Genomic DNA, 112,633 nt, shown 5'->3' with positions numbered 1-112,633 from the left:
GAGAGCGTGTAGGGGTGCTTGCCCACCGGCACCTCGGCGATCACGGTCGCGCTGGCGACGTCGATCACGGCCACCTCGTTCTCCGGCCCCGTGGGCGGGTAGGCGCTGACGTAGGCGCGGCGGCCGTCCGGGGCGACCGCGACGAACTGCGGCGGCACCTTGAGGAACACCGAGGCGACCACCCGCCCGCCCGCGACGTCGATCACCGAGACCCGGCTGGTGTTGCGGCTGGTGACGAAGGCGTAGCGACCGTCGGGGGTCACGGCCACCCCGCGAGGGGCCGCGACGCCGATGTCGGGAGCCGGGGTCGGGTTCGGCAGGCTCGCGGCGAAGGCGTTGGGCTGCACCGCGGGACCGGGCACGATCGGTTCGGCCACCCTCGGCCCCGGCGCCTGCACGTCGGGCCCCACCCCGCCGCCGAACAGGCTGAGCGTCCCCACCAGGACCAGCACGCCGAGCACCGCGGCGGCGAGCGTGATGATGTTGCGCGGCTTGCCGAGCACGCCGGTCACCGCCGCCCGGGCACGACCTCCGCGCCGACCCGGCGGCTCACCTCCGGGCTCCCCGCCACCCCCACCGCGTCCGCCGGTCTCGGGCGGGGGTGTGCCTCCGCCACCGGCCGCCGCCGGGGCCGGCTCCTGCACCGTCTCGGTCCGGAGTCCTCCGTTGCCGCCGTTGCCGCTCGAGCGCGCGGCCGGGATGACCTTCGCGGTTGCCAGGCTCGCCCCTTCGTGCCCCGTCTCGACCCCGGCCAGCGCGGCTGCGCCCAGCGCGACGGCGTACTTGGGGTGCGCGTCCACCGCGGTCGGCCGCCGCAGCTCCTCCGAGACCATCCTGGCCACCAGCGGGATCCGCGACGAGCCGCCGACCAGCAGCACCGCCGCGAGTTCGGCGGGCTCGACGCGCGCCGAACGCAGCGCGCGGCGCAGCGCCTCGATGGTCGACTCGATCGGGACGCGGATCATGTCCTCGAACTCCGCGCGGGTCAGCCGCACCTCGCAGTGCCGGTTCGGCAGGAAGACCGGGATGGTGGTCTCGGTGTCGATCGACAGCGCTTCCTTGGCCTCGATGCAGTCCTGGCGCAGCCGGCGCAGCGCGGTCGCCGCCTGCGGGTCCTGCGGGGGCAGCTCCCCGATCGCACCGTTGAGCTCGCGGTCGACGTGGTTGAGCACCGCCTCGTCGAAGTCGACTCCGCCGAGCCGCTCGATGCCTTCCGGGCTGCCCAGGATCGCGATGCCGTCGGGCAGCTTGCGCAACACGGTCGCGTCGAACGTGCCACCGCCGAGGTCGTAGACCGCGACCACCTCGCCGTCGTCGAGGCGGCGCTTGGCCGCGTAGTAGGCGGCCGCCGCCTCCGGCTCGGTCACCTTCCGCACCTCGTCGAGGCCGCCCAGCCTGGGCACCTCGTCGAACAGCTCCCGCCGGTAGGGGCCCCAGTTCGCCGGGTGGGTCAGCACGACGTTCTCCGGCGCCTCGCCTTCGGTCTCGGTGACCTTGTGCAGCGCGTCCCGCAGCAGGTACCCCAGCAGCGCCACGGCCGAGTACGGCGTGCCGCCCAGCATCAGCGGGGTCGGGTCGCCGAGCCTGCGCTTGAACTCGCGGCCGGTCCGGAACGGCTCGCTCATGGCCCGCCGCACCGCGGCGTCTCCGGTCACGACCCCGCCGTCGTCCCGGGCGAACACGACGGCCGGAGCCACGACGGTGCGGTCTCCCAGCGTCAGCATCTCGATCCGCTCGGTGCGGTCCACCGCGACCGCGGTGAACGTCGTGCCGAGATCGACGCCAAGGCTGTAACCCATGAACGAACTCCCTGAAGGCATTTGCGCATGCCCACCGGCGTAGTCACGCTAACCCGTGACCGGCGCGGTCCACAGGGCCAATGGCCCCTGCCTCTTCAGGGGGTCGGCGGGGGTGGGCAGTCCCTACCCCCGGTGGGGGGTGCACCCCATTCCCGCGACGGCCCCGACGGACCACGATGGTGCGCGTACCGCTTTGGAAGGGACCTCCGAGATGACCGAGCGGCGCGAGGTACGTGGCGACCTGGGCACGGTCCCGGCGCCCTCGCCCGGGGCGAGTGAATGGCTGCACCGGCGCCGCCTGGAACGCAAGCTGCACGACGGGCCGGCGTTGCGGCTGGCTGCGCTGTCGCTGAGGCTGGGGGTGTGCAGCCACCGAGCGCGTGACGAGCAGTTGGTGCACGAGTGCCTCGCGGGCGCCCAGGACGAGCTGCACGCGGTCCTGCAGGAGCTGCGCGAGGTCGCCAGCCAGATCTACCCGCCCGTGCTGGCCACGGCGGGACTGGGGGTCGCGCTGGAGGCGATGGCCGAGCGGTTCGGGATGCCGCTGTCGGTGCGGGCACCCGCCGAACGGTTCTCGGCCGAGGTCGAGGCCGCCGCGTACTTCGAGGTCGCCGAGAGCGTGGCGAGGCTGTCCGACGACGCGGTGGCGCTCGAGGTGGCGATCGACCGGGTGGGCGACGAGCTGGTGCTCGACATCGCCGCCCAGCGCAAGGAAGGGGCCGAGCGCGGACCGGATGACGTGATCACGGTGAGGATGCCATGCGAGTAGCTATTGCCGAGGACGGCGCGCTTTTCCGGGAGGGCCTGGTGATGCTGCTCGGCGCGGCGGGCCACGAGGTGGTCTCGTGCGTGGGCGGCGGCGACGAGCTGATCGAGAGCCTCGGCGACGGCACCGAGGCCGACGTGGCCATCCTGGACATCCGGATGCCGCCGGAGCCCGAGGGCGGGCTGGTCACCGCGGAGCGGCTGCGCGCGGCCCACCCGCAGATGGGACTCCTGCTGCTCTCCCACTACGCCGAGACCCACTACCTGATGCGCATCCTGGACATCGGCACCGATCGGATCGGCTACCGGCTCAAGGAGAAGATCGCCAGCGTCGACGTGCTGGGCGACACCCTGGAGCGCATCCACGCCGGTGAGATCGTCATCGAACCCGTGCTCGCCAAGCGGCTGGTGGAGCGGCCGCGGGGACGGGAGGAGAAGGCGCTCTCCGAGCTCAGCGAACGCGAGGAGGAAGTGCTCAAGCTGATGGCCGAAGGGCGCTCGAACCCCGGCATCGCCGGTCAGCTCTACATCAGCCCCAAGGCCGTCGAGAAGCACGTGGCGAGCATCCTGTCCAAGCTCGGGATCCCGCCCGACGACACCGGCCACCACCGCCGGGTGCTCGCGGTGCTCACCTACCTGCGCGCCAGGTGGGTCGAGACCTGAGAGCCCGCGCCGAGCGCCCAGCCTGCGCCATCCGCACCGCTGAGCGGCTGGGCACGCGGGTCAGGTGCGAAGACGTTCACGGCTGACGGCCTGCTCTGGTGATCTAGGCGCGTCGGCCCTAGCGTTTCCCCCATCCGTGGGAGGGCGTTGCGACCGGCCACGCGGCTCGCGGGTCCTCCCCTGCGCGTGGGGGCGGGTGATGCGGCGGCTCGACGTGGTGCTGACGGCACGCCGGCTGTGGGCCGCCGGCTACCTCGCCGTGGTCTTCCTCGTCGTGGTCGGCGGCCTGGGAGCGCCGTTCGGCTGGGACGGCAAAGCGGTCATCGCGCTGTCGTTCGTGGCCGCCGGGATCGCCGCCGCAGGCCACTTCCCCCTCCAGCGGTGGATCACGCCGTGGCTGCACCGGTCGCAGTCCACCGCGGCGCTGACCGAGGTGGCCGGCGGGCTGACGGCGGTCGGGTCCCTGGAGCAGGCGCTGCCGACGATGGCCCGCATGCTCGCCGAGGAGACCCGCGCCGACCACGCGTCGCTGTGGCTGACCGTGGGCGACCGGCTGGTGAGCGCGGCGTCCTGGCCTGCGGCCTGGGCCGGCGCCACGCACGCGGTGGCCGACCTGGACGGTCTGCGCGCCCTGCCCGGTGTCGACCACGCCGTTCCCGTCGTCGACGCCCACCTGAGCCGGGGCGCACTGGCGATCGGCAAGCCGGAGCCCGTCACCGAGCGCGACCTGCGGGTGATGCACAACATCGCCGGTGGCGCGGGCCTGTTGCTGCGCAGCGTCGCGCTCAACACCGAGCTGGAGGCGCGGGTGCGCCAGGCCGAGGACCTCGGGGCGGAGCTGACCGCGTCCCGTCAGCGCCTGATGCACGCGCGCGACGTCGAGCGCAGGCGGCTGGTCACCGAGATCGCAAACGTCACCACCGCGAGCCTGGCCGAGGTCAGCGCCGGTCTGGAGCAAGTCCGGGAGCTGGCCGCGACCGACCCCGAGGAGGCCGAGCGGAGCCTGGTGCGGCTGCGCCCGGTGCTCGACGAGGTGATCGACCGCTTCCGCGCGGTGGTCCGCGGCGTCTACCCCGGGGTGCTGCGGGACGAGGGCCCCCGCGCGGCGCTGGAGGAGCTGGCCAGCGACCTGGCCCGGCCGGTCCAGCTCAGCGGTCACTTCGGGGACCGGGTCGACTGGGAGACCGAATCGGGCATCTACTTCGCCACGGCGGCGGCGATGCGGCTGTTCGGCGGACAGCCCTCGGCCGAGCCGCTGGTGGTGCGCATCGGCCACGACTACGGCCGGCTCACCGCGCGGATCGAGGAGCCCGCCCCGCAGCCCGGGTCGGTGGATCCGCGGGTGGCGCTGGCCGACGACCAGGACCGCCTCGCCGCGCTCGGCGGCGGCCTGCGGTGCCGGGAGACCGCCGGCGGCGTGACGGTGACCGCGTGGCTGCCCGACCGGCTGGAGCCGCTGGTGCCACGGCATCCCGAGGCCGAACAGCCCGAGGGGTCGGCCACGACCGAGGAACTGCCCGCGGAGGAGGTGGAGGAGCGGGCTCCGGAGGAGCCTCGCGAACCGGACACCCTGCACGGCCGCGTCCGCGCGCTGGTCACCACCGCGCTGGAGCGTTACGGGAGCGGCGAGGCCGCCGGGCGGGAGCTGGCCGAGGTGGCCGGCCGCCTCGGCGATCCGCTGCGGGTGGCGGTCGCCGGGAACCACCGCTGCGGCAAGACCACGCTGGTCAACGCCCTGGTGGGGCGCAACCTCGCCGAGGAGGGGCCGACGCGGGTGGTCACCTTCTTCCGCGGCGGGACCAGGCCGGGGGTCACCGTGCATCCCGCCGAGGGAGAACCGCACAGGTTGCCGACCGCGAACGCGATCGCCCCGGCCGGGATGTCGTCCGAGCAGGTGGACCACCTGGAGGTGGAGTCGCCGACCTCGGCGTTGCGCGGCCTGACGCTGATCGACCTGCCGCCGCTGGACAGCGCCGAGCCCGATGCCGCGGGCAGAGCCCGCGCCCTGCTCACCTCGGCGGGCAGCACGGACGTCGTTCTCCTGCTCGCCGACGAGCTCGGCAGCGACCACCCGGACCTGCTCGAACGCATCCGCGAGCACTCGCTGGTCGTGGTGGTCATCGCCCGGGCCGACCGGTTCGGCGGCGCCGGTGGCGATGCCATGCGGGCCGCTCGCGCGACGGTCGCCGAGTACCTGCTCGACCCGCGGCTGCGGCGGGCGTGCCAGGCGATCCTGCCCGTCGCCGGGCTGCTGGCCGCGTCGGGAGCCACGTTGCGCGAGCCGGAGTACCAGTCCTTCCACCGCCTGAGCCTGCTCGGCGAGGCCGAGGTCGCAGACCTGCTGCGCTCACCGGAGCATTTCGGGCGCGCCGAGACGCCGCGCGCACCCGGCCCGGGCGAGCGGGCGGCGCTGCTTCGGCGCTTCGGGATCTTCGGCGTGCGGCTTGCGGCCGGGCTGGTGCGCGACGGCGAGGCCGAGAGCTGCGCCGAGCTGTCGGCGGCGCTGGTGCGGGAGAGCGGCATCGAACCCGTGCGCGACCTGCTGGGCTCGCGGTTCGTGGAGCTGACCGACGTGCGCCGGGCCCGGGCCGCGCTGCGGGTGGTGGAGGAGGTGCTGCACGGCATCGCGCCCGATGACCCGCACCGGCAGGCGCTGGCCTACGAGCTCGACCGCATCCGCGGTGGCGCGCACGAGTTCGTCGAGGTCGACGTCATCGACACCTTGCGCGGGGTCGCCGCCCCGCTGCGGGAGCAGGAGCGCGTGATGGCCGAAAGGCTGCTCGGCGCGTCGGGAACCGATCCGCACGTGCGCCTCGCGCTGCCCGCGGCGGCGGCGCCCGAGGAGGTTCGCAGGGTGGCCGCGCAGCAGCTCGCGTGGTGGCGCGAGCGCGCCGAGAACCCCACGGCGACGCGGGACGTCCGGGAGGTGTGCCTGGCCGTGGTCCGCAGTTGCGAGGGCATGCTCGGCGCCTGGTGAGCCGAAGCGGAGGCGGTGACCGGAGCGGTTGCGGGGGGGTCAGAGCCTGTCTTCGATCTTCGAAGCGGCGTCAGCCGCTTGGCCCACCCTCGCAACCGGCACAGGCGTCCTCTGGCGAGGACAGCTCATTCGCGGCGTTGGCCGATACGTGAGAAAAGATCCCGGAGCCAGCGGGCGCCCGAGGTTCCGCTACCCGCGCCGCCACGCAAGGCGCACTCGACGACAGCCTCTCAGAGCGGGATGAAGCCCTCGACGGTCGTGCCCTCGTTCGGCGCCGACCGCACCGTGACGGTGCCGCCCACCGCATTGGCCCGGTCGGCGAGGTTGTGCAGCCCGCGCCCGGCGCCCTCGCTGCGGGCGGTGTCGAAGCCGGGTCCGTCGTCGGTCACGGTGAAGGCGAGCCCCCGGTACTCGTTGCGGACCCTGACCCGCACGGTCGCCTCCGGCGCGTGCTTGAAGGCGTTGTTCACCGCTTCCAGGCACGTGAAGTAGACGGCGGTCTCGACGGCCAGCGGGAAGCGCCGCTCGCCGACGGACTCGTCGATGTCGATCATGACGTCGGAACCGGCCTCGGCGAGCTCGGCGCTCAGCGCGGGCAGCAGGCCGTGGTCGGCCAGCACCACCGGGAAGACCCCGGCCGCCGTGCTGGCCAGCACCTTGCGGGTGCCGTTGACCTGGGCGATGACCTGCCCGAGCCGTTCCCTGGCCGATTCGGCGGCGCCGTGGGTGAGCTCGTGCTCGGCCAGCCCCATCGTCATCCGCAGCGCCACCAGGTGGTGCTGGGCGCCGTCGTGCAGGTTGCGCTCCAGGGTCCGCCGCTCGCTGTCCATGTCGGCGGTGGCGCGGCGGCGGGACGCGGCGATCTCCTCGGCGTGGCGCAGCGCGGTGTGCAGCTGGTGTTCGAGCTCGATGCCGAGCCTGCTGTTGTGCAGCACCGGACCGAGCAGGCTGACCAGGTCGTCCAGCAGCCGGGAGCGCTCCTCGGGAACGCTGGTGACGCTGGTGCGGTCGACGGTGAGCACGCCGACCTCCTCGCCGCCGTAGTGCACCGGCAGCGTGACCGGTTCCGCCAGCTCGCCCAGCTCGTCCGGCCACTGGTAGGCGCGGTCGCCGAGCTCGGGCAGGCGCACGGTCAGCCTGCAGTAGGCCGCGCCGAGCCCGCGCGCGACGACCTTGGCCAGCTCGGCGAGGTCGGGGTGGTCGGTGGCACCCGAGAGGTCGGCGACCTGCGTCAGCACCGCAGCCGGGGCCGGCCGGGTGCCGTAGATCAGCCGGTCCACCATGCGTTCGGCCACCGACCACATCGGGACGAACGCCAGCGCGACGACCAGCACCGCCACCACCGCCGACAGGACGCTGCCCCAGGTGCCACCGAGCAACGCGTCGAGGGTCGCCGACACCACCACGTAGCCGGACCCGACCGACACCAGCACGACCGTGAAGGCCAGGGCGTGGCTGAACATCCGCTCGATGTCCCACGGCCGGGTGCGCGCGGCGGTGATGATGAGCGCGCAGGGCACCGCGGCGAAGACGAACCGGACCGGCCAGAACACCACCGCGCTGGGCTCCTCGAAGGGCTCGCCCGGTTTGCGCGCGGTGGGGTCGAACAAGGTCAGGCCAGGTGCCCCCAGCACCAGCAGCCACAGGCTCACCAGCGCGAGCACGGCGACGACGCCGACCGCCACGGTGAGCGTTGCGAACAGCAGCCGGGACTGCCTGCGCGCGTCCGGAGTGGTCCCTTGCCGCGCCTGCTGCCGCTGCGCGATCAGGCCGACCAGCGGCACCAGGATCCCGAAGAACACCACGAAGCTCACGGTGTGCGGGTAGTCGGCGGTCGACAGCGCCAGCAGGCTGAGCACCCCGGCGATGCTGACCCCGACCGCGATCCGGGCCAGCCACGACGTCGTCCCGGCGCGGTCCCACCGCCCGGTCGGGAACAGCAGCAGGGCCAGCACGTAGGCGACGCCGCCGATGCCGTGCAGCAGCAGCACGTGCCACCAGCCGATGCTGACGCCGAACGCGGCCTGGACGACCTTCGGCGCCACGTGCGCCTGGAGGTTGAACGCGCCCGCCGAGCCCACCAGCGCCAGCACCAGCAGCCGCGTCGACCAGTTGCTGCGCGAGGACCACAGCAGCGCGCCCGCGACGACGAGGTTGAGGATGCTGAGCGCGTAGTCCAGGACGGCCTGGCCGAGCGGTTCGCTCTGCGCCGAGGCGGTCACGAACCCCTGCGCCCACATCACCGGCCAGCGGGCGGCCGTGGGCGCCTGGGTGACGGCCTGCAACGCCCAGTTGAAGTAAGGCCAGTAGTGGGCGGTGGCGGCGACGGCGCCGATCATGAGCCACGCGATGGTGACCCCGGTGTAGGCGACCAGCGCGGTGTAGTAGACGCCGAAGACCGGCCGATGGCGCACCGCCGGTGCCCCGGCCTCGGCTCCCGCGGCGGCGGGACTGGGCGCCCCGGCCACCGGATCGCGCTCGTCCATCGAGTGTCCGGCCCCCCGCACTCGTCGCCCCGCCACGAGTGTCGACCCGCGGGCCGCCGATGTCGAGACGGCCGGGCCGCGGCCTCACGCCGCGGCTTGCAGCCCCGCGTTGTAGGCGAGCGTGCCGGTGGCGTGGCGCAGGCTGCGCGCCAGCCGCTGGGCGTGGTGCTGCGCCTGTTCGAGGTGCGGGCCGACCGTTCCCCAGGACGCGAGATCGGTGCGCGACTGCTCGGCGAGCCGGCCGAGCAGGTCGGCGATGACGGCCAGGTCCGACATGCCCAGCGCCATGTCCTGCTCGCCGGAGGGGGACTCGTGGTGGTCGGCGGTCGTCGTGAGCGCCTGGAGGGCCTGGGTGATGTGGTCTTGCCTGGGGTTGCTCATCGTCTCGCCTCTCGCGGATTCCCGGCGGTGCCGGTGGTGGTCTTCGCGGCTTTCGCCGTGTCCCTGCTGTTGTCTGAAATGCTGCCCCCGCGCGTGGTCGTCTTCGATGGAGCGCGCCCCCGGATCCGGCCGGACGAACCACCGGATCCCGGTGGTGCCGTCCCCAGCCGCGACCGGGGGCGAACCGTCGTGCGGCGGCGGCGATCGGGCGAGCCGGGTGGGGATGGCCCCAGTTGCCCATGGGGAGCGCCCTCACGCGCGTGGCGCGCCGTGGGCAAGGCACCCTCGGCGGCTCCGGCCCGGAAGCGCGATCAGCACGCGGGATCAGCGGCAGTCCACATCGGACTCATAGGGCAGGTAGCGGAATCGGGAGGATGGCGCGGAAACCAGCCACGTGGCGGTGTCCGGTGCGGCCCGCACGGGTGAACGATAGGGGCCGCCCGCAGACGGCCGCACCGACACGGAGCTGACCCACATGCCGACCTCCATCGAGTCCGCCTCCCAGGCCCCCTTCCTCGACGTGACCGACCCCGGCTTCACGTTCGAGGCTCCCGAGGTGGCGCGAGCCCGCGAACGGCACTGGTACGCGCGGACACCGGTGGGCCCCATCGTGCTGCGCCACGCCGAGGTGCAGGAGCTGATCCGCGATCCCCGGCTGGCGCAGGACGGCGCGCGCTACCTGGCGATGCACGGCATCACCTCGGGTCCGGTCCACGACTGGTTCGTGCCGCTGATCCTGCACCGCAACGGCGTCGACCACCTCCGGCTGCGCCGGGTGGTGCAGAAGTCGTTCACACCCCGCGTGGTCAACAACCTGCGCCCGTTCATGCGCGCGACCGCCGAGCGGCTGGCCGAGCGGATCGCCGCCGAGGGCGCGTGCGACTTCGTGGAGATGTTCGCCGATCCGTACCCGGTCGCGGTGATGTGCGAGCTGCTGGGCGTACCACCGCAGGACTACGAGCTCTTCCACCGCTGCAGCACCGACATCGGACTGGTGTTCTCCCTCTCGCAGGGGGACGGGGTCCGCGAGCGCGTCGAACGCGGTGTGGTGGAGCTGTACGCGTACGTGGACTCCTTGATCGCGCGGCGCAGGGCCGCCCCCACCGGCGACCTCGTCTCGCGGATGATCTCGGCGCACGAGGACGACGCGCGGCTCAGCTCCGAGGAGCTGCGCAACCTGGTCGTCGCCCTGGTGTTCGCCGGCCACGACACGACCAGGCACCAGCTCGGACGCGCGATGGTCGCCCTCTGCGCGCACTCCGAGCAGTGGACCGCGCTGCGCGAGGAGCCGCAGCGGGCGGGCGCGATCGTCGAGGAGCTGCTGCGGCTGTTCCCGACCGCGCCGGTCATCTTCCGCTTCGCCACCGAGGACCTCGAGTACCAGGACACCGCGATCCCGGCCGGCACGTTCGTCATGCTGTGCGTGCAGTCCGCGCACCGCGACGTCCGGGCTTTCGGGCCGGACGTCGAGTCCCTCGACCCGGCCGCCGAACGCGGTGCGGCGCAGATGGTCTTCGGCGGCGGTCCGCACTTCTGCCTCGGCGCCGCCACCGCTCGTGCCGAGCTCGCCGAGGCGCTGCCGGTGCTCGCCCGGCGGCTCGGCGCGCCCGCGCCGGCCGGACCGGTCGCCTGGCGCCACCCGATCGGCATCTACGGGCCGGAGTCGCTTCCGTTGCGGTTCGGCTGAGGTTCACGCGCTCGGGGCCACCAATAGCACTCTGCGTGCAGACGCTACGGCGAATGCGGATTTGCATCAGCCGTCCGAAGCAGAGCGGCGTAGCCTGGTTGTGTCATTCGTGACCAGGAGTCCCGATGCCGCTCGGACGAACCCGCACCGCGGTGCTCACCGCGGTCATCGTGCTCGCGGCGCTGGGAGCGGCGATCGCACTGGCCGTCCTCCCGGCGTCGCGGACTCCTCCGCCGCCGCAGCAGGCGGCCCCGGCACCAGCGCCACCGTCCCCCACGTCCCCACCCCCGGCTCCTGGGCCACCGGTGCTGGCCGTGAAGATCGACAACGTCGCCGACGCCCGGCCGCCCATCGGGCTGGCCGCGGCCGACCTGATCTACGTCGAGCCCGTCGAAGGCGGCTACAGCAGGCTGCTGGCGATCTTCGGGTCGACCAAGCCGCCCACCGTGGGACCGGTGCGCAGCGCGCGGGAGACCGACCTGGAGATGCTGCCGCAGTTCGGCAGGCCGACGCTGGCCTACTCCGGCGCGGCACCGGAACTGCTGCCGCTCATCGCCAAGGCGCCGGTCAACGACGCCTCCGACAAGCACGACCCCGCCGCCTACTTCCGGGACAACTCCCGGCCCGTGCCGCACAACCTCTTCGTGCGCCCCGACCGGCTCCCACCGGGTGCCGACTGGTCGCCGGGCTCGATCCCGCAGACCGGCCCCACACCGGCCGGCGGGAAACCCGCGGGACACCACGAGGTCCGCTACCCCGAGGCGACGGTCGGCTTCGACTGGTCGCCGCAGGAGCGCCGCTGGCTGGTGTCGATGGACGGCGATCCCTACTCCGCCGTGGACACCGGCCGGCTCGGGCCCACGACCGTGGTGATCCAGAAGGTGCACGTCCGCCAGTCCGCGATCAGCGACGCCGCGGGCAACCCCTCGCCGTTCGCCGAGTCGATCGGCGCCGGGGAGGTCCAGGTGCTGCGCGACGGACAGGTGTTCGAGGGAACGTGGTCGCGGCTGTCCGCCGACGCGGGCACCACCTACACCTCGCGGTCCGGGGAGCCGCTGGTGTTCGCCCCCGGCCAGGTCTGGATCGCGCTCTCCCCGTGAGCGCCACCGAAAGTCCACAAGGGACGATTCGGCGGCCGGACCGGCGTGGTTCCCGCCGTTGCGGGAGGATGGACCCGTCCCGCCGAAGCGCAACCCGCGCCACCGCACGCCGGTGGCTGGAGGTGCACGATGAGCGACACCACGATCATCAAGGTGGACGGCGCGCACTCGCCGAAGGGCGCCCTGGGGCAGTACTACCTCGCCGAAGGCGTCGGGCTGAGCATGCGGCTGTGGCGCGAGGAACCGCCGGAGACCGGCAAGCCCGAGGCAGCACGCGACTACGAGACGGTCGGCTACGTCATCAGCGGCCGGGCCGAGCTGCACTGCGAGGGGCAGACGGTGCTGCTGGAGGCCGGCGACTCCTGGGTCATCCCCAAGGGGGCGCGGCACCGCTACGAGATCCTGGAATCCTTCACCGCCGTGGAGGCCACCCACCCGCCGGCCCAGGTCCACGGCCGCGACGAACACCCGAGCTGACCCGGCCCGACCGCTGGACCCACAACGCGCCGGGACCGCTGCCGACGCTCAGGAAATGCCTGGCTCCGCCACGGATCTCCGGAGCAGGTCGAGCATCTCGCCGGCGATCCCATGCCCGGCGACCGACTCGTGCACCGCCACGTGCAGCCGGCGCAGCGGCTCCGGCCTGCGCAGCCTGCGCGCCACCACGCCAGCGCTGTTCGCCGCCGTCAGGCCCAGCGCGGGCGCCAGGCGCACGCCGAGGCCGGCCGCCACGAAGCCCTGCGCGGTCATGAAGTCGTCGGCCTTCACCGCGACCCGCGGGGTGAACCCGGCGGGCGCGCAGACGCGGTCCAGCACTCCGCCGCAGCCCTGCAGCTCGATCCACTCGTCGTCGGCCAGCGCGGCCAGGTCGACGACGGGTTCGCCGGCCCGCCGGTGCCCCTCGGGCAGCACCACGCGCAGCGGGTCGTCGGCCAGGTGCGTCAGCCGGACGCCGGGCGGGGCCTCGAGCCGGGCGCCGTAGTCGGCCACGATCGCCATGTCGGCGTCGCGGTCGACGACCTCGCGCAGCGGGTCTTCGCTCACGCACGGTTCGAGGCGCACCTCCGGGTGGTCGCGGCGGAACGCCGCCACGGCCGGCGGCACGATGGCCGCGCCCGCGGTGGCGAAGAACCGGATGCGCAGGCGCCCGGCACGCCCGGCCCGCAGCGCCGCCAGGTCGCTTTCGGTCCGGGTGAGGATCGCCGAGATCGACGCGGAGCGCTCGGCCACCATCCGCCCGGCCGGGGTCGGCACCACACCGCGCCCGGACTTCTCCAGCAGCGCGATCCCCGCTTCCCGCTCCAGCACCGCGAGCTGCTGGCTGATCGCCGACGGCGTGTAGCCGAGGTTGGCCGCCGCCGCCCGCACCGACCCGCTGCTCACGACGGTGCGCAGCAGTTCCATTCGCCTGTGTCCAGCACGGGTCGATCGTACAGCTCAGCTAACCGATGCTTTAGATATGTTCACTTGTCCTCATCATTGGGCCGACGCAGACTTGTTCTGGAAGAAATCCCGATGGAGGACCGATGACCACCACAGCAGAAGCGCCGCCCGAACAGGAACCACAGACTCCGGAAGCGGAGGACCAAGCCGAGGAGCGGCGTTTCCCGTCCTGGCTGGCCGAAATCGGCCGCTGGCGCGGTGATGCGACCAAATAGGACGATCAGCGCCGGCGCCGCGGCACCGGTCCGCGGGCAGGCCGCGGTACCTGCCCGCGGACCAGCAGGAGTTCAGGCGCGTTTCCGCAACTCGTCGAGAGCGGCGACGATGTTGGCCTCGGCGGCGGCCTTGTCCACACCGAGCCGCGACAGCACCCCCGCGCCGTCCTCCAGCTCCAGCAGCGCCAGCAGGATGTGCTCGGTGCCGATGTAGTTGTGCCCGAGCCGCAGGGCCTCCCGGAACGTCAGCTCCAGCGCCTTGCGCGCCTGCGGGTCGAACGGGATCAGGTCGGGAACCCGCTCGACGGCCGGCGGCAACGCCGCGCTCACCTCCCGCTTGGCCGCCTCCAGCTCGACGCCCTGCGCGACGACCGCCTTGGCCGCCAGCGCCTCGGACTCCCCCAGCAGGGCCAGCACCAGGTGCGCGGGCTGGATCTCGTCGTTCGACGCGGCGCGCGCCTGGCTTTGCGCCGCCACCACGACACTCCTCGCGCGGTCGGTGAAGCGGCTGAAACCCTGGCTCGGATCGAGGTCCAGCGCCTCGCCCTTGGCCACGAAGCGCTTCTGCGCCGCCTGCTTGCTGACCCCCATGCTCCTGCCGATCTCGGTCCACGACGCCCCCGAGCGCCGCGCCTGGTCGACGAAGTGGCCGATCAGGTGGTCGGCGACCTCGCCGAGGTGCTCGCCCGCGACGACCGCGCCGGAGAGCTGCTCCAGGACGTCGGGATGCACCTTCTTGATGGCCTCGATCAGGTCGTCGAGGCGGACGTGGTTCTGCATCTGCATTGGATCCGTCATGCGTCAACCATAAGTTGACGAGCGAAGAATCGTCAACACCGGGTTGACGATCGGTCAACCACAAACGCGATGACAAGTTTTGACATCTGTCATTCCAACTCCTACGCTCGACGGCATGTTCACACGCACGCTTGGAACCACAGGTCCCCAGGTATCGGCCCTCGGCCTCGGGCTGATGGGGATGTCGGACTTCTACGGCCCGGCCGACGAGGCCGAGAGCATCGCCACCGTCCACGCCGCGCTCGACGCGGGCGTGACGCTGCTCGACACCGGCGACTTCTACGGCAGCGGCCACAACGAGCTGCTGCTCCGCCGGGCGCTCGAGGGACGCGACCGCGACCAGGTGCGGATCAGCGTCAAGTTCGGCGCGTTGCGCGACCCCGGCGGCGGCTTCCTCGGCTTCGACGGGCGTCCGGCGGCGGTGAAGAACTCGCTCGCCCATACCCTGCGGCGCATCGGCACCGACCACGTCGACGTCTACCGGCCCGCGCGGCTCGATCCGGCGGTGCCGATCGAGGACACCGTCGGGGCGATCGCCGAGATGGTCGAAGCCGGGTACGTGCGCCACATCGGCCTCTCCGAAGTCGGCGCCGAGACACTGCGCCGCGCCGCGGCGGTGCATCCGATCGCCGACCTGCAGATCGAGTACTCATTGCTGTCCAGGGGCGTCGAGAGCGAGATCCTGCCCGCCGCCCGCGAGCTGGGAACCGCGATCACCGCCTACGGCGTGCTGTCCCGGGGACTGCTCTCGGGCAACTGGTCGCGGGAGCGCACCGCCGCGGCGCGGGACTTCCGCGCCCACAGCCCGCGATTCGCCGAGCAGAACATCGACCACAACCTCGCTCTGGTGGAAGCGCTCCGGGAAGTCGCCGCCGCCCGCGGCGTCGCGGTCGCGCAGGTCGCCATCGGCTGGGTGCTCTCGCGCGGCGCGGACATCGTCCCGCTCGTCGGCGCACGCCGCCGCGACCGGCTCGCCGAGGCGCTGGGCTCGCTGGACCTGCACCTGTCCGATGCCGACCTCGCCGCCATCGAGCAGGCCGTGCCCGCGGGCTCCGCTGCGGGCGAGCGCTACGACCGCGACCAGATGGCCATGCTGGACAGCGAGCGCCCTTAGGGGCTGCTTCGCAAGCGGCGTCGCCGCTTGCGGTGTGGCGTGGGGCCCAGCTCGCGCCGCCGCGGGTTCTCGGAAGCCTTCCGGCGAGGACAGCGCCGACGTGGTGAATCGGCCATTCATGAGGTCGGCGATCCCGGCCCCTGAAGGCTTCCGAGGTTCCGCCACCCGCACCGCTGTGCAAACCACGTCTGGAACATTTCTTAGGCTGTCGCCGATGAACGAACCACCTCTGACCCCGGCCCGGATCCTCGACGCGGCCGAGGAGACCTTGCGCCGGTTCGGGCCGGCGAAGACCACCGTCGTCGACGTCGCCCGCGCGCTGGGGGTCAGCCACGGCAGCGTCTACCGGCACTTCCCGAGCAAGGCGGCGCTGCGCGACGCGGTGGCCGAGCGCTGGCTGCGTCGCGTCTCGGCCCCGCTGGAGGAGTTCCGCGACGGCGACGACACCGCCGCCCGGCGCCTGCGCGACTGGCTCCTGGCGCTCAGCGGGACCAAGCAGCGCATGGCGCGGGAGGATCCGGAGCTGTTCGCGACCTACCACGCCATCGTGGTGGAGTCCCGCGACGTGATCGGCGCGCACCTCGGCGTGCTGGCCGAACAGCTCGAGGCGATCATCGGCGCCGGTGTGGCACGTGGGGAGTTCGCGGCCGAGGACCCGAAGTCGGCGGCCCGGGCGGTGCTGACCGCGACCGCCCGGTTCCACAACCCGGTACACGCCTCGGAGTGGGACGATCCCGCACTCGCGGAGGATTTCGAGGCCGTCTGGTCGCTGCTGCTGTGCGGACTGGCGGCCCGGAAGCACCCGTGAGCCGACGGCGGGCCGCCTCTCGCAGCGCCACCACGCCTGTCCCGCTTCGACCGTTCGCGTACACCGAGACCGGGACGACGCCGGTTCACCACCCGGCGACCAGCACGCCGTCCGGGCGCAGCTCGACGCGGGTGCCGAACGGGCGGCTGACGCGCGAGAGCGTCGAGCGCAGCCACCGCGCGTCCTCGTGGCTCGCCGGACGCAGCCGCATTCGCCGCGCGCGCATCGGCGCCATCCGCAGCTCGGCCAGCTCACCCGTCGCCGCGTCGATCGTCGCGAAGTACAGCAGCCGCAGGTCGTCCCGGTAGCTCTCGTATCCCGCGATCCCCTCGTAGTCGTCGATGAAGTCGCCGCAGCCGTAGAGGACCAGGCGGTTGCGGTACACCTCGATCGGCCGCGGGTGGTGCGAGGAATGCCCGTGGACGACGTCGATGCCGCCGTCGACCAGCCGGTGGGCGAAAGCGGACTCTTCCCCGCTGACCCGGTAGCCCCAGTTCGGTCCCCAGTGGATGGACACCACCACGACGTCGCCGGGCAGGGTCACCGCCCGCGCGCGCTCGGCGAGCACGTCCGCGGTCGCCTCGGTCAGGTCGGGCAGGCGGTTCACGCCGGGCCGCTCGGGGGTCGCGGCCCACGACGCGGGGATTCCGCTGGTCTCGGCCCCGGCTGACACGACGACCACCCGCCCGCCGCCGGAGATCGGCACGATCGCGGGCCGCCTGGCCTCGGCGGCGTCGCGACCGGCCCCGGCCCAGCCCAGCCCGGCGGCGGTGAGCTCGTCGAGCGTGTCGGTCAGGCCGCGGCGGCCGAAGTCGAGCAGGTGGTTGTTGGCCAGTGCGCAGACGTCCGGGCCGCCCGCCGACAGGACGCCGATGTTGTCCGGGTTCATGCGGTAGTGCACGCCCTTGCCCGCGGCGAACTCCCCGCAGCGGGTCACGGCGCACTCCAGGTTGATCAGCCGCGCGTCCGGCGAGACGGCGGCGATCTCGCGGAGCGCGCTGCCCCACGGCCAGGAGTAGCCGACCGGGCGGTCGATCGGGCCGTTGACCGACTCGGCCTCCGCGACGTAGCGGCGCGCGTCGTGCACGCCGCGCTCGCGCAGTCGCGGATCGCCGGGGTGCGGAAGGATCTGGTCGACGCCGCGGCCCGGCATCACGTCGCCGCACAGGAAGAGGGTGACCTGGCCCATGCCGTTCACCCCCCGAGGCCGGGCAGCCGGCCGCGCCACGACCGGCGCGGCTCCATCATCGTCCGCGGGCCCGACCCGCGCACCGCGGTCCGGAGGCGTGCCAGGGATCACTCGGTGCCGGTGTTGCGGTAAAGCGCCGCGTAGCGGGCGGCGCTGCGGGCCCGCTCCTCCGCCTTGGCCTCCTCGCGGGTCTCGCGTCCGGTGCCCAGCGGGTAGCCGTGCTTGAACAGCCGGTGCTCGCAGGTGTGCTCCATGTAGGCCAGCGAGTACCACAGCGCGATCAGCACGCCGCCCAGCACCGACATCACCCGCACCCACAGCGGGCCGGGGACCAGCAGGAACAGCGCTCCCGGGCTCACCTGCACCAGCGCCCTGGACAGGTGGCGCAGCACCCACGTGCGGCAGGTGACGTCGTGCAGCACCCACTCCCGGTGGCGCTGCGGCAGCCGCCCGCCGAAGGCGTACCAGACCCATCGCAGCGGGTTCGGCCGAACCCTCCCGGCGCCGTCCAAGGCCGGCTCCTTCCACCAGACGACCGCGTACTTCACCACGCTAACATTTAGTACGCTAATCATTAGTACAGCACGCGCGCGGCTCCGGAGCCGCGCCGGAACCGGAGGGGCGCGCATGAGCTCGATGGACCTGGGAGAGGACCCGCTCGCGCTGGAACGCCAGGTCTGCTTCGCGCTGTCGGTGGCCTCGCGCAACGTCATCGCGCTGTACCGGCCGCTGCTGGAGCCGATGCGGCTCACGCACCCGCAGTACCTGGTGATGCTGGCGCTGTGGGAACGCAGCCCGCGGTCGGTCAAGGACATCGCGCTCACCCTGCGGGCCGAACCGGCCACGCTGTCGCCGCTGCTCAAACGGCTGGAGGCGATCGGCTACCTGACCCGCCGGCGCAGCACCAGCGACGAGCGGCTGCTCACCGTCGGCCTCACCGCGCGGGGCCGCGAGCTGCGGGCCGAAGCCGAGAAGATCCCGCACCGCATCGTCGAGCGGCTGGGCATCGAGGTTTCCGAGCTCGAGCGCCTCAACGCCGCGCTGAACCGCGTCATCGCCGCGACCCACCGCGAGGACCTCGACAGCGGCCCGCTGCCCGAGTGACCTGCCGAAGCGGGGTTCCGGCTCCCAGGCGCGTGGGTCGGCCGGCCAGCGGCGCCTCGCGGGCCCGGTCGGCGTCCGCGGTCCGGTAGAGCCGTTCGGGGATGCTCGCCAGCGTGGACGGGTGCAACTGCGCGCCCAGGCCGTAGAACTTCTGGAAGCTCATGATCAGCGGCCGCCAGGCGTCCGGGTCGATGCGGTCGCTCGTACCGGCCATCCGGATCGACTCGTGCACGTGCACGCGCTGCACCCGCACTTCGAACGCCGCGGTGGAGCCGCGCAGCGCGTCGTCCTGGTCGGCGATCGGGTGCACGGCCTCCACGACGCACTCCATGTTGACCGGGCACTCGGCCACCCGCGGTGGCTCGACGGTCTCCGAGTCCACCGGGGTGAGACCGCTGCGGCCGAACTTGTCGGGCTCGTGGCGGTAGCCCCGCCGCTGCTTGCTCGCGGGCACGGGGTCGGCTCCGGTGGTCAGGGCGAGGCGGTCGACGGCCGGCGCCATCGAGTCCGACGGCAGGTTCAGCACGCACTCACCGGTGCGCAGGAGGTTCTGCGCGGTCTTGGAGCCGACGCCGAGTCCGAGCATCGCCCGCCAACCCAGCCAGAACGCCGACGACATCGGCGCCAGGTTCGCCGAGGTGCCCTCGTTCCGGCTGGAGATGAGCACCACCGGGGTGCCGAAGTACAGGATTCCGGGCTCCAGCCTGGTATGCGTCGATCGAATCGGTTCCACGAGCCCGAGTCTGGTCCCACAACCCATGGCCGGCTGGCGGTAATCGGACGTCTCATCCGGGCCCGCGGGCGCGCACCCGGGCTCGGCTATCCTCGTCGGCGGTCGTTGGCCGCAGCACGAGCAGTCGAAGACGAGGTCCGAGTGCAACAGCCGATCCCGGTCGTCATCGTGGCCGGATTCCTCGGATCGGGGAAGACGACGCTGCTCAACCACCTGCTCGGCAACGGCGCGGGCGCCCGCGTCGGCGTGGTGGTCAACGACTTCGGCAGCATCGGCATCGACGCGATGTCGGTGGCCGGCCAGGTGGACTCCATGGTCGAGCTGGGCAACGGCTGCCTGTGCTGCGCGGTCGACGCCGGCGGCATGGAGCGCATGCTGTCCCGGCTGGCCAGGCCCGGAGCCGACCTCGACGTCATCGTGGTGGAGTCCAGCGGGCTGGCCGACCCCCGAGTCATGATCCGGCTCGTGCTGGCGTGCTCGGACCCGCGGCTCTCCTACGGCGGCCTGGTCGAGGTCGTCGACGCCGCGGAGTTCGAGACGAGCCGGGCGCGCCACCCGGAGCTGGAACAGCACCTGCGCTTCGCAGACCTGGTGGTGCTGAACAAGACCGACCGCGTCGAACAGACCGAGCTGGACCGGCTGCACGCGACCGTCGGTGAACTGGCCGGCGGCACACCGGTGCTGCCCACCTCGCACGGCCGCGTCGATCCGTCGCTGCTCTTCGAAGCCCGGCCGCGGACCGAGCGGGACGACGTGCCGCGGCAGCTGTCCTTCGACGAACTGCTGCGCGAAGACGAGCACGCGCGCGGCTGCGACGAGCACATGCACGCCCAGTACCAGAGCGTGGAGTTCGAGTCGGATCGGCCGCTGGATCCCCGCGCGCTCATGGGTTTCCTCGACGACCGCCCGCCAGGCGTCTACCGCATGAAGGGTTTCGTCTACTTCGGACTCCCCGGTCACCGGCACAAGTTCGCGCTGCACACCGTCGGCAACTACCTGCGGTTCCACCGGACGCGGTGGGAGAGCGGCGAGTCCCGGCGCTCGCAGCTCGTCGCGATCGGCACCGGCATCGATCCGGATTCCCTGCGCGAGCGCCTGGAATCCTGCGCGGTGGACGAACCCGGCGGCGACGACGGCCTGATCGACAACGGGATGCTGTCCGTGCTGCGCTTCACGCACTGACGATCAGCAGTGAGCCCCTTCGGTTGCCATGCTCAGTCGTCCTCCTGGGCACGCTCCCTGGCCTCCTGCTGGTCGCCCGCGGTCGGCGGGGAGCCCGGCAGCCGCTTGCCCGCGGGCTCCCGCATGGCGTAGAGCGCGATCGCGCCGACGACCCCGGCCACGATCAGCAGCACCGCCGGGATCATCTTGAGGCCGGTCCACGCGATGAGCGCCTCGGCGAGCAGTGGTGTGGTGCCGCCGAAGACCGCGACCGAGATGTTGTAGCCGATGGACACCCCGGCGTAGCGGATGCCGGTGGGGAACAGCGCGGGCAACGTGGCCGGCTGCGTGCTGCTGAAGCAGACCAGCAACAGCCCGATCAGCACCAGGCCGCCCAGCACCGCGGGAACGCTGCCCATCGAGATGAGCAGGAAGGCGGGGACCGACAGCAGGATCAGACCGGCGGACCCGGCCCCGGCGATCGGCAGCCTGCCCAACCGGTCGGAGAACCTGCCGAGCACCACGATCAGCCCCATCACCGCCACCATGGCGATCAGCGCCAGCACGAGCGACTGGGTGTGGGCGAAGCCCAGGACGGACGACAGGTAGGTCGGCATGAACGCGGTGAGCGTGTAGTTGGTGACGTTGAAGGCCATCACGAGTCCGACGCAGATCAGCATCGGCCTCAGGCATTCGCGGAGCAGCCGTGGCACCACCGCGAAGGTCGTGGACTGCTCTGCTTCCTCGTCCTCGGCGTGCCTGCTGTAGGCGGGCGTGTCCTCCAGCCGGAACCGCAGGTACAGGCCGATGACGCCGAGCGGCGCGGCGGCCAGGAACGGGATCCGCCAGCCCCACGACAGCAGGTCTTCCGGCGGCAGCAGCGCGGTCAGCACCGTCACCACCGCGGCGCCCAGCGAGTAGCCGAGCAGCGTGCCGAACTCCAGCCAGCTCGCCATGTACCCGCGGCGGCGGTCCGGGGAGAACTCCGCGACGAACGTGGTCGCCCCGCCGTACTCGCCGCCGGTCGAGAAGCCCTGCACCAGCCTGGCGAGCAGCAGCAGGACCGGCGCCCAGACCCCGATCGTCTGGTAGCTGGGGATGACCCCGATGGCGAAGGTGCCCAGCGCCATCATGAGCATGGTGATCGCGAGGATGCGCTGCCTGCCGAACCTGTCCCCCAGCGGGCCGAACACGAACCCGCCGAGCGGACGCACGACGAAGGCCACCGCGAACGTGGCGAAGGTGGCCAGCAGCTGGGCGACCTGGTTGCCCGCCGGGAAGAACACCTGGCCGATGACGACCGCGATGTAGCTGTAGACACCGAAGTCGAACCACTCCATGGTGTTGCCGATCGAGGCGGCGGCCACCGCGCGGCGCGCCTTGCGCTCGTCGACGACCGTGACGTCACGATCCTGCCCGGAGCTTCCCACATCGACCCCCTTCGCGACTGGCGTACCCAGCGCGGCACCGCGTTGAACACCGGCCTGGTCCACACAGGAGGAGCCGTTCGCGTCAGCTCACCAGTGAGTGCAACAGGTCGGCCAGCTCCGCGGGCCTGGACAGCTGCGGCGAGTGGCCTCCCGCCATCTCCACGGCGGGTGTGCCGAGCAGCGCTGGGGCGGCACGCCGCGACCAGTCGGGGTTGATGACCCGGTCCTGGCGGCACAGCACGTAGGTCGCCGGTGCCTCCGGGTACCCGGCCACCGGGTTCGGCTCGGTTTGGAAGCGCCAGAACTGGCGGCTGAGCCTCGCCGCGGCCGCGCGCGCCACGTCGTCGGCGCAGTCGTGGTAGAACGCCTCGATCGCCGCGTCCGGCGGCCACTGGCTCGAACCGTCACCCGGCCTGAGCTGGCGGCGGGCCAGCTCCGACCAGCCCGCGGCGAACACGTCCTCGCCGCGGGTCAGCTCGCGCATCGACATCCCGGCGGGGGTGATGAGTCCGCAGACGAACACCATGTGCCGCAACGGGACCCGGGAAGCCACGAGCGGCAGCGGCAGGCCTCCCAGCGAGTGGCCGACCAGCACCACGTCACCTCCGTCGCCCACCGCCTCCGACACCGCGGCCGCGTACTCGGTCAGTCCCGCCTCGGGTTCGGTGATCGGAAGCTCGACGGCCGTGGCGGTGTGCCCGCGTTCGGTCAGCAGCGGGGTCAGCCGCTCCCAGCACCACGCGCCGTGCCACGCCCCGTGCACCAGTACGAATGCGCTCATGATCCGCAAGTATGCACTCGGCGGACCGCTTTGGTCCCACCAATGCCGTCGCGCGGGCCGCCGTCGGGAGTGCGGGCTAGGTTGCTCCCATGTCGGGACTGGACTACCAGCGGTACTGCGACGAGATCGTTGCTCAGACGGACCTGCTGCGGACAACCACCGCGAAGGCCGACATGACCACGCCGGTGCCGTCGTGCCCGGGGTGGAACCTCGGTCAGCTTCTGCGGCACCTGGGCGGGTGCCATCGCTGGGTGGAGCGGATCGTGCGCACGCGGTCGGCCGAGTTCCTGCCCGACGACGACTTCCGCGATCTCACCCAGTACACCGACGAGGACGCGGCAGTGCTCGACGGATGGCTCGCCGAAGGCGCGGCGCTGCTGGCCGACGCTCTGCGCGCGGCGGGCCCCCGGGCACAGGTCTGGAGCCCCGTCCCCGGTGGCGGCACCCCGTTCTTCGCCCGCCGGATGGCCCACGAGACCGTCGTACACCGGGCCGACGCGACCCTCGCCGTCGGGAACTCGTTCGAGGTCCGGGAGCAGGTGGCGCTGGACTGCCTCGACGAGTGGATGGAGCTCGGGTCGCTGCCGCAGATGTTCGAGTTCCACCCCGAGCAACGCGAACTGCTCGGTCCGGGCCGGACGCTGCACCTGCACGCCACCGACACCGCGCCCGAGGCCCGCGGCGAGTGGGTCGTGGACCTCACCGGCGACGCGATCACGTGGCGGCGGGCGCACGAGAAGTGCGCGGTCGCCGTGCGCGGGCCGCTGACCGACCTGCTGCTGGTCGTCTACAAGCGGCAGTCGCCGCGCGCCGGAAGCGTCGAGGTGATCGGCGACACCGAGCTGCTCGACTTCTGGCTGGAACGGGTCAGCTTCGCCTGAGCGTGGCCACGCGCTGCCCTCACACCCTCAGGCCGAGTGCGGTCCCTGCGCGTCGACCCACGTCCGGGGTACGACGACGTGCAGCGCGTCGCGCGCGACGCGGAACCGCTGCGGGGTGTGGGCGACCAGTTCGCCGTCCACGTTGACCGGCAGGTCCGGAGCGGTCTCCAGCTCGACGCGCGTGGTGCGGAAGTGCTCCACGTGGGAACCCCCGCCACCAGTGCGCAGGTTGCGCGCGACGGCGAGCAGGTCGAGCACTCCGCCCTGCCTGATCACCGACACGTCCAGGGTGCTGTCGTCGATGCCCGAGTCCGGCGCGGCGAGCTGGCCACCGCCGAAGTAGCGACCGTTGGCCACCGAGACCTGGAGCAACCGCTCGTACTCCACCGGCGGGTGGTCGTCGTCGGGGAAGCGCAGGCGCGCCCGGAACGGCCGGTGCCGGACGAACGCCTTCACCGTGGCCACCGGGTAGGCGAGGGCGCCGATGCGGCGCTTGAGCCACGGCGACATCGACTCGACCACCCGCGCGCCGATCCCGATCGAGGCCCGGTTGACGTAGTAGTTGTCGCCGCACAGCCCGAGGTCGACGTCGACGATGTGGCCGTCGGCGATGGTGCGGCACGCCTGTTCGAGGTCGCCGGGGATGTGCATGGTCCGCGCGAAGTCGTTGGCGGTGCCCAGCGGGAGCAGCCCCAGTGGCACGTCGCGGTGCGCGAGCACGTCGACCACCGAGCTGACGCTGCCGTCGCCGCCGCCGATCACCACCAGGTCGTGGCCCGCGTCGACGGCCGCCGCGACCGTCTCCGGCAGCCGCGACGGGTCGCGCAACGGGAGGGTGCTGCCCACCGGGACGCCGAGCGAGCGCAGGCGGTCCACGGCGTAGGCGTAGGCCTTGCCGCCGTTTCGCGCGTGGACGTTGACCACCACGGCCGCCCGGGTAGCGGGCCTGTCGATGCGGATGCTCGCCTCCTGCTCTGCGCGGTGCCGTTGACGCTACCGTTCTACTCCTGGCAGGTGACGGGAGCATGTCGCGGTGCCGAACTGCTGACCCGGGGTGACCTCGGCCGCGCCGACCGGGCGAGGTGGCGTCGGCGGGTCCGGGTGTGGCACCGGCCGGTTAGCCTGTGCGCGCCCGCAAGCGACGCGCTGGAGGCAACACGGTGAGCGACGACCAGCAGCCCGGCCCGCGGCTGGCCCGCAGGCTCGGAACCGGCGACGCGGTCGTCATCGGGCTGGGTTCGATGATCGGCGCCGGGGTCTTCTCGGCCTTCGCCCCGGCCGCTGCCGCCGCGGGCAGCGGTCTGCTCGCCGGCCTGGCGATCGCCGGCGTGGTGGCGTACTGCAACGCGACCAGCTCCGCGGCGCTGGCCGCCAGGTACCCGCACTCCGGAGGCACCTACGTCTACGGGCGGCAGCGGCTCGGCGACTGGTGGGGCTTCGCGGCGGGCTGGGGCTTCGTGGTGGGCAAGACGGCCTCGTGCGCGGCGATGGCGCTGACCTTCGCCGCCTACGTCGCACCGGAGTTCGCCAGGCCGCTGGCGGTCCTGGCCGTGCTGGGGATCACCGCGGTCAACTTCTTCGGCATCACCAAGACCGCGGGCGTGGCCCGCGCGCTGCTCGCCGTCACGCTGGCGGCCCTCGCGGTGGCGCTCACGGCCGTGTTCGCCGCGGACAACGTCGGCGCGGTGCCGCTCACCGCGCACCCGGCGGGCGTGCTGCAGTCGGCCGGGCTGCTGTTCTTCGCCTTCGCCGGCTACGCCCGGATCGCGACGCTGGGCGAGGAGGTGCGCGAGCCGCGGCGGACCATCCCGAGGGCCATCCCGATCGCCCTCGGTGCCGCGCTGGTGCTCTACGCCGTGGTCGGGGTCGGCCTGCTCGCGGCGCTCGGACCGGAGGCGCTGGCCACGTCGCGGGCTCCGCTGGCCGACGCCGCCCGCGCCGGAGGTCTGAGCCCGCTCGCCCCCGCCGCCACGGTCGGCGCGGCGGTCGCGGCGCTGGGTGCGCTGCTCGCACTGGTCACCGGGATCGGCCGGACCGCACTGGCGATGGCCCGCAACGGCGACCTGCCGCGCCGGCTGGCCACCGTGCACCCCCGCTACCACGTGCCCCGGCACGCGGAACTGGCGCTGGCGGGGGTCGTGTGCGCGCTGGTGCTCACCCTCGACCTGCGCGGTGCGATCGGCTTCTCGTCGTTCGGAGTCCTGGTCTACTACGCGATCGCCAACGCGGCCGCGTACACGCTGCCCGCCGGGGAGCGGCACATGCGCCGCTGGGTGCCCGTGCTCGGGCTGGCGGGCTGCCTGCTGCTCGCGGTCACGCTGCCCTGGCAGTCCGTCGTGTCCGGGATCGCGGTCTTCGCCGTCGGCCTCGGAGGCCGTGCGCTGTTGCGACGGCGCTGACACCAGCCGCGAGTCTTCCGGGTCGCCATGGCGACCCACTCAGGGGTTCTCGGTGCCGAGCAGTGCGTACGGGTGACCGTAGAGCCGTCCGAGGACTGACGTGCACGCGGCGACGGCCTGCACGTCGGGTCCGAACCGGGTGATCGCCGGCAGCTCGCCGCCGGGTAGGGCCGTGTGGGCCGCGAAGCTGTGCAGGAGGTCGTCGACGTAGTCCGGGGCGTCGGTGATCGCCTGCCCGCCCAGCACGACCGCGTCGGGGTCGACGACGTCGCGCAGCATCGCCACCGCGCGGCCGATGGCCTGCGCGCGTTCGGCGAGCAGCCGCGAGGCGACCGGGTCTCCGGCGTCGTCGGCTTCGCCGAGCAGGCGCATGTCGGGTTCGGCGATGACGCCCGCCTCGACCGCCCGGCGCGTGACGGCCTCCTCCGACACCGTGGCCTCCAGGCAGCCGGTGCGTCCGCAACGGCAGCGCTGGTCGCCGCCGATCGGCAGGTGCGCGATGTCGCCGGCGCGTCCGGGGCCGCGGTGCGGCCGCCCGTCGACCGCGATCGCGACACCGACCACCTCGCGGGCGTAGAAGTACAGCAGGCTGCGGGGTGCCCGTCCCGGGCCGAACAGCACCTCGGCGTTGGCCATCGCGGGCACGTGGCCGTCGAGATGCACCGGCAGTCCCGTTGCGCTCTCCAGGAGCGTGCGGGCGGGCACCGCGCGCCAGCCGAGCCGGTCGTGGTCGACGAGGCCTTCGGCGATGTCGACCCGGCCGCCGGTGGCGAGCCCGAGCCCGACCACCGTCCGCTCCGGCCGGCACCGCAGCAACGCCCGCACCCGCTCGGCGATCGTGGCCAGCGCGTCCTCCGGAGCGCTGCGAGGTGTCGGAATGCGGTCGCTGCACAGGAGTCCGCCCCGCAGATCGGCGAGTCCACAGGTCGTCGTGGTCACTCCGATGTGGACACCGCAGGCCGCGATCGAGCTGTCGTCGATGTCCACCGGCACCCTCGGCCGCCCGATGGCACCGTGCCGGGTCAGCTCCGGCACCTCGCGCACCAGACCGAGCTCGGCGAGGGCGGCCACCTGCCTGCTCACCGTCGCCATGCTCAGCGAGACCCGTCGCGAGATGGCGGCGCGGGACAGCGGGCCCTCCTGGCGGATGGCCCCGAGGACCAGGGCCGCGTTGGCCTCGCGCACGCCGCCGGGACGGGGGCGCGGCGGGCCGGCCGGGGTCAGGGTGGTCACGTCCTACCTCGGGATAGCCGGATTCGGGTACGTCCGAACCGCCGCGGGCGCACCGCGGTGGTGGTTGCTTTCGCTTGGGCGGAAAGTAAGTGCGGCAGCGCGGAAAAGCCGCGTGCCGAGCGCGCTTCTCGTCACGAGCGCGCGGTGCTGAGGTGGATCAGCAGTGCCGACAGGACGACGCGACGGATGTGCGCTGCACAGCGCGGCAACCGTGCGACCGGTGAGCGTCGATCTTCTGCATGGTGAGCAGGTTCCGCCGCAGGGCGCACCGGTGTCAAAGCCGCCCGCGATGCGGGATCGCACGCCCGACTTATTTTCAGTCCCGCACGACCGGTTGCGATGCCGTTCGCGGCGTCCTTACGGTGCGATCGTGGCATCGAACGGAAACCTCCGCACAGCGCTCCGCTGTTGCGACGGATGCGCGGCGCGCTTCTAGCGCCGTTTCCGCACCCCCGTTTCCGCACCGTTTCACCGTTCTCCCCCGCACCGCGCGCCGCTTCGCCGTGCGCCGAAAGGAAACTCGACATGACCGCTCAGCTCGAACACGCATCCGGCACCGCCCGCGCGGGGTCCGGGGTCCGGGTCGTCAAGCTCGGCGCGCACATCGGCGCCCGCGTCGACGGCGTCCGGCTCGGGGGCGACCTCGACGCCGGCACGGTCGAGGCGATCCGCTCGGCCCTGCTCACCCACAAGGTGATCTTCTTCCGCGACCAGGGCCACCTCGACGACGAGTCCCAGGTCGCGTTCGCCCGGCTGCTCGGCGACCTCACCCTGGCCCACCCGACGGTCCGCGGCCGGGACAACGCCAACATCCTGCCGATCGACTCCGACTACTCCAAGGCCAACAGCTGGCACACCGACGTCACGTTCGTCGACCGGGTGCCCGCTATCAGCGTGCTCCGGGCCGTGCAGCTGCCCGAGTACGGCGGCACCACCACGTGGGCGAGCACGGTGGCGGCCTACGAGAAGCTGCCCGCACCGCTCAAGGCGCTCGTCGACTCGCTGTGGGCGGTGCACACCAACGCCTACGACTACGCGGCCAACATCGACGAGACCCGCGTCGGCGGGGTCGACGTCAAGTTCCAGGAGTACCGCAGGGAATTCGTCTCCAACGTCTACGAGACCGAGCACCCGGTCGTGCGCGTGCACCCCGAGACCGGCGAGCGCGCCCTGCTGCTGGGCCACTTCGTCAAGCGGCTGGTCGGCCTCACCAGCTCGGAGTCCCACACCCTGTTCCAGCTGCTGCAGAGCCGTGTCACGCAACTGGAGAACACGGTCCGGTGGCACTGGTCCGACGGCGACCTCGCCATCTGGGACAACCGGGCGACCCAGCACTACGCCGTCGCCGACTACGACGACCTGCCCCGGCGGCTGCACCGCGTCACGCTCGCCGGCGACGTGCCGGTCGGCATCGACGGCGTGCGCAGCACGATCCGCACCGGAGACGCCTCGCACTACTCGGAGGTCTCCTGACCCGCGGCAACGTTCCCGGCGCTCGGCGACCAGCACGGCCACCGAGCGCCGGGCCGCGGTCCCGGTCGAGGCCTCCCGCACCACCGGCTGACCGGGCGCAGCCCACTGCCGCCCCGGGAGCACTTCGGGCCACGACCCGGGTTCGCTGCCGCCCGGGGACCGCGGCGCCACGCCGGGGACCGTCCGGAGAAAGCGCAGCCGCCGACCCGCCGTGCGGCTAGGCTGAACGCCACGGCCCCGCTCCCCCACGTGGCGCCGGGTCGGGACATGACCGGACGCGGTCATGCGCCTTCTCGGGGCGAAAGGGTGCGATGGCGAAAACTCCCCGGCAGCGGCCTGGCGACCGCGCGTGGCTGTACTACGTGATGGGCGGCTCGGCGACGACGCTGGTCTACTACGCGGTGCCCGCCGAAGGCGACTGGCTCGTGGTGCGGATCGTGCTGTATTGCCTGATCAGCGCCTCGGCGGTGCCGGCGATCGCGGTCGGGCTGGCCCGCTACCGGCCGGTGCCCAGGCTGCCCTGGCTGATCATCGGCGCCAGCCAGCTCGTCTACGCCGTGGCCGACGCCAGCTTCTACACCGCGCACTACATCTTCGAGGTGACGACCTTCCCGTTCGTCGCCGACATCTTCTACATCGCCCACTACCCGGCGGTCGTGGCCGGGCTCCTGCTGCTCATCGAGCGCCGGTCGCCCCGCCGCGACGTGCCCAACCTGCTCGACGCCTCGCTGCTGGCCGTGGTCGCGGCGATGCTGTCGTGGCTGTTTTTGATCGAGCCGCGCGTCCGCACCGATTCGCCGCCGCTGGTCACCGCGGCCTCGCTGGCCTACCCGGTGCTCGACCTGGCGCTGTTCGCGGTCGCGCTGCGGCTGATGCTGGGCTCCGGGCGGCGTCCCACCTCGTTCTTCCTGCTGGCCTACAACCTGCTGGCGTTCATGGCCGCCGACTCGATCTACGTCCTGCAGCAGCTCGGCGGAACCTACGGCGCGGGCAACTTCCTCGACGCGATCTGGCTGTCGGGCAACATCGCGCTCGGTGCCGCGGGCCTGCACCCGTCGATGGCGGTGCTCGGCGAGCCCGGCCCGGCCAAGGAGCAGAGCCTCGGCCCGTCACGGATCGCGGCGCTGACCGCCGCCGCGCTCGTCGCGCCCACGATGCTGCTGGTGCAGCACGGCCGCGGCGCGTTCCACGACATCCCGGTCATCGCGGCGGCGTGCGCGGTGCTGTTCCTGCTCACCATCGCGCGGCTGGTGGTGATGGTCGTCGAGCAGCGGCGGCTGGCCGTGACCGACGTGCTGACCGGGCTGTGCACCAGGCGCTACTTCGAGGCGCACCTGCCGCAGGCGATGGCTCGCTGCGAGCGGGCAGGACGGCCGCTGGCGGTGTTCATCATCGACATCGACCACTTCAAGTCCATCAACGACCGCTACGGGCACCCGGTCGGCGACCGGGTGCTGGTCGAGACCGCCACGCGGCTGCGGCGGGCGGTGCGCGAAGGCGACGTGCTGGCCCGCTACGGCGGCGAGGAGTTCGCGCTGCTGGCGCTGGACGTCGACCGGGCGGCGGTCACCGGCATGGCCGAGCGGCTGCGCGCGGCGGTCGGCGGCATGCCGGTGGAGCTGTCCACGGCCGACCGGGCCTGGGTGACGGTGTCGGTCGGTGCGGCCGGCGGCGACGGCGTCGGACGCAGCCCACAGCAGCTCATCGCCGACGCCGACCGCGCGCTGTACGCGGCCAAGGCGATGGGCCGCGACCGCGTCGCGCTCGGCGACGAGCTCGAACACGCACCCGCGGTGGACCGCGCCGCCGCCCTGCAATACCTGCACGCCGTCGCCGAGCGGGTCGACCGGCTGCTGTCCAACCAGCCGCACGGCCGCCCCGTCGGCCGCTGGGCCCGGCTGGTGTGCCAGCGGCTCGGCGCCGCCGAGGCGACGTGCGCCGACGCCGAGCTGGCCGGCAGGCTGCACGACATCGGCAAGATCGTCCTACCGGAAAGCATCCTGGCCAAGCCCACCGCGCTCAGCGAAGCCGAGTGGGCGCTGATGCGGCAGCATCCCGACCACGGGTACCGGCTCATCCGCGCGGTGGCGGGCATGGGCGAGATCGCCGAGATCGTGCGCGAGCACCACGAGCGGCTCGACGGCACCGGCTACCCCAGGGGTCTGGCAGGCACCGAGATCCGGTTCGAGGCCCGGGTCATCGCGGTGTGCGACGCGTGGGCGACGATGCGCTCGGACCGCCCGTACCAGTCGCCGCTGAACACCGAGGAAGCGCTGCGCCAGCTCCGCGACGGCAGCGGCGGCCAGTTCGACCCGCAGGTCGTCGACGCGTTCGTCGAGCTGGTCGAGCAGGGGCGGATCGACGAGCTCACCACCGGGAGCGGCCGCCCGCTGCGCGCGTAGCGGGATTCCGCGTGGGGCCGCAAACGCGATCGACATAGCCGCTTCCCGGTCGCCGCCGTGCCCGGATCGGAAGAACCGCGGGCGCGGCGACCGGCCGCTGCGGGCGTAGCGGGCCGGTCAGCCTGCCTGGTCGGCGAGGGTGTTCCAGAACATCAGCTCGTAGCTCTGGAACAGCCGCCCGTACTCCCGTGCCGCGTCGGTGACGCGGCCCGCGTCGATGCCGGCCTGCACCGCGGCGAGGGCCTGCTCCTGGGCCTCCGGCGGCGGTGAGGCGAACATGTCGAAGAACGCGCACGCGTCGTCGTCGAGGCCGTACTGGCTGCGCAGCGCCTTGGCGATGCTCGCGCAGTACTGGCCCCATGCGGCGAAGTTGGCCACCACGCCGACCACGGCGTCGGCCGGCTCGGCGTTGAGCGCCAGCCACGCCACGTACGCCGGGTACGCCTGGCAGCCCGCCTGCGGACGGTAGGCGCGCACCGCCTCCCGGTCCATGCCCAGCGCCGAGGCGAGCACCGGCAGGGCCTTGAGGGCGACGCCCTCGCCCTGGGCGAGCCCGGCGAAGAACTCGCGGGTCGGCTCGTCGGTGGCCCGCCCGGCCAGCGTCAGGAAGCTGCGCCAGTCGCTGGCCACGATGCGGTGCTCCTCCGCGGCGAGCGCGGCGAGCACCGCCCGCGGCGCCCTGCCGTCCCGCACCAGCGGGACCAGCCGGTTGTCGTCGTCCTGGGGCGCCAGATCCTGCTGCACAGACTCCAACAGGGCACGTGCCGAAGCAGTCATGGCCACGATCGTCTCACGCGCGGGCGGACCGCGGTGCCGACTCGCCGCACGCAGCATTGGTCAAGAGCCGCGCACCTCCACGAGGAAGCGGCACAAGGCCTGGGCGGCCGCCTCGCGGACCTGCCGCACGCCGTCGGCGGCGTGCCGCGCGCGCAGACGCCGCGACACCACGCTGCCGGGTCGTCTGCCGCGAACCGGAACGCAGACCGGCGGTCGCGTCTCAGTCCGGTGTGGACACCGCCGTGCCGCCCACGACGACGTCGGCGGGGTCCACGATCGGCGGCACCGGCGTGTCGGCGGCGGGCACCCACCGCGGGCCGTCCGGGCCGAAGACGCCGCGCGGCTCCGGGAAGATCCGCAGCAGCGCGAGGTAGACGACGGCGGCCAGCACCAGCGACAGCGGCAGGCCGATGTCGACACCGCCCGCGAGGTGGCCGAACGGGCCCACGAACTGGCCGGGGCTGTTGACGAACATCAGCGCGGTGGCCGCCGACAGCAGCCACGCCGACATGCCGCGCCAGTTCCACCCGTGGTCGAACCAGTACCGGCCACCGCGCTGGCGCCGGTTGAACACCTGCAGCGCGTCCGGGTCGTACCAGCCGCGCCGGGTGAGGTAGCCGAGGGTCATGACCACCATCCACGGCGCGGTGCAGGTGACGATCAGCGTGGCGAAGGTGGAGATGCTCTGCACCAGGTTCAGCCCGAACCGGCCTGCGAAGATCAGCGCGATGGCCGCGGCGCCGACCAGCGCGGTGGCCTGCACCCGGGAGAACCGCGGGAAGACGCTGGAGAAGTCCAGGCCGGTGCCGTAGAGCGCGGTGGTGCCGGTCGACATGCCGCCGATGAGCGCGATCAGGCACAGCGGCGCGAAGTACCAGCCGGGGGCGACCGCGAGCAGCCCGCCGACGTAGTTCGGTGCCTCGGCGGCCAGGTACTGCGGCGCCGCGGTGGCGATCACGGTGGCGGTCGCCAGCCCGAACCCGAACGGCACGATCGTGGCGAGCTGGGCGAACAGCGCCGCCGCCACGACCCGCGGCCGGGGCGTCGAAGCCGGGATGTAGCGCGACCAGTCACCGAGGAAGGCGCCGAACGAGACCGGGTTGGCCAGCACGATCAGCGCGGCACCGATGAACGACGGCCAGAACGCCGACGGGTCGCCCGCGTCGAGCGTCCCCGCGTACGACGGGTCGAAGGAGCCGCCGAAGGCGAACGCGCCCAGCACGAACAACGTCGTGGCCGCCACCACCGCGATCTTGTTGACCAGCAGCATGAAGCGGAACCCGTAGACGCACACCACCAGCACCAGCCCGGCGAACACCGCGTAGGCGACGGCGAACGCGACGGGCGTCTCCGGCACGTGCAGCACCCGGCTCGCCGTGCCGACCAGCGCGTCACCGGAGCTCCACACCGAGATGGCGAAGAAGGTCACCGCGGTCAGCAGCGACAGGAACGAGCCGACGATCCGGCCGTGCACGCCGAGGTGCGCGGACGAGGAGACCGCGTTGTTGGTCCCGTTGGCCGGGCCGAACACCGCCATCGGGCACAGCACGAGCGCCCCCGCGGTCAGGCCGAGCGCGGTCGCGGCCAGTCCCTGCCAGAAGGACAGGCCGAACAGGATGGGGAACGCGCCGAGCACGGCGGTCGAGAACGTGTTGGCACCGCCGAAGCTGAGGCGGAACAGGTCCAGGGGCCCCGCGGTGCGTTCGTGGTCGGGGATCCGCTCGACGCCGTTCTGCTCGACCGCGGTGACCGGTGGCGGCGCCACCTCGTTCGCCATCGCTCTGCCCTCCCGCACGCGCACTGTTGTGATCAGCCAGGATGTGCCGTCGCGGTCGCGGCCGGAAGCGGGTGATCCTCCAACGGCAGCCGTCGGCGTTGTAGGAAAGCACAAGCCTGCGCCGGCGGCGGGAGGGCCACCGGCGCCGGCCACGTCAGCGCCAGATCTCGCCGACCCACTCCGGGTGGTCGATGAACGGGTTCCGGTTGTGCTGGAACTGGTCGAAGATGACCTGGTTGCGGCGCTTCTCGAACTCGTCCGGCGGGTCCTGGGCGTGCCACTCGCGAAGCACCGACACCCGGCCCATGAACGGCGCCGAACCGTTGTCGACGTTGTCGTTGAGCTCCAGGTCGGCGAAGCCTTCCTGGCCCTGCCAGCGCACCGCCATGTAAAAGATCATTCGCGCGACGTCGCCCTTGACCTCGTCGCGCGGCTCGTAGGAGTCGTCGTCGGTGAAGTTGCCGGGCGCCTCGCCGACCTCCGAGCCGCCCATGTCGAAGTCCTTGCTGCCGCGCGTGCTGTTGACCGAGACGTCGGTCGGGCGCAGGTGGTGGACGTCGGTGCCGGGGCCCGGGGCGGTGCCGAAGTCACCGTGCGACTTGGCCCAGACGTGCTCGCGGTTCCAGTCGTCGGCGCCGCCGCCGTTGGTGTCCTTGCTCTGCGAACGCCCGGTGTAGAGCAGGACGACGTTGGCCGGGTTCTGCGGGTCCTCGTCGGTGGCCTTGAGCGCGTCCCAGACCCCGTCGTAGGAGAGCGTCGTGGTGCCGTTGCCGATGATCTGGTGGAGGGCGGTCTTGAGCTCCTCGCCGGTCTTGCCGATCGCGTCCTGGTAGTAGTCGTCGGCGGTGACCACCGGGGCACCGGCATGCGGTTCGACGGGCTCGGCTGCCGAGGCCTGGGGCGCGACGGCCACCAGCGCGAAGCCGAGCAGCAGGGGTAAGGGTTTCCAGCGGGCGTTGTGCACAGGCGTTGTCCTCTCCCGGCGAGCCGGGGTGCGCCGCGGACAGCGCCGCCGCGTGCCCCCAGGCTGCTGTCTTTCCGGGAGCGTCCCACAGAACGATCTCTATCGAGTGAACCAAACGGAGCAGTTCGGTTTCCGAGAGTGATGATCAAGGCGAACAACACCAGCGAGAACGGCACGGCAACCAGATCGTGGTCACCCAACGCTACTTTCGTCGTGGTTCGAAAGTGCCGGCGACCCGGCCGTGGCGGTAGGTCCGTTCGGCGCCGAGGAGCGTCGCGCACCGCCATCGGGCTTGCGCCCCCGCCGCGTCCGCGCCCCCGCCGCGTCCGCGCCCGCGCCGAGTCTTCGCCTGACGGTCGCCGGATCGCCACCGATACCTCACCGGATGTGGAGCATCGCTCAGAATCATGTGCGCGTGCACGCAGAGGCGATCACTCCGGTCCCGTCGGCGCGAGGTGAGCCGACCACGCTAGCGGTCCTGGGCGACTCCATCGCCGTGGGCATCGGCGACCCGGTGCGAGGCGGCGCCTGGCGCGGCTTCGCGCCGATACTCGCCGGTGCGATGGACGTGCGCCTGGCCAACGTCGCCACCAGCGGGGCGCGCGTGGCCGACGTCCGCAACCACCAGCTGCCGCTGGCGCTGCGGGAGGAGCCCGACCTCGCCGTGGTGATCGTGGGGATGAACGACACGATGCGATCGGACTTCGACGCCGAACGCATGCACGCCGACCTCGACCGCGTGCTGTCGTCGCTGACCGCGGCGGGCGCGGCGGTGGTGACCATCCGCTACCACGACCACGGCAGGGTTTTCCGGCTACCGGGGCCGCTGCGCCGCCTGCTCGCCGCGCGCATCGGTGAGCTCAACTCCGCGCTGGAGGCCGCCGCGCACCGCAACGGCTCCGGAGTCGTCGACCTCGACCGGCTGCCCGGCGCGTACCACCCCTCGATCTGGAGCGTCGATCGGCTGCACCCCTGCGAGCTCGGACACCGGCTGCTCGCGCACGCCTTCGCGTGCCAGTTCGCCGAAGCCGGTGTGACCGTCTCCGGGGAGGTCTCGTTGCAGTGCTCCGGCGGAGTGCGCGTGCGGCGGCTCGACCACCTGGGGTGGTTGGTGTTCAAGGGAGTTCCGTGGCTGCTGAGCCGCGGCCGCGACCTCGTGCCGCACCTGCTGCGCACCTTGCTGCGCCCCAGCGGCGTGCCGGAGAGCATCGCCGCGCCGCAGCAGAACCGGTCGATCGGCTGACGACCGTGCCGTGACGTCCCCCGGGAAACCGAACCCCAGACCCCAGACCGTCGGCCGAGCGCTACGCCGGGCGGGCGTCGGTGACGTGGAAGGGAATTCCCTGCATGCAGGTCGTGGGCGTGCCCGGCCGAGCCTCACCGCGGACCACCACGTGCAGTCCCGGCCTGCGGATGTCCGGGTCGTCCCCGATCAGCTGGTAAAGCTTGCCGCCCGAACGCAGCACGTAGCACCCGGTTTCGACACCGGAGGCGATCGTGCCGCTGATCGTGGCCCGTTCGGCGCGATCGGGCGCCGGTGCGGCCACCGGCGGGGCCGGGCCGGCCTGGGTGGCGGAGTCCTGTTGCACGGCGCAGCCGACGGCCGCGACGGCCAGTCCGGCGCAGAGGAGAAGTCGTAACGCATCCATGGGCCCAATTGGACTACTGCACCAAACCGGACGCGAACCCGATGAAGGACCGCGCGCGCAGACACCACCTGGGGCGCCATCGCATGGTTTCGGAAGGCCTTCAACAACGCGGTTTCGAACCCGCGCCGGCAGCCACGGCGAAAGTTCATGGCGGAAAGCTTGACAAACCGGTTGGGACTTTCTGCTGAAACGACGCCCTGGCTCGTCGCTGGCTTCCGGGTTCGAGATACCGGTCTTCCCGAGGAGTTTCGATGATCCTGCTCACGGCCATGCCCCCGTCCCGGAAGCCGGGGGCCGTACCGACGGTGTCCGTCGTCCGAAGTCTGGCCGGATGCCTGCACGACCGCGGCGAGCAGGTGCGCGTTCTGATTCCGCCGTCGGAGGCGGACGGCTGGCCGGAGAACGTCGTGCTGCACGTCGGGACGGTCACCGACCCGGCCGCGTTCGCCGCAGCCGCCTCAGGCTCCGAGCGGGTGTTCCTCGCCGGTCTTGTCGGTGAGTTTCTTCAACCACTGCGTGCGCTCACCAACGCGCTCGTCGCGAACGGGATCAGCCGGGTCGTCAGGCTCGGCCCGCACGGCTCCGACTTCGAGGACGAGATCTCCGAGGAGACCTGGCAGTGGTCGGCGTTCGAGCGGAGCCTGGACACGCACGAGTGGGCAGGCCTGCGGCCGACCGCGGTGATGGCCAACGCGGTAGTCGGCGGCTACCCGATTCCGGGTGCCGCGGCAGTGGAAACGATCATGCAGTGCCGGGAGATCCACGAGTACCTCCCGGACGCCCCATACGCGTTCATCCACGAGCACGACCTCGCCGAGATCGCGGCGGCTCTGCTGCTCGGCAACGCATACCGCGGGACGGTCGAGGTCAGCGGGACCACGGTCAGTGCCACCGAGCGCCTGGCAGCACTCGGCTCTGCGCTCGGCATCGAAGGAGCTGCTGGTCGAACTGTCCCGGGAGCAGGCCGTGGACAGGTGGCGGCGGGAGGGATGGCCCGAGGACACGATCGCCGTGATGCTCCACGCGCTGCCCGCCTTCGCCGCCCAATCCGGCAGTCCCGTGCTGCGCGAGCGGGAGGAAACGGCCCGTGCGCTGCTCGAGCCCCACGCACGTTCCGGCAATGGGCGAACGAACTCGCCGACGGCTCGACGTCCCCACGTCGCCGCGGTGACGTCGAGCCGGGACGGGGTCTGCCCGAGCGGGACGCGGCTCAGGCGAAGCAGTAGGAGTCCGAGGACGCGTCCCCTCCCTGCAACCGGACCTGGTGCACCCGCAGGCCGTGGAACTCCGCACCGCGCGGGAAGAACCGCGGGTCCGGCGTCAGCCCTCCCCCGGCGTCCGGGTCGGTGTCGAGCTTGGCCAGCCAGGCGCCGACGCCGTCGGGGTAGAACTGGTCGTCCCACGACCCGTAGAGCGAGTTGGACAGGTAGATGCGCCTGCCGTCCCGGCTGACCTCCACCATCTGCGGCCCGCCCGACAGCGCCTCGTCCGGGGCGGCGGGGTGCGGCGTGCGGCGGGTGATGCCGCCGAGCCGGACCGAGCCGACCTCCCTGGGCTGCGAGGGATCGCTGACGTCGTACTGCTTGAGCTCGCCGGTTCCCCAGCACGAGACGTAGAGGAACCGGTCGTCGACCGACAGCGCGATGTCGGTGACAAGGGGCGGCACGGCACCGAACGGCTTGAGCGCCGGGGGCAGGTCCTCCGGGTCGGCCGGCTCGGCGGGGATCGTGATGACCTTCTCGGCGTTCCAGCGGTCGCCGTCGCGGTACCAGCGCCACACCGAGGCCGACAGGTCCGCGGTGCTCACGACCACCCCCGCGAAGCCCCAGGTCGCGTCGGGGTTGTGAGCGGGGCGCAGCTCCAGCACCATCTGGTGCTCGGCGCCGAGGTCGACGCGCTGGACGTGCCGGCCGGCGTCGAGGTCCCAGAAGTGCAGCGCGTGGCCGTACTGGTTGCCGAGCAGCAGTTCGGGGTTCAGCCCGTCCTCGATCATGGAGGGCGTTCCCCACTCGCTGGTGATCAGCGTGTTGTGGTTGAGGTGCCACCACGCGTCGTAGGCCAGGTGCTGCGGGCCGCGGTCGGTCTCCCACGCGCGCACGACGTCGAAGGTGTCGTGGTCCAGCACCGCGATGCCGCCGGGGCCGTCCGACCCGTTCGCGCCGCCCAGGCACGACAGGTAGATGCCGGTCGGACCGCAGTGCAGCGTATGCGGCCGGGAGTAGCCCGCGCGCTCGGCGAGCTCGGCGGCCTCGATGGTGCGCACCAGCGCGGGGCGAGCCGGGTCGGCGTGGGTGTCGTAGACGTGGATGCGCGAGGACCGCAGGCCGGGCAGCAGCAGGTACCTGCGGTGCAGACCGCCGGCGTGGTGCTCGGCGTGGGCGATGGAGCTGCTGCACGCGTTCCAGCCGAAGTGGTGCAGTTCGTCCCCGCGCGTGGGCAGGTCCGTCCACCCCACCACCCGGCCGTAGCCGTCGGACTCCGGGTCGGTGCCGATGGCGGTCAGGGCGTCGGGGCGCTGGGCGCCGCGGTCGAAGGCGACGACGTAGGCCAGCTTCTCGGCGGGCGCGGCGATGGCCTCCGCCGGGGTGCGGTAGAAGGTCGGGTCCGTGTGGTGGTGCGACGACGAGCTCATGACTGCTCCTGTGGCAGAGTTGTGAGCGGTGGGCGCGGACGCTGTGCCCACGAGCCTGCCGCTCGGTGACCGGCGTGTCACGCCCGCGATCCGGTGTTCCACTCCGCAAGAACGGCGCGGGGCGCGTTACCCGTTCGGCGCAACATCATCCGTCCTAACTGGATTCTCCCGCCGGTGCCGCCCAGCCGCCGACCGAGGCGGCCGGGCGCGCACCGCCAGGGGTCTGAACCGATTCGGGAGTCTGATTGACACCGCGGCGCACCGGGTAGGCAACTGTCAACAGACGACCTCGCGAGAACGCGAGCAGCACAGGTGGGAGGTGACGTGGACACCATGGTCCACAATGCGCATTTCATGCCCGCCCGACGCGGAACCGAGCCGATGGTCAGCGTGCGGGACGACCGCGGGGCGGAGGTCACCGAGCTGGCCCTGCCGGAGACGGTGACCACGCCGGACCAGGCCGAGGAGGAACTGCGCGCGGCCGGCTGGGCCCGCAGCGCGCAGTGGAGCACCACCGACGACGGGTGGACCGCACCGGTCGTCGCGGTGTGACCACGACCGACCGGCGAAGGCCAGGAGGACCAGCGATGCCCGCAGACCAACTGCCCCTACCCGACTACGACGAGCTCCCGATCGGGCAGCTCCGCCACCGCATCCGGTCGCTGCAACCGGACCAGGTGCGGGAGTTGCTGGAGCACGAGCAGCGGCACGCCCACCGCCTGCCCGTCGAGGAGTTGCTGACCAACCGGTTGCAGGAGCTGGAAGAGGGCGCCGAGCCCGCACCCGGCTCGCCCGAGTCGATGCCCGAGACGCCCGGACACACCCGCGGCGGGTCGCCGGTATCGCCCGGCAGCGGCCGGGGTCCGAGCGGACCGCCGCCCAGGCACGGCATCATCGGCGAGCAGGGCAGGCCGAACCCCAACAGCTGACGCGGAGCGTGGTGGTCCCCGCCGGTCGAGTCCGACCGGCGGGGACCACCGTGCCGCGAGCGCTCAGTCCACGGCGCCGATGCCGAGGTGGTCGCGCAGCGACGGCCCCTCGTACTCGGTGCGGAACACCCCGCGTTCCTGGAGCAACGGCACGACGGTGTCGGCGAACTCGTCCAGTCCGCCCGGGGTGACGTGCGGGACCAGGATGAAGCCGTCGCAGGCGTCGGCCTGCACGAACTCGTTGATGGAGGCCGCGACGGTGGCCGCCGACCCGACGAAGGTCTGCCGAGCGGTGACCTCGATGATGAGTTCGCGCAGCGACAGCTTCTTCGCCTCGGCCAGCTCCCGCCACTGCTTCGCCGTGGCCGGCGGGTCCCGGTACATGCGGACGCTGGCCCGGCCCTTGGCGATCGTGTTCTCCCCGACGACCGGGTCCACCTCCGGCAGCGGGCCGTCCGGGTCGTAGCCGGAGAGGTCGCGGTTCCACAGCTGCTCGGCGAACCTGATCGCGGTCTGCCCGCTGACCTGCTGACGGCGCACGACCTCGGCCCGCTCCCGCGCCTCGGAGTCGGTGTCGCCGAGCACGAACGTCGCGGCGGGCAGCACCACGAGCTGGTCGTGCGTGCGGCCGTGACGGGCCAGCCTCCCCTTGACGTCGGAGTAGAACTTCCGGCCGGCTTCCAAGGTCGCGTGCCTGGTGAAGATCGCGTCGGCGGTCGCGGCGGCGAACTCCCGTCCTTCGTCGGAGTCGCCCGCCTGCAGGATCACCGGCCGGCCCTGCGGGGAGCGCGGCACGTTGAACCGGCCGGAGATGTCGAAGTGCGCGTCGTGGTGAGCGAACGCGCCGGCGTTCGGGTCCTTCAGGAACGTCCCGGACTCGCGGTCGGCGAGGATCTCGTGTCCCCGCCACGAGTCGAGCAGCTCCCACGCGGTGCGCAGGAAGGTCTCGGCGCGCTCATAGCGCTGCTCCTGCGGCAGGAAACCGCCGCGCCGGAAGTTCTCCCCGGTGAAGGCGTCCCACGAGGTGACCACGTTCCACGCCGCACGGCCCTCCGACAGGTGGTCGAGGGTGGCGAACTGCCGGGCCACCTCGTAGGGCTCGTTGAACGTGGAGTTGATGGTGCCCGCCAGACCGATGCGCTCGGTCACGGCCGCGAGCGCCGAGAGCACCGCGAACGTGTCCGGCCTGCCGACTACGTCGAGGTCGTGGATCTTGCCCGCCTGCTCGCGCAGTCGCAGTCCCTCGGCGAGGAAGAAGAAGTCGAACTTCGCGCGTTCGGCAGTCCTCGCCAGGTGCGCGAACGAGCCGAACTCGATGTGGCTGCCCGCCTGCGGATCGCTCCAGACGGTCGTGTTGTTGACCCCGGGGAAGTGCGCGGCCAGGTGGATCTGCTTGAGCGGCTTGGTCATCTCACACTCCGGCGTAGCGGTTGGCGGGACGGTCGAGGCCGAGCAGGCCGCGCAGGGTGGCCGCCTCGTACCGGCGGCGGAACGCGCCGCGGCGGTGCAGCTCGGGCACCAGTCCGCGGGTGATGGCCGCCAGGTCGTGCGGGATCGCGGCGGGACGCAACCGGAAACCGTTCAGTCCCGCGCCGGCCCACTCGAGCAGCCGGTCGGCGAGCTGCGCCGGCGTGCCGGTGAAGACCTGCGCGTCGGAAGACAGCGGTGCATCGTCGAGCTCGTCCAGGCGCGCCTTGCGCGCCTGCGCGGCCGCTCGGGACTCGTCGAGGAAGACCAGCAGGTCGCCGAACAGGTGAGCGCTCTGCGGCGACCGCCCCGCGACCTCCAGCTCACCGCGCACCTGCTCGGCGATCGAGCGGACCTCGGCCACGTCGCGCGGTGTCACGAAGACGACGTCGGCCGACCGCGCCGCCAGCCGATAGGTGCGCCGACCGTGCGCGAGCACCGCCACCGGCGGCTGGCCCTGCGGCGGCCGAGGCGTGATCGACGGTCCCTTGACGCTGAACCACCTGCCGGTGAAGTCGATGTAGTGCAGCTTGTCGCGGTCGATGAACCTGCCGGTGGCGACGTCGCGGATCTCCGCGTCGTCCTCCCAGCTGTCCCACAGCCGCCGCAGCACCTCGACGTAGTCGGCCGCCTCCTCCAGCAGTCCGGCGACGTGCCCGTCCGGCGCCCCTGGCGGGAACTCCCGCCGGCCGAAGTGCGCCGCCTCGCTGAGGCGCGGCGCGATCTGCGGGCGGATCCCCGCGCGTCCGGTGCTGACGTAGTCGAGCGTGGCGATCGCCTTGGAGAGGTGGAAGGGCTCGGTGTGGGTGGCGACCGCGGTGGGGACCAACCCGATGTTGGCGGTGCGCGGCGCGACCCGGGACGCGACCAGCACCGCGTCGAGCCTGCCGCGAACCTGGTCGGTGCGGTCGTCGAAGCCGTCGTCGAGCGAGGACTGCGGGGCCAGCGAGTCCTCGACGGTGACGAAGTCCAGCAGGCCCCGCTCGGCCTCACCGACGACGTCGACCCAGTACCGCGCGCTGAACAGCTCGTGCGGCCGGGCGTCCGGCTCCCGCCACGCGGCCGGGTGCCAGCCCGCACCGTCCAACGCCACTGCCAGGTGCATTCCCGATCCCGGTGCCATGCGGGTGATCCCTTCTGCGGTCTGCCGCCGACAACGGCTGCAAGGGATCACCGGGCGTCGCTATTCCGGCACCGGCACGACGTCCACACCCTGGGAAGGCGCGGCGTGCCGGAGTGCCACCGGAACCGCTGCGCGAGGTGAGGCGAAGACAGGCCCTCAGGTCGTGCCGCTCCAGCTCCTCGACCGCGCTCGCGGTGGCACCCACGGCGAAAACCGGTCGCTCACCGGCTAAAGCCCGGAGAACACCTGGTCCAGGTGCGCGAGACTGCGTTCGGTGTCGAGGCGGGGCGCCGACGTCGAAGCCCCCGGCCTCAGCGCGGTGTCCTGCTCGATCACGTACCAGCCCCGGTAGCCCGCCTCGTGCACGGCGCGCACCATCGCGCCGGTGTCGACGTCGCCTTCGCCGAGCGGCACGAACAGCCCTCCGGCCACCGCATCGGTGAACGCCACGCTGCCCGCGCGGACCTGCTCGCACAGGTCGGCGCGAACGTCCTTGAGGTGGATGTGGCCGACGCGCTCCGGGTGCTTGGCGGCGAGCGCGACCGGATCGGTCCCGCCGAGCATCAGGTGGCCGGTGTCCAGGCACAGGGGCATCGGGGAGTCGGCGAGGAAGCGCTCGACCTCGGCCTCGGTCTCCACGTGTGTACCGACGTGGGGGTGCAGCACGGTGCGCAGCCCGCGGGCGGCCGCGACCTCGGCGATGCGGTCGGCCGTCTCGACGAGCCTGGCCCACGACTCGTCGTCGAGATCGGGACGCTCGTCGTAGCCGTCGAGCCCGGTGGCCGCCGCCAGCACCAGCACGTCACCGCCGCATTCGGCGAACTGCGCCGCCGAGCGCTCCGCTGCTCGCAAACTGTCCCGCGCGGTTTCGGCGTCGTGCAGCGGCACCGCGAGGAAACCGCCGACGAGCTCCAGGCCGTAGCGGTCGAGCAGCCGCTTCGGGTCGTCGGAGAGGTAGCCGGGCGGCCCGAGCTCGGTGGCGCGCACGCCCAGCTCGGCCATCTCGGCGAGGACGAGATCGGCGTCGAGCTTGGTGCCCCATCCGGGAACCTCGCTCACGCCCCAGGAAATCGGCGCTGCGGCGACGCGGAACCCGGTGCTCATGCGACCACATCCCGCTCCTCGACGACGACCGGACGACCGGTGCGCGCGGACAGCTCGCAGGCGTCGGCCAGCCGCAGGCTCACCAGGCTCTCCCGCGCCGGCGAGGGATTCTCGGCCCGGCCCGCGATCACCTCGCAGAACACGCGCATCTCGTTGACGTAGGCGTCGTGGTAGCGCTCGGTGAACGACTTCCACGCCCGCACCGGCCGGGGCCCGGCCTGCTCCAGGGAGTTCAGCGGGGTGCAGTCGTCGACGCCGACCGCGAGGGTGTCGCGGGAGGCGAAGACCTCCATCCGGCAGTCGTAGCCCACCGGGTCGTGGCGGGCCGCCGACAGCAGCGCGTGCGCTCCCCCGGCGAAGCGCAGGGTCACGATCGCGTTGTCCACGTCGCCCGCCGCGGCGAACGCCTCGTCGACCAGCACCGAGCCCGAGGCGTAGACCTCGGTGACCGGCTCGCCGACCAGCCACGGCACCGCGTCCAGGTCGTGGATCAGGCAGTCGCGGAACAACCCGCCGGAGGTGGCCACGAACTCGCTCGGCGGGGGCGTGTGGTCGTTGCACACCGCGCGGACCAGGTAGACCGACCCCGCCTCCCCCGCGCGCAGCCTGCGGTGCAGCTCCGCGGTCGCGGGGTCGAACCGGCGCTGGAAGCCGATCACCACCGGCACGCCCGACGCCTCGATCTCCTCCACCAGCGCCGCGCTGGTCGCCACGTCGGCGGCCAGCGGCTTCTCGCACAGCACGGGCGTTCCCGCGGCGATCGCGCGGCGCACCATGTCCGGGTGGGTGTCGGTGGGCGTGGCCACCAGCACGCCGTCGGCCGCGAGCAGGTCCTCGACGGTGTCCACCGCCCTGGTGCCTGCGCCCAGTCCCGCGGCGACCTCGGCGGCCCGGCCCGGGACCGGGTCGTACAGCAGGACCTCGTCCACCTCGGGCACGGCGGCCAGGTTCGCCGCGTGCATGGAGCCGATCCGGCCGACTCCGGCTACTCCGATGTCCATCTCTGCGCACAGCCTCCGTTGCGGTGGGGTTTCGTTGGAGCGCTCTAACTAGTTGGAGCGCTCCAATGCTGTATGCTGGCTCTCAGCGATGTCAACACCCCGGCGGGCAGGGAAGGAGCGCGTTCGTGCAGCGGCCGACCATGGAGGATGTCGCGGCGCGGGCGGGCGTCTCGCGCGCGCTGGTCTCGCTGGTGATGCGGGAGTCGCCCAAGGTCAGCCCGCACCGCAGGGAGGCGGTGCTGCGCGCGGCCGAGGAGCTCGGCTACTCACCGCACGCGATGGCCCGCTCGCTGGCCTCGCGCACGTCCACGGTGCTGGGTGTGATGGTCTCGGACCTGCACAACCCGTTCTTCGCCGAGATCGTCGACGGCCTCGACGCGGCGGCCAGGGCCGAGGGCTTCGAGCTGATCATCAACACCGGCGGCCGCAGCGCCTCGCGCGAGGGCAGGGCGGTCGAGAGCCTGCTTTCGTTCCGCCCGGCCGGACTCGTGCTGCTGGGGCCCGCCGTCCCGGCCGCCGCGATCGCCTCGGCAGCCGACCGGGCACCGGTCGTGCTGGTCGCACGCTCCTCCCGGCTGCGCACCGTGGACACCGTCAACGACGACGGCGAGGCGGGCTCGCAGCTGGCCGTGGACCACCTCGTCGGGCTCGGCCACACCCGCATCGCCCACCTCGACGGCGGGCACGGTTCGCAGGCCGCGCCGCGCAAGCGCGGCTACACCCGGGCGATGCGCCGCCACGGCCTCGAGCCGGTCGTGCTGCCCAGCGAGTACACCGACGTCGCGGGAGCCAAGACCGCCGGGCGGCTGCTGGAGCGCGTCGACGAGCTGCCCACCGCCATCGTGGCCGCCAACGACTTCAACGCGGTGGGTGCGATCTCGGCGCTGGAGGAGTCCGGGCTGGAGGTGCCGCGCGACATCTCGGTGATCGGCTACGACAACACCTCGCTGGCCGCGCTCTCGCACGTCGCGCTGACCACTGTGGACCAGCCGCGGCGGGAGATGGGCAGGCTGGCCGCGGAGGCCCTGCTGCAGCGGGTGCGGGAGGGACGCACCGAGCCGGTGCGCCACCTCCTGCAACCGAAGCTGGTCGCCCGCTCCACCACCACGGCCCCGCCCGAACCGCACCGGTGAGCCGGCGGCCGGTCCGTCAGCGCGGGTAGCGGCGCAGCGACCGCAGATCCTCGTCGGTCGCGGGGACGATGCGCATGGCGTGGCCGCCGCCCCGGGTGAGCTCGGCGCGCACGACCGCACCGGAGTCGACCAGCCACCGGTCGATCCGCACCGCGTTCGGGTTCGCGTCGAGGTCGGTCTCCGGCGCGTCGGCGTAGACGTGGGCGACGAATGCGCCCTCGCCGAGGAAGTCCAGCGGCACGTCGAGCACGCGCTCCTGCTCGTCGGTGAGGCTGCCGACGAACCAGCGGTCGCCGCTGCGCCGCGCCATGGTGATGAAGTCGCCGATCTCGCCCTGCACGACGCGGGTCTCGTCCCAGGTGACCGGCACCTCGCGCAGGAACTCGAACTCCGGTGCGCCGCGGTAGTTCTCCGGCACGTCGGCGAGCTGCTGGAGCCCGCTGAGCAGCACCGGGTACAGCGCGATCTGGTGCGCCCGGGTGGTGTGCACGCGGGTGCCGTCGTTGTCGGCGCCGAAGGAGTCCTCGGGCGACTGCTCGGGGAACCAGGTGATGTCGAAGATCCCCGGCGTGTAGTCCAGCGGACCGGCCAGCATCACCGTGAACGGCAGGGTCACGGTGTGCTCCGGCGGGTTGCCGCGCGACCAGGCGTCGTACTCGATCCCGCGCGCGGCCTCGCGGCTGACGAAGTTCGGGTAGGTCCGCTCGATGCCGGTGCCCTTGATCGGTTCGTGGGCGTTGATCATCAACCGGTGCTGGGCGGCCTTGTGGACGACCCGCTGGTAGTGGTTCACCATCCACTGGTCGTGGTGGTAGTGGTCCTCGATGTCCCCGGCGTATCCGGTCTTCACCCCGGGCATCCCGAGCCGCTCGTAGAGCGCGAACGCCTCGTCGAGCTGGCGCTCGTAGTTGTCGATCCCGCCGCCGGTCTCGTTGTGGGCGAGGAACGCCACACCCCGCTGCCGGGCGTGGTCGACCACGCGACGCAGGTCGAACTGCGCGTTGGCCTTGGTGAAGTTCTGCCGGTCGCCGAAGCCGTCGGACTCCCAGCCCTCGTTCCAGCCCTCGGCGAGTACGTAGGGGATGCCGTTCTCGGCGGCGAAGTCGATGCAGCGGATGGTGTTCTCGGTGGTGGCGCCGAGGTCGGGCCCCTCGGTCCAGGTGTTGCGTCCTTTGTGGATCTCCCACCACACGCCGACGAACTTGCCGGGCGCGATCCACGAGGTGTCCTCGATCGCGCAGGGCTCGTTGAGGTTGAGCACCAGGTGCGACTCGACCAGCGCGCCGGGCCGGTCGCCGATGATGAGCGCCCGCCACGGGGTCGGGAACGGCGCCCGCAGCCGGGCCTTGACCCGGCCCTCCCCCTTGCGCGGCACCAGGGCGCTGCGCAGGTGCGGTTCGCCGTCGATCTTGGCCAGCGTCATGTCCGGGTAGTTGAGCAGGGCGGCCTCGTGCAGCCCGAGGTAGATGTCGTCGGCGACCCGCACCGTCAGCGGGGTCGCCAGCGTCCCGAGCTTCTCGCCCTCCTCGCCGCGCGGTTCCTGCCACTCGTGCAGCAAACCAGCCCCGGTCAGCGGCGTCTGGCTGTAGAGGTACTCCACCGAGTCGTAGTTCGCCGGGCTCGACCACGCGGTGTGGTCGGCGGTGAAGCGGAACTCGGTGAGCTCGTCGAGCACCTCGAAGTCACCGAGGTCGCGCTGGCCGGGGAAGACGTGGCGGAAGCCGACGCCGTCGTCGAACACCCGGAACTCGAGCTCGAAGTGGCGGACCGGTTCGGTGGTCTCGCGGAGCCGGAGGACGACGGCGGCGCAGTGGCTGCGGATCTCCGAGGCGGAACCCCAGACCGGGTGCCAGGTCTCGTCCAGCTCGTGGCGGGCGAGCGCCTCCAGTTCGGCCGACTCCCCCAGCCTGCCGCCGTCGCCGAGCTCGAAACCGAGCCGCGACCAGTCGACGACGGTGCGGCCGGACTTGGTGACCGAGTACTCCGGCCTGCCTGCGCGGACGCGGAAATGCGCGCTGACCGAGCCGTCGGGCGAGGCGGTGGTGACCGGCTCCCCGGCGGCGTGGGCCGCGGTCGCCGGGACCCAGCTCGCGACGCCCAGCATGCCGGTCGCCAGTCCGGTGGCCTTGGCGAAGGTCCGTCGGTCGATCACGTGCTCGGACATGGGGACTCCTTCGTCGGTGATCCGCGGCACAACCGGTGGGCGATTGAAGCAGCGGCTCCTTGACCGGTCAAGGAGCGCGAAAGCCCTTGCAACGGTTTGCAGCCGCTTCGACGAATGCCCGTTCCTGGTCAGCCGACAGACGAGGAGTCACACGTATACATGGAATTCTGATGCCCTGAGCCCGAACGGCCCGTCGAAACACTTTGCAGCCGTCGGCGGAGACGCGAGCGCCCCGGCACCGGGAGTGCCGGGGCGCTCGTGCGTCGGGGTCAGAGCCAGTCGCGGCGCTTGAACACCGCGTAGAGCGCGAGGCAGACCACCACCATCAGGGCGATCGCGAACGGGTACCCGAACGCCCAGTGCAGCTCGGGCATCGTGTCGAAGTTCATGCCGTAGACCGTGCCGATCAGCGTGGGCGCGAACAGGATCGCCGCCCACGAGGAGATCCGCTTTATCTCCTCGTTCTGCGCGTAGCTGGCCTGGGTCATGTTCTTCATCTCTTCGTTCTGCGCCTGGGTGACCAGCGTGGCGTTGACCGTGAGGATGCTGTCGAGCATCTGGCGGAAGCCGTCGACGCGCTCGGCCACGGTCGTCGCGTGGTCGGCGACGTCGCGCAGGTACCGCTGCAGCTCCTGGTCGATGCCGTACTTCTCGAACCCCGCCTCCAGGCTCTGCAGCATGCCCAGCAGCGGCCGCGTCGCCCGCTGGAACTCGATGACCTCGCGGGAGAGCTCGTAGATCCGCCGGGACACGTGCGGGTCCGCGCCGAAGACCTCGGTCTCGATCTCGTCGATGTCGTTCTGCAGCCCCGCGATCACCGGGGCGTAGCCGTCGACGACGCTGTCCAGGACCGCGTAGAGCACCGCTTCCGGACCGCGCGCCAGCAGCTCCGGGTCGTCCTCCATCCGCTGCCGGACCGCGGCGAGGTCGGGTGCCAGCCCGTGGCGGACGGTGAGCACGAAGTTCGGCCCGATGAACAGGTGCAGCTCGCTGAAGCTGACCTCCTCGGCCTCGTCGAGGTAGCGGGCCGCGCGCAGCACCACGAACAGGGTGTCGCCGTAGCGCTCCAGCTTGGGCCGCTGGTGGGCGACGATGGCGTCCTCGACGGCGAGCTTGTGCAGGTCGAACTCCTCGGCCGCGGCCAGCAGCTCGTCCTCGGCCGGGCGGTAGAGGCCGATCCAGGCCATGGCGCGGTCCTGGCGCGGCAGCTCGCGGTAGGTCTGCGCCAGGCTCACCGGGGTGGCCGTCCGGTGCCCGTCGCGGTAGATCGCGGTGTCGATCAGCGGCCGGTCGGCCAGCGGGACGTCCTCGTCCGAACGAGGGTCCATCGAGTGCTCGGGGGCCGGTCCCTGGCTCGGTGTCTCCTCGACCCTGCGGTAGCGCCTCGACCGGCGCCGCGGACGCCATTCAGGCATGAGCACCTCCGGACCGCCGGGACGGTCGCCGGCCGGGCCCGCCTGACGCGCGGGGGCGACGCGCGAGGCCGCTGAGGACGGTCGCCACGACACCACCTCCCGCACGCACCGGGCGCCCTGTTCGCGCATCCGGCCGTTCGAACTCCGCGCCGACCCGAGTCGACCCGCGCCGCGACGGCGTCGCGGCCGACGGCGTCGGCGGGCCGACCATACCCGACCTGACACGATCCGGTTCACCCGCGACCGCGCCGCGGCCCGTGGCCGGCGGCCGTCAGGAGCGCAGGTCGAACCGCCGCTCGGCGTAGGCCAGGTCGTCGCGCCACAGCCTCCTGGCGGCGCGGCGCATGAGCGGCCGCAGCGCCGGGGCCGCGGCGCGGGCGAGCGCGAAGCCGCGGCGGCCGGAGTCGGCGACGACGGCCTCGATCACGGCGGTGCGGGGCCTGCCGTCCGGTCCGCGGCCGAGCGGTGTCGCGTGGGTCTCCACCACGCTCCCGGCGCCCTCGCCCTCGACGATGCGCATCACCACGGTCCTGGGTTCGGGGCAGGTGAACTCCGCCCGCACCGGCACGCCGAGGCCCGCGCCCACCCGGAAGGTGACGGCCACCAGGAACCGGTCCCGGTGCTCCTCGACGTCGATCTCGGGGGGTGCTTCGAGCACTTCGAGATGGGTGAACGAGTAGGGGTGGAACCACGCGCCGTGCCACGGGTCGAGGCGGTTGGCCACGACGTCGGAGGGCTCGCAGGTCCCGGTCAGCGCCATCACGGAGTCCACCGCGGACTCCGCGGGAGGCCGCCGCGGCACGACCGGCCGGTCCGTCGGCTCCTCACCGCCTGCCTCGTCGAGCCGCACCCATGCCAGCACCCCGTCGTCGTGCGCCGGGTACGGCCGCCAGCCGTGGCCGCCGCCTGCCCCGACGCGCAGGCCGTGCCAGCGGCACACCAGGTCGCCGCAGTCCACTTTGGCCTGGCTCATCGGCGCCCCCATGTGCGGGCACGCACCCGGCCCGGCGCGCAGCCGCCCGTCGGCGTCCCGCCACGCGACGAGCTCCGCACCGGCGACCCTGGCGCCGTGCGGCCGGTCGGCGCGGATGTCGCGGCTGGCGGCGAAGACGTACCAGTTGCCGGAGCGGCGCGCCTCGGCGCGCTTGAGCGCGGCGTCGATGAGGGTCGGCCGCGCCTGCCGGAAGGTCGGTTTCTGCTGCTCCCAGCGGGAGCGGGGCACCGGTTGCAGCGGCCAGCGCCGGGGCCAGCGCCGACGGCCCGTGCTCAGCTCGCGCATCCGCCCTCCCCGTCTCGTCGCGGCCGCCTCGTTCGGCGTGTCCCGCGTGGTCCGGTCATCCGTGCCCTTCCTCGGTCATCGCTGCCTGGTCCGTTCCGCGAGCCACCGCAGCGGCCCGATCCGTCCGGCGGTGGGCACCGTGTGCACCGGGTGCCCCGCCAGGCCCCACTTCGCGAGCAGGCAGTTCGCCGCGTGCCAGCCGGTGGTCGCCGCGCGCTCCATCAGGGCCACCGGCAGGTCGATGCGGATCCCGTCGCCCGCGAGCACGAGCCCGTCGTGCGGGGTGCGCACCCCGGGACGGCGTGCGAAGTCGCCGACCCCGAACAGCGGGCAGTCCGCGCCCCACCGCGTCAGCTCGCCGACGACGCCGGCCGAGGCCGTCTCCGGGTAGACGCGGCGCAACTGCTCGCGCAGAGCGGTGGGCGTCTCGGCGGCTCCGCCGCGCGCGGAATAGGCGTGGGTCTCCACCACCGAACCGCCCGTGCGGCGGGTCCACGCCTTCGCGTCGTCGTCGAAGCGTTCCAGCACGCTGACGTTGTCCAGCGGACCGAACCCGGCGGTGCCGAGGAACGCCGGGCGGTCGGCGTGCACGGGGCGGTCGAGCCACAGCCGCTGCACGAGGAACGGCGGCGCCGTCCGCAGCGAGCGCACCGACTCCCGCCACGCCGAGTCGCCGAGGCCGGTCGAGGCCTCGACGACCTCGCGCAGCCCGCGCACGTCGGTGGCCAGCACGACGCCGTCGGCCTCGACGGCACCTCCGGTGTCGTCTTGCACGCGGAAGCCCCCACCCGCGGTCTGCACCCTGGTCACCGCCGTCCGCGTCCGGAACCCGGCCCCGAGCGCGCGCAGGTACTCGCGCAGCGGCTCCCACAGCGCGCTGTCGAAGCCGGCGTCGGCGACGTCGAAGACCAGTCCTTCGCTGGATCCCAGGAAGTAGATGTGGAACATGGTGGCAAGCTCGGCGGCCGACATCCGCGTCGGCGGGGCGAAGAAGCTGCGGGAGAACACCCGGAACGCCAGGGCGCGCGCCGCGCTCGGGAAGTTGATGTCGCGCAGGAAGCTCTCGGCGTCGTGGTCGTCGAGCTCGGCGTAGGTGCGCGGCACCGACACCGCGGCCAGCGACGCCGCGGCGCGCGCGTTGATCCGCAGCAGGTCCGCCACGCCGAAGGTGGGACTGCGCAGGGCGAAGGCCAGCGCGTTCCACGGCGGGGTGCGGGGCAGGCCGCGGAAGGAGTCCCGGTGGCCGTCGGCGTCCAGCAGCGGGTAGTCCTCCAGCGCGACCAGCCGCTCCAGTCCCGGATCGGCGCGGCGCAGCAGCCCGCGGAGGTTGTAGTACTGCCGGAAGAAGGCGTGGAAGCCCCGGCTCATCGCCACCTCGGTGCCGTCGGGCAGCGAGTCGGTCCACCCGCCCGCTCGGCCGCCCAGGTGCGGCTCGCGCTCGACGACCTCGACCCCGACGCCGCGTTCGGCGAGCCCGGTCGCCGCCGCCAGCCCCGCGATCCCGCCGCCGACCACGACGACGCGGGGACGCCGCGGCAGCGCACCGGCATCGAGGGCACCGGCGGGCGCGGGGTGGCGGACCATCCGGCGGTCCGCGCCGATCAGCTCGTCCACTCCCGGCCTCCTTCCGGCCGGTCGGCGAGGAAGGTGTGCACGACGTCGCGCTGCCAGCCGGTCATCGTCTCGCTGTGCACCGCGGTGAAGCCCGCCTCGCGCAGCCTGCGGCGGAAGCGGTCGGCGCCGTCGAACGCCGCGACGCTGCGCCGCAGGTAGCGGTAGAGCGAGGCGTCCCCGCCCAGCAGCCGCCCGGCGGGGATGATGACGCTCCAGCACACCGCGTGCCACACCACCCGCGCCCGAAGCGAGTCGCGCACCGAGTACTCGTGCACCGCCAGCGTTCCCCCTGGCCGAAGCAGCGACCGGAACTCGCGCAGGGTGCTGTCCGGGTCGTCGAGGTTGCGGACGAGGTAAGCGGCGAAGACCGCGTCGAACGGACCGCGCACGCCTGCCTCGGCGAGGTGCTCGACGCCGGTGCGGACGAAGCTCACCGACGGCGGCCACGGCTTGCCGCGCGCCCTGGCCAGCATGCCTTCCGATGCGTCGACCGCGACGATCTCGGCGTCGGGCGCCACCGACAGCAGGGCGCCCGTGGAGGCGCCGGTGCCGCAACCCGCGTCCAGCAGGCGCAGCCCGGCACCGCCGTCGGGCAGCCGCATCCGGCGCGCGGAGAGCCGCAGGTGCTCGTGGTACCCGGGGTTCGCGCCGACCAGCCGGTCGTAGCACCGCGCACCGGAGTCGAAGGCGCGTGGTACGGCCCTGCCCCGCGGCGCTGAGCCGAGCGCCGCCGCGTCCGATGACCTGCCCATGGCTACAGCCCACCTGCCCGCGCGCAGGCCACCGGCCCCGGCCGGTGACCCGAGCGAGCCCACGCCACCCGCAGCACCGCCATCCCCGCCACCTGGAGCCTGCGCAGGTTGCCGACCCTCGCCCGGCGGGCGAACACCGCGAAGTCGGCGTCCTCGATCCGGTCGAGGATCTCGGAGTAGAGCACCAGCGCGGTCCGCACGCACGGCCGCGACACCGGGTGCAGCATCGCGATCCCCCGGGCCGCGAAGCGGTAGATCTCCCTGGTGGTGGCGTGCTGGGCGGCCAGGGCGGCCCGCACGCGGGGGTCGGTGCGCTCCCGCAGCCGGCACCACCGCAGCAGCGACCGGTCGACGCCGAAGGCGGCCAGCTCGTCGGCGGGCAGGTAGACCCGGCCGCGGTCGAGGTCCTCGGCGACGTCGCGCAGGAAGTTGGTGAGCTGGAAGGCCTTGCCCAGGGCCGCGGCGTGCGGTGCGGCGACGCCGGGCGGGCTGGCGGTGCCCAGCACCGGCAGCAGCTGCAGCCCGATCGCCTCGGCGGACCCGCGCACGTAGGTGTCCAGCGCGGCGCGGTCCGGGTAGTCGGTGACCGTCAGGTCCATGCGCATCGAGTGCAGGAAGTCCTCGAACAGCCGCCGGTCGATGCCGTGGCGCACCGCTGTGTCGACGACCGCGGCGAGCACCGGGTCGTCGCTGCCGCCCCGGTCCAGCCCGGCGAACAGCTCGCGGGCGAGCGCGTCCAGCCGCCGCTCCCGCGCGAGGTCGTCCTCCCCCGGCCGCGGGGTGTCGACCACGTCGTCGGCCCACCGCGCGAACCCGTACAGCGCGTGCACGGCCGGACGCTGCGCGGGGGTGAGCAGCCTGGTGGCCAGGAAGTAGGTGCGCCCGTGGCACGCGTTGAGGTCGCGGCAGCGCCGGTAGGCCGCGCGCAGCCCGGGATCGCGCACACCCGCTGCGTCCAGCTCGACTCGGCTCATCGCGATCCCGCGCCTTCCTGGGCAGGACCGAGGTGTCGACCCGTCGCGGGACAAGGCGGCGCACCTCACCGCCGGCGCCCGCCACTCGCCCCCGGCCACCGGACCTCGGGTTCCGGCCACGCTACGCAGGGGTGGCAGCACCCGCAACTCGCACCGGCCGCGACGCGGCAGTCCATTGTGGCCGGTTCTCGGGCGGTGCGGCCGCCGGAGCACGGCCACGGCATTGAGACGGCGGCCACATCCGCGCGCCGGGCGCGGTCCGGCACCGACGCCGCCGAGCCCGCTCTGACCGATCTGCGACGAGGGCCCGGAACGCCCCAGGATAGGATCGCCTCCCGAAAACTTGAGCGGAAGAGAGTTCTGGCGATGGCGCGTGACGCGGCCCGGTCTGCGACCTTCGGTCGCATCGACCCTTTCTGCTGGGTGCTGGTGGCGCCCATGCTCCTCGTCGGAGGGGTGGCGATCCTCCTCGGCGTACTGCAGATCGGGATCGGGCTGGTCGGCATCGCGGCTCTCGTCCTGGTCTTCGACTCCTGGGTCAACCGTCCCCGCCCCGAGGATGCGCTGCGCCCCGGCCGCGCCCCCGCCCGCAGGCCGGCCGCGAGCCGGACGCGCGCGCCTCGCGGCGACGAGTGGTGACGGAGACGGCCGGACGGTGATCACGTTGCGCTACGACGCGATCACCGTCCGCTGACCGTCGGCCGGAACAGCTGCAGCCGGAACCACTACCGCGGCGCGGCCTCGCGCAACGCCGGGAGCAACTCGTTCTCGGCGAACCGGAAGAAGCCGTCCGGGTCCTTGTCGACCCCGACCTGGACCAGCGCGACGTCGGTGAACCCGGCCTCCCAGAACTTGGCGACCGCCGAGACGATCGGTTCGACGTCGGGCCCGCACGGGATGCCGCTGCCGACGTCCTCGAGCCGGGCGTACTGGGTCGCCGCGGCGAAGGCCTGCGGACCGGGCAGCTCGGCGTTGACCTTCCAGCCGCCGGCGAACCAGCGGAACTGCTCCCAGGCGCGCCGCACCGCGGCGTCGCGGTCGGGGTCCCACGCGATCGGGATCTGGCCGATCTTGCGGGTGGCGTCGCGGTTCGCGACCGAGTCCCACTCGCGGCAGAACGCGTCGTTGGGCTCCACCGCGATCATCGCGTCGGACAGCGGCGCGAACCGGTGGATCGACTGGTCGCCCGACACCGCGGTCGCGATCGGCACCCGGCGTCCGGGCAGATCCCACAGCTTGGCCGAGTCGACCCGGTAGTGGCTGCCCGCGAAGTTGACGTATCCGCCGTCGAACAGCGAGCGGATGATCCGCAGCGCCTCCGACAGCATCTCGTGGCGCACGTTGACCGGGGGCCAGCCCGCGCCGACCACGTGCTCGTTGAGGTTCTCACCGGACCCGACACCCAGCGTGAAGCGGTCCTGCGAGAGCAGGCCGATGGTCGCCGCCTTCTGGGCCACCACCGCGGGGTGGTAGCGCATGATCGGCGCGGTGACGTAGGTCATCAGCTCCACCCGCTGGGTCGCCTGGGTCACCGCCCCGAGGACGCTCCAGGCGTACGGCGAGTGGCCCTGCTCCTTCAACCACGGGAAGTAGTGGTCGCTCATCACCTCGAAGTCGAAGCCCGCGCGCTCGGCGGCGGCGGAGTGGGTGACCAGGTCGCGCGGTGAGGACTGCTCGGTCATCAGCGTGTATCCGAAGCCAACCATGCCTCCACCCTGACATGCGTGCCTGCGCCACGCGCGCTGGGCGGGCCCTCGAATCGATCGTCCACTTTGGACTTACCGGGCCGCATGTGTCGCCCCGCACCCCACTGGGTAGCCGCAGCGAAGGGGTGTGGCCGGTGCTCGTACTCGCCCGGCAGGCCGCGGTCGCCGTGCCGGCGTGGACCGGACAGGACCACTTGACATCCCTTTGCCGAAAATGCGCCGAAATCCGCCATCACCAGTAGTGCGCATGGCTTTGCTCAGCGCAATTAACGCGCAGTTCCGGAAGTGACCACCTCGCGGCCAACTCATTTTTCGCGGCCCGCGACACGTGATCGACTCCACTGCCGTCCGGCCCACGACACCGGACATCGCAGGACAGAGGTACTTCAACACCTTGCGCGGCAGGAAAATTCCCGCGCTCCTCGACTTGGGACCAAGTTCGCAGACACCGCAGGGCCCCGTGCGGGACTGCGCACATTATACGGCGCCGGACCGCATTCCACTGGATTTTGAGAATGTTCGCCGCAACGGGAACAAACCGATCTCCCGGGTTGCTTCTCCCCCTGTCAGATCCCGATCTCGAACCCCTCAGCTCGAAAGGCCGAGATGAATCACGCAACCCTGGACGCCGAGTCCACGCCACCCCGGGCGGAGCAGGCGACCTCCGCTGCGAGCCGGCTCGAACGGGTCCGGGTCATCGTCGTCCTGGGGGCGCTGGTCGCCCTCGGCCCGCTGACCATCGACATGTACCTGCCCGCACTGCCCGCGATCGGCGACGACCTGCTCACCACGTCGTCGGCCGTCCAGCTCACCCTCACCGGGACGCTGCTCGGCCTGGGGCTCGGGCAACTGCTCGTGGGCCCCTTCTCCGACGCGGTCGGCAGGCGGCTGCCGCTGATCCTGGGAACGGTGCTGCACATCGCGTCCTCGCTGCTGTGCATCGTGGCGCCCAACATCGCGGTCCTGGGGCTGCTGCGGGCGTTGCAGGGCGTCGGCGCCGCCGCGACCATGGTCGTCGCGCTGGCGGTGGTCCGCGACCTGTACTCCGGGCGCGCCGCCGCCACCGCGCTCTCCCGCCTCATGCTGGTGATGGGAGCCGCACCGATCCTGGCGCCCACGCTGGGCGGGGCGATCCTGCTCACCGGTTCCTGGCGCGGCGTGTTCGCGGCGCTGGCGGTGCTGGGCGGCATCCTGCTGCTGGTCGCGATCTTCGCCCTCGATGAGACGCTGCCGCCGCAACGGCGCCTGCCCGGCGAGGTGCGCCCGGTGCTGCGCGCCTACCGCACGCTGCTGACCGACGGCAAGTTCATGATCATGGCTCTGGTGGCCGCGCTCGGCATGTCCGGGCTGTTCTCCTACGTTTCGGGCTCCTCGTTCGTGCTGCAGGAGCAGTTCGGTCTCGACCAGCAGGAGTTCGCACTGGTCTTCGGCGCCGGTGCGGTGGCGCTCATCGGCGCCTCGCAGCTGAACGTGGTGCTGCTGAACCGGTGGACCGAACGCCAGATCGTGCTGAGCTCGCTCGCGGCGGCCACCGCCTTCGGCGTGGTGCTCGTCGCACTGACCACCACCGGCACGGGTGGCCTGCTCGGCTTCATCCTCCCGCTGTGGTTCCTGCTCGGTGCGTTCGGGTTCGTGCTGCCCAACGCGCCCGCGCTGGCGTTGTCCAGGCACGGCGAGACAGCGGGAACCGCGGCGGCGCTGCTGGGCGCCGGTCAGTTCGGGCTGGGCGCGCTGATCGCCCCGCTGGTGGGCCTGCTCGGCAACGACGGCCCGGCGATGGCGCTCACCATGACCGGCGGCTCCGCGGTCGCGCTGCTGGCCCTCGGCGCCATGCTCCGCCACGAACGCCGCACGGGGGCCGTCGAAGCGGTGTGACGACGTCGTGGTGAAACCGGGCCCGTCCTCGTGGACCGCGGGGGCGGGCCCGCCGTTTCGGGCCCCTGGCGGGAAGCCTTCACGGCATCGTCGCGGTATCGACATGTGAAAGCGGCGCTTCGGATACCGGGAGCGGGAACGGTGGGAGCCCCACTCACCTTCCCCTGGGAGGTCCTGTGTTCCGCTCATCCGGACGACGCCGCCGGGCCGGTGCCCTCGGTGTTCTTCTCGCCACCACCGCGTTGTCGGGGCTGGTCGCCCCGGTCGCCAACGCCACGCCACCCGGCATCCCGAGCAAGGCCACCGCGCAGTCGGAGCTCAACGCGCTGACCGTCGCGGGCGAAGGCTCCATGGACGGCTACTCCCGGGACCGGTTCCCGCACTGGAGCACCGTCTCGGGCGCTTGCAACACCCGCGAGACCGTCCTCAAGCGCGACGGCACCAACGTCGTCGTCGACGGCTCGTGCGCGGCGACCTCCGGCCGCTGGTACAGCCCGTACGACGGGGCCACCTGGACCGCGGCGTCCGATGTGGACATCGACCACGTGGTCCCGCTGGCCGAGGCGTGGCGTTCCGGCGCCTCCTCGTGGACCGACAGCAAGCGCGAGTCGTTCGCCAACGACCTCAGCCGCCCGCAGCTGATCGCGGTGACCGACAACGTCAACCAGGCCAAGGGCGACCAGGACCCGGCGTCCTGGCAGCCGCCGGTGAGCACCTACGACTGCACCTACTCCAAGATGTGGATCCGGGTGAAGCACCACTGGGGCCTGCGGTTGCAGTCGGCGGAGAAGTCGGCGCTGCAGAGCATGCTGAACACCTGCTCGTCGTAGTACCGCGGGGCGTGGGCCGGAGGTTCCCGGCCCACGCCCCGTTGCCACTTCGCGCCCCCGTCGCCGCTCCACGCCCCGTCGCCGCTCCACGCCCCACGCCCGTTGCCGTTTCGGGCTCCACGCCCGTTGCCGTTTCGGGCTCCAGGGCTGGGGATCTTCTCCACATCTCCGGCCTGTTCGCAGTCGCCGAGCCTGCGCCTCAGCCGGTCTGGACCACGCCGAGCGTGCTGAAGCAGCTGCCGACCAAGATCGGTTTCGCTCGCGGGACCCACTAACGTGCGTAACCCACGCGGGTGAGGCACGTGGACACGGTTGACTCAGCGTAGCGCTTCCTTGCCGGTCGACATGGCCCGCTGAACTGCGACGACGCACATTTCCGAGCGATCACCGTTTCGCCTGCATGACGGCCGTCACGGCTGCCTCAGGTTGGCGAGCCGCCGGCGGTTACGTAGCGTTTCCGGCTGTCGGCCCCGAACCGGCAAGCAATCAACCGGAAGCTCGCAGCGCCGGACCTGCCCGGCGAGCTTCCCGCCCCCGAAACGACGAGCACCGGGCAGGAACGAGATACCCGAAGGACGACCGATGCCGCCCCCGACGGCACGGGCCGGACGGCGCACCGCGCGAATCCGGCGCCCGTCCTCTCGAAGGCGCAGCAGGAGACGATCCATGGCGCGAAACCTCTTCAGCACCCGTGTCCTCGCCCGCGTCGCGCTCGCCGGTGCGATCGCGGCCGCACCGCTGGCCGCCGCGGTGCCCGCCGGCGCCGCCTCGGCCTCGGCCTGGGACCGCCTCGCGCAGTGCGAGAGCACCGGGAACTGGAACGCCGACACCGGCAACGGCTTCTCCGGCGGGTTGCAGTTCACGGCCTCGACCTGGTCCGCCTACGGCGGCACCCAGTACGCCTCCAAGGCGTCCGACGCCACTCGCGAGCAGCAGATCGCCGTCGCCGAGAAGGTGCTGAAGGCCCAGGGCGCCAAGGCGTGGCCGGTCTGCTCGAAGAAGGTCGGCCTCTCCGGCTGACCGGGACTCCCCCGTCCCGTACATCCGATGTGGACGGCCATGACGCCGTCCACATCGGATATTCCCCCGAACTTGGGGTGGGGGTCGCCGAAACCGGCGGCTCCCACCCCACCCCCAGCCCGCCGGTCAGCTCCTGGACACAGCGCACCTGGCTGCTTCGTTCCCGGCGAAGAAGTCCCGCACCGGCATCGCCCCCGTCTCCCCACGGCACGGATCCGCTTCGACGTCCGGCATTCCCCCCGCGACCAGCCTGCCCCCGTGCAGGACCGCGACCCGGTCGGCCAGCGCAGCCGCCTCCGCCCGGGAGCGCGTCGCCAGGAATACCGTGACCCCGGCGTCGGCGAGCTGACGAACGATCCGCCGGACGGCACGCCGGTCGCCAGGGTCGAGGCCGGCGGTCGGCTCGTCCAGCAGCAGCACCGGCGGCAACCCCACCACGGCCATGGCGAGTTCGAGCCTGCGGCGCTCGCCTCGGCGGCAGCGGGCGGCGGGCGCCCCCGCCACGTCGACCAGATCGAACCGTTCGATCAGGTCCGCGGCCCGGCTCCGGCCGTCGTCCTGGCCCAGCCGGTGCAAGTCCGCCGTCCGCAGCAGGTTTTCCTCGACGGTCAGCGATCCGTCGACCGCCGTGAGCCCGCAGAGCCCGACGGCCGCGCGCACCGACGCGGGCGCGCGCACCACGTCGTGTCCGGCGACGCGCAACTCGCCCCCGTCGGGGGCGGTCAGCGCCGACAGCAGCCGCACCACGGTCGTCTTGCCCGCCCCGGCCTCCCCCAGCAGGCAGAAGACACCGCCCTGCGGGACGAGCAGGTCGACACCGTCGAGCACCGTGCGCGTGCCGCAGGTCTTGCGCAGACCGGCCGCCGCGACAGCCGGTTTCGGCCTGGTTGTGTTCATCTTCCCTCGATTCCGGGCGAGTTCCGGCGACCGGATGGCGACCGCCGGGTCACGGCATGCGGGACGAACGCCGAAAGGAAACCGGCGCTGTCAGTCCGCGGCCACGGCCCGGCGGATGACGATGCCGCCGTGGAACGTGCGGGCCCGGATCTCGACGGTCTGGTCGGATCGGCCCGGGCCGTCGGAGTCGGCCATGTGGTTGCGCACGGTGCCGGCCATGGAGTTCGCGTCCAGCCACGCGGCGGTGCCCTCGGCGATGCCGACCTCCACCTCTCCGGACGCGGTTTCCAGCGTCACCGAGCCCCGCACGACCTCACCGATGCGGATGTCGCCCGACGCGGTCTTGGCCCGCACGCCGGCGAGTGCCCGGTCGACCGCGATGTCGCCGGCGGCGGAGCTCAGCCGGATGTCGCCGGTCACCTCGCCGACCCAGGTCTGACCGGCGATGTTCTTGATCTCCGCGGTGCCGTCGATCTCGCGGATCCGCAGGTCGCCCGCCCCGGTGATCTTGGAGTGGCCCACCGCGCGCTCGACCGCGATGTCTCCGCTGGAGGTTTCCAGCCGCAGCGTCCGGCCCTCGTCGATGCGGATGTCGCCGGACGCGGTGGAGATCCGGCCGTCACCGAAACGGCCCTCGCAGTGGAACTTCCCGGCCGCGGCCTCGGCGCGCAGGTCGGACCCCGCGGGCAGTTCGACGACGACGTCGATCGATCCCGCCCTGGTGAAGAACCCGTACTGCTTGGGCGCCTTGACGAGCAGCACGCCGTTGGAGAACTCGACTCGGGTCTGCTCGGCGGCCTTGGTGTCCGCGCTGTTGCCCGCCCTGCTCGGGCGGACCTCCACGACGGTGTCGGCGCGGTCGCTCGCCACGATCCGGGCGGTCCCGAGGACGATGTCGACGGTTGCCGAGATCGGTTCGGGGCTAGGGAAAACAGGCATGATGGTCCCCTTCTGAGTGTTCGTTTCCGCGTTTCCGCAGGTGGAACGCGTGTGGTGTCAGGTCGGTCGGCGATCAGCCGGCCCGAGTCCTCAGGCGACCGGCGGCGCTTGCGGGCCGCCGGCCCCGGCCGTCAGCGAACCCAGCCGGTGTAGCGCTGCCCGCCCCAGTGGTCGCGCTTCCTGGAACGGATTCCGCGGTCGTCGCCCCGGAGCGTTGTGGCTACGGCGCGGGTGAGCCACGCGTTGACCGACAGCCCCTCCCGCGCGGCGGCTTCCTCGACCCGGAGCTTGAGCTGCTCGGGGAGGCGGAAGTTGATGCGTGACGTGGGGCCGTCCTCGGCGCCCGCCGCCGCGTGCGTGCCCTCGCCCGACTCCGCCGGCGGTGCGCCGACGGGCGCCGCCGGGCCTTCCGGTGCGTCGTCGGGTGGCTGCTCGGAACTCGGCGCGGTCACGACGAAATCCGGGTTGAGCCCCCGCAGCCGGACGTCGACCGAGCCCGGTGCCAGGTCGCGGGTGATCTCCTCCGCCGCCGCGGTGAGCGCGTTGAGCAGCGTGAGGCGCGCGGCGGACTCCAGCGGCGCGGTGAGCCGCTCGGCGAGCGCGCGGGCGTCCTCGCCGCCGGCGTCGGCAGCGACGGCCAGCTCCCGGCGGAGGTTGTCGACGAAGGGCGTCAAATCCATGGTGCCAATATGGCACCACTGTGGCGCCATGGCAAGCACTTTGGCGCTACAGATGGCGCCACCTCTCGGCGCCATGGCGCCATACCGCCTGGACCAGCGCAAACGCTGCCGGCCCGGCGAGTCAGCCGGGCCGTTCAAGGGCAGCGAGTAGGGGTCGCCGTGCTCAGGCGAGCGCGCGGATGCGTTCGGCGTGATCGGGGTACTGCGCGCACAGGTCGTCGACGTCGGGCGTCGAGACGATGCCGGGCGAGAACGGTGGCGCCACGACGACGCTGGTGAGGCTGTGGTCGCCGAGCGTGCGCGCGGCCTGCAGGACACCGCCGGGCACCACGAAGTGCGGGTGCTGGCCCGCTTCGACGTCCGGGCCGATGACGTGGTCGCGCGGCCGGCCGTCGGCAGGGTCGAGCAGGGTGATCCGGAGCGGGTCGCCGGAGTGGTGGGTGAAGATCTCCGGGTGCGCGGCGGCGTGCCATCCGGCGTGGTGCTCCCGGGGCAGCAGCCAGTAGATCACCGTGGCGTTGTCGTCGCGCCAGGTCTCCCGGAAGTAGCCGTTGCACACGTTCAACGGCCGCAGGTCGAGGGTCCGCACGATCTGCTCGGACGCCGAGGTCATCGGATGTGCTCCTCCCGGAACTCGAGGGTGTGGGCGAGGGTGTTCTTGCCCCGCCGCTTCGCCACGTACATGGCGCTGTCGGCCCAGCGCATCAGGGTGTCGGTGCCCGCGACCGGCTGGTCCGGGCTCAGGTACGTCATGCCGACGCTCGCGCTGACCACCAGCGGACGCCCGTTGAGGTCGTGAGGTTCCTGCAGGGCCCGCAGCAGGCGCTGCCCCGCCTCCTCCAGCGGCTCGTGGACGTTGTGCAGCACCACGGCGAACTCGTCGCCGCCCAGCCGCGCCACCAGGTCGTCGGCGCCCGCGCAGCGGGTCAGCCGCCGGGCGGCGCTGGTCAGCACCAAATCCCCTGCCGCGTGCCCGAAGTTGTCGTTGACCTCCTTGAAGTCGTCGAGGTCGCAGAAGGCGAGCACGATCGGCCTGCGGCAGTCGGCGAGGCTGCGTTCGAGCCAGTGCAGGAACAGCGTCCGGTTGGCCACCCCGGTCAGCGGGTCGTGCAGCGCCTCGTACTCGGCCCTGCGCAGCAGGCGGTTGTTCTCGAGCAGCGTCGCGAGCTGGCGCGAGATGACCAGTCCCATCAGCGCCACGAACACGCACTCCTGGAAGCGGGTGAGGGTGAGCCCGGCCAGCAGGCCGGCCGCGATGAACAGGGCGGTGGCGATCAGCGGCAGGTAGGGCACCGCGAGCTGGACGACCTCGCGCACGGTGCGGTGCGCGCGGCCCTCCTGCTCGCGGCGGCCGGTGCTCGGGGCCAGCGCGCCGAGGAAGAAGAACACCGGACAGGCCATGAACCCCGCTTCCAGCCACGGCGGGATCGTCTCGGCCCCGGTTTCGACGTAGTGGCCGAACAGCGCGCTGGAGACCATGTAGGACACCGCGGCGAGCGCGATGAACAGCACCGGCAGCTCGCGCGCGCCGCGGCGCAGCCTGGCCAGCGCCACCGTTCCCGCGGCCAGCCACAGGTAGGCCATCGGGTGCGCGGCCAGCATCGTCAGGATCGGCCCGGAGGAGTCCCAGCCCTGCGACAGGTGCGTGCCGAGCGTGACCGAGACGAACAGCACCACCGAACCGGCGATGATCAGCAGGTCCAGCGCCTTGATGGCCAGGTTGCGGGGGTCGCCCAGCGGCGATCGCGGCCCGGGTCCGCGTTCGTAGGCGTGGATCACCAGCGCCAGCAGCGCGATCACCGGTGTCAGCAGGAACCCGGCCGGCCCGAGCGTCGCGGTGGGCAGCGGGGCCGCCACGACGACCTGGCCCCAGCTCCAGGCGACCAGACCGACCAGGAAGCACGCCATGGCCGCGCTCATCCACTGCCGCCACCGGCGCTGCGGCCCCTGGTGCCGGACCGCCGACCAGGTCCACGCCCCCAGCGCCGCGACCGAGGCGGCGATCTCCCACACCTTGTTGAGCGCGATCGAGCCGGACCAGCCGAGCACGCCGCTGCCCGCGACGGTGATCTCGACCAGCAGCAGCGCGATCGCCGCGGCGGCTATCCGACGAAATGACCTGTTTCCCGGAGCGCGCGCGAAAAGCCCTTTTCCGACCACAGATTCCCCAGTGCATGCCGTGGCGAGCAGCTACGGGAACGGACACTACTACAGACGCGAAGCCGCACGCCCGCGGTTCCGCCGTCCAGGTGTTGCGCGGAATATGCCAAAAGAGTGGGAAATCCGCCGTCCGGACCTATTTTCCGCCCTTTCGACTGCTGGTTGCGGACGCATGGAGCGAGGTTGGCCGGATCAGCGACCGACCAGGAGAACGGCCGGAACCGAATTCACCATTTCTCCGGAGGAGCATCAACGAATAGCGCCGCCATATCCGCGAAAATTGCGTCGGACGCAAAATTCACGTTGGAGGCTCAGCGGAATCGGTGCGATCAACGCCCGTGAGAGTGAATCCGGCCGTTCACTCGCGTCGAATCCCGGGACGAATCGCTCCGCTCCCGCGCGTCAACACCTGGGTCCGAGTCCTACCACTCGCCGCGGTTCGGGCAGCCGAGACCCACCTCGCGCTGGGGTTCGCGCAGACGAATCCCGCCGCTCGCCCGCGGTTCCGGGCAGCGGGGTCAGCCGCCGGCCGCGGCCCCGAGGTGCGCGGTGACCGTCCGCGCCACCTGCGGCACCTGGTCGTTGAGGTAGAAGTGCCCGCCGCGGAAGGTCTCCAGGTGGAAGACGTCAGCGGTGTGCTGCTTCCACTGCTGGGCCTCCTCGATGGTGACCCTCGGGTCGGCGTCCGCGGCCAGCGCGACGATCGGGCAGCTCACGTCCGGGCCCGGCCGGTACTCGTAGGTCTCGATGGCGGTGTAGTCGCTGCGCAGGGACGGCAGGATCATCTGCACGATCTCCTCGTCGTCGAAGAGCCTGCTGTCGGTCCCGCTCAGCTGCCTGATCTCGTCGATCAGCCCCTTGTCGTCGCGCTTGTGCACCGACTCGTCCCGGCTGGTCGTCGGGGCCCTGCGGCCGGACGCGAACAGCGCGCGGGGTGTGCCGCCACCCCGGGCCTCCAGCAGGCGGGCGACCTCGAACGCGGCGATGGCGCCCATGCTGTGGCCGAAGAAGGCGAACGGCCGGTCCAGCAGCGGGGTGATGACCTCGGCGATCCGCTCGGCCAGCGCCGTCATGCTCGCGAACCCGGGCTCGCCACGGCGGTCCTGCCTGCCCGGGTACTGCACCGCGAAAACCTCCAGCGATGAGGAGAGCTCCTTGGAGAGCTGGAGGTAGGAGCTGGCGGAGCCGCCCGCGTGCGGGAAGCACACCAACCGGGTCGCGCCCTGCGGGGCGGTGTGGAAACGCCGGAACCAGCTCTGCCCCTCAGGACCCAGATTCGCCACGCGCCACCTTCCTCGAACGGCTTCCCCCCGGGCCGCGAGACCCCTTGATCGCAATCCTAGGTTCGCGTCCATCCCGCGGGCAACCAGGGCGGACCGCGGCCGCACCGGTGTTCACCAGCGCGACAGCCCGGCCTCCACCAGCGTTGTGGCGTTGACCTCGAGCAGGTCGAAGGGGTCCAGCTCGGTGGTGTCGATCTCGGCCACGTGCCAGCCGATCCCGCCGTGTTCGCGCAGCACGGTGACGACGTCGACGGCGCCGCTGCCGAGCGGTGTCTGCGGCGCCCCGGGCTCGGCGGGGCCGTCCTTGAGGTGCACGGCGAGCACGCGGTCGCCCAGGTTCGACAGCACCGCGGCCGGCTCGGCTCCCCCGGCGGCCGCCCAGTAGAGGTCCACCTCGGCGGCGAGCCGGTCGCCCGCCCTGGACCAGAAGCGGTCGTGGCCGGTCGTGCCGTCGGGCAGCCGGGCCCACTCGAACCAGTGGTTGTGGTAGCCGAGCCGCACACCGTGCGGCGCGAGGGCCTCGGCCGCGGTTGCGAGCACGTCGGCGAGGGCGTCGACGCGCCCGGGGTCGGCGAAGGTGTCCTCGTCGAAGCCGTCCACCAGGCGCGGATGCGGGACGAACGCGGTCGCGGTGCCGAGGATCGCGCACTCCTCGGCCAGTTCGGCGGCATCGCGCGGCAGCGCGGCGTGGACCGCGGAGACCGACAGCCCCGCCGCGTCGAGAGCCGACCGCAGGGCGCGTGCCGACGCCGAACGCTCGGACCGCGTGCGGTCCGGTGCGCCGAGCCCGAACGGCTCGACGTGGCCGAAGCCGATGCCGGCCAGGCGCAGCAGCGTCGCGTCGCGGTCGGCGGCCAGCCGGTCGCGCAGGCTGTAGAGCTGGGCGGAGAGCGTGGCGGCGGGCATCGGGGCTCCTGTTCAGCCGGCGACCAGCGGGCGAAGGGTGTGGTGGGCGATGCGCAGACCCCGGGTGGTGCGGTCCGGATCGCCGCTCCACACCGGATCCTCGTGCTCGACCGACAGCGTGCCGGTGAAGCCGCGCTCGTGGAGGCGGTCGACCACGCGGACCCAGTCGATCTCGCCGAGCCCCGGCACCCGGTAGCGCCACCAGCCCGCCTCCCACGGGCGCTCGCGGTCACCGGCCCTGCCGAAGAACCCGTAGCGCTGCCGCGCGGACGCGTCGATCTCGACGTCCTTGGCCTGGGCATGCACGATGCGGTCGGCGTAGGGCGCGATCGTGGCGACCGGGTCGATGCCGATCCGCAGCAGGTGCGACGGGTCCCAGTTCAGGCGGAACCCCAGCGAGAACACCCACTCCCACAGCTGCGGCGAGTACGCCAGGTTCCCCGGGTAGCCGTCGGGGTGCCAGACCTCCATCACGCAGTTCTCGACGACGAGCCCGACGTCGCGCTCGCCGGCGTAGTCGACCAGCTCGGGCAGCACGCGCTCGGCTTCGGCGATGTTGTCGGCGACCGGCCTGGTCCAGTCCCGGCCGACGAAGGTGCCGACGTAGGGCACGCCCAGCGCCTGCGCGGCGTCGATGGCGTGCCGCAGGTGGGTGCGGATCTCCTCCCGCCGCGCCGGGTCCGGATGCAGGTTGTTCTCGTAGTAGGCCAGCGCGGACAGGCCCAGCGAGTGGCGGTCGAACAGCGCGAGCGTCTGGTCGACCTCGCGCGGGCCGAAGCCGGCGACGGGCAGGTGGCTCGCTTCGAAGTCGCGTCCGCCGGTCCCCGGCCAGACCGCCACCTCCAGCGCCTCGTAGCCGGCGCGCGACGCCCAGGCGGCGATCTGGGGCAGGGTCCACTCGGGGAGGCAGGCGGTGAGCATTCCGAGTCGCACGGATCCACCCCTTCCTCCACGGGCCGCCCTCAGCCACGCACCGGCGGCGTGACCGGAACCGCGACCGGTTCTCCCCGACCCGAAAGTAGATGCGTTGCTCCGCACCGACAAGGGCCGCGCGGCTGAACGGTCGTGATCGCGGAACCCTGCTCAAGCGGCGGGGTGTCGCCTCCACGGCCGCCCCGCGTCCCAAGTGGACGGTCAGGAGAGGGCTCCGCGCCCGTGCTCAGTCGGCCGTGGCCGGACCCCGCAGGCTCTCCACGACCTCGGCCAGGGCGTCGACCGCCCCGGCTCGGACCGAGTAGCAGATGTTGGTGCCCCGGCGGGCGGCGGTGACCAGCCCGGCGTCGCGGAGCACCTTGAGGTGCTGCGAGACCGTCGGCTGGCTCACCCCGAAGACCTCGGTGAAGTCGCAGGCGCAGGTCTCCGGCTCCACGGCGAGCCGCCGCACGATGGAAAGGCGGGTCGGGTGCGCGATGGCGCGCAGCATGGCGACCGCGTCCACCTCCGTCGACGTCGCCGCTGGCATACCGGCCCTCCTCTTCCCGGATCCCGGTCGACCAGCCTACCGCGCAACCGGCACCGGCACGCTCCTGCGGACGGCGGGTCTCACCCCACACCGGCGCCGGAATGACGCACACGGCTGTGCAGCGCCGACCGCCGGTAGCCGTACGCCAGGTACACCACCATCCCCACGACCAGCCACGACGCGAAGCGCGCCCACGTCACCCACGTCAGCTCGCTGACCAGCCAGATCGAGGACAGCACCCCGACGGCGGGCACGAACGGCACCCACGGGCAGCGGAAGCCGCGCGGCAGGCCGGGCCTCGTGCTGCGCAGCACCACGACCGCGACGACCACGAACGCCGCCAGGATGCCGACGTTGGTCAGCTCCGCGGCCTCCCTGATCGGCAGCAGCCCCGCGATCAGCGCGGAGACCACCCCGACCACCCACGTCACCCGGTACGGCACCTTGCGGACCGGGAAACGGGCGCTGCCCTCCCCTGGCGCAAGGAGCTGACCGTTGAGAAGTCGTTCTTCATGCCCCTGTCGATCACCGCGACCAACGGCATGAACGGCGGAAGCGGCAAGATCACGTGCCGGATCATCAAGGACGGCAAGGTTGTTGCCGAGAACAGCGGTTCGGGACAGTTCGCCACTGTGTCGTGCAACGGTAGCTGACCCAAGCTGGACGAAGCCCGGATCGTCATGCGATCCGGGGCTTCGTGCTTCTGCGCGGCCCGTCTTATGGGCAGCGCGGGTTCTGGCCAGCACGGGTCGCCCGGAGGGCCTGCGCCCACCGGTGTGAAGCAACGGGAAACGGGCTTCCCCCGGTGTCATCCGGACCGGCGCGCCGGGGGCCGATCAGGTCAAAGCGTGAAGCCGCGTGGAAACGGGTCGGCGGGGTCGAGGAGGTACTGACCCATGCCGGTGATCCACGCGCGTCCGGTGATCGTGGGCACCACCGCCGGTACACCGCCGACCTCGGTCTCGGCCACCAGCCGGCCGGTGAAGCGGGTGCCGAGCAGCGACTCGTTGACGAAGTCCTGCCCCAGCGCGAGCTCGCCGCGCGCGTGCAACTGCGCCATGCGCGCCGACGTGCCGGTGCCGCACGGCGAGCGGTCGAACCACCCGGGGTGGATCGCCATCGCGTTGCGGGCGTGGCTGCCGTCCCGGCCGGGGGCGACGAACTGAACGTGCTTGCAGCCGCCGATGCCGGGGTCGACCGGGTGCACCGGGCGGTCCCGGGAGTTGATCGCGTCCATGATGGACAGACCAGCCGAAAGGATCTGGTCCTTCCGCGACTTGTCGAACTCTACGCCGATCGCGCTGATCGGCGTGATCGCGTAGAAGTTGCCGCCGTAGGCCATGTCGTAGACGATCCGGCCGATGCCCTCGACCTCGACCTCGGCGTCCAGCCGCACCGGGAACGCGGGCACGTTCTGGATGGTGACCGACTCGGCTCGGCCGTCGCGCACCGCCACCTCGGCGACCACCAGTCCGGCTGGGGTGTCCAGCCGCACCCGCGTCACCGGCTCGCTGACAGCCACCATGCCGGTCTCCACCAGCACGGTGGCCACGCCGATCGTGCCGTGCCCGCACATCGGCAGGCAGCCGGAGACCTCGATGTAGAGCACTCCCCAGTCGGCGTCGGGCCGGGTCGGCGGTTGCAGGATCGCCCCGCTCATCGCGGCGTGCCCGCGCGGCTCGTTCACCAGCAGTTCGCGGACGTGGTCGAGCTCGGCCGCGAAGTGCTCCCGGCGCTCGGCCATGCTGTCGCCCGGGATCGTGCCGACACCGCCGGTGATGACCCGCGTCGGCATGCCCTCGGTGTGCGAGTCGACCGCCGCGAAGTACCTCGCCGCCCGCATCTCAGGCCACCACCGGTCGCGCCGCGAGGTGGTCGACGGCCCTGCGCATGTCGGCCTCCAGCGCGGCCAGCTCCTCGGGCGGCAACGGGCCGCGCGGCGGACGGCACGGACCGCCGAACCTGCCCACCATCTCCATTCCGCGCTTGATGGCCTGCACGAACTCGGTGCGAGAGTCCCACCGGAACGCCGCGACCAGCGGCTCGTAGAGCGCACGGGCCTCCTCCAGCTCACCCGCCCTGGCCAGTTCGAAGAGCCGGACCGACTCGGCCGGGAACACGTTGGGGAAACCGGCGAACCAGCCGGTGGCCCCCATCAGCAGCGACTCCAGCACCACGTCGTCGGCCCCGGCGACGACCTCCAGCTCGGGGGCAAGCTCCCGGATCCGCAGCACCCGCCGCACGTCACCGGAGAACTCCTTGACCGCCACCACGTTGTCGATCCGGGCGATCTCGGCGACGACCTCCGGCGTGAGGTCCACCTTGGTGTCGATCGGGTTGTTGTAGACCATCACCGGCAGCCCGACCGCGGCCACCTGCTCGAAGTGGCCGATCACCTCGGTGGTGTTCGCGCGGTACATCGTCGGCGGCAGGCAGAGCACGCCGTCCGCGCCGTCCTCGGCGGCCCGCTCCGCCCACTGCCTCGCCTGGTGGGAGCCGACGCCGTGCACGCCGACCACGACCACACCGTCAGAGCCGATCGCGTCGACGGCGGTGCGGGCGACCGCGCGGCGCTCGTCGTCGGTGAGCGACGAGTACTCGCCGAGCGAGCCGTTGGGACCGACACCGCGGCAGCCGTTGTCGACCAGCCAGCGGCAGTGCTCGGCGTAGCGGTCCAGGTCGACCCGGAGTCCCGCGGGTGCGGCGGGGTCGGCGGCGTAGGGCAGCGCGGTGGCGACGACGACTCCGCCGAGCTTCTCGTGCGTCATTCGGTTTCCTCCTGCGGTGCTGGCGATTCGGACAACTCGGCCAGGCGCACCGGGACGGCCACGGGGCGCCGTGCGAGCGCGGCGGGATCGATCCCGGGAACCAGGTCGGCGACGTTGGGGCCGCAGATCCGGCCCTGGCACGGGCCCAGTCCGACCCGGCTGACGAGCTTGAGCGACCGCGCGCCCGAGGCCTCGCGCCCGCCGACCGCCTCGCGCAGCTCCCGGTGGTCCACCTCTTCGCAGCGGCAGACCAGCGTGTCGTCGGCGAGCCGTCCCTGCCATCCGGGACGGACCGGGTGCGCGCGTGCCAACGCCGCCGCGAACCGGCGCCCGTGCCGCACCGCACGCAGCGCCCGGTGCGGCACGGGGGGCCGGGCTCCGAGCCGCACCGCCGCCGCGGTGCCCGCGACCTCGCCTTCGGCGGCGGCCGGCTCCGCGCCGCCGATGCCGGTGATCTCCCCGGCCGCGAACACCCCGGGCACCGACGTCGCCTGCGCAGCGTCCACCAGCACGAACCCGTCGTGCAGCTTGCAGCGGGCGGCGACGGCGAGTTCGAGCTGAGGTGTGAAGCCGAATCCGACGCACACCGCGTCCACCCGGACCCGCTGCTCCGTGCCCGCCAGCACGTTCCAGTCGGGATCGAGCCGAGCCGTCGTCACCTCTTCGACCCGGTCCACGCCGTGCGCCGCGATCACCGTGGTGCGCGTCCGGTACGGGACGCCGTTGGCGGCGAGCACACGGGCGTACCGGGCGAGCTCGGCTAGCTTGCCCCTGCCGGCGAACATCCCTCGCGGGTCGCGCAGCCACCGGGAGAACGGCCGTCCCGCCTCGAACACGCCGAGAACTCCGGCTCCGGCATCGAGCAGGGACTCCGCAACGGGCAGCAGGAACGGGCCGGTTCCGGCCAGCAGCACCCGGTCGCCGACCGCGACCCCCTGCCCCTTCACCAGCGCCTGCGCCGCTCCGGCGGTGTAGACGCCGGGCAGCGTCCAGCCGGGGAACGGCAGCGCGCGGTCGTACGCGCCCGTCGCGAGCACCAGGGCCGGGGTGTCGACGCGGCGGCCTCGGCGGCCCGGACCGTCGGCCCTACCGGTTCGGACGTGCACCCGGTGTCCGCCGTCGATCGGCTCGACCGCCCAGACCGAACTGTCCGCCAGGTGCTCGACGCCCTCCGGGAGTCCGAATTCTCCTTCTGGGGAAAGGGAGTTCTGCCGGTGGTACTGCCCGCCGGGCCTGGCAGCGGCGTCCACGAGCACAACCCGCACGCCCGCTCGCGCGGCGGCGCCCGCGGCGGCGATTCCCGCCGGGCCTGCACCCACGACGACGACCGTCACGACGGCAGCTCCGCTCCGCGCTGCGTGCGCACCTCGTCGCCGTCCTCCAGAACCCGTTGGCACGCCCGGACATCGGCGACCCCGTTGACCACGACGAGGCAGTCGAAGCAGACCCCGATCCCGCAGAACACGCCGCGCGGCCGCCCACCTCGGCGAGTGCTGCGCCAGGACACCTGTCCTCGCGACAGCAGCAGCCCCGCCACCGTCTGGCCCGGCCGCGCCCGCACCCGCGCGCCGTCCACGAAGACGTTCACACCGACACCTCCCGCACGACGGCCGGCCGGTCCACCCGGAACGGCTCGGGATCGACCACCGGTTCCCCTCCGGTGAACAGCTCTGCCAGCAGCCGGCCGGTGGCCGCCGCCAGCCCGATGCCCGCGCCCTCGTGCCCGGTCGCGTGCCACAGGCCCGCGATCCTGGGGTCCGCGCCGATGACGGGCAGGTGGTCCGGCGCGTACGGGCGGAATCCGCCGTAGGCGCGCATCACCGGCACGTCGGCGAGGACGGGGAACAACCCGACCGCCTTGCGCGCGAGTTCGCTCAGCACGCGGGGGCGGATGGTCTCGTCGAATCCGGCTCGCTGGCGGCTCGACCCGATCAGCACCGTCCCGGCCCTGGTCGACTCGACCACTGTGGAGGTTTGCAGATCGGCGTCGCCGCTGGCGACGGCACCGACGTAGTCGGCGTCGTATACCTTGTGCCGCACCGTGCCCTCCGGCAGCGGCCCGGTGACCAGGACCAGGCCGCGGCGCGGGAGCACCGCCACCGGTGCGCCCGCGACGGCCGCGAACTCGCCCGCCCACGGTCCGCACGCGTTCACCACGGCTCCACACGGCACGGCGCCGCGGTTCGTGCGCACCTCGGCGACCGACCCGTCGGCCCGGCGGCCAACGCCGAGCGCGGCCACGCCGGGACGCACCTCGCCGCCCCTGGCCCGCACCGCCGCCAGCAACGTCGTCGCGGCGAGCACGGGCTGCAGCTGAGCGTCGTCCGGGTAGTGCACAGCGGCGGTGACGCGGGGCGTCAGGTGCGGCTCCAGTTCGGCCGCCTGCGCGGCGGTGATGACCTCGGCGCGGACCTGCGCCGCGCGCTGCGCCCGGGCGAACTCGACCAGCGGTCCGGCGCTCTCGTCGGTGGTCGCCACGACGATGCCGCCTTTGGGTTCCCACTCGACGCCGGTCAGCGCCTCGCCGAGTTCGGCGCGCAATCCGTCGAGAAGCTCCGGCCAGATCCTCCGGGAAGCCTTGGCCAGTTCGAGTTCCGGTCCAGGTGCCTTGTCGGAGACGAGCACGTTGCCTTCGCCTGCCGCCGTCGTACCTGCGGCCGGGGCGCCGCGGTCGAGCACGGTCACCCGCAGACCCCGGGCGCTCAGCGCCTCCGCGCACGCGGCACCGATGACTCCGGCGCCGACGACCACGACATCGCAATGCTGCAAACCGGACTCCCGACGTTCATTTCAATGAACGATGGGAGACTAAGTCCGGGTGTGATCCAGGTCAACCCCGGCTGGTTCAGGACGAGCCCGGCGGCCGCCTCCTGTCCAATGCCCCCGGCTTGCTCACTCGGGCTGCGGCGTCGCGCACGAACCGCCGAGCGCGGGCGGTCCGGCGTCGGCCGGGTACTCCAGCAGCAGCACCGAGACCACCGGCCCGCCCACCGTCTCGTAGATGTGCGGCTGCCGGGCGGGGAAGCAGACGTAGTCGCCCGCCTCCAGCTCGAACGGCGAGTCGGGCGGTCCCACCCTGAGCACACCGGAGGTGACGACCACGTGTTCGCGGCCGGGATGGCCTTCCGAGCGCTGCACCTCGCCGGGACGGACCCGCTGGTCGTACAGCTCGAAGACGGTCTCGGTGAGGTCCATCCGCCGCAGCATGCGCAGGTCGACCGCGTTGCTGCTGAGCACCTCCAGCCCGCGGGACCGGACCAGCACGACCTCGGGATCGAGGCGCTCGGTCAGCAACGACGACACCGGCACCGAGAGAGCGTTCGACAAACTGAACACTGTCTCGATCGTCGGGTTGCCCGCCCCGGACTCCAGCTGCGACAGCGTTCCCTTCGCGATGCCGGACCGGCGCGCCACTTCCGACAATGACAGACCGGCTCGCTCCCGCAGCGCCCGCAAGTTCGCCGCGAGCACCTGCCCCGCGCTTTCCCGGCCCACCGGGCCTCCTTCCCGCCAGCGCGCCGGCCCGACCGGCGCGACTGCCAAGACTAGGCCTCGTCAGCACTGCAAGCTCCTGTGCACCCTGCTCAGCAGAGTGGGTGGCGGTAGCGAAACCCTCGCGCGCATGTAGTCGAACAGGGTCGCCACGCCGTGGACCCACAGACCCCGCTGGAGCAGCTTCCAGCGCATCTCCGCCGGTGCCTCGGGGCTTTCCAGCCACTCCACCATGGGGTCGAGCACGTGCGGGTCCACGTCGGGGAAGCGCTGCTTGGCCTCGCCGCGCTGGTGGCCGACCCCGTCGTCGACGGGCAGCATCCGCCGACGCGTACCGGAACCTGGGCCACGGCCTCGACGGGGAATACGTGGTCGCGCGGTCGGGGACGTTCCGCCGGACCTCGGTCGCGTTGCAGCGGCGCGGCATCGTGGCGTGGACGTTCAGCTCGTCACCGTTCTCCCGCCGGGCCGGGGTCCAGACCGTGACCGCCGCGGTCGCCGCCGTTGAGCAGGGGTACCGGATTCCCGACGACTCGGTGCGGGACGCGGCGCGCTTCGCCGACATCGCCACGCCCGGCATCATCAGCGAGTTCCTGGTACCCGACCAGAGCACTCCGCGACGCGGGTAGGACGGCGGCCTTCGGCCACATCGGACGGAAGCACCAAGCGCCGAGCGCACCTCGCGGCCGCCGGCGAGTCGCGCCTCAGCTCTCGGGCCTGCGGCCTTCCTCCAGCACGGCGTCGAGCGTGCGGGCCCACTGCCGGACGATGCCGCGGCGGCGCCTGCTGTCGTCGGTCAGGACGTTGGCCAGTCCCAGGCCGCGCGCCATGTCCAGGGTGGCCTGCACGGTCTCGCGCACGCCGGGCACCGACTCGTCGACGCCGAGCAGCTCGACCGCCAGGCGGTGCGCCTCCCGGCCCACCCGCGCCTCCACCGGGACGACCTGCTCGCGCAGCGCCTCGTCGGAGGACGCCGCCACCCACAGCTGGAGCGCGGCGCGGAAGACGGTGCCGGTGTAGAGGCGCACCAGGATGTCGACCACGCCCTCGGTGCGGCCCTTGCCCCTGGGCAGCTTGGTGATCTGCTCCTGGATCTCGCTGATCCGGGCGTCGGTCACGTGCGAGACCGCCGCGGTGACCAGGTCCTCCCTGGTCGGGAAGTGGTGCTGGGCGGCCCCCCTGGAGACCCCGGCGCGCTCGGCGACCACCGACACCGTGGTGCCGGTCCAGCCGTGCTCGGCCAGGGAGTCGACCGCGGCCTCCAGCAGTCGTCGCCGGGTCGCCCGGCTGCGGTCCTGCTGGGGTCTGCGCGCGGCGGTCGCGGTCACCGGTCCTCCTCGTGCTCTCGCCTCCGACCAGCCTAAATCGCTGGTCGCCGCGGTGGGCGGCCGGGCAGGCTCAGTAGGACCGGGGCAGCCCGAGCGAGTTCTGGGCCACGAAGTTCAGGATCATCTCCCGGCTCACCGGCGCCACCCTGGCCAGCCGGCACGCGCTCAGCATCGACGCCACCCCGTACTCGGTGGTCAGCCCGTTGCCGCCCAGGCTCTGCACGGCCTGGTCGACCGATCGCACCGCGACCTCCCCGGCGGCGTACTTGGCCATGTTGGCCGCCTCGCCCGCTGCCTCGTCGTCCCCGCTGTCGTAGAGGTGCGCCGCCTTCTGCGCCATCAGCCGGGCCAGCTCCAGCTCGATCTTGACCTGCGCGAGCGGGTGCGCTAGCCCCTGGTGCGAGCCGATGGGGGTGCCCCACACCGACCGCTCCTTGACGTAGGAGACGGCCTTGCCCAGGGCGTGGCGGGCGGTGCCGAGCGCAAGCGCCGAGGCCATCACCCGCTCGGGGTTGAGCCCGGCGAACAGCTGGAGCAGCCCGGCGTCCTCGCTGCCGACGAGCGCGTCGCCGGGCAGCCGGACGTCGTCGAAGAACAGCGAGTACTGCCGGTCGGGGCTCACCAGCTCCATCTCGATGTGCTGGGCCTCGAACCCCGGCGCGTCCTTGGGCACCACGAACAGCGCGGGTTTGAGCTTGCCGGTCCGGGCGTCCTCGGTGCGGCCCACGACGAGGACCGCGTCGGCGACGTCGATGCCGGAGATGAAGACCTTGCGCCCGGACAGGACCCAGTCGCCGCCGTCGCGGCGCGCGGTGGTGGTGATGCGGTGGGAGTTCGAGCCCGCGTCGGGTTCGGTGATGGCGAAGGCCATCGTGAGCGAACCGTCGGCGAGCCCGGGCAGCCAGCGGCGCTTCTGCTCGTCGGTGCCGAACCGCGCGATCACCGTGCCGCAGATGGCCGGCGAGACCACCATCATCAGCAGCGGGCACCCGGCGGCGCTGAGCTCCTCCAGGACGATGGAGAGCTCCGAGATGCCGGCGCCGCCGCCACCGTGCTCCTCCGGGATGTTCACCCCGAGGTAGCCGAGTTTGCCCGCCTCCCGCCACAGCTCGGTGGTCTGCCCGCCGGAACGGGCCTGGCGCACGTAGTAGTCGTAGCCGTAGCGCTCGCCGAGCTCGGCGACGGCGCTGCGCAGCGCCCTGCGCTCGGCGGTCTCCTCGAAACCCATGCTTCCTCCGTCTGAACGCTGGTTTTCCGGTGTCGGGCGGTCACTCGGTGCGGACGACCGCGAGCACCGCGCCCATCTCGACCTGCTGCCCCGCCGACACGGGCAGCTCGGCCACGGTGCCGTCGGCCGGAGCGGTGATGCGGTGCTCCATCTTCATGGCCTCCATCCACAGCAGCGGCTCTCCGGCGCGCACCTGCTGTCCCTCGGCGACCGCGACGCGCGTCACCGTCCCCGGCATCGGCGCGACCAGGGATCCCGCGGGGACGTCGGCCGACGGGTCGGGGAACCGTTCGCACCTGGTCAGCGCCACCGGTCCGGACACCGAGTCGACCTCGACCCGGGAGCCGTAGCGCGCGATGTCGAAGGTCCGGCGCACGCCGGCCTCCGCCAGCACCACGCGGCCGGGCTCGGCCCGCACGAAGGTGACGTCGTCGAACCCCTCGGCGCGCAGGCCGTCCCGGTCCAGCCGGTAGCCGACGTCGTGCGTCCCGGACGGCCCGGCGAAGCGCTTGGTCTGCGGCATCGACACCACGTTGCGCCAGCCGCTCGGGAGCCCGGGCGCGACGGCGGTGTCGCGGCGGTTCGCCGCGGCCTCGGCGAGCGCGGCGGCGAGGGCCGAGAGCGCCTCCGCCCGCTCGTCGGCCAGCGGCCTGGACAGCTCGGCCAGGCCGTGGGTGGTGAAGAACGACGTGTCGGTGTCACCCGCGCGGAACGCCGGGTGCTCCAGCACGCGCACCAGCAGGTCGCGGTTGGTCTTCAGGCCGTGGATGCGGGCCCGCGCCAGCGAGTCGGCCAGCCTGCGCACCGCCTGCGCGCGGGTCGGCGCCCACGAGACGACCTTCGCCAGCATCGGGTCGTAGTGCACGCCCACGTGCGAACCGCTGAGCACGCCGCTGTCCAGGCGGATGCCCACCGTCCCCGGCACGTCGAACTCTGCGTCCACATCGGACAGCTCGAAGCGGTGCAGGGTGCCGCTCTGCGGGCGCCAGTCCTCGGCCGGGTCCTCGGCGTAGAGGCGGACCTCGACGGCGTGCCCGCGCGGCGGTGCCGGTTCGTCGGGCAGGCGCTGCCCCTCGGCGACGGCCAGCTGCGACGCCACCAGGTCGATGCCGGTGACGCACTCGGTGACCGGGTGCTCCACCTGCAGCCGGGTGTTCATCTCCAGGAAGAAGAACCGCCCGTCGCCGGTGGCCAGGAGCTCCACCGTCCCCGCCCCGACGTAGGAGACGGCCTTGGCCGCCGCGCGGGCGGCGTCGAACAGCCGCTCCCGCATCCCCTCGTCCACCAGCGGCGACGGGGCCTCCTCCACGACCTTCTGGTGCCGCCGCTGGATGGAGCACTCGCGCTCCCCCACCGCCCGCACCGCGCCGTGGACGTCGGCCATGACCTGGACCTCGATGTGCCTGCCGGACTCCAGGTAGGGCTCGCAGAACACGGTGGCATCGCCGAACGCCGACAACGCCTCGGCGCTCGCGGACTCGATCTCGGCGGGCAGCTCGGCCAGCGCGCGCACCACCCGCATGCCCCGGCCGCCACCGCCCGCGGATGCCTTGACCAGCACCGGGAGGTCGGCTTCGGTCACCTCCGACGGGTCGAGCTCGCCGAGGACCGGCACGCCGGCCTCGGCCATCATCCGCTTCGCGGTGACCTTGGAGCCCATCGACTCGATGACCTCGGGTGGCGGCCCGACCCAGGTGAGCCCGGCGTCGACGACCGCGCGGGCGAACCCGGCGTTCTCCGACAGGAACCCGTACCCGGGGTGCACGGCGTCGGCGCCGGTGGCGCGCGCGGCCGACACGAGCAGGTCGCCGCGCAGGTAGGTGTCGGCCGCCGCGTCGCCGGGCAGGCGGACCGCGAGGTCGGCCTCGACGACGTGCGGCGCGTCGGCGTCGGCGTCGGAATGCACCGCGACGGTGGAGATGCCGAGGCGGCGGCAGGTGCGCAGCACACGCCGGGCGATCTCGCCCCGGTTGGCCACCAGCAGCCTGCGGATCTGGTCGGGTGGGTTGCTCGTCAAGGTCGCTCGCCTCTCACATCCGGAAGACGCCGTAGCCGGTGGCGCCCTCGACCGGTGCGCTGTGGATCGCCGACAGGCACAGCCCGACAACGGTGCGGGTGTCGCGCGGGTCGATCACGCCGTCGTCGTAGAGCCGGCCGGACAGGAACATCGGCAGCGACTCGGCCTCGACCTGGTTCTCCACCGCCTCCCGCATCGCCGCGTCCTGCTCCTCGGCGTAGTCGCGGCCGGCGGCCGCCGCGGCCTGCCGGGCCACGATCGAGAGCACGCCGGCGAGCTGCTGCGGTCCCATCACGGCGGACTTGGCACTGGGCCAGGCGAACAGGAAGCGCGGGTCGTAGGCGCGCCCGCACATCCCGTAGTGGCCCGCGCCGTAGGAGGCGCCCATCAGCACCGAGATGTGCGGTACCGCCGAGTTGGACACCGCGTTGATCATCATCGCGCCGTGCTTGATGATCCCGCCCTGCTCGTAGGACCTGCCGACCATGTAGCCGGTGGTGTTGTGCAGGAACAGCAGCGGGGTGTCGGCCTGGTTGGCCAGCTCGATGAACTGGGTGGCCTTCTGCGCCTCCTCGCTGAACAGCACGCCCTGCGCGTTGGCCAGGATGCCGACCGGGTAGCCGTGCACCGAGGCCCACCCGGTCACCAGGCTAGGACCGTAGGAGGTCTTGAACTCGTCGAAGTCCGAGCCGTCCACGACCCGCGCGATGACCTCCCGGGGGTCGAACGGCGTCTTCAGGTCGGTGGGCACGATGCCGAGCAGGTCGTCCTCGTCGAACCGCGGCGCCTGCACCCGGTGCCTCGGCGCGGGCCCCTTCTTGGTCCAGTTGAGGCGGGCGACGATGCGGCGGCCGATGCGCAGCGCGTCCAGCTCGTCGGCGGCGTAGTGGTCGGCCAGCCCTGAGGTGCCCGCGTGCATCCTCGCGCCGCCGAGCGACTCGTCGTCGGACTCCTCGCCGGTGGCCATCTTCACCAGCGGCGGGCCGCCGAGGAACACCTTGGCCTGCTCGGCGACCATCACGACGTGGTCGGACATGCCCGGTACGTAGGCGCCACCCGCGGTGGAGTTGCCGAACACCAGCGAGATCGTCGGGATCCCCGCCGCCGAGAGCCTGGTGAGGTCGCGGAAGATCCGGCCGCCGGGGATGAAGATCTCCTTCTGCGACGGCAGGTCCGCGCCACCGGACTCGACCAGGTTGATCAGCGGCAGCCGGTTGCTCATCGCGATCTCGTGCGCCCGCAGGACCTTCTTGAGCGTCCACGGGTTGCTCGCGCCGCCGCGCACCGTCGGATCGTTTCCGGTGATCACGCACTCGACGCCTTCGACCACGCCGATGCCCGTGACGACGCTGCCGCCGACCTGGTAGTCCGAGCCCCACGCCGCCAGCGGCGAGAGCTCCAGGAACGGCGCGTCCTCGTCGAGCAGCGCCTCGATGCGCTCGCGCACCAGCAGCTTGCCGCGCTTGTGGTGGCGTTCGGTGTACTTGGGTCCGCCGCCGGCCACCGCCTTGGCGTGCTCTGCGGCCAGCTCGTCGAGCTTTTCCCGCATCGCGGCGCGGTTGGCGAGGAACGCCTCGCCGGTGGTGTCCACTTGCGACTTCAGCGCCGTCATGCCCTCTCCCCCGCCTGATTCGCCGCGGTCCGGCCGAACCGGCCGCGCTGGTCGGCGGTGGGCGCGGCAACGCCCGCGCTGCTCGCTCGACCGATCACAGCAACACCTCCGGGATCTCCACTGCTCGTCCGCGCAGCCATTCACCGACCGCTTTGGCCTGCGGGTCGAACCGCGCCCGTGCCGCGACCCCTTCGCCCAGCAGCCCTTCCACCACGAAGTTGACCGCGCGCAGATTCGGGAACACGTGCCGCCGGACCGGCAGGTCAGCGGTCTCCGGGAGCAGACGGCGCAGTTCGTCGACGGTCAGCGCGTGCGCCAGCCACCGCCACGCCTGGTCGCTGCGGACCCACACTCCGATGTTGGCGTCACCGCCCTTGTCCCCGCTGCGTGCACCGGCAATCCGGCCGAGCGGCGCATCGCGGGTAGGGCCGTCGGGCAGCGGGTCGGGCAACGGCTCGGGCAGAACGGGGCCGAAAACCGGCTCCAGTTCCCGGAATTCCGATGGAGGCGCGATCGCGACCTGCTCGCCGGACGACAGCACCGCGACGTGAGGTACCTGTTTCGCGTCCACATAGGACGCGGTGAACACGCCGTATGGCGCGGCGTCGGACGGCGGGACTGTGACGTGGAAGCCGGGATAGCTGGCCAGCGCCAGCTCCACCGCGGCACCGCTGAACGCCCGCCCGGCGACCTTCGGATCGGGGTCCTTCACCGAGCAGCGGAGCAGGGCGCTGGCCTCCTCCTGCACGCCCGCGTCGGCGTTCTCGGTGCGCGCCAGCGTCCAGCGCACCTCGGCGGGCGGCTTCACGGCGAGCGCGGCGTCGAGCTGGGCGCGCGCCAGCGCGGCCTTCTCCGCCACGTCGAGCCCGGTCAGCACGAACTCGACCTGGTTGTGGAACCCGCCGAGCCGGTTGAGCGACACCTTGAGCTGCGGTGGCGGCGGCTCCCCCGTCGCCCCGCTGACGCGGACCCGGTCGGGCCCGACCTGTTCCAGCTCGACCGAGTCGAAGCGGGTCGTGACGTCGGGCCCCGGGTAACGGGCGCCCGCGATCTCGTAGAGCAGTTGCGCGGTGACCGTGCCCACCGTGACCGCGCCGCCCGTGCCCTCGTGCTTGGTGACGACGCTGGTGCCGTCGGCGTGGACCTCGGCGATCGGGAAACCCGGTCTGGAGAGGTCGTGGCCGTCACGGGTGAGCTCGGTGAAGAAGGAGTAGTTGCCGCCGGTGGCCTGCGCGCCGCACTCGAGGACGTGGCCTGCGACGACCGCGCCCGCGAGCGCGTCGTAGTCCTCCCGGCCCCATCCGTGGTGCGCGGCGGCCGCACCGACCAGCAGCGACGCGTCGGTGACCCGGCCGGTGACCACGACGTCGGCCCCGCCCCGCAGGCACTCGGCGATGCCCCACGCCCCGAGGTAGGCGTTGGCGGTCAGCGGCTCGCCGAAACCGAGCTCGCCGGCGCGATCGAGCAGGTCGTCACCTTCGACGTGGGCGACCGCGAGGTCCAGCCCCAACCGCGACGCCAGCTCCACCAGCGCCGCGCGCAGCCCGCGCGGGTTGAGCCCACCGGCGTTGACCACGACCTTGACTCCGCACTCCAGCGCCAGGCCGAGACCGTCCTCCATCTGGCGCAGGAAAGTCCTGGCATAGCCCCGGTCCGGGTCCTTCATCCGGTCGCGGCCGAGAATCAGCATCGTCAGCTCGGCGAGGTAGTCGCCCGTGAGCACGTCGAGCGGCCCGCCGGTCAGCATCTCCCGCACGGCGGAGAAGCGGTCGCCGTAGAACCCGGACGCGTTGCCGATCCGCACCGGCTTCCCGGCGGTCACGCCGTCGCCCCGGGGTGGCGGGGGCTCTTTGCGGCGGGGCTTGCTTTGGCGGCTGCCGTGACGGGGGCTGGCCGGGCGGTCGCCTCGGTGCGGTCCGTGGTTGTTTCGGCGCGGCCCGGATGGGCGGCTGATCTGGCGCGGCCAGGCTTGGCGCAGCTCGGGCAGGCGGCTGCTTTGGCATGGCCAGGCTTGGCGGTTGCCTCAGCGCGGTCCGTGGTTGCTTCGGCGCGGCCCGGATGGGCGGTCACCACCGCCGGACGTGGCCGCCTGGTCGAACCGGCGCGACCGGGTGGCCGGACCGCGCCTGCACTGCGCCCCAACACCATGCGGGACATCGTGGCAGCAGCCCGTGGCGAGAAGCAAGCAATCATGATTGCTTTTTTCCATTCGGGTGACTCGGCCCGCACCGACCACGGACAACTGGGAATGTGGGATCGCGTTCCTACTTTTCGCGGTGTGGCGCGAGGCCGATCAGGCGGTTGACTCACGGCCTGCATGCTCGCTCGAAGCTGAGGAGGCAGCGTGGGAGTGCCATCCGGCCGTCGCGGCCGTGTGCTGGGTGTCAGCCGCGTTCCGGGCGTCAGCCGCGTTCTGGGTGTCAGCCGCGTTCTGGCGGTCACGGTGAGCGCGCTGGTCGCGGGGACGACTCTCGCCGGTGCGGCGGCGACAGCGCAGCCCGGTGTGGCCGCGGCGCAGGTCGGCGCGCCGGCGCCTGCACCGCCGGTCACCTGGGTCCAGTGCGACGACGAAGCGCTCTCCGGGGTCTCACCCGCGCAGCGCCACCTGTTCTCGTGCGCGAAGTACCCGGTCCCTCTCGACCACGACGACCCGGGCAAGGGCACCGTCGAGCTGGCGATGATGCGGCGGGCCGCGGCCGTGCCCGGCCAGCGCATCGGCTCGCTGTTCCTCAACCCCGGCGGGCCGGGCGGGGCCGGGTTCTCCCGGCCGGTGACCGCTCCGGAGAAGTTCGACCCCGCGGTGCTGAACCGCTTCGACATCATCGGGTTCGACCCGCGAGGCGTCGACCGCAGCACCCGGCTGCGCTGCTTCACCTCCGCCGAGCAGGCCGACGAGGTCTTCGGGCGGATGTGGGCCGTGCCGGTCACCGGCGCGCAGATCGACAGCACCATGGAGGCCTACCGCGACCAGGGCGCGCTGTGCCGGAAGAACGCCGGTGAGCTGCTTCGGCGCATGTCCACCAAGGACGTCGCGCGCGACCTGGACCTGATGCGCCAGGGCGTCGGCGACCAGCAGCTCAACTACGTCGGCTTCTCCTACGGCACACTCCTGGGCGCGACCTACGTCAACCTCTTCCCGGAACGCAGCAGGGCGATCGTCCTGGACGGCAACGTGGACCCGGCGCTGCGGACCTCCGACGGCGTGCAGTACGACCGGGAACGCGCTCGGGGCTTCGAGCTCGCCCTCGACGCCTTCCTCAAGCGCTGCGCCGAATCCGCGGACAAGTGCGCGTTCAGCCCGGGTGACCCGCGGGCGAAGCTCGACGAGATGCGGGAGCGGCTGCGCCAGGGGCCGGTGACCATGCCGGACGGCTCGGTCATCACCCTCGACATGTTCACCGCGGGTATCGCGGGGGCGCTCTACGACCCCGAGGACTTCCGCGCGATCGCCACCGACCTGCAGATGCTCTACCAGGCGGTGCACCCGGAACAGGCCGCCGTCGTGCCGCCCCGGCCCCTGACCGTCCTCGGCGGGCCCACCCACGGTGGCCGCTACGACGGGCTGCCTCCGGCCGAGGCCGAGACCTACACCGACGACACCTACTTCGGCGTGAACTGCACCGACAAGCCGATGCCCAGGCACCCGTGGAAGGTGCCCGGCATCGCCGCGCAGTGGGAGCGGGAGTCGCCGACCTTCGGCCGCTACCAGGCGTTCAGCGACCTCGCGGGGTGCTCCTACTGGCCGCCGACGAACCCCGACGTCCACCGCGGACCGTGGAAGCACCGCGCGGCCAACCCGGTACTGGTGCTCGGCAACTACTACGACCCCGCGACGCAGTACGAGTTCTCGCGCCGGATCACCGACCAGCTCGGCAACGCGCGGCTGGTGAGCGTGGACGCCTTCGGGCACTGCATCCTCGGTGACAGCTCCTGCGCGGACCGGATCACCGCGGCGTACCTGACCGACCTGGAGGTGCCCGAGCCCGGCCAGGTGTGCCACCCCGACAAGCAGCCCTTCGACTGAGCAGGGGTTTGACCGAGCAGTCAGAAGGCGGCTTGCTTTTCGGCGAAGCGGCGCGGTGGCGATTCGGCGCAGCGGCGGGGCCTCGCGGTTGCGGGGCCTCGCGGCGCGCGGGCGCGGCGAGCCGAGTGTGGAGGGATCAGGCGATGTGGAAGGTGAACCGGACCTTGCCGATCCAGATCTCGTCGCCGTCGGCCAAGCGCTTCCAGTCCACCGGCTGCCGGTTGAGGTAGGTGCCGTTCAGCGAGCCGCCATCGGCCAGGAAGTAGCGGCCGTCCTGGCGGATCAGCTCGGCGTGGAAGCGGGACACGGTGACGTCGTCCAGCACGATGTCGCACTCGCGGTGCCTGCCGATCGTCGTGGTGGCGCTCGTGATCGCGAAACCCGAACCCTTGTCCGGCCCCCGGTTCACCACCAGCCACGCCGAGCCGCCGACTTCGAGGCGCTGCGGAGCACCCACGAGGTCCTCGGAGGGGCGTGCGGCGGGGATCACCATGCCGGGCCTCGTCGCCTGAACACCGGTGGTGTCCGGGGGCGACAGCACGTCGGATCGGGTACGGGTCATGATCGTTCTCCAAACGGGCGACACTGCTGGTACGCGGGATGCACACGGGGAACGCCGACACGCACCGCTTCCTGGCGGTTGCTGTCGGCTACCACTGCGAGCATGCATGCCCGAAGCCACCTCGCGACTGGGTCCTTGGTCCTGACTTGGGGACAGCCCTACTTGGAGAGGGGGAGGTGGCCCGGTCGCGGAGCGGGGTGGCCGCTCGCGGAGCGGGCGGGGGTCAGAGCGCGGGCGCGGGGGTTTGTGGGGTCGCGGCTTGGGCTGGCGGGGCACCTTCAGAGCCGGGGGCGCACAAGTTTTCGAGGCAGCGGCTTGGCCTCGCGGGGCACCTTCAGAGCGGGGACGCGCAGCTTTTCGAGGCAGCGGCTTGGGCTGGCGGGGCACCTTCAGAGCCGGGGGCACACAAGTTTTCGACGCACCCACCCTGGCCTTGCGGCTTGCGGTGGGTGGGTCAGTTTCCGGGGCGCTCGCCGCCCCAGACCCCCGGCAGGTCTCCGGGATGAGTTTTCGGAGCATCGTGCCGTGCGATGGGTGGGTGGTTCTCATCCCGCCGACCTCCACGAGGGCTATCAGACCGCGTCAAGGGGGCCATTTCTCGAGGCAACGTGCGGCACGCATCCAGCGGGCCCCCTTGACCCGGTCTGATCGGGCTGGCGCCAGGTCGACGGGACGAGAACCACAACACCGCCCTGTTGGGGTGTGGGTATAGCCGGGTCGTTCGACTCTGTGGATTCGTGTGAGCGGGTCGGCAGTCTGATATTCGCGCGACCCGCTCTCCTGCGAGGTGATCATGTCTCAAGCACAGTGGCAGGCCACCACATCGACAGCCGAGCCGTTGGGCAAGCTCGGGCGGTCCTGGGGGTGGCTGCTGACCTTCGGAATCCTCACCGTGCTGGCCGGTGTGCTCGCGTTGTTCTGGCCTGGACCGACGATCCTGGCCATCGCGATCATCTTCGGCGTCCAACTGCTGGTCGGCGGGATCTACTGGTTCGTCCGGGCGGTGAGCTCCCACGGCGAGGGCGGCTTCGTGCCGATCCTGCTGGCTGTGCTGGCCGTCATCGCCGGGCTGCTCGTCCTTCGCTCGCCGGTCGCCACCGCGGTGCTGTTCCCGCTGGTGCTGGGCGTGTACTGGACGGTGAGCGGCATCGGCGAGACCTTCCACGCGCTGGTGCACCGCGACGTGCCCTCGCGCGGCTGGGCGATCGCGGGCGGGGTGCTGAGCATCCTGGCGGGCATCGCGCTGCTGGTCTACCCCGGCGTCGGACTGGTCACGCTGACCTACCTGCTCGGGGCGCTGCTGGTGGTCTACGGCGCCATCGCCGCCACGCGAGCCATCCAGATGCGGCCGCATGCGGCCACCGACCTCCCGCCGCAAACCGGAGCGGCGCACGCCTGAGCGTCCGCGGCGGGGTTGGCGCGTCGCCGAACGCGCCCGGCAAACAGACGCGAAGGAGTTGACTGCCATGGCACAGGCATCGCACGGCACCTACCGCATCCCGACGGCCAAGCAGTCCTGGGTCGGCGGGCTGGAACTGTTCGCCGCCATCATGATGATGATCGTCGGACTGTTCCACCTGATCATCGGTCTCGCGGCGATCCTGCGCAGCTCCTACTACGTCGTGACCGACAGCTACATCTTCAGCTACGACGTCACCGGCTGGGGCTGGGCGCACCTCGTCCTGGGCGTCCTGGTCGGCGCCACCGGCATCGCCCTGGTGATGGGGCAGACGTGGGCCAGGGTCGTCGGCATGATCATCGTCGGCCTCAGCGCGTTGGGGAACTTCCTGTTCATCCCCTACCAGCCGATGTGGTCGCTGCTGATCATCGCCATCGACGTGGCCGTGATCTGGGCGCTCGCCGTCCACATGCGCGAACTGCCCGAAAGCGGGAAGACCGCGGAGTGACCGCCGCGATCGAGGACGGGGCCGGAACCGGACCGGTTCCGGCCCCGTCGCGTGTTCAGGGCGTCCGGTAGATCGGGTTCGGCAGCTTCACACCGCGCTCCGCGTGGCCGCCGGCCAGGTCGGCGTCCTGGTCCCCCACGTTGAGCACGATGCGGTAGCCCTGCTGTTCGATGCCCTCCCGCGCGCCGCTCTTGTACGGCACCACCGACGGGTCGTGGTCGCCCTCCGGCCGCAGGAACAGCCCCGCAGGCTGCGGGTAGCCCTCCTCCCGCAGGTCCTGGGCGGTCGCCTCCCGCATCCGCGGGTCCTCGCGCCTGCCGGTGACGAAGAAGACCGCCACCCCGCGCGAGTGCGCGTAGCCGACCAGGTCCCGGGTCGCGGGGATCGCCGTCGGCGCGCGGTCGAGCACGTAGCGGTCGAACTCCTCGGGCATGTAGCCGAAGTCGTGCTCCGCCTCGTAGCCGTAGGTGGACAGGCTCGTCTCGTCGATGTCGAGCACGATCGCCGGGTTGGGCACCCCCTCGGCCAGGCGGCGCTCCAGGTACTCGCGCGCCCGCTGGTCCGCCCGCGCGATGTCGGCGTCCCACCGCCCCGAGTCGTGGTACTCGGAGATCGACTTCTTCAGGTAGTGGAGGTTCGGCGTCGGTTCGGCGGACCGCGCCGTGGAGCCGTGGGCGGCGGCGCACCCGGAGGCCAGCAGGGCGGTGAGGCCGAGAGCGGACAGGACGACGGCGTTGCGGTTGGTTGCCATGATCACCAGCTTCGGGAGTCCCGGACGCCGCGCCTCTCAGCAGCGCGCTGCCTCGGCCACGGCGTCCAGCGTGGGATAGGACGGTTGCGCGCCGGGTTCGCGCACGCAGCGGGCGCTCACGCGACTCGCCCAACGGGCCGCGTCGGGCAGCGCGTCGCCTCGGCCCAGACGCCAGGCCGCGGTGGCGGCGAAGGCGTCACCGGCGCCGGTGGTGTCGACGGCGTCGGTGGGTACTGCCGGTACGTGCTCGACGCGGCCGGACTCGGCCACGACGGCACCTCGCTCGCCGAGGGTGACCACGGCCGACCGGACGCCGAGCGCGAGCAGCGCGGTCGAGAGCCCCCGGTCGTCATCCGGGGCGCCCGCGGCCAGGAGCTGCCGGGCCTCGTGCTCGTTGACGACCAGCGGGTCCGCCAGCGCCAGCACCTCCGGCGGCAGCTCGACGACCGGCGACAGGTTCAGCACCACCCGGGTGCCCGCCTCGCTCGCCGCGCGGGCCGCCGCGACGACCGTGGCGACCGGCACCTCCAGGACCAGCGAAACGACCCGCGCCGCGCCGATCACGGCCTCGGCGGCTTCGACGACGTGCGGCGACAGCCGCTCGTTCGCGCCCGCGCACACGATGATGTTGTTCTCGCCCGAGTCCGCCACCGTGATCAACGCTGTCCCGGTCGGGGCGCCGTGGTCGCGCATGGTGTGAGTGGTGTCCACGCCATCGGCTCTCAGCGCTTCGAGCAGCATGTCGCCGTGGGCGTCTGCGCCCACGCGGCCGACCATGGCGGTGCGGGCACCGAGCCGGGCGGCGGCCACGGCCTGGTTGGCGCCCTTGCCGCCACCGCTGACGGTCAGCGCGTCGCCCCGCACGGTCTCCCCCGGCGCGGGATGGCGGCGCACCCGCGCGGTCAGGTCGGCGTTCAGCGAACCGACCACCACCAGCTCGGGCGCGGTTGTCGCGGCACGCGGCATCACGCGCCTCCTCTCGCTCGAGGCATCGGCTAGGCGACGTTGCGGGAACCGGCGCCGGACGGACCGCACAGCCGTTCGGTCAGCCGCTGCGGGAACGTGCCGTCGGTCTTGAGCACCACGCGCACCCTCGCGCCCTCCACACCGGGGAAGCCGCGGTACTTCCCTCGCGTGTCGGCGATGGTGGCGCCCCGCCCCGGCCCGTCCCCGGTCTCGACGTCCACCACGACGGTGGGCGCCAGCTCCGCGTCGACGTCGCCGACCGCGATCGCCGCCGCGAGCGGGTCGTGGCAGGCCGCGCCCCGCTCGCCGAAGACCTCGCGCTCGTAGAAGTCGAGGTAGTGGGTCAGGATCCCGGCCGCGAAGCCCGCGCAGGACGAACCCTCCGCGCGCAGCCGTCCGGCCAGCTCTTCGGTGATCACCTCGGTCATGGTCACGTCGAGCGGCACGAGGGTGACGTCCCACCCGGCGGCCAGGACCATCCGGGCAGCCTCGGGGTCGTTGTGGATGTTGGCCTCGGCCGCCGGGGTGACGTTTCCGGGATGGTGGACGGCACCGCCCATGATCGTGACGTGCTTGACCAGCCCGGGCAGCCCGGGTTCCAGCAGCAGCGCGGTGGCCAGGTTGGTCAGCGGTCCGACCGCGAGCAGGTGCAGCTCGCCGGGGTTCTCCCGGGCCAGCCGCACGATCAGCTCCGCCGCCGGTTCCCGGACCGGCTTCGCGCTCGCGGCGGGCAGCCCGACTTCGCCGAGGCCGTTGCCGCCGTGCACGTGCGGCGCCGGATGGGTGGAGCCGCGCCAGTTGCTGCGCGCGCCGATGGCCACCGGGATGTCGGTGCGCCCGGCCAGCTCCAGCACGCGCAGGGTGTTGTCGGCCGCCGTCTCGACGTCGGTGTTGCCGAACACGCTGGTCACCGCCCGGATGTCGACGCCGGGGTCCCGCAGGAGGTAGAGCAACGCCAGCGCGTCGTCGATGCCCGTGTCGCAGTCGACGATCAGTGTTTCCTTGGGCGCCATCGGTCACTTGCCTCTCTGGGGAACTCGTCGGTGGGTCGGTGGCTCATCGGGACTGGTGCACCGCGATGCCCGGGGCACCGCTGGGCAGCACGTACTTGGCCACGAGCAGCGGGGTCCGCTCGATCGAGACGACCTGGGTGATCAGCACGACCGGGGTGTCGGCCGAGCGCTCCAGCGTCGTCCCGCGGCGCCGCCCGAGCACGGTCGCGGTGACCGTGCTCGCCCCGCTCAACGGGAGGTAGGGGTCGGCGGAGGCCAGGGTGTGCAGCATCGTCCTCGGTTCGTGCGCCCCGGCGGTCATCGCCTCCGGCAGCGCCGGGTCGACGGCGGCGAGCGCCGCGTCGTGCACGCACCACTCCTCGGCCAGGCACGCGGGCACGCCGTCGACGTCGACGGCGCTCTCCCAGAACCGCACCTCACCGGCCGCGGGCACCGGCAGGTGCTGCATCACCAGGTCGGTCGGCTCCTCGATGTCGCGCACCAGCGGCCGAACCTTGGCGGCGTCCTGGCCGAGCAGCATCTCGATCGGCTGCAACCGCTCGAAGCCGCGCCGCGGGGGCCGCTCGCTGACCGTGCGGCCCACCCCGCGCCGGACGGTGATCACACCGTCCTCCTGCAGCAGGATCAGCGCCTCGCGCAGCGCCGGCCTGCTCACGCCGAGGGCCGCGGCCAGCTCGGGTTCGGACGGCAGCGTCGAACCGGGCGGGTAGCCGCCCTCCCGGATGGCGTCGACGATCCGCTCGTAGAGCTCCACGACCGGCCGCCGTTGCGGTCTTCTGGCCGCCACGCTGCACCCCCTGCCTTCCAGTTGATGTCAGACAAGTTAAAGACGACAGGCAGCCAAGTCAACCACCGGGACACCAGAAGCCCGGGAGAACGGTGCAAGTTAGCGCCGCACAGCTATTGACTTCGCCGCCGTGGAGCGGGTAGACCCTTCGCTCAACACATCCACATGTCTGACAAGAGCAGTCGGGTTCGACCCAGAAACGCGACTCCTCCACGCCGTTCGCCCACCCGAACGCGGTCGACCTTCCCCATGTCCTCTCCCGAGGCGGAGGCTCTCATGACCACGATCCGCAACCAGTCGGCCCCGGCCGCGCCACCGACGCGCCAGGCCGGCCTGCTCGCCGCGCTGGTGCTCGCGGTGGCCGGCTTCCAGATCAACGCCACCATGCTCACGCCCGCGCTGCCGGACGTGATCGAGCGCCTGCACACCACCAGCGGCCCGGCCGGGCTGTCCCAGACGCTGTTCTTCCTGTTCGCCGCGATCGGCCAGGTGACGATCGCGCGGCTGAGCGACCACCTCGGCCGCCGCCGGATGCTGCTGGTCACGCTGGCGATCCTGATCGTCGGCGAGGTGGTCTGCGTACTGGCCCCGAACATCGAGGTCTTCGTGGTCGGCCGGATGCTGCAGGGCATCTCCTCCGCCGCGTTCACGCTGGCCTACCTGATCCTGCACGAGTCGCTGTCGCCGCAGCGGTTCGGCCGCGCCCTGGGCGTCATCACCGCCGTCAACGGCGGCATCGCCGGGGTGGACGCGGTCATCGGCGGCACCGTCGCCGACAGCGTCGGCTTCCGCGGGATCTTCCTGATCACCCTGGTGCTCACCGCGGTGGCCACCGCCGCGGTGCACTTCGCCGTCCCGGAGTCCCGCGTGCCGGCTTCCGGGCGGATGGACTGGCGGGGCGCCGCGCTGCTGGGCATCGGGCTGACCGGTGTGCTGCTCGCGCTGAACGAGGGCGGTTCCTGGGGATGGACTTCCCCCGCCACGCTCGTGCTGCTGCTCGCCGGGCTGGCCTCGCTCGTGCTGTTCGCCGTCGTCCAGAAGCGCACGCGCGACGGCATCATCGACGTCTCGGTCCTCGCCTCGCGCCAGGTGTGGCCGCTGCTGCTGACCACGGTGTTCACCCTGGCCGGCGTGTTCGGGATGCTCAACTTCACCATCCCGCTGCTGACCCAGACCCCCGGCGCGGGCTACGGGATGTCGGCCACCACCTCGGCGCTGCTGTTCCTCACCCCGGCCTCGGCGCTTGGCCTGCTGGCCGCCCCGCTGGCCGGCCAGTTCGCGCCCCGTCTGGGCTGGCGCCGCTCGGTGCTGATCGGCGCGGTGGGCACCGCCGCCGCCTTCGTCCCGCTGGTGCTGCTCCCGCAGTCGCCCTGGGTGGCGTGCGCGGCCCTGGCCGCCCTGGGCATCACCTACACCGGCTACAGCCTGACCGCGCTCAACGGGCTGGCCGTGGCCTCCGCCCCGGCGGACAAGCCCGGTTCGCTGCCCGGGCTCAACGGCGCGTGCTTCGGCGTCGGCGCGTCGCTGGGCATCGCGGTCTCCTCCAGCGTCGTCACCGCCGCCACCGCGGGCGGACCGCCGACCGCGGGCGCCTTCCAGGCGGCCCTGTGGTCGTCGGCGGTCTTCGTGGCGCTGGCCCTGCTGACCGCGCTGCTCATCCGCCCCGCAACCGAGAACTGAACCCCACCGAGAACGATCAGGAGGTAGCAGTCGTGCACATCGTGCCGACCGAAGACCAGATCCGCCGCAGCCCGAAGGTGCTGCTGCACGACCACCTCGACGGCGGTGTCCGGCCGAGCACCGTCGCCGAGCTCGCCGAGGAGACCGGCTACGACGCGCTGCCGACCACCGACGTCGACGGTCTGGACCGGTGGTTCGCCGGGGCGACCACGGCCGGGTCCCTGGAGGAGTACCTGGAGCGCTTCGTGCACACCGTCGGGGTCATGCAGACCCCCGGCGCGATCAGCCGGGTCGCCGCCGAGTGCGCCGAGGACCTGGCCGCCGACGGCGTGGTCTACGCCGAGGTCCGCTACGCGCCCGAGCTCAGCACGCAGCGCGGCATGGGCCTCGACGAGGTCGTCGAGTCGATCCTGGACGGCTTCCGCCAGGGCGCGGCCAGGGCGGCCGCCGCAGGCAGGCGCATCCGCATCGGCGTCCTGCTGTGCGCGATGCGCCAGGAGCCGCGGGCCAGGGAGATCGCCGAGCTCGCCGTGAAGTACCGCGACTCGGGCGTGGTCGGCTTCGACATCGCCGGGCCGGAGGCCGGCTTTCCTCCCACCCGTTCGCTGGACGCCTTCGAGTACCTGCGGCGGGAGAACTGCCACTTCACCATCCACGCCGGCGAGGGCTTCGGGCTGCCCTCGATCTGGGAGGCGATCCAGTGGTGCGGCGCCGCTCGGCTCGGCCACGGCGTGCGCATCGTCGACGACATCACCGTGGCCGAGGACGGCACGGCCCGGCTCGGCAGGCTCGCCTCGTTCGTCCGCGACCGCCGGATCCCGCTGGAGATGTGCCCGCGGTCCAACGTGCACACCGGCACCGTGCCGTCGGTGGCCGAGCACCCGATCGCGCTGCTGCGCAGGCTGAACTTCCGGGTCACGGTCAACACCGACAACCGGCTGATGAGCCAGACCTCGATGTCCCGGGAGTTCGGCGAGCTGGTGGAGTGCTTCGACTACACCCTCGACGACCTCCAGTGGTTCACGGTGAACGCGATGAAGTCGGCGTTCCTGCCGTTCGACCAGCGGCTCGCGCTGATCAACGAGGTCATCAAGCCCGGCTACGCCGCGCTGCGCTCGGAGTCGCTGTTCGGCACGGTCGCCTCGCACGCGGTGGCGCTGGCCTGACCCGGCGCGCCCGGTCCGCCCGCCGCAGCCCGCGGCGGGCGGACCGGATCACGCGCGGTGTTCGACCGCGGTGCGGGCCTTCTTGGACAGCCAGGTGACGCCGGACTCCAGCGGTCCCCGGCCGACGTGGTGCTGCCACAGCAGCGCGAAGAACACCGCGACCAGGACCTGGATCGCGAGGCTGAGCTCCTCGTCGAAGACGTCCAGCGGCGAGTTCATGAACACCACGTGCGCGCTGTAGAGGGTCAGCGTCATCGATCCCGCCGCGGCCAGCGGCTCGATGAAGGCGTCCAGCGCCAACCGGTAGTTCGGGTTCGACACGTGCGCGAGCAGCAGCATCAGACCCAGCAGCCCGACCGCGACGCCGGTGGTGTGCAGCAGGTCTGACGGCGTCGCCGAGTGCTGGGAGCACAGCGCGAGCCACCACCACGACGAGGTGGGCGGGTTGCCCGTGGGTCCGAACGCGACGATGTAGTCGACGGCGCCGGAGGGCATGCCCGCGGCCTCCCCTGCTTCGGTGATCTTCTCCAGGCCGCCGAGCGGCCGCAGCAGCGACCAGGACACCAGCCACGCGCCGGCGGCCAGTGCCGTGCCGCCCACCAGCAGCCGCCACGCGGTGCGCACCGTCGACAGCCTCAGCCGCCCCAGCAGCAGCCCGGCGCACAGGTAGGTCGTCCAGGGCAGCACCGGGTAGACGCCGGTCAGCAGGATCTCCGCCAGCAGCCCGAGCGGGTCGGAGAACAGCCACGCGAAGGTCGGGTTCTCCAGCCGGGGGGCGGGCAGCAGGACCCGCAGCGGCATGCTCACCACGGGCATCAGCAGCGCGACGGCCACGCCGGTGACCGCCAGCGCGCGGGTGCTGAGGAACACCAGCGGGATCGCGAGCAGGAACAGCACGCCGTAGTAGGTGAGGATCACGTCGGCGATGTCGGGGTCGGAGTAGCCCAGCGCCAGGCCGATGAAGGCGATGGCCAGCGCCCGGACGGTCAGCGACGCCGCGATCGACCAGCCCTGCGCGCCCGGCCGGATCCGCTCGCGGCCGGTGCTGAACGCGATGCCCAACCCCGCGAGCACCGCGAAGGTCGCCGCGGCGCGTCCACCGGCGACCGAGTACCAGAGGGCGGGGCCCTCGTCGAGGTCGCCGGTGTACAGCGCGTGCACGCCCATCATCCCGACCAGCGCGATCCCGCGGGTGGCATCCACCCCGCGCAGACGCCGGGCCTTGGGCTGCGCGGGGTGGCTGCGCCCGGAGATGGTCGTCTCGTCCAGGTTCATCCCCACCGTCCTGTCACGGGTTGTCCAGCGTGAGCGATGTGCAGCGGACTCCCCCACCGCCCTTGGCCAGCTCGGTGATGTCCAGCTCGAACACGGTGAACCCGCGGGCCCGCAGCTCACCCGCGAACTCCGGGGCGCCGCAGGCCATCGTGACGCTCGCCCCGTCGCTGACCAGGTTCAGCGCGAAGCGCTCGGCTTCGGCGACCGGCACCTCGATGAGGTCCAGGCCCAGCCCGCGGATGCGGCGCCTGCTGGGCTCGTCCAGCACCTGGGGGCAGTAGGCGACGGTGCGCTGGTCCAGCACCGCGACGGCGAGGTCGATGTCGTACCAGTGGTCGTTGACCGTCCGCAGGGACACGACCTCGTAGCCGAGCCTGCGGCGCAGGAACCCGTGCATGCGGGGATCGGTCCGCCACCCGCTGCCCGCGAACAGCAACCCGCCGCAGGGAAGGGCGTCTCCCTGGCCGCTGAACGCGAACGGCGCGTCGATCACCTCCAGGCCCAGTCGCTCGAACCAGCGCCGGTGGTGGCGGGTCTCCGGCCTGCGGGCCGCGGGAAGGCTGCCCAGCACGGCGCGGCCGCCGCAGACCAGCGCGGAGTTGGCCACGTAGACCATGTCCGGGCACTCCGGCTCCGACGGCACGTGCTCCAGGAACCGGCCCGCGTTGAGGTGCGCCTCCAGGATCGCCTTGTGCTCGGCGACGGCCAGCGCCGTGTCGGGCTGGTTGTCCGTCGTCATGTACGGGTTGATCTCGTAGTCGATCCGGAAGTGCTCCGCGTCCGACACCAGCAGCCTCGTGTTCACCTGTTTCCCCCTTCACGCACTCCGTACTGCCTGAGCAGGTCGGTCACCTGCGGCAGGTCCTGGAACGCCGCGAAAACGTCCCTGGGCCCGACCACGCGGTGCGCCGAACGGGCCACGTAGTCGCGCAGGGCCCTGTCGAACCGATGGGGTCCCGCCCGCCTGCGCGCCTCCAGCAGCACCGCCGCCCCCTGCTGGTACACCCCGGCCACGTAGTTGTCGTAGCCGCCGGTCCGCCCCCAGTACTCCATGGGCTCGCCGAGGTGCCCGACGACGCCCTGCGGAACATCCTCCAGCCGGTAGTCGTCCTGCTGGCCGACCACCAGCGCCTGCGCGAACGTCGTGAAGGACTCGTCGATCCACGGGTCGCGCGCCTGGTTGTTTCCGACCAGCGCGTAGAACCACTGGTGGCCGAGCTCGTGGGCGACCAGCGAGCGCACCTCCCTGCGCCGCAGGTCGCCGAACAGCAGCGCGCTCGGGAACTCGACGCCGTCGCCGATCGTCGGCACGACGGTCACCCACAGGTCCCGGTACGGCAGCGGCCCGAGCAGGTGCTGCAGGGCGCGCAGCTCGTCGGAGAGCTCCTCCATCCACCGCTGCGGGGACACCTTCGTCCCCTTGCCGTTGCCGTTGCCTTCTCCCTCTCCCTCTCCCTCTCCGTCCCCGTTCCCATTCCCGTTGCCGTCGCCGTTGCGGCCGGGCTTCGGCGTGGCGAGCCGGATCTGCACCCCGCTGACCGTTCGCTCCAGCACGTCGAGGTTCCCGACCGTCACCAGGACGTCGCGCACCGCGTCGGCGGCGAAGTGGTGGATGGTGGTGCCCGGTGCCCGGCCCGACTCGGCCGCCCTGCGGGTCCCGGTGCCGAACACGGTCAGCCGCGACGGCGCGGTCACCGACAGCGATGCCAGGTCGAAGTCCTCGCTGGTGGCCGTCTCCCCCGGGATCACCGTGGCGGCGTCGCGGGCCCAGCCCTGCCCCCGCACCCACGGCAGCAGCGGGAAGCCGTTGCCGAACCACGCCATCTCGCGGGATGGCAGGTAGCCCCACCGCTCGCCGGAGTCCCGCCCGAGGGTCAGCCGGAAGTCCAGCACGGCCGTCACCGCGTCATCCGCCTGCACGCAGCGGCCCAGCGGCAGCTCGACCAGCGTGCCCTGCGATCCGGCGGCGGCGTCCGCCGACGGCCGCGGTGCCACGGGCCTGCCGTCGACCGACGCACCGGTCACCACGATCGAGGTACCGGTGCGCGCCGCGGTCGGCTCGTTGGGCCACAGGCGGAAGACCAGCTCGCACACCCGCATGTCCGGGGTGAACACCACCCGCTCCCGACCGGTCACCGAGCTCAGGTCGTCGGCGACCCGGTAGTCCAGGTCGACCACCGGCCGCTGCGGCCACGGCTGGTCGGTGGCCTCCGGCGCGCAGGCGACCGCGGTCACCAGCAAGCAGGCCGAACCGATGGCCAGCAGCCCCCTGGAGGTCCTGCTCATCTCAAGCCATCACCGCCTCGATGAGGTCGTGCCCGAGGTCGAAGCCCGACCCGCCCGGAACGTGCAGGCCGGCGTCCTCGAACCAGTCGGATGTGGCCTCCGGGTGCGGTCCGGCCACGGCCACCCGTCCCGCACCGAAGGGGGCCGCCAGCGCGGCGATCTCCCCGCTGCGGTACCTGGCCAGCACGTCGACACCTCGGGCGTCCGGGCGCAGCAGGAACATCGCACCGTCCTGGAAGTACAGGTAGCGCGCCCGGCCCCGCCAGAGCACCTCCACGACCGTCTCGTCAGTTGACCTCACGGTCGCGCCGCAGGTCGAGATGTACTGGTCGGTATCCCCCGGCAGCAGTGCGAAACCGGGTGACGCACCGGCGAGGTAGCCCCCCAGGCAGAACCCCACGTAACGGCCGCCGTCCCCGACGAACTCGCGGATCACCTTCTTGTAGGACTTCATCGCGCGGTAGCCGCGCTTGAGCCCGCCGCCGCCGGGCTGGATGTAGAGCGTCGCCGAAGCCAACGTCCGCGGGCTGATCTCCAGCCGCTCCTTCGGACCGACGTAGCAGACGTCGAAGCGCCGCGGCGAGCTGCTGAGCAACTCGGCCGCCGCCTCGGAGCACTCCACCGGTTTGGCCGCGGGCCCCCGGTACACCAGTGCCAGTGGTCGTCTCATGACGCGTCCTTCTCCCAGGCGGTGGTGCGCCACCGCACGTCGATCCCCCGCTCGGTGAGCACGGCGGCGCCCGCCACCAGCCCCGGGGCGACGACGGCGGCCCATTGCGAGGTCGCGGCCATGCAGTGCGCCGCGTCGTCGAGCGCCGCGCCGCAGGCCTTGACCGCGGCGACCATCCGGCACCAGCACAGCGCGAACGCCAGCGGACGCGCCGCGGCGGGCAGCCGGGCGACCTCCCGCCGCTCCCCGGCGGGCAGCAGCCGCTCCACCAGCGGGGGCGGACGACCGGGCACCGCGGACTTGCACTCCACACCAAGCGGATACCACGTCGACGTGCCGACCAGGTACCGCTCGTCGCGTCGGGCCTCGCTGAAGAACACCCCGTCGCAGGGCGTCCCAGGCCGGACCGCGCCCTCGTCCGGGCGATGGCCGAGAACGTCCGACAGCACCTCCAGCAACGCGTCCCGCGCCGCGAGCGAGCGGCGCGCGGGCGCCGGGCCACCGGCGTCGTGCGCGGCGGCGTGACCGGCCGGGACGGGTGCCAGGTCCAGGTCGATCAGGTTGAGCGAGACCGGTGCGCGCATCACAGGACCCCCTGCGCCGGGATGCCCCGCCACCGGGTGCCCGGGGTGAGCTGCTCGCCCTTCATCGCCAGCGACAGCGACTCCAGCGCGGTGCCGACGCCGACCTCGGCGTCGTAGAGCACGATCGAGCGCTCCCCGACCGTGGCGCCGTCGCCGACCCGCACCTGCGACATCTTCATCACCCGGTCCTCGAACAGGTGCGTCTGCAACGACACGCCCTTGCCCACCGTCGCGTTCTGCCCGATGTGGACCAGGTCGAACTCGGTGAGGTAGGTCGTGCCGATCCAGGCGCACTTGCCGATCCTGGTGCCCAGCAGCCGCAACGCGGGCGGCAGCAGCGGCGTGCCGGTCAGCGTGCCCAGCAGCGCGGGCACCGCCGCGGCCTCGTACACCCCTGTCACCAGTTCGGTCCGCCGCACGAACCTGCTCCACAGCGGTTCGATCCGCGGCCGGTAGGCACCCACCAGCACCCACTTGAGCGCGACGACGAACAGCAGCACCAGCACGCTGCCCAGCGCGAACAGCACCGGTGCCAGCAGCAGCGTGGCCAGCGTGCCGGTGGCGCCGGCCAGCTCGGAGAGCCCGAGCAGGGTCAGGTACACCGCCACGGCCAGCACCGAGGCCGGCATCGTGACGCGGAAGTACTCGATCGCCAAACGCTCGACCACGGCCCGCGGTGGCGGCCGGAAAGTCGTGCGCTCCGAGAAGGTTCCGCTGGACTGCCGCTGCGGCAGGAAGATCGCCGGCGAGCCCAGCCACGAGGACTCGGCGGGCACCTCGGCCGCGGGCGGCACGGTGTGCACGCCGAGCAGCGAGCCGTCACCGGTGGAGGTGCCCGACGGCACGAACGCGGCGTTGCCCACGAACGAGCGTCGCCCGATCGCGGTCCGCGCGAACCCGACGTAGCCGTTGTAGAAGCGGGCCGAACCGATGCTGGCCATGTCGGCCACGAAGCTCTGCTCGCCGAGGGTCAGCAGCGCCGGGTCGAAGTACGCGGCAGTGGAGACTTCCGAACCGCGCCCGACGCGGGCGCCGAGCATCCGCAGCCACGGCACCGTGTAGAGCGTGGCGTACAGCGAGTTCGTGGCGACCAGGCTTGACTCGAGCAGCTTGTCCCCGATCCACTTGCGCACCCCGAGCCCGGAACGCGCGTGGTGGATGCCGATCTCGGTGCGCGGCAGCACGAGCCGGCGGATGCACGCCACGAGCACGCAGACCGTCACCACGAACACCGGACCGACCAGCGCCGCGGCGACGAGTCCGGCGAGCGTTCCCCACAGCAGCAGCGGCGCCCACACCATCACGATGCTCGGCAGCACCATGGCGATGAGGGTGAGCTCGAGCAGCAGCAGCCCGCCCGCCGCGCCCAGCAGCGGACCGGCCCGCCAGCCGGGGGCGGTGGGCAGCTCGGCCATCGCCTGCACCATCGGTTCGGGCCTGGACACCTCGACCAGCGGGGAGCCGGCCCACCACTGCTGCGGTGGCACGGCCTGGCGGCCACCCACCGCCGAATGCTCGGCGATGCCGGCCCCCGCTCCCACCGAGGCACCCGGTTCCAGCACCGTGCTGGAACCGACGAAGGCGTCCTCGCCGACCCGGATGGGCTCGACGACCACCCAGCCGTCGTCGACGACCCATGGCTGCACCTGCACGTCGTAGCCCAGGCTCGCGTCGTCGCCGATGTCGAGCAGGGTGGGCAGCGAGATCGCGCTGGTGGCGATCTGGGTCCGCCGTCCGACGCGGGCGCCGAGCAGCCGCAGGTACGGCGCGTACAGCGGCGACCCGCTGAGCGCGGGCAGCGGCGCCAGGGTCAGCACCAGGTCCAGCGCCCACAACCGCAGGTAGGTCAGCCCCCACAACCGGTACCGGCCGGGGTGTATCCCGGCCGCGAGCGCTCTGGCCAGCGGCACCGGCAGCACCCACCGCAGCACCACGTAGGTCGTCAGGGCCGCCAGCGCCAGCTCGCCGAGGACTCCGGAGATGCCCACGACGCCGTCGTAGCGGCTGTAGACCAGAGCCACCGGGATGACGCCGACCAGCAGCAACACGTAGAGGAACGCCAGCTGCGCGAGCCCGGCGGGCACCGTGCGGCGCCGCCGGTGCACCGCCGCCTCGACCCGGCGCGCCGGTGCGTCGGCGGGTGCGGGCGCGGGTGCGCGGTCCAGGTGGTCGGCCAGCGACCGCACGGTCGGGTGGGCGTAGAGATCGCGCACGGCCGGGCTGCCGCCGATGCGCCGCTCCCGCAGCGCCGAGACGACGTTGGCCGCGAGCAACGAGTGCCCGCCGAGGTCGCCGAAGAAGTCCGCGTCCACCGACAGCTCGCGCGGATCGAGGCCGAAGACCTCCGCCCACACCACCGCGACCTGCTTCTGCATGTCGGTCTCGGGCGGGACGACCTCGCCCGCGCCCGCGCTGAACCGCCTCCCGCTGGGTGCGGGCAGCCGGGCGCGGTGGACCTTGCCGCTGGGCATCGTCGGCAGCTCGTCGAGCACGTCGACCAGAGCGGGAACCATGTACTCCGGCAGCTTCGCCCGGGCGCGGTCGTGCAGGTCGGCGATCAGCTCGTCGCCGGCATCCCCGCGCACGGTCAGGTAGGACGCCAGCGCCATGCCGTCGGCGGTCAGCGCGGTCACCGCGCCGGAGACCGCCGGGTGCTCCAGCAGCACGTTGTCGATCTCGCCCAGGTCGACCCGGCGACCGCGGATCTTGACCTCGGCGTCGGCCCTGCCGAGGTACTCGATCTCGCCGTCCTCGGTGGTGCGGCCCAGGTCGCCGGTGCGGTACAGCCGTCCGCCGCGGGGCGCCAGCGGGTGCTCGACGAACCGGTCGGCGGTCTTCTCCGGCAGGCCGACGTAGCCGTTGGCCACGCCGGGTCCGCCGATGCATATCTCACCGACATCGCCATCCGGTACCGGATGCAAGGCTTCGTCGAGCAGCACCACCGTGTAGGTCGGCAGAGCGCGTCCGATGGTCACTCGCCTGCCGGGCAGCAGCTCGCACCACGACGCGGTGACCGTGGCCTCGGTCGGCCCGTAGGTGTTGAGGATGCGCCGCTTGGGAGTGCTCCAGCGCTCCACGAGCTCGGCCGGGCACGCCTCGCCGCCGACCAGCACGCTGCGCACCTTCGGCAGCTCGCGGTGGATGGTGGCCAGCAGCGTCGGCACGCAGTACAGGACCGAGACGCCGTTGTCGTCGAGGAACTCGGCGAGCTCCTCGCCGAGCCTGCGCGAGTCGTTGGGGCCCGCCACCAGCGTCGCCCCCACCGCCCAGGTCGGCCAGATCTCCTCGATGGAGAAGTCGAACGAGATCGACATGCCCTGGTACACGCGGTCGGACTCGCGCACGTCGTAGATCGCGGGCACCACGTCGATGAAGTTGCAGATGCTGGACTGCGACACCTCGACGCCCTTGGGGCGGCCGCTCGAACCGGAGGTGTAGATGACGTAGGCGGGCGGGTCCGCGGTGTCGGGCAGCTCGGGCCTGGTGGAGGGCGTGTGGTCCAGCGTCGTCCCGACCAGGTCGACGTCGAGCACCGGGCAGGCTCCGCCCACCTTGCCGGCCAGGTCACCGGAGGTGATCACCAGGTCGAGCCGGGAGTCGCCGCAGATGTAGCCGACCCGGTCCGAAGGGGAGACCGCGTCGATGGGTACGAACGCCGCACCGGCCTTGAGCACCCCCAGCAGGCTGACGTAGGTCCACGCGGACCGCTCCAGCAGGATCCCCACCCGCGAGCCGGTCCCGAGACCGAGGGTGAGCAGGTGGTGCGCGAGCTGGTTGGCCCGCCTGTCGAGCTGCCGGTAGGTCATCCGGACGTCACCGGCCTCCAGCGCGACCTTGCCGGGCGTCCGGTCGCAGGTCGTGGTGAAGAAATCGTGCAGTCGACCATGGGATGGCCCCGTTGCGCGCACGGGTTGGCCATTCCCAGGGTCCAAAGTCCTGGGTTCCATGAAACCTAAAACTTTCTCTCCGCTGAGCTCCGATGAGCCGTAACGCACAATAAGTCGACGCCCGGGAAGGCAGCGCAACAATGCGGCTCGCGGTTCACCCATCCGAGTGGTAACGAAAGACCGGAATACCCAGGCGACACACGCTGCGCAATCGCCCAACACAGAGAGCGACTAATCTTTCGTGACGCGGCCCGACTTCTTCGGCGCAAGTCGAACAGGACTTGTGACCCTGCCATGGATCATTCCGACGCGGTTGGATCTCCGATGTTGACCGCAGGAGGCGCCACCGCAGACCCAGAGAGCTCGCGCAACCCATCTACCACAGATTTCTCGGCACGAGAGCCTGCACGATCCGGTTCCGCAACCCAGGGTTATCCACCCGGAATCCTGCCGAAATGCCGCCCGGAAACGTGCAACCAAATATCGGCACGGACAGCGCCGAGAACTGCTCCGGAAACGCACAACACCAATTTCGGCGAGCACCGAATAGGGCGCTTTCTCAGACAGCTCTTCACGCCACGAGCGAATAGCGAACCCGATCACTCGCCCGGTTATCCGGAAATATCTGCCGCTACCCGGCGGAAAAGGTTTTCGCGATGTTCGCCCACCCGGCCGTCACCGCGCGTTCACACCACCGCGCAAGCACAGGACTCCAGGTCACCGCCCTTGCCGCGATGATCGGGAAAGCCGTTCAACCCGCCTTCGGTGCGCAATCGACTACTGCCCGCAACGCACCGGGAAGCCCTGAAAGACAATCACCGCGCCCGGTCTCGTTGGGTCCTTGCCATCGCGGCCTCGATTCCGTCGAGGACCACCGCCAGCCCGGCCTCGAAAGTCCGCTTCGCCTCCCGCTCCAAATACGGGGAGCCGTCGTCCTCCCACCCGGCCGCCTGGTCGGCCTCCAGCCGGAGCACCATCGGAAACCGCTCGGCGAAGTCCGGCGCCACTTCGCGCAGCACGCCGGCGCGGGCGAACCACCACTCCTCGTCGGACACACCGGTCGCCGCCGCCGCGTGGCGCGACTCCGCGATCGTCTGCGCCGCACCCCGCACGACGTGGAACAGCGTCCCGACGACCCGGCGCAGCTCACCGGCGGCCAGCCCGGTCCCGTCCAGGACGCGGACCAGCGCCTCCAGGACGCCGTACTCGTTGGGTCCGAGCACCGGGCGCGCCTGCGACACCTGCAGGACCCAGGGGTGCCGCAGGTAGAACCGCCAGAGGTCGTCGGCCCACGCGGTCACCGCGCTGCGCCATCCCTGGTCCGCCGGGTAGTCGGTCGGCAGCTCGGCGAGGGCCCGGTCGTACATCAGGTCGATCAGCTCGTTCTTGCCGGGCACGTAGGTGTAGAGCGCCATGGCGGTGCGGCCGAGCCGCTCGCCCACCGCGCGCATCGACAGCGCCGGCATGCCCTCGGCGTCGGCCAGCTCGATCGCGGTGTCCACGACGAGGTCCACGCTGAGGCCGGGCTTCGGACCGGGGCCGGTCCGCTCCGCCGTACCGGCGTCCCGCCACAGCAGCGACATCGAACGACGGGGGTCCCCCTGCCCGGCGTAGACGACCACTTGCGACTCCTTACACCATAAAGTAACGTTGCCCGAGTCATCTCCTTACATTGTAAGCTCATTGCCGGGGCCCGTGGCAGCTCGGTGCCGGTCGCGCACGCCCGCAGACCGGCACCCCCGTCGACAGGACACCCGTCGACGGCGCACACCCCGGGAACCCCGTGGGAGACGACCACCAGTCCGGCACCGAATCAGTCCTCAGTGGACATATGCGCGCCGGAACCGCACACACCAACGCGCACAGGAGAACCGAGTTGCAGCAGTCCTTGCCGGTTTCGCTCGTCGAGGTCACCGAGGTCGAGAGGATCACGCCGCGCACGGCGCGCATCACCTTCGCCGCGGACGGACTCGCCGCCGCCATCGGCGACGAACCCGACCAGCAGGTGAAGTTGTACTTCCCCAGGCCGGGGCAGGACCGCCCGCGCCTGCCCGAGCCGGACGGCGACGGCGACGTGATGCGCTGGTACCAGTCGTTCCTGGAGATACCTGAAGACCAGCGCCCGTGGATGCGCAGCTACACGATCCGTTCGCACGACGCCGGCCGCGACCTGGTCACCATCGACTTCGTCCTGCACGACGACGCGGGCCCGGCGACCCGGTGGGCGCTGTCGGCCGCACCAGGCGACACCATCGGCGTGTTCGGACCGTCGGCGGACTACGCCCGGCGCGTCCCGCTGAGCAGCACCATCGCCGGCAGCGACCTGGTGCTGATGGCCGGGGACGAGACCGCCCTGCCCGCCATCGGCACGCTCGTCGAGTCACTGCCCGACGGCGCTCGAGCGGTCGCCTATCTCGAGGTGGCCGACAGCGCCGAGGAACAGCGCCTCGACACGCGCGCTGACCTCACCGTGCACTGGCTGCACCGGGGAGCCACGCCGCCCGGGCGGTCGACGCTGCTGCTCGATGCCGTGCGCGCCGCCGACATCCCGGCGGGCTCGGTGTTCGCCTGGCTCGCAGGGGAGGCCGGGGTGGTGCGCACGTTGCGGCGCCACCTGGTCGGCGAGCGCGGGATGGACAAGCGCGCCGTGGACTTCGCCGGGTACTGGCGGCTCGCACTGTCGCAGGACGACGCCCCCACCGACGACGACCTCGCCGAAGCGCGGGAGAAGCTGGCCGACGCGAAGCAGCAGGCGGAGCCGACCGCCATGTACGACCAGGCATATGAGGCCGGAAGCGCCCCGTGGGTCATCGGCGAGCCGCAACCTGTCGTCGTCGGGCTCGCGCGCGACGGCTGGGTCCGCGGCGCGGTGCTCGATCCCGGGTGCGGCACCGGGGAGAACTCCATCCACCTCGCCTCGCTCGGCCACGACGTGCTGGGCACGGACTTCTCCGAGATCGCCGTAGCCCAGGCCCGGCTCAACGCGGTGGAGCACGGCTGCTCGGCGAGGTTCGAGGTCTCCGACGCGCTGGCCCTCGAAGGTCCACCGAGGTTCGACACCGTCGTCGACAGTGCGCTGTTCCACGTCTTCGACGCCGCCGACCGCCTCCGGTACGCGCGCGCACTGCACCGTGTCTGCCGGCCCGGCGCGCTGGTCCACGTGCTCGCCCTGTCCGACGAGGGTCCCGGCTACGGACCGCAGGTCAGCGCGGAGGAGATCCGCGCGGCCTTCGGCGCGGGATGGGTCGTCGAGGACGTGAGTGCGAGCACCTACCGGGGTGTCGTGGGCGCCACGGACCCCGACGACCCCGGTACCTGGGAACTGGGCGACCTGCCGGCCTGGCTGGCCAGGATCCGCCGGATCTGACGCCACGACACCTGGCGGTCGACGCGCGGGCGTGGCGGCGGCCGGAGCGGTTCGCTCACTCGAACCGCGACGTGTCCCCCGCCCCGCGTCGCACGATCTCCGGCTCGTCGCCGGAGAAGTCGATGACCGTGGTGGGCTCGACACCGCAGTCACCGGAGTCCACCACGGCGTCGACCGCGTGGTCGAGCAGCTCCTTGATCTCCCAGCCCTGGGTCAGCGGATCCTCCTGGTCCGGCAGCAGCAGGGTGCTCGACACCAGCGGCTCGCCGACCTCCGACAGAAGCGCCTGCGCGGCCACGTGGTCGGGGATGCGGATGCCCACGGTCTTCTTCTTCGGGTGCATCAGCCTGCGCGGCACCTCCCTGGTCGCCGGGAGGATGAAGGTGTAGCTGCCGGGCGTCGACGCCTTGACCGCGCGGAAGACGGCGTTGTTGATGTGCACGAACTGGCCGAGCTGGGCGAAGTTCTGGCACACCAGCGTGAAGTGGTGCCGCTCGTCGAGGTCCCGGATCGAGCGGATGCGGTCGATCCCCTCCTTGTTGCCCAGCCGGCACCCGAGCGCGAAGCAGGAGTCGGTCGGGTACACGATCACGCCGTCGCGGTCGAGGATGTCGACGACCTGGCCGATCGCCCGGCGCTGCGGGTTCTCCGGGTGCACGTCGATGTACTTCGCCATGCACCGAGCTTAGGCGCCGTGTCGAGCACCCACGCCGAACCCTCGGCTCGGGTCGACCGGACCGCGGGTTCGAACACGTTCAGTCACCGGACCGGACAGTCCACACTAGACATTCGCCGGAACGGGATTCCCCTCCGCAGCGGACTAGTATCCCCCCGCAGTGCTTCCGGATCCTTCCTCCCTCCTGAGGAGAACCAGTGACGTTGCGTGCGCGCCTCCGGTCGGTCTTCGAGTCCCGCGGGTTCCAGTGGTCGATCATCACCGTGATCGTCGTCAACGCGCTCGCGCTCGGCTGCGAGACCTCCTCGGCGCTGACCGCGAGCTACGGCGGTCTGATAGGCCTGGTGGACAGCACCGCGCTCGTCATCTTCGTGGCCGAGCTCGTGGCCAAGATCTACGCCTACGGCTGGCGGTTCTTCCGCGACCACTGGAACAACTTCGACTTCGTGATCGTGTCGCTGTCGCTGCTGCCCGCTTCGGCGGCGTTCTCCGTCGTGCGGTCCCTGCGCATCCTGCGCGCACTGCGGCTGCTGTCCACGGTCCCCAGCATGCGGCGGATCGTCGCCGCCCTGCTGAAGGCGCTGCCGGGGGTCTTCTCCATCGTCGGGCTGCTGATGCTGGTGCTCTACGTCGCGGGCGTGATGGCCACGAGGCTGTTCTCCGAGGCCGATGGCGAGCACTTCGGCGACCTGGGCACCTCGCTGCTGACGCTGTTCCAGATCATGACGGGTGACGGCTGGGCGGACACCATGCAGAGCGTCATGGAGACCAAGCCGCTGGCGTGGGTGTTCTTCGTCGGCTACATCCTGATCTCCAGCTTCACCGTGCTGAACCTGTTCATCGCGGTCGTGGTCAACGCCATGGAGTCGCAGATCAAGGAGGAGGAAGCCGAGATCCCCGCGCCGCGCACGCACGGCGAGTCCGAACTGCTCGCCGAGCTGCGCTCCCTGCGGCTCGAGGTCAACGCGTTGCGCGAAAGCCGCCCCTGAAAGCGTTCAGACCGCGGCTCCGGATGTTCGCCGCTGCTCTGTGGCCATCTCGGACAGCGTGCGCCGGCAGATCTTGCCCGTAGGCCCGAGCGGCATCTCGTCGACGGCGAGCAGCAGTTCGGGGAGCTTCCTGCGTTCCAGCCCGCGTTCCCGCTCCAGGAAAGTGGTGATCTCGTCGAGGGTCACGGGCGGCACGCCGGCCGGCTGGGTGACGCACACGCACATCCGCTCCCCCAGGTCCGGATCGGCGACGGCCACGCACACCGCGTCCGCGATCGCCGGGTGCGCGCCGAGCTCCCGCTCGACCTCCGCGGGGCTGATGTTGTAGCCGCCGCGCACGACGACCTGCTTGATCCGCCCGAGCACGTGCAGGCGGCCCCGACCGTCCAGGAAACCCCGGTCTCCGGTGCGAACCCAGCCTCCGGGCGTGCGGTAGCGGGTGTCGAGCTCCGGACTGGCGACGTAGCACATGGGCGTCATCGGACCCAGCGCGCAGATCTCACCCGGTTCACCGGCGGCGACCGGCTCGCCCCGCTCGTCGGTGATGCGGATGTCGGCGACCGCCGGGTCCGGCAGTCCGGTGCCGGTTTCCGGCGCGAGCCCGGTGCGAGCGGTGTGGCAGTTGACGCCGTCCGACGACCCGTACACCGCGATCATCTCGCGGCCGAACCGGTCCCGGCACGCCTGCGCGGTCGCCTCCGGCAGTGCCGCCCCGCTGGAGACCAGCGCCCGAAGGCTCGACAGGTCCTCTCCTCCGGCCGGCGGGTGGTCGGCCAGCCTGCGCAGCATCGTCGGCACCCCGAACACGTGGGTCGGCCGGTGCTCGGTGATCGCGCGCAGCGCGGTGCCGGGATCGAAGGCGTCAACGAGCACCAGGGTGCCGCCCAGCGCGGCGATCGTCACCGACGTGCCGCACGAACCGAACGACGACGCGAGCGGCACGAGCACGAGGTCGCGCACGAGTTCCGTTCCGCCGTGCAGCGCGCGGACGTAGTTCGCCCGCCCGCCGACCATCGCGTTGTGCGAGTAGGCGACCATCTTCGGTTCCGCCTCCGAACCGGAGGAGACCAGGATTCGCGCCGGTGAGTCGGCGTCGCGGCGCCCGGGCCGCCACCGCGCGTCGGCGGGCAGCAGGCCGAGCGACCTCGCCCCGGCCACCGGCCGCCCGAAGGTGAACACCGCCCGCAGGTCGGGTAGCTCGCCACACGACGCCACGTCGGCGGGGTCGGCGAAGACGGCGGCGCCTGCGCGGGAGCGGCCGAGCAGGCTCAGCGTGTCCCGGGTGCCGCGGCCCGCCGGGTACGGCAGCGCCACCGCACCGATCGCGGCGACCGCGAGCTCGGTGGCGACCATGTCGCGTCCGTTGGGCAGCCGGATGCCGATGATGTCGCGCTCCCCCAGTCCGGCCGCGGCGAACGCGGCCGCGATGCCGCGCACCCGGGTGTCGAGACCGGCGTAGTCCAGGGTGCCGCGGGCGTCGATCACCGCGGGGCGACCGGGATGGCGGCGCACGTGTTCGCTGAACGACGAGTACAGATCCCGGTCCGGGCAACGGCCTTCGTCGCACCACTGCCTGCGCAGACGCGCGGGCACGAGATCGCGGATCTCGACACCGTTCGACGAAACCCACGGTGCGGTCATGAGAACTCCCAAGGTGCGAGCGGGAAGGCGTGCGCCGCGCTGCCCAGCGCCCGGCCGAACCGGGGGTCGGCCGCCAACGCGCGCAGGTCGGTGCACACCGCGGTCGCGTGGATGCCGGCGGTGCGGAGGGATTCCTGCACTGCGGCGGTCGGCTCGTCAGCGCAACGCGCCTCGACGCCTTCAGGCCCGGCGCCCGGTGCCAGCGCTGCGGCAGCCTGGGCCCACGATTCGGCTTCCAGCAATAGGCATCCGTCCGCTGTCCGCAATGGACCGCGAGAAGTCCTCCTCGCGCGGGGGATCACACCCGCGGCCGAGAACAACGACGAGTCGACCCTGGCGCCTCGACGGGTCAGCAGCCTGTTCAGCAGCGCCGCCAGCACGCCCTGCGCGCACACCAGACCACCCACCACGTCGGTGAGCGTCATCAGCGACGGCCGCGGTGCCGCGCCGTCCGGACCGATGGCCGCGGCCAGCCCGCTGTGGGCCTGCACCAGGAAGTCCGTTCCCAGTGGCGGGTCCTCCCCGAACTCCGCACCCCAGCCCGACGCCCACGCGTGGACCAGGCCCGGCCGGCTGCGCGCCAGGTCGCAGGCGTCCAGCCCCAGCTGCTCGGCCTTGCCCGGCGCCCAGTTGTGCAGGAAGACGTCGGCATCGGCGACGAGCTCGTGGACGCCCCGACGCCCGGCCGCCGACTTCAGGTCCAGTTCGACGACCCGCTTGCCCGCGTTGAGGGCGCTGAAGCGCGCCGAGCAGTCCCCCGCCATCGGCGGGATGCCGCGCATCGGGTCGCCTCCTGGTGGTTCGATCCGCACGACCTCGGCGCCGAGCAGTCGCAGCACATGCCCCGCGACGGGGCCCTGGACACGCCGGGTCGACTCCACGACGACCAGGCCCTCCAGCGGCAGTGCGCCGGGCCGCGTGGATGGGCGGACTTCCCCTTCCGGCATCGACGTGATGTGCCATGCGGGAACGTCTGCCGGATGGCCGGGACGGTCCCGGACGGGCAGCACGCTGACACCCGTAGCGGTCGCGGTTTCGGCGATCGCGATGAACGTCCGGCTCGCCGCGGTCTCCTGCAACGCCGCGGGAAGCGCGCAGGTGGCGGTCGCAAACCGCTGCTGGAACGGCCGCCAGCCCCGCCGAACCGCTGCCGGGTCGGCGTCCAGCACGCTCCAGAACCGCAGCCAGTCCAGCGCGTCGAGGGTCTCGATCTCGAACCGGACTCCGTCGGACGAGCACAGATCCGGTTTCCCGGCCGGTGCGGGCTCCTCGGGATCGTCGGTGGTGGCCGCGGCCAGGTACTGCGAGACGGCGAGCAACGCCGCCTGGCTCACCGACGTGCGCACCCGGCGAAGTTCCAGTCCCCTGGCCCGTGCGATCCGCGCGGCGAGAACGCCCTGGGCGGCGAGCACGCCCGCGGTCGCCGACGCGTAGTCCACCGCGAGCGGTGTCGGGCGGCCGACGGCACGACCGTGGACGTGCATGATCCCGCACGCGGCCTGCACGGCGGTCTCGTCGCCCAGCGGCAGGTCGACGGGTCCCGCCCAGTCGATCTCGCACTCGGTCTCGTCGAACGGGACGTCCGGTAGCAGCGCCAGGTTCCGCGCCGCGACCTCCGAGGCCACCGCGCAGCGGGAACCGCTCGACGTGGGTGACAGGGTCATCAGAACGCACCGTCCAGTGGGCGGGTGCCGTGCACCGAGTACATGACGCTGGAAGCGGCGAGGAAGGACGGGTCCCGCATCGCGGACCGGACCTCGGCGAGCCGCTCGTCGGTCATGCCCGCCGCGACCAGCGCGTCCCTGAGGTGGAACGTGTGGTTGACCAGTTGCTCCAGGTCCGCCGATCCGGCGCGCCGGAGCTGGATGAACGGTCGCGGGTCGATGTCGGCCAGCCCTGCGTCGCGCATCGCCGCGGCGACGTGCCGGCCGAACGCGGGATCGACTCCCGCCGCGCGCATCACCGCGTCCTTGGCGGCGATGAAGTCCTCGTACACCCGCCGCGACCGCTCGTCCGGCGTGACCAGCGGCGGCTCGTAGGAGGTGTCGAACTCGTCGATCTGGAGCCGTCCCCCGGGCTTGAGCGCGCGGACGAGCCTGTCCAGCACCTCGAGGCGCTGCGGCAGGTGGCGCAGCACGAGTCTCGCGACGACGAGGTCGAACTCCGACTCCGGCAGCGGGTCGCTCGTCACGTCGTGCCGGACGACGGTCAGCCCCGGACGCCGCGGGATGCGCTGCGGCTTCACGTCGGTGGCAAGCACGCTGCCCGTCGGCGCGACCCGTCCGGCCAGCCACACCGCGACGCTGCCGCCTCCGGCGCCCACCTCCAGGCACCGCCACCCGGCACCGACGCCGGTCTCGGCCAACCGCGCGGTGGTCATCGGATCGTGCGCCGAGGCGAGGAAGCGGTGCTGGCCGCCGCTGTGCGCGTTGTCGTTGTCGAAGACGTAACCGGTCCGCCCGCCGGTGTCGGTGACTGGCATGGCGCGCCTACGTCCAGCGGCCCGAGCCGTAGGTGTCGGTGCGCCCGGTGAGCTGCTCCAGCAGGTCGAGCCTGCGGACCTTGCCGGTGCCGGTCCGCGGCACCTGCTGCCAGGTCAGCGGAACCGGGTCCTGCATTCGCGGCAGATCGCGGACCGCGCGCTGCCAGGCCGCCCGGTCGAGCGCGCCGTCCTCGGTCACCGCGACCGGCAGCGGCGGACGGTCCCGGCAGGCCAGGACCACGCACTCCTGCACCTCCCGCAGCCGGTCGTCGAGGATGTCCTCGATCTCCAGGCAGCTCATCCCGTCGGCCCGGTCGACCTCGCGGTCCAGCAGGAGCACGCTGCCGTCGCGGTTGCGCACCCCGATGTCGCCGGTGTTCCACCAGTCCCCGACGCGCTTGGCCGACCAGCGCCGCATCTCCCCGAGATATCCCAGGCACAGCGCCTCGGTCCGGGTGAACACCAGGCCCGGCCGGCCGCGCCGGACCGGTGCGAAGGTGTCCGGGTCGACCACCTTGATGCCGGTCTTGAACGGAACCGGCCGCCCGAGGTTGCGGGTGCCCGGCTTGCGGCTGTACTTCGACACCATCGAGCCGCGGGTGTGGAAGCGGAAGGTGAGCGGTCCGGTCTCGGTCTGCCCCCACCCCTGCATCCACAGCGGACTGCGGTGGCGGCTGGCGGCGAGGTAGGCGCGGATCGCCGGCGGGTGCATCGCGTCGTAGGTGCTGACGAACAGCCGGACCCGGCGGAACGGGTTGTCCAGCCGCTCGGTCAGCCGCTGGAGCCGGACGTAGGTGGCAGGCAGCGCCTCCACGACCGTCGGCGGATGCGCGCGCAGCACCGGGTCGGCGCGATCGGGGTCGTGGTCGGTGAGGATGGTGATGCGCTCGGGCGCCAGGCACATCGCGCTGGCCGTCCAGCAGAAGGTCCGCCCGTGGGCGAACGTGTTCGCGTTGAGGACGGTGTCGTCGGTGCGCAGCCCGATGCGCGGTATCCGGTTGGACTCGAAGCGGGCCAGCTTGCCGATGATCGTCCGGGTCGAGTGCACCACCAGCTTCGGCACGCCGGTCGTGCCGGAGGTGTGGTGGATCACCAGGGGTGCCCCGTCGTCCCGGCTGCGCGGAGCCGGAGGTTCGGCACCGAGCACGTCGTGCGGCCCGAGCGCACCTTCCACCGGATCACCCAGCGCCAGCACCGCGCGTGCGAAGGAGGCGATGTCCACACCCTCCTCGCGGCAGCGTTCGAGCATCGCGGCGTCGGTGACCAGCACCGCGGGCTGCAGGCGCTTGAGCAGCACGCCCAGCGACTCGCCGGGCAGGTGCGCCGACAGCTGCGCGGGGACGGCGCCCAGCCGCACCGCCGCGCAGGCGAGCAGGTCGTAGTCCCAGTGGTCGGCCTTGACGATCGCGATCCGGTCGGCGCGCCGGGCCCCGGCCGCCGCGAGCCAGCCGGCGGCGTCGCGGACCAGCGCGGCCAGCGACGCGACGTCGTGGTCGCGACCGCCGTCCGGGGCGATGTCGAAGGGGCGGTCCAGGTGCACCCTCGTGTCCGTCCCGCGCTGCGCGCACTCGTCGAACAGGACACCCATGTCGTGCGGTTTCACGCGCTCTCGTCTCCTGGGGTTCTTCGGAAGTGGCCTGCGCAGTGGGTCGTCGACGCGACCTCGGGCGCCGTCCCTCTCCGGGACCGACCCACGTGCGCGGTCTATGCGGCGGTTCGTGCGGCCGGTCGCGACGCGCCGAGCCTGCTGAGGGTTCGGGACGCCGCGAGCGCGCCCGCGCGCACGGCTCCCTCGCTCGCGGGACGCAGCATCACCCAGTCACCGGCGTAGTCGACCGGACGGACGGGCCGCGCCATGAACCCGGCGCGCGCCCGCAGCGCCGCCGGAGTGGCTTCGGGCAGCCCGTAGCGGAAGCCGTGGACGAAGTTGGCGACGTTGGC

General features: G+C 72.3%; 101 protein-coding genes (2 of these 101 only partly in view). 33 read left to right on the top strand and 68 right to left on the bottom strand.

The features are described from left to right. Nucleotides 1-1,799, bottom strand: partial view of an Hsp70 family protein gene (locus SACE_RS16065; protein ID WP_009946268.1) — the 5' portion only. Its footprint begins 583 nt before the window's first position; 1,799 of the gene's 2,382 nt are visible here — the first part of the coding sequence; its start codon is at nucleotides 1,797-1,799; its stop codon lies beyond the left edge, outside the window. Between the two features lie 211 nt (nucleotides 1,800-2,010). Here SACE_RS16065 and SACE_RS16060 point away from each other — a divergent pair, with 211 nt between their 5' ends. The 3 genes from SACE_RS16060 (at nucleotide 2,011) to SACE_RS36500 (ending at nucleotide 6,204) form a co-directional block, all read left to right on the top strand. Continuing rightward, nucleotides 2,011-2,568, top strand: a complete 558-nt coding sequence (locus SACE_RS16060) for a histidine kinase (RefSeq protein ID WP_009946270.1) — start codon at nucleotides 2,011-2,013, stop codon at nucleotides 2,566-2,568. After that, entirely contained in the window at nucleotides 2,559-3,227 is a 669-nt protein-coding gene (locus SACE_RS16055) for a response regulator transcription factor (protein WP_029621551.1), read from the top strand. The genes SACE_RS16060 and SACE_RS16055 overlap by 10 nt, the downstream gene beginning before the upstream one ends. A gap of 199 nt (nucleotides 3,228-3,426) precedes the next feature. Continuing rightward, entirely contained in the window at nucleotides 3,427-6,204 is a 2,778-nt protein-coding gene (locus SACE_RS36500; protein WP_011873992.1) for a GTPase, read from the top strand. 230 nt (nucleotides 6,205-6,434) lie between these two features. On the opposite strand, the gene SACE_RS16045 is transcribed toward SACE_RS36500, so the two are convergent. Next, entirely contained in the window at nucleotides 6,435-8,690 is a 2,256-nt protein-coding gene (locus SACE_RS16045) for a sensor histidine kinase (RefSeq protein WP_009946275.1), read from the bottom strand. Between the two features lie 84 nt (nucleotides 8,691-8,774). Further along, complete coding sequence (locus SACE_RS16040; protein ID WP_009946276.1) at nucleotides 8,775-9,071, bottom strand: hypothetical protein; 297 nt, start codon at nucleotides 9,069-9,071, stop codon at nucleotides 8,775-8,777. A gap of 475 nt (nucleotides 9,072-9,546) precedes the next feature. Here SACE_RS16040 and SACE_RS16035 point away from each other — a divergent pair, with 475 nt between their 5' ends. From SACE_RS16035 to SACE_RS16025, 3 genes are all read left to right on the top strand, one after another. Beyond that, the gene (locus tag SACE_RS16035) at nucleotides 9,547-10,758 is read left to right on the top strand and encodes a cytochrome P450 (protein ID WP_009946277.1); all 1,212 of its coding nucleotides are present in this window, start codon (nucleotides 9,547-9,549) and stop codon (nucleotides 10,756-10,758) included. 125 nt (nucleotides 10,759-10,883) lie between these two features. Then, a complete protein-coding gene (locus SACE_RS16030) occupies nucleotides 10,884-11,858 on the top strand; it encodes a DUF3048 domain-containing protein (protein ID WP_009946279.1) in 975 nt (324 codons plus the stop codon). 129 nt (nucleotides 11,859-11,987) lie between these two features. Continuing rightward, on the top strand, nucleotides 11,988-12,335 hold the full coding sequence (locus tag SACE_RS16025) for a cupin domain-containing protein (protein WP_009946280.1): 348 nt from the start codon (nucleotides 11,988-11,990) through the stop codon (nucleotides 12,333-12,335). Between the two features lie 48 nt (nucleotides 12,336-12,383). On the opposite strand, the gene SACE_RS16020 is transcribed toward SACE_RS16025, so the two are convergent. Continuing rightward, nucleotides 12,384-13,262, bottom strand: a complete 879-nt coding sequence (locus SACE_RS16020) for a LysR family transcriptional regulator (RefSeq protein ID WP_009946282.1) — start codon at nucleotides 13,260-13,262, stop codon at nucleotides 12,384-12,386. A 122-nt stretch (nucleotides 13,263-13,384) separates the two neighbouring features. Here SACE_RS16020 and SACE_RS39740 point away from each other — a divergent pair, with 122 nt between their 5' ends. Beyond that, nucleotides 13,385-13,516 carry a hypothetical protein gene (locus tag SACE_RS39740; RefSeq protein WP_269453539.1) on the top strand — a complete coding sequence of 44 codons (132 nt, stop codon included), beginning with the start codon at nucleotides 13,385-13,387 and terminating at the stop codon, nucleotides 13,514-13,516. Nucleotides 13,517-13,588: 72 nt separating this feature from the next. Here SACE_RS39740 and SACE_RS16015 read toward each other — a convergent pair whose 3' ends face one another. Then, nucleotides 13,589-14,314 carry a Clp protease N-terminal domain-containing protein gene (locus tag SACE_RS16015; protein ID WP_029621554.1) on the bottom strand — a complete coding sequence of 242 codons (726 nt, stop codon included), beginning with the start codon at nucleotides 14,312-14,314 and terminating at the stop codon, nucleotides 13,589-13,591. 115 nt (nucleotides 14,315-14,429) lie between these two features. Between SACE_RS16015 and SACE_RS16010 the strand changes: the two genes are divergently transcribed. Both SACE_RS16010 and SACE_RS16005 read left to right on the top strand, forming a co-directional pair. Beyond that, on the top strand, nucleotides 14,430-15,428 hold the full coding sequence (locus SACE_RS16010) for an aldo/keto reductase (protein ID WP_029621556.1): 999 nt from the start codon (nucleotides 14,430-14,432) through the stop codon (nucleotides 15,426-15,428). Between the two features lie 214 nt (nucleotides 15,429-15,642). Then, nucleotides 15,643-16,236: a TetR/AcrR family transcriptional regulator gene (locus SACE_RS16005; RefSeq protein ID WP_009946285.1), complete on the top strand. Its 594-nt coding sequence runs from the start codon at nucleotides 15,643-15,645 to the stop codon at nucleotides 16,234-16,236. A gap of 85 nt (nucleotides 16,237-16,321) precedes the next feature. On the opposite strand, the gene SACE_RS16000 is transcribed toward SACE_RS16005, so the two are convergent. Both SACE_RS16000 and SACE_RS15995 read right to left on the bottom strand, forming a co-directional pair. Next, the gene (locus SACE_RS16000) at nucleotides 16,322-17,425 is read right to left on the bottom strand and encodes a CapA family protein (RefSeq protein WP_009946286.1); all 1,104 of its coding nucleotides are present in this window, start codon (nucleotides 17,423-17,425) and stop codon (nucleotides 16,322-16,324) included. Between the two features lie 107 nt (nucleotides 17,426-17,532). Further along, nucleotides 17,533-17,976 (bottom strand): DUF5313 family protein, encoded by a 444-nt coding sequence (locus SACE_RS15995; protein WP_009946287.1) that lies wholly within the window; start codon nucleotides 17,974-17,976, stop codon nucleotides 17,533-17,535. Between the two features lie 76 nt (nucleotides 17,977-18,052). On the opposite strand from SACE_RS15995, the gene SACE_RS15990 reads away from it, so the two are divergent. Further along, nucleotides 18,053-18,529, top strand: a complete 477-nt coding sequence (locus tag SACE_RS15990) for a MarR family winged helix-turn-helix transcriptional regulator (RefSeq protein ID WP_009946288.1) — start codon at nucleotides 18,053-18,055, stop codon at nucleotides 18,527-18,529. Here SACE_RS15990 and SACE_RS15985 read toward each other — a convergent pair. Beyond that, nucleotides 18,477-19,262 carry a flavin reductase family protein gene (locus SACE_RS15985; RefSeq protein WP_009946290.1) on the bottom strand — a complete coding sequence of 262 codons (786 nt, stop codon included), beginning with the start codon at nucleotides 19,260-19,262 and terminating at the stop codon, nucleotides 18,477-18,479. The genes SACE_RS15990 and SACE_RS15985 overlap by 53 nt on opposite strands. A gap of 141 nt (nucleotides 19,263-19,403) precedes the next feature. On the opposite strand from SACE_RS15985, the gene SACE_RS15980 reads away from it, so the two are divergent. Beyond that, nucleotides 19,404-20,444, top strand: coding sequence for a CobW family GTP-binding protein (locus SACE_RS15980; RefSeq protein ID WP_009946291.1), 1,041 nt, complete (start codon nucleotides 19,404-19,406; stop codon nucleotides 20,442-20,444). A gap of 32 nt (nucleotides 20,445-20,476) precedes the next feature. Here SACE_RS15980 and SACE_RS15975 read toward each other — a convergent pair whose 3' ends face one another. Then, a complete protein-coding gene (locus tag SACE_RS15975) occupies nucleotides 20,477-21,853 on the bottom strand; it encodes an MFS transporter (RefSeq protein WP_009946292.1) in 1,377 nt (458 codons plus the stop codon). A gap of 82 nt (nucleotides 21,854-21,935) precedes the next feature. Next, on the bottom strand, nucleotides 21,936-22,634 hold the full coding sequence (locus SACE_RS15970; protein WP_009946294.1) for an alpha/beta fold hydrolase: 699 nt from the start codon (nucleotides 22,632-22,634) through the stop codon (nucleotides 21,936-21,938). 89 nt (nucleotides 22,635-22,723) lie between these two features. Here SACE_RS15970 and SACE_RS15965 point away from each other — a divergent pair, with 89 nt between their 5' ends. Continuing rightward, the gene (locus tag SACE_RS15965) at nucleotides 22,724-23,515 is read left to right on the top strand and encodes a maleylpyruvate isomerase family mycothiol-dependent enzyme (protein WP_009946296.1); all 792 of its coding nucleotides are present in this window, start codon (nucleotides 22,724-22,726) and stop codon (nucleotides 23,513-23,515) included. Nucleotides 23,516-23,542: 27 nt separating this feature from the next. On the opposite strand, the gene SACE_RS15960 is transcribed toward SACE_RS15965, so the two are convergent. Next, complete coding sequence (locus SACE_RS15960; protein WP_269453546.1) at nucleotides 23,543-24,469, bottom strand: lipid kinase; 927 nt, start codon at nucleotides 24,467-24,469, stop codon at nucleotides 23,543-23,545. Nucleotides 24,470-24,675: 206 nt separating this feature from the next. On the opposite strand from SACE_RS15960, the gene SACE_RS15955 reads away from it, so the two are divergent. Next, complete coding sequence (locus SACE_RS15955) at nucleotides 24,676-25,914, top strand: APC family permease (protein ID WP_009946299.1); 1,239 nt, start codon at nucleotides 24,676-24,678, stop codon at nucleotides 25,912-25,914. A 39-nt stretch (nucleotides 25,915-25,953) separates the two neighbouring features. Here SACE_RS15955 and SACE_RS15950 read toward each other — a convergent pair whose 3' ends face one another. Beyond that, nucleotides 25,954-27,147 (bottom strand): ROK family transcriptional regulator, encoded by a 1,194-nt coding sequence (locus SACE_RS15950; protein WP_009946300.1) that lies wholly within the window; start codon nucleotides 27,145-27,147, stop codon nucleotides 25,954-25,956. Nucleotides 27,148-27,672: 525 nt separating this feature from the next. Here SACE_RS15950 and SACE_RS15945 point away from each other — a divergent pair. Next, nucleotides 27,673-28,620 carry a TauD/TfdA dioxygenase family protein gene (locus SACE_RS15945; RefSeq protein WP_009946301.1) on the top strand — a complete coding sequence of 316 codons (948 nt, stop codon included), beginning with the start codon at nucleotides 27,673-27,675 and terminating at the stop codon, nucleotides 28,618-28,620. Nucleotides 28,621-28,931: 311 nt separating this feature from the next. Next, on the top strand, nucleotides 28,932-31,022 hold the full coding sequence (locus SACE_RS15940; protein ID WP_011873988.1) for a diguanylate cyclase: 2,091 nt from the start codon (nucleotides 28,932-28,934) through the stop codon (nucleotides 31,020-31,022). Nucleotides 31,023-31,139: 117 nt separating this feature from the next. Here SACE_RS15940 and SACE_RS15935 read toward each other — a convergent pair whose 3' ends face one another. The 3 genes from SACE_RS15935 to SACE_RS15925 form a co-directional block, all read right to left on the bottom strand. Further along, complete coding sequence (locus tag SACE_RS15935) at nucleotides 31,140-31,799, bottom strand: thiaminase II/PqqC family protein (protein WP_029621557.1); 660 nt, start codon at nucleotides 31,797-31,799, stop codon at nucleotides 31,140-31,142. 220 nt (nucleotides 31,800-32,019) lie between these two features. Further along, nucleotides 32,020-33,576, bottom strand: coding sequence for a purine-cytosine permease family protein (locus SACE_RS15930; protein ID WP_011873987.1), 1,557 nt, complete (start codon nucleotides 33,574-33,576; stop codon nucleotides 32,020-32,022). A gap of 154 nt (nucleotides 33,577-33,730) precedes the next feature. After that, nucleotides 33,731-34,540 (bottom strand): endonuclease I family protein, encoded by an 810-nt coding sequence (locus SACE_RS15925; protein WP_009946305.1) that lies wholly within the window; start codon nucleotides 34,538-34,540, stop codon nucleotides 33,731-33,733. Between the two features lie 409 nt (nucleotides 34,541-34,949). On the opposite strand from SACE_RS15925, the gene SACE_RS15920 reads away from it, so the two are divergent. After that, entirely contained in the window at nucleotides 34,950-35,783 is an 834-nt protein-coding gene (locus SACE_RS15920) for an SGNH/GDSL hydrolase family protein (protein WP_009946307.1), read from the top strand. Between the two features lie 61 nt (nucleotides 35,784-35,844). On the opposite strand, the gene SACE_RS15915 is transcribed toward SACE_RS15920, so the two are convergent. Further along, nucleotides 35,845-36,189, bottom strand: coding sequence for a hypothetical protein (locus SACE_RS15915; protein WP_009946308.1), 345 nt, complete (start codon nucleotides 36,187-36,189; stop codon nucleotides 35,845-35,847). Nucleotides 36,190-36,440: 251 nt separating this feature from the next. On the opposite strand from SACE_RS15915, the gene SACE_RS15910 reads away from it, so the two are divergent. Next, nucleotides 36,441-37,415, top strand: coding sequence for a Rossmann-fold NAD(P)-binding domain-containing protein (locus tag SACE_RS15910; RefSeq protein WP_009946309.1), 975 nt, complete (start codon nucleotides 36,441-36,443; stop codon nucleotides 37,413-37,415). On the opposite strand, the gene SACE_RS15905 is transcribed toward SACE_RS15910, so the two are convergent. Then, nucleotides 37,400-38,821 carry a selenium-binding family protein gene (locus tag SACE_RS15905; protein ID WP_009946310.1) on the bottom strand — a complete coding sequence of 474 codons (1,422 nt, stop codon included), beginning with the start codon at nucleotides 38,819-38,821 and terminating at the stop codon, nucleotides 37,400-37,402. The two genes, SACE_RS15910 and SACE_RS15905, sit on opposite strands and share 16 nt — an antisense overlap. Before the next feature lie 354 nt (nucleotides 38,822-39,175). Between SACE_RS15905 and SACE_RS15900 the strand changes: the two genes are divergently transcribed. Then, nucleotides 39,176-39,373 (top strand): hypothetical protein, encoded by a 198-nt coding sequence (locus SACE_RS15900; protein WP_231850016.1) that lies wholly within the window; start codon nucleotides 39,176-39,178, stop codon nucleotides 39,371-39,373. A 35-nt stretch (nucleotides 39,374-39,408) separates the two neighbouring features. Then, nucleotides 39,409-39,750, top strand: a complete 342-nt coding sequence (locus SACE_RS15895) for a DUF8129 domain-containing protein (protein WP_009946312.1) — start codon at nucleotides 39,409-39,411, stop codon at nucleotides 39,748-39,750. A 63-nt stretch (nucleotides 39,751-39,813) separates the two neighbouring features. On the opposite strand, the gene SACE_RS15890 is transcribed toward SACE_RS15895, so the two are convergent. From SACE_RS15890 to SACE_RS15875, 4 genes are all read right to left on the bottom strand, one after another. Next, nucleotides 39,814-41,160, bottom strand: coding sequence for an NtaA/DmoA family FMN-dependent monooxygenase (locus tag SACE_RS15890; protein WP_009946313.1), 1,347 nt, complete (start codon nucleotides 41,158-41,160; stop codon nucleotides 39,814-39,816). Nucleotide 41,161: 1 nt separating this feature from the next. Next, a complete protein-coding gene (locus tag SACE_RS15885; RefSeq protein ID WP_009946314.1) occupies nucleotides 41,162-42,340 on the bottom strand; it encodes an LLM class flavin-dependent oxidoreductase in 1,179 nt (392 codons plus the stop codon). Between the two features lie 228 nt (nucleotides 42,341-42,568). Next, nucleotides 42,569-43,444 carry a TIM barrel protein gene (locus tag SACE_RS15880; RefSeq protein WP_009946315.1) on the bottom strand — a complete coding sequence of 292 codons (876 nt, stop codon included), beginning with the start codon at nucleotides 43,442-43,444 and terminating at the stop codon, nucleotides 42,569-42,571. Further along, nucleotides 43,441-44,445, bottom strand: a complete 1,005-nt coding sequence (locus SACE_RS15875; RefSeq protein WP_009946316.1) for a Gfo/Idh/MocA family protein — start codon at nucleotides 44,443-44,445, stop codon at nucleotides 43,441-43,443. The genes SACE_RS15880 and SACE_RS15875 overlap by 4 nt, the downstream gene beginning before the upstream one ends. A gap of 125 nt (nucleotides 44,446-44,570) precedes the next feature. Here SACE_RS15875 and SACE_RS15870 point away from each other — a divergent pair, with 125 nt between their 5' ends. Next, the gene (locus SACE_RS15870; RefSeq protein ID WP_009946317.1) at nucleotides 44,571-45,578 is read left to right on the top strand and encodes a LacI family DNA-binding transcriptional regulator; all 1,008 of its coding nucleotides are present in this window, start codon (nucleotides 44,571-44,573) and stop codon (nucleotides 45,576-45,578) included. Between the two features lie 16 nt (nucleotides 45,579-45,594). Here SACE_RS15870 and SACE_RS15865 read toward each other — a convergent pair whose 3' ends face one another. The 6 genes from SACE_RS15865 to SACE_RS15840 form a co-directional block, all read right to left on the bottom strand. After that, nucleotides 45,595-47,742: a glycoside hydrolase family 97 protein gene (locus SACE_RS15865; protein WP_009946318.1), complete on the bottom strand. Its 2,148-nt coding sequence runs from the start codon at nucleotides 47,740-47,742 to the stop codon at nucleotides 45,595-45,597. Nucleotides 47,743-48,011: 269 nt separating this feature from the next. After that, nucleotides 48,012-49,157, bottom strand: coding sequence for a magnesium and cobalt transport protein CorA (locus SACE_RS15860; protein WP_011873982.1), 1,146 nt, complete (start codon nucleotides 49,155-49,157; stop codon nucleotides 48,012-48,014). A gap of 271 nt (nucleotides 49,158-49,428) precedes the next feature. Continuing rightward, nucleotides 49,429-50,436 (bottom strand): DUF5914 domain-containing protein, encoded by a 1,008-nt coding sequence (locus tag SACE_RS15855; RefSeq protein ID WP_011873981.1) that lies wholly within the window; start codon nucleotides 50,434-50,436, stop codon nucleotides 49,429-49,431. A gap of 75 nt (nucleotides 50,437-50,511) precedes the next feature. Further along, nucleotides 50,512-52,050, bottom strand: a complete 1,539-nt coding sequence (locus tag SACE_RS15850; protein WP_009945500.1) for an FAD-dependent oxidoreductase — start codon at nucleotides 52,048-52,050, stop codon at nucleotides 50,512-50,514. Next, the gene (locus SACE_RS15845) at nucleotides 52,038-52,802 is read right to left on the bottom strand and encodes a class I SAM-dependent methyltransferase (RefSeq protein WP_011873980.1); all 765 of its coding nucleotides are present in this window, start codon (nucleotides 52,800-52,802) and stop codon (nucleotides 52,038-52,040) included. The genes SACE_RS15850 and SACE_RS15845 overlap by 13 nt, the downstream gene beginning before the upstream one ends. Nucleotides 52,803-52,804: 2 nt before the next feature. Then, complete coding sequence (locus SACE_RS15840; protein WP_009945502.1) at nucleotides 52,805-53,776, bottom strand: phytoene/squalene synthase family protein; 972 nt, start codon at nucleotides 53,774-53,776, stop codon at nucleotides 52,805-52,807. 366 nt (nucleotides 53,777-54,142) lie between these two features. Here SACE_RS15840 and SACE_RS15835 point away from each other — a divergent pair, with 366 nt between their 5' ends. Beyond that, nucleotides 54,143-54,415, top strand: coding sequence for a hypothetical protein (locus SACE_RS15835; RefSeq protein ID WP_009945503.1), 273 nt, complete (start codon nucleotides 54,143-54,145; stop codon nucleotides 54,413-54,415). Nucleotides 54,416-54,501: 86 nt separating this feature from the next. Here the strand turns inward: SACE_RS15835 and SACE_RS15830 are convergent, their stop codons facing one another. Beyond that, complete coding sequence (locus SACE_RS15830; protein WP_009945505.1) at nucleotides 54,502-55,482, bottom strand: TIGR03557 family F420-dependent LLM class oxidoreductase; 981 nt, start codon at nucleotides 55,480-55,482, stop codon at nucleotides 54,502-54,504. A 606-nt stretch (nucleotides 55,483-56,088) separates the two neighbouring features. Here SACE_RS15830 and SACE_RS15825 point away from each other — a divergent pair. The 3 genes from SACE_RS15825 to SACE_RS15815 all read left to right on the top strand — a co-directional run bounded on the left by SACE_RS15825 (nucleotide 56,089) and on the right by SACE_RS15815 (nucleotide 59,207). After that, nucleotides 56,089-57,357, top strand: coding sequence for a multidrug effflux MFS transporter (locus tag SACE_RS15825; protein ID WP_009945506.1), 1,269 nt, complete (start codon nucleotides 56,089-56,091; stop codon nucleotides 57,355-57,357). 176 nt (nucleotides 57,358-57,533) lie between these two features. Beyond that, a complete protein-coding gene (locus tag SACE_RS15820) occupies nucleotides 57,534-58,187 on the top strand; it encodes an HNH endonuclease family protein (protein ID WP_009945508.1) in 654 nt (217 codons plus the stop codon). A gap of 666 nt (nucleotides 58,188-58,853) precedes the next feature. After that, nucleotides 58,854-59,207 carry a transglycosylase family protein gene (locus tag SACE_RS15815; RefSeq protein ID WP_009945511.1) on the top strand — a complete coding sequence of 118 codons (354 nt, stop codon included), beginning with the start codon at nucleotides 58,854-58,856 and terminating at the stop codon, nucleotides 59,205-59,207. A gap of 126 nt (nucleotides 59,208-59,333) precedes the next feature. Here the strand turns inward: SACE_RS15815 and SACE_RS15810 are convergent, their stop codons facing one another. From SACE_RS15810 to SACE_RS38700, 10 genes are all read right to left on the bottom strand, one after another. After that, entirely contained in the window at nucleotides 59,334-60,104 is a 771-nt protein-coding gene (locus SACE_RS15810; RefSeq protein ID WP_009945512.1) for an ABC transporter ATP-binding protein, read from the bottom strand. Nucleotides 60,105-60,194: 90 nt separating this feature from the next. Continuing rightward, a complete protein-coding gene (locus SACE_RS15805) occupies nucleotides 60,195-61,043 on the bottom strand; it encodes a DUF4097 family beta strand repeat-containing protein (protein ID WP_009945513.1) in 849 nt (282 codons plus the stop codon). 131 nt (nucleotides 61,044-61,174) lie between these two features. After that, nucleotides 61,175-61,723 carry a toxin-antitoxin system HicB family antitoxin gene (locus tag SACE_RS15800; protein ID WP_009945514.1) on the bottom strand — a complete coding sequence of 183 codons (549 nt, stop codon included), beginning with the start codon at nucleotides 61,721-61,723 and terminating at the stop codon, nucleotides 61,175-61,177. A 163-nt stretch (nucleotides 61,724-61,886) separates the two neighbouring features. Further along, nucleotides 61,887-62,336, bottom strand: a complete 450-nt coding sequence (locus tag SACE_RS15795; protein ID WP_009945515.1) for a cupin domain-containing protein — start codon at nucleotides 62,334-62,336, stop codon at nucleotides 61,887-61,889. Continuing rightward, nucleotides 62,333-63,883: a GGDEF domain-containing protein gene (locus SACE_RS15790; RefSeq protein WP_009945516.1), complete on the bottom strand. Its 1,551-nt coding sequence runs from the start codon at nucleotides 63,881-63,883 to the stop codon at nucleotides 62,333-62,335. The genes SACE_RS15795 and SACE_RS15790 overlap by 4 nt, the downstream gene beginning before the upstream one ends. 518 nt (nucleotides 63,884-64,401) lie before the next feature. Beyond that, nucleotides 64,402-65,166: a thioesterase II family protein gene (locus SACE_RS15785; RefSeq protein WP_009945517.1), complete on the bottom strand. Its 765-nt coding sequence runs from the start codon at nucleotides 65,164-65,166 to the stop codon at nucleotides 64,402-64,404. Between the two features lie 111 nt (nucleotides 65,167-65,277). Further along, a complete protein-coding gene (locus SACE_RS15780; protein ID WP_009945519.1) occupies nucleotides 65,278-66,072 on the bottom strand; it encodes a sugar phosphate isomerase/epimerase family protein in 795 nt (264 codons plus the stop codon). Nucleotides 66,073-66,084: 12 nt separating this feature from the next. Next, entirely contained in the window at nucleotides 66,085-67,005 is a 921-nt protein-coding gene (locus SACE_RS15775; protein WP_011873976.1) for a sugar phosphate isomerase/epimerase family protein, read from the bottom strand. A gap of 226 nt (nucleotides 67,006-67,231) precedes the next feature. Beyond that, nucleotides 67,232-67,534, bottom strand: a complete 303-nt coding sequence (locus SACE_RS15770) for an ArsR/SmtB family transcription factor (protein ID WP_009945522.1) — start codon at nucleotides 67,532-67,534, stop codon at nucleotides 67,232-67,234. Between the two features lie 80 nt (nucleotides 67,535-67,614). After that, a complete protein-coding gene (locus SACE_RS38700; protein ID WP_009945555.1) occupies nucleotides 67,615-67,965 on the bottom strand; it encodes an amino acid permease C-terminal domain-containing protein in 351 nt (116 codons plus the stop codon). Between the two features lie 81 nt (nucleotides 67,966-68,046). Here SACE_RS38700 and SACE_RS38695 point away from each other — a divergent pair, with 81 nt between their 5' ends. Next, nucleotides 68,047-68,187, top strand: coding sequence for a hypothetical protein (locus SACE_RS38695; RefSeq protein WP_009945557.1), 141 nt, complete (start codon nucleotides 68,047-68,049; stop codon nucleotides 68,185-68,187). Nucleotides 68,188-68,375: 188 nt separating this feature from the next. Here the strand turns inward: SACE_RS38695 and SACE_RS15760 are convergent, their stop codons facing one another. The 7 genes from SACE_RS15760 to SACE_RS15730 all read right to left on the bottom strand — a co-directional run bounded on the left by SACE_RS15760 (nucleotide 68,376) and on the right by SACE_RS15730 (nucleotide 74,115). Beyond that, nucleotides 68,376-69,377 (bottom strand): proline racemase family protein, encoded by a 1,002-nt coding sequence (locus SACE_RS15760; RefSeq protein WP_009945559.1) that lies wholly within the window; start codon nucleotides 69,375-69,377, stop codon nucleotides 68,376-68,378. 1 nt (nucleotide 69,378) lies between these two features. Next, a complete protein-coding gene (locus tag SACE_RS15755) occupies nucleotides 69,379-70,302 on the bottom strand; it encodes a dihydrodipicolinate synthase family protein (protein ID WP_009945560.1) in 924 nt (307 codons plus the stop codon). Further along, nucleotides 70,299-71,636 carry an FAD/NAD(P)-dependent oxidoreductase gene (locus SACE_RS15750; protein WP_009945562.1) on the bottom strand — a complete coding sequence of 446 codons (1,338 nt, stop codon included), beginning with the start codon at nucleotides 71,634-71,636 and terminating at the stop codon, nucleotides 70,299-70,301. The genes SACE_RS15755 and SACE_RS15750 overlap by 4 nt, the downstream gene beginning before the upstream one ends. Then, on the bottom strand, nucleotides 71,633-71,890 hold the full coding sequence (locus tag SACE_RS15745; protein ID WP_009945563.1) for a (2Fe-2S)-binding protein: 258 nt from the start codon (nucleotides 71,888-71,890) through the stop codon (nucleotides 71,633-71,635). Before SACE_RS15745 ends, SACE_RS15750 begins: the two co-directional genes overlap by 4 nt. After that, complete coding sequence (locus tag SACE_RS15740; RefSeq protein ID WP_011873974.1) at nucleotides 71,887-73,071, bottom strand: NAD(P)/FAD-dependent oxidoreductase; 1,185 nt, start codon at nucleotides 73,069-73,071, stop codon at nucleotides 71,887-71,889. Before SACE_RS15740 ends, SACE_RS15745 begins: the two co-directional genes overlap by 4 nt. 123 nt (nucleotides 73,072-73,194) lie before the next feature. Next, complete coding sequence (locus SACE_RS15735; protein WP_009945565.1) at nucleotides 73,195-73,797, bottom strand: helix-turn-helix domain-containing protein; 603 nt, start codon at nucleotides 73,795-73,797, stop codon at nucleotides 73,195-73,197. A gap of 60 nt (nucleotides 73,798-73,857) precedes the next feature. Next, a complete protein-coding gene (locus SACE_RS15730) occupies nucleotides 73,858-74,115 on the bottom strand; it encodes a hypothetical protein (RefSeq protein WP_009945566.1) in 258 nt (85 codons plus the stop codon). On the opposite strand from SACE_RS15730, the gene SACE_RS39735 reads away from it, so the two are divergent. Next, nucleotides 73,998-74,423 (top strand): PH domain-containing protein, encoded by a 426-nt coding sequence (locus SACE_RS39735; protein ID WP_269453538.1) that lies wholly within the window; start codon nucleotides 73,998-74,000, stop codon nucleotides 74,421-74,423. The genes SACE_RS15730 and SACE_RS39735 overlap by 118 nt on opposite strands. Nucleotides 74,424-74,498: 75 nt before the next feature. Here the strand turns inward: SACE_RS39735 and SACE_RS15720 are convergent, their stop codons facing one another. From SACE_RS15720 to SACE_RS15700, 5 genes are all read right to left on the bottom strand, one after another. Continuing rightward, on the bottom strand, nucleotides 74,499-75,122 hold the full coding sequence (locus tag SACE_RS15720; protein ID WP_009945569.1) for a TetR/AcrR family transcriptional regulator: 624 nt from the start codon (nucleotides 75,120-75,122) through the stop codon (nucleotides 74,499-74,501). A gap of 70 nt (nucleotides 75,123-75,192) precedes the next feature. Then, nucleotides 75,193-76,350, bottom strand: coding sequence for an acyl-CoA dehydrogenase family protein (locus tag SACE_RS15715; RefSeq protein ID WP_009945570.1), 1,158 nt, complete (start codon nucleotides 76,348-76,350; stop codon nucleotides 75,193-75,195). A 40-nt stretch (nucleotides 76,351-76,390) separates the two neighbouring features. Beyond that, a complete protein-coding gene (locus SACE_RS15710) occupies nucleotides 76,391-78,367 on the bottom strand; it encodes an acetyl/propionyl/methylcrotonyl-CoA carboxylase subunit alpha (protein ID WP_011873972.1) in 1,977 nt (658 codons plus the stop codon). Between the two features lie 13 nt (nucleotides 78,368-78,380). Continuing rightward, nucleotides 78,381-79,979 (bottom strand): acyl-CoA carboxylase subunit beta, encoded by a 1,599-nt coding sequence (locus tag SACE_RS15705; RefSeq protein ID WP_009945572.1) that lies wholly within the window; start codon nucleotides 79,977-79,979, stop codon nucleotides 78,381-78,383. Between the two features lie 94 nt (nucleotides 79,980-80,073). Beyond that, complete coding sequence (locus tag SACE_RS15700; protein WP_231850061.1) at nucleotides 80,074-81,726, bottom strand: acyclic terpene utilization AtuA family protein; 1,653 nt, start codon at nucleotides 81,724-81,726, stop codon at nucleotides 80,074-80,076. A 684-nt stretch (nucleotides 81,727-82,410) separates the two neighbouring features. Between SACE_RS15700 and SACE_RS15695 the strand changes: the two genes are divergently transcribed. Beyond that, complete coding sequence (locus tag SACE_RS15695; protein WP_029621522.1) at nucleotides 82,411-84,003, top strand: alpha/beta hydrolase; 1,593 nt, start codon at nucleotides 82,411-82,413, stop codon at nucleotides 84,001-84,003. Between the two features lie 136 nt (nucleotides 84,004-84,139). Here SACE_RS15695 and SACE_RS15690 read toward each other — a convergent pair whose 3' ends face one another. Then, entirely contained in the window at nucleotides 84,140-84,565 is a 426-nt protein-coding gene (locus SACE_RS15690) for an FHA domain-containing protein (RefSeq protein WP_011873970.1), read from the bottom strand. 793 nt (nucleotides 84,566-85,358) lie between these two features. On the opposite strand from SACE_RS15690, the gene SACE_RS15685 reads away from it, so the two are divergent. Beyond that, nucleotides 85,359-85,964, top strand: a complete 606-nt coding sequence (locus tag SACE_RS15685; protein WP_231850015.1) for an HdeD family acid-resistance protein — start codon at nucleotides 85,359-85,361, stop codon at nucleotides 85,962-85,964. A gap of 67 nt (nucleotides 85,965-86,031) precedes the next feature. Next, complete coding sequence (locus SACE_RS15680) at nucleotides 86,032-86,472, top strand: DUF7144 family membrane protein (RefSeq protein WP_009945578.1); 441 nt, start codon at nucleotides 86,032-86,034, stop codon at nucleotides 86,470-86,472. A 55-nt stretch (nucleotides 86,473-86,527) separates the two neighbouring features. Here SACE_RS15680 and SACE_RS15675 read toward each other — a convergent pair whose 3' ends face one another. Genes SACE_RS15675 through SACE_RS15660 form a run of 4 tightly spaced genes read right to left on the bottom strand, consistent with a single transcriptional unit; the run spans nucleotide 86,528 to nucleotide 89,989 of the window. Beyond that, nucleotides 86,528-87,223 carry an HAD family acid phosphatase gene (locus SACE_RS15675; RefSeq protein WP_009945579.1) on the bottom strand — a complete coding sequence of 232 codons (696 nt, stop codon included), beginning with the start codon at nucleotides 87,221-87,223 and terminating at the stop codon, nucleotides 86,528-86,530. 36 nt (nucleotides 87,224-87,259) lie between these two features. Further along, complete coding sequence (locus tag SACE_RS15670; protein ID WP_009945581.1) at nucleotides 87,260-88,189, bottom strand: ribokinase; 930 nt, start codon at nucleotides 88,187-88,189, stop codon at nucleotides 87,260-87,262. Between the two features lie 29 nt (nucleotides 88,190-88,218). Beyond that, nucleotides 88,219-89,202: a nucleoside hydrolase gene (locus SACE_RS15665; RefSeq protein WP_009945583.1), complete on the bottom strand. Its 984-nt coding sequence runs from the start codon at nucleotides 89,200-89,202 to the stop codon at nucleotides 88,219-88,221. 43 nt (nucleotides 89,203-89,245) lie between these two features. Then, nucleotides 89,246-89,989, bottom strand: coding sequence for a GntR family transcriptional regulator (locus tag SACE_RS15660; RefSeq protein ID WP_011873969.1), 744 nt, complete (start codon nucleotides 89,987-89,989; stop codon nucleotides 89,246-89,248). A gap of 276 nt (nucleotides 89,990-90,265) precedes the next feature. Here SACE_RS15660 and SACE_RS15655 point away from each other — a divergent pair, with 276 nt between their 5' ends. Beyond that, nucleotides 90,266-91,669, top strand: coding sequence for an MFS transporter (locus SACE_RS15655; RefSeq protein ID WP_011873968.1), 1,404 nt, complete (start codon nucleotides 90,266-90,268; stop codon nucleotides 91,667-91,669). Nucleotides 91,670-91,701: 32 nt separating this feature from the next. After that, complete coding sequence (locus SACE_RS15650; RefSeq protein WP_009945586.1) at nucleotides 91,702-92,835, top strand: adenosine deaminase; 1,134 nt, start codon at nucleotides 91,702-91,704, stop codon at nucleotides 92,833-92,835. A gap of 48 nt (nucleotides 92,836-92,883) precedes the next feature. Here the strand turns inward: SACE_RS15650 and SACE_RS15645 are convergent, their stop codons facing one another. The 7 genes from SACE_RS15645 to SACE_RS15615 form a co-directional block, all read right to left on the bottom strand. Further along, nucleotides 92,884-94,110, bottom strand: coding sequence for a heparan-alpha-glucosaminide N-acetyltransferase domain-containing protein (locus SACE_RS15645; RefSeq protein WP_009945587.1), 1,227 nt, complete (start codon nucleotides 94,108-94,110; stop codon nucleotides 92,884-92,886). Between the two features lie 13 nt (nucleotides 94,111-94,123). Then, complete coding sequence (locus tag SACE_RS15640; RefSeq protein WP_009945589.1) at nucleotides 94,124-94,915, bottom strand: dimethylarginine dimethylaminohydrolase family protein; 792 nt, start codon at nucleotides 94,913-94,915, stop codon at nucleotides 94,124-94,126. Beyond that, on the bottom strand, nucleotides 94,912-96,396 hold the full coding sequence (locus tag SACE_RS15635) for a M1 family aminopeptidase (protein ID WP_009945591.1): 1,485 nt from the start codon (nucleotides 96,394-96,396) through the stop codon (nucleotides 94,912-94,914). Before SACE_RS15635 ends, SACE_RS15640 begins: the two co-directional genes overlap by 4 nt. Before the next feature lies 1 nt (nucleotide 96,397). Next, complete coding sequence (locus SACE_RS15630) at nucleotides 96,398-97,066, bottom strand: BPL-N domain-containing protein (protein WP_011873967.1); 669 nt, start codon at nucleotides 97,064-97,066, stop codon at nucleotides 96,398-96,400. Further along, nucleotides 97,063-97,650 carry a 4'-phosphopantetheinyl transferase family protein gene (locus SACE_RS15625; RefSeq protein WP_009945593.1) on the bottom strand — a complete coding sequence of 196 codons (588 nt, stop codon included), beginning with the start codon at nucleotides 97,648-97,650 and terminating at the stop codon, nucleotides 97,063-97,065. Before SACE_RS15625 ends, SACE_RS15630 begins: the two co-directional genes overlap by 4 nt. Continuing rightward, nucleotides 97,650-101,558 carry a Pls/PosA family non-ribosomal peptide synthetase gene (locus tag SACE_RS15620; protein ID WP_021341767.1) on the bottom strand — a complete coding sequence of 1,303 codons (3,909 nt, stop codon included), beginning with the start codon at nucleotides 101,556-101,558 and terminating at the stop codon, nucleotides 97,650-97,652. The genes SACE_RS15625 and SACE_RS15620 overlap by 1 nt, the downstream gene beginning before the upstream one ends. Before the next feature lie 794 nt (nucleotides 101,559-102,352). Continuing rightward, the gene (locus tag SACE_RS15615; RefSeq protein ID WP_009945595.1) at nucleotides 102,353-103,159 is read right to left on the bottom strand and encodes a TetR/AcrR family transcriptional regulator; all 807 of its coding nucleotides are present in this window, start codon (nucleotides 103,157-103,159) and stop codon (nucleotides 102,353-102,355) included. 254 nt (nucleotides 103,160-103,413) lie between these two features. Here SACE_RS15615 and SACE_RS39930 point away from each other — a divergent pair, with 254 nt between their 5' ends. Beyond that, nucleotides 103,414-104,904 (top strand): SIP domain-containing protein, encoded by a 1,491-nt coding sequence (locus SACE_RS39930; protein WP_011873965.1) that lies wholly within the window; start codon nucleotides 103,414-103,416, stop codon nucleotides 104,902-104,904. Between the two features lie 55 nt (nucleotides 104,905-104,959). On the opposite strand, the gene SACE_RS15605 is transcribed toward SACE_RS39930, so the two are convergent. Continuing rightward, nucleotides 104,960-105,580 carry an L-threonylcarbamoyladenylate synthase gene (locus tag SACE_RS15605; protein WP_009945598.1) on the bottom strand — a complete coding sequence of 207 codons (621 nt, stop codon included), beginning with the start codon at nucleotides 105,578-105,580 and terminating at the stop codon, nucleotides 104,960-104,962. A gap of 197 nt (nucleotides 105,581-105,777) precedes the next feature. On the opposite strand from SACE_RS15605, the gene SACE_RS15600 reads away from it, so the two are divergent. Next, complete coding sequence (locus tag SACE_RS15600) at nucleotides 105,778-106,569, top strand: ion transporter (protein WP_009945599.1); 792 nt, start codon at nucleotides 105,778-105,780, stop codon at nucleotides 106,567-106,569. Nucleotides 106,570-106,575: 6 nt separating this feature from the next. Here the strand turns inward: SACE_RS15600 and SACE_RS15595 are convergent, their stop codons facing one another. The 5 genes from SACE_RS15595 to SACE_RS15575 all read right to left on the bottom strand — a co-directional run. Then, nucleotides 106,576-108,210 (bottom strand): class I adenylate-forming enzyme family protein, encoded by a 1,635-nt coding sequence (locus SACE_RS15595; protein WP_009945600.1) that lies wholly within the window; start codon nucleotides 108,208-108,210, stop codon nucleotides 106,576-106,578. Beyond that, nucleotides 108,207-109,874 (bottom strand): CoA transferase, encoded by a 1,668-nt coding sequence (locus SACE_RS15590; protein ID WP_009945601.1) that lies wholly within the window; start codon nucleotides 109,872-109,874, stop codon nucleotides 108,207-108,209. The genes SACE_RS15595 and SACE_RS15590 overlap by 4 nt, the downstream gene beginning before the upstream one ends. Next, entirely contained in the window at nucleotides 109,874-110,692 is an 819-nt protein-coding gene (locus SACE_RS15585; RefSeq protein WP_009945602.1) for a class I SAM-dependent methyltransferase, read from the bottom strand. Before SACE_RS15585 ends, SACE_RS15590 begins: the two co-directional genes overlap by 1 nt. A 7-nt stretch (nucleotides 110,693-110,699) precedes the next feature. After that, nucleotides 110,700-112,280: an AMP-binding protein gene (locus SACE_RS15580; protein ID WP_011873962.1), complete on the bottom strand. Its 1,581-nt coding sequence runs from the start codon at nucleotides 112,278-112,280 to the stop codon at nucleotides 110,700-110,702. A gap of 116 nt (nucleotides 112,281-112,396) precedes the next feature. Continuing rightward, a protein-coding gene (locus tag SACE_RS15575; protein ID WP_009945604.1) for a protoporphyrinogen/coproporphyrinogen oxidase crosses the window boundary here: on the bottom strand, nucleotides 112,397-112,633 show its 3' end. Its footprint extends 1,113 nt past the window's final position; 237 of the gene's 1,350 nt are visible here — the last part of the coding sequence; its start codon lies beyond the right edge, outside the window — the gene reads right to left on this strand; its stop codon occupies nucleotides 112,397-112,399.

This window comes from Saccharopolyspora erythraea NRRL 2338, assembly GCF_000062885.1.
Taxonomy (GTDB): domain Bacteria; phylum Actinomycetota; class Actinomycetes; order Mycobacteriales; family Pseudonocardiaceae; genus Saccharopolyspora_D; species Saccharopolyspora_D erythraea.
The sequence above is the reverse complement of the archived record's forward strand: the minus strand, read 5'-3'. Positions and strand labels throughout refer to the sequence as shown.

What these genes read in the sequence shown, in the direction of transcription:
- SACE_RS16060 (WP_009946270.1), top strand. Translation starts at nt 2,011, where the DNA reads ATGACCGAGCGGCGCGAGGTACGTGGCGACCTGGGCACGGTCCCGGCG.
- SACE_RS16055 (WP_029621551.1), top strand. Translation starts at nt 2,559, where the DNA reads ATGCGAGTAGCTATTGCCGAGGACGGCGCGCTTTTCCGGGAGGGCCTG.
- SACE_RS36500 (WP_011873992.1), top strand. Translation starts at nt 3,427, where the DNA reads ATGCGGCGGCTCGACGTGGTGCTGACGGCACGCCGGCTGTGGGCCGCC.
- SACE_RS16045 (WP_009946275.1), bottom strand. Translation starts at nt 8,690, where the DNA reads ATGGACGAGCGCGATCCGGTGGCCGGGGCGCCCAGTCCCGCCGCCGCG.
- SACE_RS16040 (WP_009946276.1), bottom strand. Translation starts at nt 9,071, where the DNA reads ATGAGCAACCCCAGGCAAGACCACATCACCCAGGCCCTCCAGGCGCTC.
- SACE_RS16035 (WP_009946277.1), top strand. Translation starts at nt 9,547, where the DNA reads ATGCCGACCTCCATCGAGTCCGCCTCCCAGGCCCCCTTCCTCGACGTG.
- SACE_RS16030 (WP_009946279.1), top strand. Translation starts at nt 10,884, where the DNA reads ATGCCGCTCGGACGAACCCGCACCGCGGTGCTCACCGCGGTCATCGTG.
- SACE_RS16025 (WP_009946280.1), top strand. Translation starts at nt 11,988, where the DNA reads ATGAGCGACACCACGATCATCAAGGTGGACGGCGCGCACTCGCCGAAG.
- SACE_RS16020 (WP_009946282.1), bottom strand. Translation starts at nt 13,262, where the DNA reads ATGGAACTGCTGCGCACCGTCGTGAGCAGCGGGTCGGTGCGGGCGGCG.
- SACE_RS39740 (WP_269453539.1), top strand. Translation starts at nt 13,385, where the DNA reads ATGACCACCACAGCAGAAGCGCCGCCCGAACAGGAACCACAGACTCCG.
- SACE_RS16015 (WP_029621554.1), bottom strand. Translation starts at nt 14,314, where the DNA reads ATGACGGATCCAATGCAGATGCAGAACCACGTCCGCCTCGACGACCTG.
- SACE_RS16010 (WP_029621556.1), top strand. Translation starts at nt 14,430, where the DNA reads ATGTTCACACGCACGCTTGGAACCACAGGTCCCCAGGTATCGGCCCTC.
- SACE_RS16005 (WP_009946285.1), top strand. Translation starts at nt 15,643, where the DNA reads ATGAACGAACCACCTCTGACCCCGGCCCGGATCCTCGACGCGGCCGAG.
- SACE_RS16000 (WP_009946286.1), bottom strand. Translation starts at nt 17,425, where the DNA reads ATGGGCCAGGTCACCCTCTTCCTGTGCGGCGACGTGATGCCGGGCCGC.
- SACE_RS15990 (WP_009946288.1), top strand. Translation starts at nt 18,053, where the DNA reads ATGAGCTCGATGGACCTGGGAGAGGACCCGCTCGCGCTGGAACGCCAG.
- SACE_RS15970 (WP_009946294.1), bottom strand. Translation starts at nt 22,634, where the DNA reads ATGAGCGCATTCGTACTGGTGCACGGGGCGTGGCACGGCGCGTGGTGC.
- SACE_RS15965 (WP_009946296.1), top strand. Translation starts at nt 22,724, where the DNA reads ATGTCGGGACTGGACTACCAGCGGTACTGCGACGAGATCGTTGCTCAG.
- SACE_RS15945 (WP_009946301.1), top strand. Translation starts at nt 27,673, where the DNA reads ATGACCGCTCAGCTCGAACACGCATCCGGCACCGCCCGCGCGGGGTCC.
- SACE_RS15940 (WP_011873988.1), top strand. Translation starts at nt 28,932, where the DNA reads ATGGCGAAAACTCCCCGGCAGCGGCCTGGCGACCGCGCGTGGCTGTAC.
- SACE_RS15935 (WP_029621557.1), bottom strand. Translation starts at nt 31,799, where the DNA reads ATGACTGCTTCGGCACGTGCCCTGTTGGAGTCTGTGCAGCAGGATCTG.
- SACE_RS15930 (WP_011873987.1), bottom strand. Translation starts at nt 33,576, where the DNA reads ATGGCGAACGAGGTGGCGCCGCCACCGGTCACCGCGGTCGAGCAGAAC.
- SACE_RS15915 (WP_009946308.1), bottom strand. Translation starts at nt 36,189, where the DNA reads ATGGATGCGTTACGACTTCTCCTCTGCGCCGGACTGGCCGTCGCGGCC.
- SACE_RS15910 (WP_009946309.1), top strand. Translation starts at nt 36,441, where the DNA reads ATGATCCTGCTCACGGCCATGCCCCCGTCCCGGAAGCCGGGGGCCGTA.
- SACE_RS15905 (WP_009946310.1), bottom strand. Translation starts at nt 38,821, where the DNA reads ATGAGCTCGTCGTCGCACCACCACACGGACCCGACCTTCTACCGCACC.
- SACE_RS15900 (WP_231850016.1), top strand. Translation starts at nt 39,176, where the DNA reads ATGCCCGCCCGACGCGGAACCGAGCCGATGGTCAGCGTGCGGGACGAC.
- SACE_RS15895 (WP_009946312.1), top strand. Translation starts at nt 39,409, where the DNA reads ATGCCCGCAGACCAACTGCCCCTACCCGACTACGACGAGCTCCCGATC.
- SACE_RS15890 (WP_009946313.1), bottom strand. Translation starts at nt 41,160, where the DNA reads ATGACCAAGCCGCTCAAGCAGATCCACCTGGCCGCGCACTTCCCCGGG.
- SACE_RS15885 (WP_009946314.1), bottom strand. Translation starts at nt 42,340, where the DNA reads ATGGCACCGGGATCGGGAATGCACCTGGCAGTGGCGTTGGACGGTGCG.
- SACE_RS15880 (WP_009946315.1), bottom strand. Translation starts at nt 43,444, where the DNA reads ATGAGCACCGGGTTCCGCGTCGCCGCAGCGCCGATTTCCTGGGGCGTG.
- SACE_RS15875 (WP_009946316.1), bottom strand. Translation starts at nt 44,445, where the DNA reads ATGGACATCGGAGTAGCCGGAGTCGGCCGGATCGGCTCCATGCACGCG.
- SACE_RS15865 (WP_009946318.1), bottom strand. Translation starts at nt 47,742, where the DNA reads ATGTCCGAGCACGTGATCGACCGACGGACCTTCGCCAAGGCCACCGGA.
- SACE_RS15860 (WP_011873982.1), bottom strand. Translation starts at nt 49,157, where the DNA reads ATGCCTGAATGGCGTCCGCGGCGCCGGTCGAGGCGCTACCGCAGGGTC.
- SACE_RS15855 (WP_011873981.1), bottom strand. Translation starts at nt 50,436, where the DNA reads ATGCGCGAGCTGAGCACGGGCCGTCGGCGCTGGCCCCGGCGCTGGCCG.
- SACE_RS15845 (WP_011873980.1), bottom strand. Translation starts at nt 52,802, where the DNA reads ATGGGCAGGTCATCGGACGCGGCGGCGCTCGGCTCAGCGCCGCGGGGC.
- SACE_RS15840 (WP_009945502.1), bottom strand. Translation starts at nt 53,776, where the DNA reads ATGAGCCGAGTCGAGCTGGACGCAGCGGGTGTGCGCGATCCCGGGCTG.
- SACE_RS15835 (WP_009945503.1), top strand. Translation starts at nt 54,143, where the DNA reads ATGGCGCGTGACGCGGCCCGGTCTGCGACCTTCGGTCGCATCGACCCT.
- SACE_RS15830 (WP_009945505.1), bottom strand. Translation starts at nt 55,482, where the DNA reads ATGGTTGGCTTCGGATACACGCTGATGACCGAGCAGTCCTCACCGCGC.
- SACE_RS15825 (WP_009945506.1), top strand. Translation starts at nt 56,089, where the DNA reads ATGAATCACGCAACCCTGGACGCCGAGTCCACGCCACCCCGGGCGGAG.
- SACE_RS15815 (WP_009945511.1), top strand. Translation starts at nt 58,854, where the DNA reads ATGGCGCGAAACCTCTTCAGCACCCGTGTCCTCGCCCGCGTCGCGCTC.
- SACE_RS15810 (WP_009945512.1), bottom strand. Translation starts at nt 60,104, where the DNA reads ATGAACACAACCAGGCCGAAACCGGCTGTCGCGGCGGCCGGTCTGCGC.
- SACE_RS15805 (WP_009945513.1), bottom strand. Translation starts at nt 61,043, where the DNA reads ATGCCTGTTTTCCCTAGCCCCGAACCGATCTCGGCAACCGTCGACATC.
- SACE_RS15800 (WP_009945514.1), bottom strand. Translation starts at nt 61,723, where the DNA reads ATGGATTTGACGCCCTTCGTCGACAACCTCCGCCGGGAGCTGGCCGTC.
- SACE_RS15795 (WP_009945515.1), bottom strand. Translation starts at nt 62,336, where the DNA reads ATGACCTCGGCGTCCGAGCAGATCGTGCGGACCCTCGACCTGCGGCCG.
- SACE_RS15780 (WP_009945519.1), bottom strand. Translation starts at nt 66,072, where the DNA reads ATGCCCGCCGCCACGCTCTCCGCCCAGCTCTACAGCCTGCGCGACCGG.
- SACE_RS15770 (WP_009945522.1), bottom strand. Translation starts at nt 67,534, where the DNA reads ATGCCAGCGGCGACGTCGACGGAGGTGGACGCGGTCGCCATGCTGCGC.
- SACE_RS38695 (WP_009945557.1), top strand. Translation starts at nt 68,047, where the DNA reads ATGCCCCTGTCGATCACCGCGACCAACGGCATGAACGGCGGAAGCGGC.
- SACE_RS15760 (WP_009945559.1), bottom strand. Translation starts at nt 69,377, where the DNA reads ATGCGGGCGGCGAGGTACTTCGCGGCGGTCGACTCGCACACCGAGGGC.
- SACE_RS15755 (WP_009945560.1), bottom strand. Translation starts at nt 70,302, where the DNA reads ATGACGCACGAGAAGCTCGGCGGAGTCGTCGTCGCCACCGCGCTGCCC.
- SACE_RS15730 (WP_009945566.1), bottom strand. Translation starts at nt 74,115, where the DNA reads ATGCTGCCCGTCGACGACGGGGTCGGCCACCAGCGCGGCGAGGCCAAG.
- SACE_RS15715 (WP_009945570.1), bottom strand. Translation starts at nt 76,350, where the DNA reads ATGGGTTTCGAGGAGACCGCCGAGCGCAGGGCGCTGCGCAGCGCCGTC.
- SACE_RS15705 (WP_009945572.1), bottom strand. Translation starts at nt 79,979, where the DNA reads ATGACGGCGCTGAAGTCGCAAGTGGACACCACCGGCGAGGCGTTCCTC.
- SACE_RS15700 (WP_231850061.1), bottom strand. Translation starts at nt 81,726, where the DNA reads ATGCTGACCGGCGGGCCGCTCGACGTGCTCACGGGCGACTACCTCGCC.
- SACE_RS15690 (WP_011873970.1), bottom strand. Translation starts at nt 84,565, where the DNA reads ATGACCCGTACCCGATCCGACGTGCTGTCGCCCCCGGACACCACCGGT.
- SACE_RS15685 (WP_231850015.1), top strand. Translation starts at nt 85,359, where the DNA reads ATGTCTCAAGCACAGTGGCAGGCCACCACATCGACAGCCGAGCCGTTG.
- SACE_RS15680 (WP_009945578.1), top strand. Translation starts at nt 86,032, where the DNA reads ATGGCACAGGCATCGCACGGCACCTACCGCATCCCGACGGCCAAGCAG.
- SACE_RS15675 (WP_009945579.1), bottom strand. Translation starts at nt 87,223, where the DNA reads ATGGCAACCAACCGCAACGCCGTCGTCCTGTCCGCTCTCGGCCTCACC.
- SACE_RS15670 (WP_009945581.1), bottom strand. Translation starts at nt 88,189, where the DNA reads ATGCCGCGTGCCGCGACAACCGCGCCCGAGCTGGTGGTGGTCGGTTCG.
- SACE_RS15665 (WP_009945583.1), bottom strand. Translation starts at nt 89,202, where the DNA reads ATGGCGCCCAAGGAAACACTGATCGTCGACTGCGACACGGGCATCGAC.
- SACE_RS15655 (WP_011873968.1), top strand. Translation starts at nt 90,266, where the DNA reads ATGACCACGATCCGCAACCAGTCGGCCCCGGCCGCGCCACCGACGCGC.
- SACE_RS15645 (WP_009945587.1), bottom strand. Translation starts at nt 94,110, where the DNA reads ATGAACCTGGACGAGACGACCATCTCCGGGCGCAGCCACCCCGCGCAG.
- SACE_RS15635 (WP_009945591.1), bottom strand. Translation starts at nt 96,396, where the DNA reads ATGAGCAGGACCTCCAGGGGGCTGCTGGCCATCGGTTCGGCCTGCTTG.
- SACE_RS15630 (WP_011873967.1), bottom strand. Translation starts at nt 97,066, where the DNA reads ATGAGACGACCACTGGCACTGGTGTACCGGGGGCCCGCGGCCAAACCG.
- SACE_RS15625 (WP_009945593.1), bottom strand. Translation starts at nt 97,650, where the DNA reads ATGCGCGCACCGGTCTCGCTCAACCTGATCGACCTGGACCTGGCACCC.
- SACE_RS15605 (WP_009945598.1), bottom strand. Translation starts at nt 105,580, where the DNA reads ATGGCGAAGTACATCGACGTGCACCCGGAGAACCCGCAGCGCCGGGCG.
- SACE_RS15595 (WP_009945600.1), bottom strand. Translation starts at nt 108,210, where the DNA reads ATGACCGCACCGTGGGTTTCGTCGAACGGTGTCGAGATCCGCGATCTC.
- SACE_RS15590 (WP_009945601.1), bottom strand. Translation starts at nt 109,874, where the DNA reads ATGACCCTGTCACCCACGTCGAGCGGTTCCCGCTGCGCGGTGGCCTCG.
- SACE_RS15585 (WP_009945602.1), bottom strand. Translation starts at nt 110,692, where the DNA reads ATGCCAGTCACCGACACCGGCGGGCGGACCGGTTACGTCTTCGACAAC.
- SACE_RS15580 (WP_011873962.1), bottom strand. Translation starts at nt 112,280, where the DNA reads ATGGGTGTCCTGTTCGACGAGTGCGCGCAGCGCGGGACGGACACGAGG.